Below are 115343 nucleotides of genomic sequence, written 5' to 3' on the forward strand. Positions count from 1 at the left end.
GGCCACGTCGACGCCCTTGATGGCGTCGATGTGGATCTTCGCGAGGGCCTCGGGCTTGGTCGCGGCGACCTCTTCGATGTCCATGCCGCCCTCGACGCTCGCCATGGCGAGGAAGGTGCGGTTGGCGCGGTCGAGGAGGAAGGAGAAGTAGTACTCCTCCGCGATGTCGGAGGCGGGCGTCACCAGAACGCGGTGAACGATGTGCCCCTTGATGTCGAGGCCGAGGATGGCGGTCGCCTTCTCCTCGGTCTCCTCCGGGGTGGAAGCGAGCTTCACACCACCGGCCTTGCCGCGGCCGCCGGTCTTGACCTGGGCCTTGACGACGACGGCCTGGCCGAACTTCGCGGCGATGGCCTTGGCGTCGGCGGGGTTGGTGGCCACATCGCCCGGCAGTACCGGGACGCCGTGGGCGGCGAAGAGGTCCTTCGCCTGGTATTCGTACAGGTCCACTCGGGTCTCCTGCGACGTCGGTGTCGGAACACAACACCGCGCCTGGGTGGTCCTCAAGGGGCCAAGCGAACCCACTTGACGCGGCTGGGCCCAGACACTATCGACCTGCGGGTACCGCTCGCACGTCACCACCGGTGAGGTCGGTCTCAACGGCGGTGAGGTCGATCACGCGTACGCGCGCGATATTGAGAAAAGCGCGTGCGTGTCACGTTTCAGCGGGTCGAACGAGCGCCCATCAAGCCGGCCGCGACCACCAGCGCGGCGACCGACGCCAGCGCGAGCCACGTCCCCGGCGCCGCGACCGCGTCCTCGACGCGACTGCCCGTGAGCGGTAGTTCGAGAGCCCGGATCCCGAGCAGCAACGCCAGACCCGCGAGCGTCGCGGCACCACGAGCGGGCCTCGACCTGAACACCAGCACGAGGCTGATGATCAGCATCGTGAGGCAGACCAGGAGCGCCCAGGAGACCGCGGGGTCGTTGTCCGGGACCACCGTCGGTGCCGTGTACCTGGCCCCGCGCATGGTCGGCAGCACGAACGCGCCCACCGCGAAGAGCCCGGCGAGCAGGATCGCGCCCAGCTCGGCGACCGGCACCTGTTCCTTCCTGACCTCGCCCGCGTTCTCCCGCTCCGTCGCGCCCGCGAGTCCCGTGCAGGCGAGCGCCAGCAGGGCGAGCGGGGCCTCGACGACCATCAGCCAGAAACCGGCACCCGGTTGAGCGACGCCCAGCTGGCTCGCCGCGATCACCACCTGCGTCATGCCCGCCGCGGCGAGCTGCATCGCCAGGAAGCCGCCCACCAGCGCCGGACGCACCACCGGCGCGACCGACGGCACGAACAAGAGGAGTCCGAGCACGCCGAACGCGAGTCCGGCCGCCCAGAGCAGGTTCACGGACGCCAGGTCGGGTGCCGCGCCTCCGGTGGAGAGGACGAGTTGCGGCAGGAGCGCGCCGACCAGCATCGCGAGGGCCGCGAGCAGCGCGAGCACGCCCGCGGCCACGTGCATGCGGCCCAGGGAGGGCAACGCCAGGTCGCGCGTCTCGTCGCGCTTGCCGCTGAGCAGCCGCGCCGTGCGACCCAGGAGCGGCATGCCGGGCAGGAGGAGAGCGCACACGAGAGCGGCGACCGAGCCACCGGTGATGCCGAGGTTCGGCGCGACGGTGCCGGCCGCCAGAGGGGGCACCACGACGGCGAGGAGGGCCAGCGAGACGCCGACCGTTCCGCCCGCACGGGTGTCCGGGTCGGGCGAGCTCGACGCGAGCGCGGTCGCGAGCGGCACGGCGACCGCGATCAGCAGGCCACCGACGAGGCCGAGCACCGGCAGGTCCCACGGCCCACGGTCGAGCTGGAACGGGTCCGTCGACACGAACGGCTTGCCCAGCAGGCCGACCGCGGCGACCAGGGAGATGAGCACGGGGAACGCCACCAGGCTCGGGGGCTCCGACTCGTCCGCGGGCATGCCGGCGCGGCCGGACGCCAGCGCTCCGCCGGCGATCACCAGCAGGTGCCCCACGACCAGCAGCCACACGCCCGCCGCGGGCGTGACCGCGACGAGGGTCGCCGGCCGGAACAGCTCGGGGCGCGCCACGTCCATCGGCTCGAAGGCGACCAGGAGGTCGCTGAGCAGCCGGCCGACCGCGAACACGCCGACCGCGGCGATCAGCCCCGCCGCCACGAACGGGCGGCCGCGCATCAGCAGCACCCCCGCGACGGCAGGCGGCAACAGCGCCAGCAGGGCGAGCAGCGGCCACGACGTGAAGGCGGGTTCCGCGCCGCTGACCACGCCGAGCAGCGGGCCGAGGGCCAGTAGTGCGGAGCCTGCGGCGGCGAGGGCCCACGAAGTGCGGAGCCTGGCGGCCGCGGGGGTCTGGTTCTCGAGCTCGGTGCGAGTCATCGCGGGCGAACCTAGCAATAGAGGTGTGAGGTCGCGCGTGCCTATCAAGACGAATTTCGTTCGCATGTGGAAAACGTCCGCCGGGTACTCCTAGCCGGTGAGTTCATCACTTAACGTCGCTCACATGAGCGACACCGGCCGGTCGTGGATCACGCGTCTGACTGACGCTGCTCTCGACCGTGCCGGCTGGGGAGTCCACACCGCCCGTGACGTCGCGGAGGAAGTGAAGGTCGCGCTGCGGGCGATGGCCACCCCCGGCGGGATGCGCGGGGTCGCCATGGAAGCGGCCTGGCTGACGGCCCACGCGGTGCTCTACCCGTGGGGCGCGATCACCGAGCAACTGCGGCCGGAAGGCCCGTACCGGCACTACCGCACCGACGGCCTGCCCCCTCGTCAGCGAGGGCTGATGGTTTCGGCGATGGACGCGGCGGGCACCCCGATCGTGTTGGTGCATGGCATCGGGGACAACCGTTCCGCCTTCGCGGTGCTGTCGGGGGCGCTGCGAAGGCGGGGCTTCGGGGTCGTACACGCCATCAACTACAGCGTGCTCACCGCGCTGACCGGCGACGTCCGCCGCTCGGCGGCACTGCTCGGCGCGCACATCGAGCGGATCTGTGAACAGACCGGATCCGAACAGGTGCACGTGGTCGGCCATTCGCTCGGCGGGCTCATTGCCAGGTACTACGTGCAACGGCTGCATGGCGACTCACGCGTTCGCTCACTCGTTACCTTGGGGACGCCCCACAGCGGCACTCTCGCCGCCTATCTACTGCCGACTCCGCTGACCCGGCAGCTGCGACCCGGTTCCGAGTTGCTCTCGGAGCTCGCGGAGCCCTGCCGTCCGTGCCGCACGCGCTTCGTCGTGGTCTGGTCGGAAATGGATCAGATCATCGTGCCTCAGCGCAACGCCCGACTGGAGCACCCGTCGTTGCACGTCGAAGAGCACCAGATACGTGATTCAGGTCACCTTTCTTTGCCGGTTGACACGAGGACCCTTCACGTAGTTGTGACGGCCATCACCCGATCGGATGACTTGTCAACTCACCCCATCGCCGCTGGCGGAGAGGCGTGTCGGCCGTCCGGAATCACCGACGGTCACAGTTGACAGTTGAAACCCGCTGGTCGCCGCCCATACGAAGGACATAACAAACTGGGGTTTGCCCTCCCAGGCTCCCCGCCGTTACTGTCCCCGGGTCCGTTGTCACGGTCTGATCACAGAAGGACACCGAGTCAGAACCCCGAATCCTGACTCACCGGGAATCCCCCGCCCGGCGGTCCACACGATCAGGCTCCCCGAAGGCGGAAGGGCAAGCTTTGAGTCACCACCGCTCCCCCGGCGGCCATGAACGCAGTGCTGCGCTTGAAGAGGCAGTCGACCGCGCCAACACGCGCACGGTCAGCTCTCACCGGCTCCCCCCGCCACCGTCGGCGCTTCGCGGACGCATCGTCGTCGCCGCCGTCGCAGTAGGCGCGTTCGCCGCGGCAGGCGCAGGCCAAATCGGCCAGGCCGCCGCGGACGACAGCAAGGACGTCCAGCTCGCGAACCACGCCGATGGTGCGGCCACGTTCGACGGCATGGGAGGCGACACCGCCTCCGCCCCGCAGATCCTCGCGGTCTCCAAGACCACGTCAGAGGGCTCCGCCGAGGCCGCCAAGCTCCTGCGCAGCCAGCAGCTCACCTCCGAGCGCGAGGTCGCCGAGGCCGAGAAGAAGCGCCCGAAGTTCGTCCGCCCCGCCGCCGGTGAGTTCACCTCCGGCTACGGCGGCCGCTGGGGCACCATGCACCTCGGCATCGACATCGCCGGCCCCATCGGCACCCCGATCGTCTCCGCCGCAGACGGCGTGATCCTCGAGGCCGGGCCCGCGTCCGGTTTCGGGCTCTGGGTCCGCGTGCAGCACGCCGACGGGACCATCACCGTGTACGGCCACATGGACACCATCGGTGTGCGTGAAGGCCAGCAGGTCAAGGCCGGGCAGCAGATCGCCCGCATGGGCAACCGCGGCTTCTCGACCGGACCCCACCTGCACTTCGAGGTGTGGAACCCGGACGGCCAGAAGATCAACCCGTTGACCTGGTTGAACGCTCGCGGTGTGACCGTCTGATCTGGTTCTGAGTCCTTTGGGTGCCGGTCCGGCTTGGGTCGCGTTCCCGGTTACCCCGGTTCGGGCTTTGCTGAACTACGGCTCAGTAGCTTTCTGGCGGCTTGTCGGCGCTGAACCACCTCCGGGTGTGGGAGCGGGCGGTTGGGTCGCTTCAGGGGGCCTTTGTGGGCCAGGAGCCTCTAGCGTCGCTCTAGTGGCGCTCGTGGATGGTGTGGACGGACCTTCTCCGGGCTTTTGTGCCGTTGGCGGTCCAGAACCGTTGGCGGTCCAGAACCGTTGGCGGTCCAGAACCGTTGGCGGTCTAGAGCCGTTGGCGGTCTAGAGCCGTTGGCGGTCTAGAGCCGTTGGCGGTCTAGAGCCGTTGGCGGTCCGGATCCGGGCAAGCGAAGTACGTTGCCGCTACGCGCCAGACTGAGCACATGTGTCTGCGCCAGCGTGGGCCGCACGCCTTGCAGGTCCCGGTCTCCGTTGGTTCGTGATGGCGTAGCAAGGTGCGCCAGGACTCGACCAGGGTGTGGGTTTCTGGGGATTCCAGCTGGCTGAGGGATGCGAACACACGTTCGTGCAGGGCGCCGGCCAGTACGTGATCCAATTTGAGCTCTCCCGCTGGGGTTGTGGCCTCATGCGGTCGAGTGTGCTCTTGGGGTCTGACAATTTTTGGACGTGGGTGGGCTGACCTGCGTCGATCTTGCTGGGGTGGGCTTGCGTTCTGCGGCCTTGTGCCGGGGTGGCTGGCCTTTGCCTCGCCCTGCCTGGCCTTTGCCTGGACCCGCCTGGCCTTTGCCTGGACCCTGCCTGACGTTGCGGCGGGCTTCCGGTCCTGAAGAGACAGTCTTGAGAAGACAGTGCGGCCGGACCGCTCTCCCGTTCGGTCCGGCCGCACTTCGCCGCGAAGATAGGCCCCCGCCGTCCCTTCGCTCCCCTTTGTCTGCAGGCTGCTCGTTGTGCCTTGGACCGCCCCGAACGTTCCCTGGCTGTGCTGCTTGCGACACCCACATAGACGCACCTACCGGCTTGCCGTTGCGCTGGTTTTCGGGGTTTTTGTGGATTTCTTTTGGGGGTGGGGGCGGGGGTGGGGTTCGTGCTGGTCACGGGGGTGGGGGTGGTCCGGTTTTGGGCGGCTGCGGCTTGGTGGGGTTGGGCCGGATGGTGGGTCTTGGGCGTTCCGTAAGTCGGTTGTCCGTGGGGTTGGGGTGCTTGTGGTCTGGGTGACTTCTGGGGCTCCGCCCCAGACCCCGCCAATCTGATCCAAAGCCGGGGCCTGCGCCGTGCGCGGGTAGATGGCACGCCTGTTGCGTTGGGCGGAGGCGCGTTGCTTAGTTTGGGCGCGTCGGTGGGGTGGCTTCGTCACGAGTCGAGCCAAGAGCGGGCCACATGTCTGAAGGGGTGTCAAACCGCCGAAAAGCGTGGCGGTTTGACACCCCTTCAGACATGCAGCAAGAGCTATGGCACGACTCGTGACGAAGCCACCCCACCCGGACCTTTTGGTAAGTACGGCTCGCCTGCGGCATCGCTGTTGTTGGCGCTTGCCGTTACGCCTGCTCGCCTTCGGCGTCGCTGGCTGCGGGGTGCGGGTGCGGGTGCTTAGAGCTTTGTCATGGGGACACTGCCGATCAGCATCAGGCGGACTGTGCCTGAGCCGCCGAAGTCGATTGTGGCTGTGGCTCGTAGGCCTGCGCCGTCCACTGCTGTTACTCGGCCCAGGCCGTACTTGTCGTGGGTTACTCGGTCGCCCACTTCCAGCTTCATGGCTGGGGCGTCCTTCCAGCCCGCTTTGCCTGGGGCTGGGCGGGTCAGGCCTCGGGAGGCTATGCCGCCTGAGGCTGAGCGGCCCCACGTCGTGGCTGCTGCCGGGCCTGAGCGGGAAGGTTCTACTCGGCGCCAGTCGAGCAGGTTTTCTGGGATTTCTCCCAGGAAGCGGGAGGCCGGGTTTGCCGAGGGCTGGCCCCAGGCTGATCTCACCAGCGCTCGGGAGAGGTAGAGGCGGCGTTGTGCCCTCGTGATGCCCACGTAGGCGAGGCGGCGTTCCTCTGCCAGTTCTGCTGGGTCGCCCAGTGCTCGCATGTGCGGGAAGACGCCGTCTTCCCAGCCCGTGCTGAAGACGACCGGGTATTCGAGGCCCTTGGCCGTGTGGATGGTCATGAGGGTGACCACGCCGTCTGATTCCGCGTCCGGGATCGAGTCCGCGTCTGCCACCAGGGAGACGCGTTCCAGGAATGCCGGGAGGGACGGGACCGGGTCCGCGCCTTCTGGGAGTTCCAGTTCGGTGAACTCCCGGGCGACGGTGACCAGTTCGTTGAGGTTTTCCACCCTCGTGTGGTCTTGGGGGTCCTCGCTGGCTTCCAGTTCGGTGCGGTAGCCGGTCTTGTCGAGGACCGCTTCGAGGATGTCGGCCACGTCGTCTTCGCGGGCGACCATCTCGCCTAGCTGATCCATCATCTCCACGAAGCCCGCGATCGCGTTGCGGGAGCGGGGGTTCAGGAGCGGGACTCGGTCGTTCACGGCTTCGCGGAGGGCCGCTGCGAAGCTGATTCGTTCGCGTTCCGCGTAGGCCGAGACGCAGGCTTCTGCTCTGTCGCCGATGCCTCGCTTGGGGACGTTGAGGATTCGGCGTAGCGAGACCGTGTCGTCCGGGTTTGCCAGCGTGCGGAGGTAGGCGAGGGCGTCTCGGACTTCCCTGCGCTCGTAGAAGCGGACGCCGCCCACGACCCTGTACGGGAGGCCCAGGCGGATGAAGATCTCTTCGAAGACCCGCGACTGGTTGTTGGTGCGGTAGAAGACGGCGATCTCTGAGTTGTTGACCTCGCCGCTGTCCACGAGGTGGTCGATCTCGTTCGCCACGAACGCGGCTTCGTCGTGTTCGTGGTCGGCCACGTAGCCGACGATCTTCTCGCCCTCGCCCAGATCGGACCACAGCGACTTGTCGCGGCGGTTCGGGTTGCGGGAGATCACCGCGTTCGCCGCGGTCAGGATGTTCTGGGTGGAGCGGTAGTTCTGCTCCAGCAGGATCGTCGTGGCATCCGGGTAGTCGCGCTCGAACTCCACGATGTTGCGGATCGTCGCGCCTCGGAAGGCGTAGATGGACTGGTCCGCGTCGCCCACCACGCAGAGTTCGGCCGGGGGGATCTCGCCGCCCGCCTTGCCGACCAGCTCGCGCACGAGGGTGTACTGCGCGTGGTTCGTGTCCTGGTACTCGTCGACCATGACGTGGCGGAAGCGGCGGCGGTAGTGCTCGGCCACGTCCGGGAAGCGTTGCAGGAGTTCGACGGTCCTCATGATGAGGTCGTCGAAGTCGAGTGAGTTCGACTCGCCCAGGCGGCGCTGGTAGACGGCGTAGACCTCGGCCACCCGGCGTTCCAGGTCGTTCGTGGCCTGGGCCGCCGCGGTCTCCGGGTCGATCAGCTCGTTCTTGAGGTTCGAGATGTGCACGGCGAGGGTGCGGGCCGCGTACTTCTTCGGGTCCAGGTCGAGGTCTCTGGCCACGAGGGTGATGAGGCGGCGCGAGTCGTCGCTGTCGTAGATCGAGAAGTTCGACGACATGCCCAGGGTCTTCGCGTCCCTGCGCATCACGCGCACGCACATCGAGTGGAACGTCGACACCCACATCGAGCGGGCGCGGGCGCCCACCATGTCGGCGACGCGTTCCTTCATCTCGGCGGCGGCCTTGTTCGTGAACGTGATGGCCATGATCTCGCCGGGATGCACGTCGCGCGCCGCGAGCAGGTACGCGATCCGCCTGGTGAGGACGCGCGTCTTGCCGGAGCCGGCGCCCGCCACCACGAGCAGCGGTGAACCGGCGTGCTCGACGGCACGGCGCTGCGCGGGGTTCAGGTCGTCGAGCAGGTGGCCCGCGCGGGAAACGGGGGGACTTGAGGGCAAGTCGAACAAGGCGCTCATCGTTCATCCACGGTACCGGGCGGCACCGACAAATCCGGTACCGCCCGACCATGTGTTCGATGAACGGCTTCGATCAGGTGCTGGTGTCGATCAAGAACGACTGACCCGCGTGCACCGCGTCGTGGCCGCCTGCCTCGGCGTACACGTCGATGCTGTCCTGCGTGTGGATCGAGCCCGCCCTGGTCTCGACGGTCAGGGTCGGCCACGCCTCCTCGTGCACGATCAGGTGATCCTGCGTGCACTCGACGCCTTCGGCGCCGGGACCGTCGGCGACGTCCCAGCAGTCCCAGCCGTCGCCCTCGTAGCCGGTGACCTCCAGGCGATCGATCGGGAACGAGATGAAGACGGACAGACCCTGCTCGTCGTGGCCGACGACGTTGGTGACGACGAGGTCGAACTTCTGCCGGCCGGAGGTCCCGCCTCTGGTGACCCAGGTGGTGCCGGGGCCGGACCAGCCGGAGACCTTCGTGAGCGCGACGGTGGCGAAATCAGGCTCCGCGGAAGCGGGCGGAGCGACCGCGAGAGACAGCGTCAGGGCGGCCGTCATCCCGAGCACGTACTTCATGTGACCCCCAGGTCTTGGAACGAGTACCTGCAGACCATAGGTCGCGTGCACCTCCATCAGAAGAGGGAATCTCCGGACCGGCGTCCCACCTGGTGAGCCCACTCACCGCGCGGGCTTGGCGGGTGCGGGCGGTTCTGTGCGACACTGAATTCATGCGCGCGACGTTCTTCGAGTTTTTCTACGGGACCCGGACTCCGGCTCCCGTGGTCGTCTAGCGCTGAAAAGCCACCACGAAGCCCCGGAGTCCTCGGACCCCGGGGCTTCGTCGCTTCCGGGCCAGGACTCGAAGTTCTCGAGAGGTCACTGATGATGGACACCACCACCGAACCCGACATCAACGCGCTGCGCGAGGAGATCGACCACCTCGACGCGGAGATCCTTCGCCTCGTGCAACGGCGCGTCGAGGTATCCAAGATCATCGGCGCGGCCCGGATGGCCGCGGGCGGCACCAAGATCGTGCACAACCGCGAGATCGACGTGCTCAACCGCTACAAGCCGCTCGGCCCGGAGGGCAAGGACCTCGCGATGATCCTGCTCAAGATGGGTCGCGGCCCGCTCGGCAGGTAGTCGGCGGAAGACGGGCCCGGCGTCACAGCACGCCGGGCCAAAAAGGCATCAGGGCCTTGCGGACGTGCTCGAGGTCCGCGTCCGCGAGCTGGGAGTCGTCCGGCACGTAGGCCAGCGGGTCCTCGATCAACGGCTCCGGCAGCCGCAGCAGGCCCTCGGCCAGCGCGTGCAGGCACAACGCCGAGTACCCGCGCAGGTAGCCGCCCTCCTGGGTGAGCACGACGGGTGTGCCGAACGACGCCACCCGCCGCCCGATCTCCCGGTACCCGTCGGCCGTGAGGTTGTGACGCCCGTTGGGGTCGAACGCCGAACCGTCGAACCCGGACGCGCACACCAGCAGGTCCGGCGCGAAGTCGCGCAGCAGTGGGAAAGCGATCTCGTCGAGCGCGCGCATGTACGTCGTGTCGCCCGCACCGAGCGACAGTTCGATGTTCACGTTCCTGCCGTTGGCGCCCACTTCTGAAGGCGCGCCTGTCTGCGGGTGGTTCGTGCCCCACGAGCCGTGCCGCATGTGCACCGAGATCGTCAGCACGTCCGGCCGGTCGTAGAACACCTCCTGCGTGCCGTTGCCGTGGTGCACGTCCCAGTCCAGGACGGCGACCCGCTTCCCTTGGCGCCGTGCGGTTTCCGCCACCAGCGCCGCGTTGTTCACGAAGCAGTAGCCATCCGCCATGTCCGGCTGTGCGTGGTGCCCCGGCGGCCGGACGAGCGCGTAGGCGATCTGTGCACCGGACTCCAGCGCCGCCAACGCGGTCCCCGCCGCCGCGGACGCTGCACGCCACGTCTCCGGGCCTACGACCGTGTTCACCTCCAGCGCCACACGCTCCGATACGCGCAACGAGTCGAGGTATCCCGCCGTGTGCACGCGCAGAAGCTCGTCAACGGACGCATGCCGCCCCTCGTGCCACCTCAGGTGCGGCGCCACCGGACCGTGCGTCAGCGCGTGCCGGAACGTGCGCAGCCGTGCCGCCGTCTCCGGGTGCGGTTCGGCGACGTCCAGCCACGGCCAGGAGCCCGGCAGCTCCCACAGGCCCTCACCGGCGTCGTGCTCGAGGCAGTCGTCGTGCCAGAACATGTCCACCCGAATCGGATATCAGGGCGATCACGGATGGTCCACCGAAAAAATCTGGGGGCACACTGGAGACATGGGCCTCATTGCCGCACTGATCGCCATCGCCGGCCTGCTGGCCGCCTTGGCGCACGACGCTTACCTGGGCTTGCTCGGATCGGCCGCGAACAAGAAGGGCCTCTCCGGAGCCCCCGTCTCGCAGTTCGTCCGCAGCCGCTGGAAGACCGCGATCATCACGACCGCCGGCGCGGTGATCGGCCTGCTGATCACCAACGGCGACACCCTGGCCGCCGACGTGATCGGCGCGCTGATCGCGGGTGGCAGCGGTCTGGCCGCGCTCAACGGCGTGCAGAACACGCGCAAGCAGTTGAACAGCGGTCAAGCGCAACTTCCGCCGCGGTAGGAACTTCACACAAAAGAGTGTCACTCGTCCTGAACACCCCCTTTTGGTTGTTTCGGTACCTCCAGACGGCCCTACTCTGATTGCGTCGCAGAGGGGTGTCGGGATGGACGAACTGCCGGGCAAACATCGTCTGGACGACGGGCCACAGCCGCTGGAAGCGCGGCCCGTCGTCGGGGGCGACCGCATTCCGCTGCCCCGCCGCCGCCAGATCGACCCGCTGCAGGACACCGACGGCCTGCGCAAGTTCAACATCGGGCTGGTGCCCGCCTCGGTCACGCCGCCGCGCACCTGGAAGCGCGCGGCCTGGTTCGCCGTCGTCTCGTCGGTGCTCGTGCTGGTCGGCCTGAGCGTCGCCGCGGCCAAGCTGGTCGGCGGTGGCGGTGAGGTCGAGACGGTCGAGCTGCCCGGCTACCCCTCGGGCGTGCCGACGATCGCCGCGCTGCCCACGGGCGGCCCGAGCCTCACGCCCACCGGCGGCTCCAGGCCGTCCGCGGCGAAGACCGGCCAGGGCGCTCCGGTGCCGGGCACGGGGCCCAGCAGCGTGCCCGGCACGAGCGGGCAGGCGTCCCCGACGAGCGCCAAGCCGTCCGGGACGGTCCCGCCGGTCATCACGACCGTGCCGGTCACCCAGGCTCCCGTGGTCGACGGCGGCAAGATCGCCGAGCAGACCGAGCACTTCTACCGCGCGATGGCGACGAACGCCGACACGGCGCTCGCCCTGACCACGGACACCGTGCGCTCGAACGCCGACGCGTTGCTCGAGGGCAGGCTCGCCGACATCTCGCTGATCGAGGTGAAGGAGATCGTGGTCGACCCCGGCAAGGGCCTCACCGTGAGCCTGCTGCAGGTGACGAAGAAGGACGGCACGGTCAGCACCGAGAAGCGCGAGCTCGGCTTCACGCTCGGCGACGTGCCGTTGATCAACAGTGAACGGTTGAAGCTCGGTGGCTGAAGTGGCTAAAGGTCACGCCCGGAGTTACCGAACGTAGTAGGTAGCACCATCGAGCGAACCCTGAGCACCGCTGAACGCCACGGACGAGTGAAGTCCACCAAGAAACTGGCATCTTCAGGCGCGGCCACGGTACGTCTTCAGCTGAACACGGACAGTACGGAGGACCAGAGCAGTGCAGCGTCCCGCGGCGACGACCGGACGGCGGCACACCCGCGCCGGCTCGATCAGCGTGGCCGAGCTGATGAAGCAGCAGCCGGCTCCGATGCGCATCCTGTCGAACGAGGAAGCCGCCACTGACGCTCTCGTCACCTCCCTGCTCGGTCCGACCGAGAACATGACCGCGACGACGACCGTGATCCCGGTGGTGCCCGGCCGCCGCCGGCGCACGAAGACCGGCCGCGTCGCGCGGATCGCGGGCCTGGTGACCGGCGCGGTCGTGCTCGTCTCGTCCATCGCGGGAGCGGCGATCCTCGCGGGCAAGCGCCCGGCGAACGTCGGCGTCCCGATCTCCGAACGGCCCGTCGCGTTGTCCGGGTCCAGCGCCCTGCGTCCCGACGTCCTGTCGGCCCAGTTGCCGCACGAGCACCCGCCGGCGCAGAACACCTCCACCGCCGTGATGCCCATGCCACAGCCGTCCGCGCTGCTGCTGGAAACCGCCGCCGCAGAGGTCCCCGAGACGGCCACCCCCGAGGTGTCCGTCGGCCCGTTGCCGCAGGTCGACGTGGTGAAGAAGTTCTACGAGCTGCTCACGACCAAGCCGAACTCGGCGGCCAGGCTGCTGTCGCCCGAACTGGTCGGCGCGAACCCCGCGGAGTTCGCCAAGTCCTGGGGCCGGATCAAGACCGTGAACGTCGACCAGACGTCGGTGCGGCCGGACGGATCGGTGCTCGCGGTCGTCTCGATGCAGGAGGTGGACGGCAGCTGGCTGCGCATCGAGCAGCTCTTCTGGCTGACCAGCACGACGCAGCCGCGCATCGTCGGAACTGAAGTCCTTTCGGCGCAGCGCAGTTAGGCCGAGGAGTTAGGCCGCACCCAACCGGTTCGCCGTTCGCAGTCGAACGGTGACCGCTCGTCGCGAAAACTGGGTTCGGGCCGTGAAAATTCCCCCATAGGGGTTACATCTCCGGTCACGATTCGGTATCCATGTTCCCGCCAGTACGCGTACGCGAACTTGGAAGGGTGAACGAGCGGTGTCGATTGAGGACCATCGTCGGCGGTTGACCGGATCGGCTGAGTCGACCGGCCAGCTGTCGGTCGCCGAGCTGATCGCCCGCCGTGAGGCGGAAACCGTGGAGATCCCGGTGATCACCGCCGACATCACCCCCGAGGCGTTCGAGCCGACCGTGAAGTTCAAGCCGGTCAAGGCTCCGGGCGGCAAGAAGAAGCAGCCCATGAAGGAGCTGCACATCACCGAGTTGCTGCGCCGCGAAGGCCGCGCCGACGACACCCAGCGCGGCGGTTTCACCGTCGGCAAGCTGGCCGCGGCGGCCAGCGGTGGCGTCATCATCTGCGGTTCCGTGGCGTTCGCCGCCTCCTCGTGGCTTTCTTCGCCCGACGAGCGCCCCCTCGCCGAGGTGCGGTTCGACGAGCGCGCCCAGGCTCGTGGCGCCAGCGCCGGCACCGAAGGCGTCGTGAAGCTGCCGTCGAACAAGACGCAGCAGTCCGACGCGAGCGAGACGCAGCAGGCGGACCCGACGACGACGAACCCGACCACGCGCGTCGCCCCGTACGTCCAGACCCAGCAGCAGCGTCCGGCGCAGCAGCCCCAGACCCAGCAGCCGACTCAGCCGACTCAGCCCAGCTCCGAGACCTCGACCACGCCGTCGACGCCCACGGAGACCAGCACGCCGAGCACGCCGCCGTCGAGCGAGACGCCCCCGCCGCCGAGCTCCTCCACGGCTCCCCCGCCGAGCGACAGCACGCCGCCGCCCAGCTCGAGCACCCCGCTGCCGCCGACGTCCAACCCGGTCGACGTGAGCGTGGACCTCGGCATCCTCGACCCCGTGCTGAACACCGTGGGCGACACCGTCGGCGGATTCGACTTCTTCGCCCCGACGAACTGACGCACGACAGGTAGCTCAGCAGCCGCCCCTTGCAGGTACCCTGTGCGGGCATTCCGGACGATCCGCTGACTACCGCACGAGGAGCACGAGCGTGGGATCTGCTGCCGCAGCCGCAGTCACGCCTTCGCGCACCCCCGAGGTGGGCTTGTGACGACGTCCGGCACCTCGGACGGCCGTCTGATCGCCGACCGCTACCGCTTCCTCGATCGCATCGGCTCCGGCGCGATGGGCATCGTCTGGCGCGCCCACGACGAACGCCTCGGCCGTGAGGTCGCGATCAAGCAGCTGCTGCTGGCGCCCGGTCTCGACGAGGCCGAGCAGGACGAGGCCATCCAGCGCGCCATGCGCGAGGGCCGCATCGCCGCCAAGCTGCACCACCCGAACGCCATCGCCGTGTACGACGTCGTCGAGGAAGACGGCGTCCCGTGCCTGGTCATGGAGTACCTGCCGTCCTACAGCCTCGCGGACGCGCTGGCCGAGGGCGGGCCGATGGACCCGCTCGAGGTCGCCAGCATCGGCGCCCAGTGCGCGGCGGCTCTGGCCGCGGCCCACGCTGCGGGGATCGTGCACCGCGACGTGAAGCCCGGCAACGTGCTGATCGCCGAGAACGGCGTCGTCAAGATCACCGACTTCGGCATCTCGCGCGCGTCCGACGACATCACGGTCACCAAGACCGGTCTGATCGCCGGCACGCCCGCGTACCTCGCGCCGGAGATCGCACGGGGCCAGGACCCGACGCCGGCCTCCGACGTCTACTCGCTCGGTTCGACGCTGTTCGCCGCGATGGAGGGCGAACCGCCCTACGGAGTGAGCGAGAACACTCTCGGTGTTCTGCACGCCGTCGCGGCCGGGCGGATCAACCCGCCGACCGTCGACCACCCGCTGGCCGACACGCTGATGTACCTGCTGAACTTCGAGCCGGCCGACCGGCCGACCATGACGCAGGCGCGCGAGGTGCTCAACGCCGTCTCGCACGGCCGTTCGCCGTCGTTCAGCGGACTGGCCGTGGTCGACGGACCCGACCCGACGACGATCGTGGAGCCGGACCGGACCCGCGTGGTCCGGGCGGTGCCGCGGACCTCGCCGCCGCGGACGGCACCGCCGATGGCTCCCGCGCGGGGGCCGGAGAACAACCGGCCGCTGGTCATCGCCGCCGTCGTACTGGCGTTGTTGCTGGTCATCGGCGGTTTGATGGTCGCACTCGGGGTGTTCAACAAGGAACCGAACACCCCGTCGGCGCCGCCTGCGAGCAGCTCGCAAACGGTGGAGCCGACGAGTTCGTTGCCCGCGGTGACGACAACCACGCCCGAGGCAACGACAACGCCCGAAACGACGTCTAGCACTACGACGACGACAACCACGACAACCACCACGACGACTACGACTACGACGACCACCACGACGACGACCACGACAGCGCCGTCGTCAGTGCCCGGTAGCTCGAGCGGTACGCCGCCTCCTGCGGGCTAAGCGTCGTTACGCCGTAGAAATCTCGTAAGGTGGGTAACCGCACCGATGGGTGATCTGAACCCGAAGGTGTGATCATCCGTTGAACTGAGAGCAAGTGACCGCACAGCGGGGAGCAACTGTGACCGACGATGGCCGATTGGTCGCTGGTCGCTACCGATTGAGCCAGCGGATCGGCAGCGGCGCCATGGGCGTCGTCTGGACGGCACACGACGAACGCCTGCACCGCACCGTCGCGGTCAAGCAACTGCTCCTGCAGCCCGGACTGGCCGAAGCTGACACGGACGAGGCCAAGAGACGCGCCATGCGGGAGGGCCGCATCGCCGCGCGCCTGCAGCACCCGCACGCCGTCGCCGTCTACGACGTGGCCGAGGACGACAGCCAACCGTGGCTGATCATGGAGTACCTGCCGTCGAAGAGCCTCTCCGGAGTGCTCTCCGAACGAGGCACACTGCCGCCGCGCGACGTGGCGTCGATCGGCATGCAGGTCGCCTCCGCGCTGGCCGCCGCGCACAACGCCGGCATCGTGCACCGCGACATCAAGCCCGGCAACATCCTGCTCGGCGACGACGGCACGGTGAAGATCACCGACTTCGGCATCTCCCGCGCGACCGGTGACGTCACGGTCACCGCGACGGGCATGCTCGCGGGCACCCCCGCCTACCTCGCACCCGAGGTGGCGAAGGGCTACGACCCGGGCTCGCCGTCCGACGTGTTCTCGCTGGGCTCGACGCTCTACGCCGCGATCGAGGGTGAACCGCCGTTCGGTCTGAGCGAGAACACCATCGCGCTGCTGCACAAGGTCGCGTCCGGCAAGGTCAACCCGCCGCGCAACGCCGGCCCGCTGACCGCGCTGCTGATGCGCCTGCTGCGCGCGGAGCCGGAAGAGCGCCCGACCATGGCCGAGGCCCGCGACGCGCTCGCCGCCGTCGCCAACGGCCAGGCCGCCCCCGCCTTCACCCCTGCGGTCGTCACCCCGACCCACCCGCCGTCGTGGCGCGGTGCCCCGGTGCAACAGCAGCAGGCCGCGACGCGCGCCCTCACGCCGCCGCAGCAGCAGGCACCTCCCCCGCCGCCGCCCAACGCGACGCGGGTGGACATGCACACGCCGCCGCGCGCGGTGCCGACGCAGCAGGGCCCGTCGAACCACCGCCCGGCCGCCGCACCGCAGTACTCGCAGCGTCCCAGGCCTCCGAAGCCCTCGGCGCTCGCGTCGGTCTCGAAGAACAAGAAGTCGACGGTCTACACCGCGCTCGCCATCGTGGCGGCGGCGGTCATCGGCATCGTGTTCGCGAGCATGATCTCGAACGGCGCCGGGGACAGGGACGACTCGAACAACAACGCGGGGCCGAGCACCTCGACGCAGCAGTCCCAGGACGGTGGCCCGCCCGCCTCGAACAAGCCCAAGCTCGCCGACAAGGCCGGCAAGTGGACGGAGACGCCGTCCGAGAGCGATCGCCGCGCCATGCTGGAGGACTACTTCAACGCGGCGGTGACCTCGCCCGACACCGCGTGGCAGATGGGCAACGCCAACTTCCAGGGCACCTACGCCGGTGGCGCCGGCGGTTTCAAGACCTTTTGGGGCGCCTACAAGCAGGCGAAGATCGTCAGCGCCGAAGAACGGGACGACTTCTACTTCGTGATCACTCTCGAGCTCACGAAGAAGGACGGGTCGAAGTCGACGCTGCAGCGTCAGATCTCGCTCGAATGGCGCAGCCCCAACTTCCTGCTGAGCTACGACAAGCCTTTCGGCAGCGCTTAAGACCCTGGTCAGGAGGCCCTTGCGGCCTTCTCCAGGGCCTCGACCAACGTCAGCACGGCCGGATTCCACGCGGCATCCTCGCGGTACACGACGTGAATGTGCCGCACGGGCTCAGGATTGCGCACCTTCCGCAGAACAACGCCGGGGTGCGCATATCCCAGCCCGAGCCGAGGAATGATCGTGACGCCCAGTCCGGCCGCCACGAAACCCTGCGCGGTCGCGTAGTCGTCGCTCTCCACCGCCACCTGCGGTGAGAAGCCGGCGCCCGCGCACGCGTTGCGGACGAGCGTCCCGCACGGGCCGGGTGTGGTGCAGTCCGCGTCGATCCACGGTTCGTCGGCCAGTTCGCCGAGGTCCAGCACGCGCTTGCGGGCCAGGGCGTGGCCTCGTGGGAGCACGGCGTAGAACGGGTCGGCGAGCAGGTGCCGCGCGACCATGCCCTCAATGGCGGGTGCGTCCGGTTCCAGGACGGTGATCGCCACGTCCGCGCGGCCCGCCGCGAGCTCTACGAACGGGTCGGTCGGCTCGGTCAGCTTCAGGTCCAGTTCGACGCCGGAGCGCTCGGCGCGGAACGTGGCCACCGCGGGCGGCACGAGGGCGGCGCCGGCCGTGGCGAAGTAGCGGACGCGCAGGGTGCCCGCGCAGCCGTTGCGCAGTGCGGTGAGGGCGCTCTCGGCCTCGGCCAACTGCTCGGCGAGGCGGGCGGCGTGCTCGGTGAGCAGACGGCCCGCGGCGGTGGGCCTGATGCCCCTGCCGACGCGCTCGAGCAGCGGCAAGCCGGCCTGCTTCTCCAGGCCCGCCACCTGCTGCGAGATGGCGGACGGGGTGTAGCCGAGGTTGGTCGCCGCCGCGGTGATGGAACCCGTGCTCACGACGGCCCTGAGCACCTGCATTCGTCGCACGTCCAGCATGTCCCGACCTTACAGCGATGCTTAAAGGTTCGGCACAACAATTAAATTGTTTTCACGTGTTCGCAGGCGCATGGTTGACACGTGAACCAACGCGGAACGTTGATCAGGATGGGCGTGCTCGCCCTGCTGTGGGGATCCAGCTTCCTGTGGATGAAGCTCGCGCTCGGGAGTCTCGCGCCCCTGCAGATCTCGCTCGTGCGGACGTTCTTCGGAGCGCTCGTGCTGTTCGCCGTGCTCGCCCTGGCGAAGATGAGCCTGCCGCGCGATCGCAAGATCTGGGGTCACATGCTCTTCGTGGCGCTGTTCGGCAGCGCCATCCCGTTCACGCTGTTCGCGTTCGGCGGCCAGACCGTCGACTCGGGCGTCTCCGGGGTGCTCAACTCGACGACTCCGCTGTTCGCGCTGGCCATCGGCCTCGTACTGGGCAGCGAGAAGATCAGCAACATGGTCCGCATGCTGGGCCTCGGGCTCGGCTTCGCGGGCGTCCTGCTCATCTTCGCGCCGTGGCAGTCGGCCAACAGCATCGCGAGCTGGGGTGCCGTGCTGTGCCTCATCGGCGCCGCGAGCTACGCCATCGGCTACTCCTACGCCGGCCGCTACCTGGTCAACACGGGTGCCACGTCGACGCAGCTCGCCGCCATGCAGCTGACCACCGCGATGGGGATGCTGCTCCTGGCCACGCCGTTCGGCGGCCTGCAGCCGTTGCACCTGCACTGGATCGGCATCGTCGCCGTGATCGTCCTCGGCGTGTTCGGCACCGGCGTCGCGTTCATCCTCAACTACCGCGTCATCGCCGACGAGGGAGCCACCACGGCAACTACCGTCGGTTACCTTCTGCCCGTCGTTTCGGTACTCCTTGGAGCGATCTTCCTCGGAGAGCAACTCAACGCAAGGGTCGTCGTCGGCATGGTGGTGGTGCTCCTGGGCGTCGCACTGACCCGCAGGAGGCCCGTCGCGGCAGGTCAGACCGTCTCACCAAACGAGACGCGCGACCTGGTCAAACGCTGAAGGGTGAGACGCACGTCTCCCCCAATAGGATGGTTCCGAGACGAATCGCGTCCTTATCGAGCTGGTTGGCCGTCTCCTCTTTGTGAGCGGACATGGAGACCAGCCTGGGAAGGACATCGACATGAACAACGAGAACCTGAAGGTCACCACCCGGACGACTTTTCAGCTCCTGGCACCCGGCGCGGCTCCCGCGCCGGTCGAGGCCGAACTCGTCTACGACCCGGAAGACCCCTACGCCGTCGCCGTCGTCTTCTTCACCGGCTCCGGCCGCGTCGAGTGGATGTTCGCCCGCGACCTGCTGGCCGACGGTCTGCTGACGCCGTCCGGTGAGGGCGACATCCTGGTCCGGCCGGCCTCCGACGACCCGGAGCGCGTCCTGGTCGAGCTGAACGCGCCGACCGGCTTCGCCATCCTCAGCGCCGTCGCGGAGGACGTGGCGGAGTTCCTGGACAACTCCTACGACGTCGTCCAGCCGGGCGAGGAGGACCTGTGGATCGACTTCGACCGGGAGCTGCAGAAGCTGGTCTCGACGATCGACTAGTCGCCTGAGCGGTGACCAGGGTGGTCGTACGGGCGCGGGACGAGGTGCCGGCACGCGGGGCAGCGTGGCCGACCAGCTCGTCACCGGAGACCACCGGAATGCGGGTGCCGGACGTCGTGGGCAGCGGCGGCGGCACGTCTCACCAGGCCGAGGGAGTTCCGGACGTCCCCACCGGGGAGCTCGGCTCGGCGCGAATGCCCTGACTCCTACTCGGTCGCCTTGGGGTGCGCACCGCAGTAGAGGCGGTTTGCCGACGAAGCCCGTGACCTCTCCGGGCGCGGCTGCCGGGGAACCTCCGATGCCGTTCTCCGCGATTGATTAGTCTCAGGGTGTGACAACCATCGGGGGCCGCTACACGCTGCTGGAGCGCATCGGCAGCGGAGCGATGGGGGTGGTCTGGCGGGCACGCGACGAGGTGCTGGCCCGCGAGGTGGCGGTCAAGGAGCTCATCACCGGTGATCACCAGCGAGCGATGCGGGAGGCGCGCAACGCCGCGCGACTGCACCACCAGCACGCGATCGCGGTGTTCGACGTCGTGGGCAGCGACGACGAAGAACCGTGGATCGTCATGGAGTACCTGGCGTCGCACAGCCTCTCGGCGTTGATCGCCCAGCGCGGTCCGCTCAAGCCGGCCCAGGCCGCGAGCATCGGCGCCAAGGTCGCCTCGGCTCTGGCCGCAGCGCACGCGGCGGGGCTCGTCCACCGCGACGTCAAGCCCGGCAACGTCCTGATCGGCCACGACGACACGGTCAAGCTCACCGACTTCGGCATCTCCAAGGCGACCGGCGACGGCACGATGACCGACACCGGCATGATCTCGGGCACCCCCGCCTACCTCGCACCCGAGGTCGCGCGTGGTGAGCAGCCCGACGAGGCGTCCGACGTGTTCTCGCTCGGCGCCATGATCTACACGGCCATCGAGGGCGAGTCGGTCTTCGGGCCGAGTGACAACAGCTTCGGCCTCATCTACCGCGCGGCCAGCGGTCAGGTCCGCGACCCCGAGAACACCGGCGAGCTCACGCCGTTGCTGATGCGGCTGCTCTCGCAGGACCCGAAGGACCGGCCGACCGCGCAGGAGGCCGCGGACCTGCTGGCCTCCGAGCCGCAGCCGTCGCAGCCGCTGCAGATCCCGGAGCCGCAACGCAGGCTCAAGCCGCCGAACAAGCGGATCCTGGTGATCCTGGCCGTCATCGCGGTGCTGGCGATCGGTGGTGGCGCGGCCGCCGCGTACTGGGGCGGCACCGGAGACGGTGGCAACCCGGTCAACCAGGGCAACTTCCAGCCCCAGCAACAGCAGCCCCGCTACTTCACCGCGGCGGAGGCGTCCGGGTTCGTGCTCGGGCACTACGAGCAGCTCCCCGCCCATCCCGAGGTGGCGTGGCGGAACCTCTACGAACGGGCGACCGAGCCGCAGGAGAAGTACGTGGCGCGCTGGAAGGGCTACACCTCGGTGCAGTGCTCCGAGTCCCGCGTGCCCGTCCGGTCGCACGGCCCGAACTGGGTGGTGACCTTCAACCTGGCGCTGCAGACGGACCTGGGCGAGCAGAAGACCGGCGTCTACGAGGCCGAGGTCGCGGCGATCAACAGCGAAATGAAGATCACCAGCATCACCCAGATCAGCTGAGCGGCCGGTTCAGCTCAGCAGCCAGAAGCTCCCGCCACCGACGACGACGCCCATCACCGACCCGGCCAGCACCTGCGCCGTCGTGTGGTCGCCGAGCTCGACACGGGACCACGCCACGAACACGGCGGGCAGTGCGAGCAGCAGCCACCACGGTCCGTAGACGATCGTCAGCGTCACGACGGCGGCCCACGCCACGGCCGCGTGCAGCGAGATCTTCCACTTCAGCCCGAACGTGATCGCCATGCTGACGATCAGCGAGGCGAACATGCTGCCCGCCAGCGCGAGCATGTTCCGCGGCGCGTCGCCCAGGAACATGACCACCGTGCCCGCCGCCAGCGACGCACCCGCCGTGACCAGCGGAACGACCCGGCCTTCGCGGTTGGTCACATGATGACCGTCCCACTTCCCCTTGCGGGCGCCACGCACGATGACGGCCATCGGGATGACGGACGCCGTCAAGGCGACCACGAACCCCCACAGCAGCGTCTTCCAGACGCTTTCCGTCGCGAACGCCACCGCGAACGGCAGCAGGATCACCCAGACCCACGGCGCCAGCACCTCGGTGGCACCGCGGGCGACCTTGTTGATCAAATCCTCAGACCAGTCTGCGATCGGTGGCCCAGCGGGAGAGCTCGTACCGGTTGGAGAGCTGCGTCTTGCGCAGGACGCTCGACACGTGCGTCTCCACCGTCTTCACGCTGATGAACAGCTCGGACGCGATCTCCTTGTAGGCGTAGCCACGCGCGAGCAGGCGCAGCACGTCCCGTTCGCGCGGCGTCAGCAGGTCGAGCTCGGGGTCGCTGATCGGCGCGGCACCCGGCCGGTCGGCGAACGCGTCCAGCACGAACCCGGCCAGCCGCGGCGAGAACACCGCGTCGCCCTCCGACACCCGCACGACGGCCCTGACCAGCTCCTGGCTGGAGATCGTCTTCGTCACGTACCCGCGCGCGCCGGCGCGGATGACGTTGATGACGTCCTCGGCCGCGTCGGAGACCGACAGGGCGAGGAACGTGACCTCGGGGATCTTGGTGCGGATCTGCCGCAGCACCTCGGCACCGCCACCGTCGGGCATGTGCACGTCGAGCAGCACGACGTCCGGCTTGTGGTGCGCGATGCCCGCCACCGCCTCACCGACGCTGCCGGCCTCGCCGACCACGTCGATCTCCTCGGTGATCGTGTCGAGCTCGGCCCGCACCCCAGCACGGAACAACGCGTGGTCGTCCACCAGGAACACCCTCACGCTCACGTCCTGGCCTCCTGCTTCCTCGGCATTTCGAGCTGCACCTCGGTCCCCTCTCCCGGAGCCGTGCGCAGTCGCACCTCCCCGCCATGCCTCGTCATTCTCCCCCGGATGCTGCCCGCGAGGCCATGCCGGTCCTCCGGCACCGCGTCGGGGTCGAAACCCTTGCCCCGGTCGCGCACGAAGACCGTCACCTTGTCCGGCTCGACCTCGGCGTAGACGCTGACCTCGCCCACCCCTGCGTGCTTGGCAGCGTTGACCATCGCCTCCTTCGAGGCTTGGACCAGCGCGAACATGCCGTCCTCCAGCTCGCAGTCGCCGACCACGACCTGGGAGACGGCGATGGCGAAGTCGTCCTCCACGTCCGCGCACACCTGGGCGATCGCGACGCTGATGGAGTGCGGCTGTTCCCCCACCTCACGGCCGTAGAGCCAGCTGCGCAGCTCGCGTTCCTGACTGCGGGCCAGGCGCTTGACCTCGCGCGACGACTCCGACTGCTTCTGGATCAGGGCCAGCGTCTGCAGCACCGAGTCGTGCAGGTGGGCGGCGATCTCAGCGCGTTCCTCGGTGCGGATGCGCGCGCGCCGTTCCGTGTCGAGGTCGCGCACCAACCGCATCCACAACGGCACGGTCAGCACCGCGACGCCGACCAGCGTGGCGACGACGGAGAGCACGACGGTCGACAGGTTCTGGACGGAGTCGTTGACCACGAGGAACGCGGCGACCCCCGCCACGACCAGCGCGCCGCCCGCCACCGTCCGCACGATCCCCGTCCGCCCCTGCGAGAAGGCCCCGTCCCGCCAGCGGCGTCGCTGGGCCTCGTCCGCCTCGCGCCACACGACCGCGGCGCCGATGAGCGCCACCGCGATCGGCCCGGTGATCCACCCGCTCCACGCTCCCCCGAGCAGGCCGGTGAACACCGCGACGCCGATCCCGAGGGCGGCGAGGCCCACGGCCTGCTGCCACTCCTTGCGGTCCTTGTCGGTCTCCGGTTCCGCCACCGCCGACTGCGGCACGAACATCCAGAGCAGCGCGTAGGCGATGATCCCGATCCCGCTGAACGCCCCGAACACGGCGAAGATCGCGCGCACCCAGAAGACGGGCGCACCGAGGTGTTCCGCGAGTCCGCTCGCGACACCCGCGACCACCCGGCCGGTGCGTCGCCGGCGCATCGGCTCAATCCCTGCACTCACGGAACGATCGTCACACGTCGTGGCGAGTTGTTCATCAGGGATGACCCCGGTTCCGCGAATCAGGGCTGGTCCCTGATGTGGCGGAGAGTTCGTTCGAGCAACCTTGTCGGTGTGAGCGGGACTGAGAAGGCAATGCAGGGCGTGGCGGACACGCTCAGAGAGTTCTGGGCGCACCGTCCGGTGCGGCCCCGTGCAGGGCGCAAGCTCGGAGGCGTCGCCACCGGAATCGCCCTGCGCTACCGGATCGACCCGGTGATCGTCAGGATCGCGTTCGTGGCGCTCGCGCTGTCGGGCGGTGTCGGCCTGCCGCTGTACCTGGCGGGCTGGCTGCTGCTGCCGGAGGAGGGCGACGAGGTGTCGCCGCTGGAGGCCCTGACCAACAAGGGTTCCAGCTCGATGTCGCACGGCCAGACCGTGCTGCTGGGCGTCCTGATGCTCCCGACGATCGCGATCACCCTAGGGAGCAACAGCGGGTTCCAGGTCTTCGTGACGCTGGCCGCGACGGTCGCGGGCGTCTACCTGCTGCAGAAGAACCGCGGGCACCTGCAGCCGGCGACGCTCACCGACCCCGCCGCGCCCGCCGTGCCACTGGCACCGGGAGCACCGGCCTGGGACCCGCTGGGCGCCGCCCCGTTCGCGTGGGACCTGCCCGAACCCGCGCCCGCACCACAGGCGCAGCCACCGGCACCTCGCCAGCGCAAGCCGCGCGTCGGCCTGCTGACCATGGGCGTGGCGACCCTGGTGGTGGCCGCGTCCGCGATCGCCGGCGCATGGGTGCCGTGGTTCACCGTGGCGCACTCCATCGGCCTGGTGATCGCGGTGCTGGCGGCGGGCCTGCTGATCGGCTCGTTCACCGGCGGCGGCCGTGGCCTGATCTGGCTGTTGATCCCGCTGTCCGTGGTCGGCTTCGGCATGACCGCGATCGACTTCGACGGCAGCCCGACCAGGCTGAGCAGCTACAACGAGACGCCGAAGTCCGTGTCCGACCTGCGGGACCGCTACGAGACGAGCGTGGGCAGCGTGCAACTCGACCTGCGCCAGCTGCCCGACTCCGGCTCGGTGAAGACCGCGATCGAGGTCGAGCTCGGCGAGGTGAGGGTGCACGTGCCGAAGAACGCGGACGTGACCTACAGGTGCGAGGCCTCGTCCATCGGCGAGCTCGACTGCCTCGGCAAGCGGGCGGAGGGCAGCAGCGTGGACGTCAGCGGCCGTGACCTCGGGGAGAACGGCGAGGGTGGCCTGAAGATCGAGCTCGACGTGCAGGCGAGCGTCGGAGAGGTGAGGGTGCTTCGTGACTGAGCAGGGGATGCGCAGGCGGATCGACCCGGTGACGCTGGTCTTCGGGATCGGGGGCGGGCTGACCGCGGCGTACGTGCTGAGCAACGGGTCGTTCTGGTTCGACTTCCGGTGGGCGCTCGGGGGGACGGCCATCGTGGTCGGCCTGGTGCTGCTGACGAACTCGCTCAGACGCAAGACCCACGAATGAGAAAGGGCCCCGGTCTCCCGGGGCCCTTTCTTCTTGGTCCTACTCCCACTCGATGGTGCCCGGCGGCTTGGACGTCACGTCCAGCACCACCCGGTTGACCTCCGCCACCTCGTTGGTGATCCGAGTCGAAATGCGCTCCAGCACCTCGTACGGCAGGCGCGTCCAGTCCGCGGTCATCGCGTCCTCGGACGACACCGGGCGCAGCACGATCGGGTGCCCGTAGGTGCGGCCGTCGCCCTGCACGCCGACGCTGCGGACGTCCGCGAGCAGCACGACCGGGCACTGCCAGATCGACCGGTCGAGGCCTGCGAGGGTCAGTTCCTCGCGGGCGATGGCGTCGGCCTGGCGCAGGGTGTCGAGGCGGTCCTGGGTGACCTCGCCGATGATGCGGATGCCGAGGCCGGGGCCGGGGAACGGCTGGCGCTGCACGATCGTCTCGGGCAGGCCGAGCTCGGTGCCGACGCGGCGGACCTCGTCCTTGAAGAGTGCGCGGAGCGGCTCGACCAGTTCGAACTGCAGGTCGTCCGGCAGGCCGCCGACGTTGTGGTGCGACTTGATGTTCGCGGTGCCCGCGCCGCCGCCGGACTCGACGACGTCCGGGTAGAGCGTGCCCTGCACGAGGAACTTGTAGTCGCCCTCGGCCTTGAGGTCGCGCTCCGCCTGCTCGAACACGCGGATGAACTCGCGGCCGATGATCTTGCGCTTCTCCTCCGGGTCTGTGACGCCGGCGAGGGCGTTGAGGAAGCGCTCGCGGGCGTCGACGGTCACCAGGCGGATGCCGGTGGCGGCCACGTAGTCGCGCTCGACCTGGGCGCGCTCGCCGGCGCGGAGCAGGCCGTGGTCGACGAAGACGCACGTGAGGCGGTCGCCGATGGCGCGCTGGACCAGGGCGGCCGCGACGGCGGAGTCGACGCCACCGGACAGGGCGCAGATGGCCTTGCCGTCGCCGATCTGTGCGCTGATGCGGGCGACCTGCTCGTCCAGGATGGACGACGTCGTCCACTGCGGACGGATGCCCGCGATGTCGTGCAGGAACCGGCGCAGCACCTCCTGGCCGTGCGGCGAGTGGTGCACCTCGGGGTGGTACTGCACGCCGGCGAAGCGGCGCTCGGTGTCCTCGAACGCGGCTACCGGCGCGCCCTCGCTGGTCGCGGTGACGGTGAAGCCCTCGGGCGCCTTGGTGACGGCGTCGCCGTGGCTCATCCACACCGGGTGGCTCGCGGGGAGTTCCTGGTGCAGCGACCCGGCCTCGGACGGCACGCTCAGGTCCGTGCGGCCGTACTCGCGGGTGCCGGTCTGTTCAACCGCGCCACCAAGTGCGCGCGCCATCGCCTGGAAGCCGTAGCAGATGCCGAAGACCGGGACGCCGGTCTCGAACAGCTTCGGGTCGACCTGCGGCGCGTTCTCCGCGTAGACGCTCGACGGGCCACCGGACAGAACGATGGCCAGCGGGTTCTTGTCGAGGATCTCGCTGACCGTCGCGGTGTGCGGGACGACCTCGGAGTAGACCTGGGCCTCGCGGACGCGGCGGGCGATCAGCTGCGCGTACTGGGCGCCGAAGTCGACGACGAGAACAGGGCGGTTGCTGGTGTCGGACACGCCGCCAAGGATCTCATGCGTGGACGAGGAACTGCTGACCGGTGGCGGGCTCAACCAGGTGTTCAGGGTGGGTGACGCGGTGCGGCGGCCGGCCGGGCCGTGGGCTCCCCGCGTGCACGAGTTGTTGCGACGCTTGGCACCGCTGGGGATCGCGCCGGTTCCGATCGGGATCGTCGGCGAGCACGAACTGCTCAGCTACCTGCCGGGTGAGGTTGGCCACGTGCACCCTTCGGGCGATGTGGCGTTGATCGAGTCGGCGCTGCTGTTGCGGCGGGTGCACGACGCCACGGTGCCGTGGCTGACCGACTCACGAGACGAGACGTCTCGTCTCGGGATGGACCTCGACGGGTGGCAGTTCGCGGCGAGAGAGCCGGTGGAGGTCCTGCTGCACGGCGACTTCGCGCCGTACAACATCGTGTTCACGGACGGGCACCCGACGGGCGTGTTCGACTGGGACGGCGCGCATCCGGGTCCGCGCTGGTGGGACGTGAGCTGGGCGCTGATCCAGTTCGTGCTGGCGCTGCCGGACGACCGCGAACGGCGCACCCGGCTGTTCTGCGAGACGTACGGGATCGAGTACGTGGCCGAGCAGGTGTTGATCCGCTTGGACGACATGATCCACACGATTCGGGAGGATCCGAGGTTCGTCCTTCAGCGGGCCGAAGGGCATGTCGGCCACTACTTGGATCTCGTCAGGTACGTGCAGGCCACTAGGGCTTAACGTGGCCATATGGACGCGTTCACGCCACAACCCAGGCCGTGCTGGGTCGCCGGCCGCCCCGAGCAGGGCGAGCAGGCGTTGGAGGTTCTCCACCCGTTCGACGGCACCGAGGTCGCCTCGGTGGCCGTGCCGGGCAGAGATCAGGTGGAACGCGCGGTGGCGGCGGCCGCGGCCGTCGCCAAGGAGTTCCGGCGGACACCCGCGCACGTGCGAGCCGAGGCGTTGCTGCAGGTCTCGCGTTCGCTGGCCGAACGTGCCGAGGAGATCGCCGAGACGATCACCGCGGAGAACGGCAAACCGCTGAAGTGGGCCGCGATCGAGGTGTCCCGCGCGGTCAACACGTTCCGCTTCGCGGCCGAGGAGGCGCGGCGGTTCACCGGTGGTCTGCAGCGACTCGACACCGAGGCCGGTGGTGTGGGGCGGATGGCGATCGTCCGGCACGTGCCGCGCGGGCCCGTGCTGGCCGTGGCGCCGTTCAACTTCCCGCTGAACCTGGTGGCGCACAAGGTCGCGCCGGCGCTCGCGGTGGGTGCGCCGGTGATCGTGAAGCCCGCCTCCGCGACGCCGCTCTCCGCGCTGTTGCTGGGCGAGATCCTGGCCGAGACCGATCTGCCGGAGGGCGCGTTCTCGATCCTTCCCGTGCGCGGCAAGGACATGGACGCTCTCGTGCAGGACGAACGGCTGCCGGTCATCTCGTTCACCGGTTCGACGAAGGTCGGCTGGTCGTTGATGGAAGCCGCGCCGCGCAAGCACGTCGTGATGGAGCTGGGCTCCAACGCGGCCGCCATCATCTGTCCTGATTGGACGGACCTGGACCACGCGGCGCAGCGCATCGCGACGTTCGGCAACTACCAGGCCGGGCAGTCGTGCATCGCCGTGCAACGGGTGATCGTGGACCGGTCGAAGGTCGACGAGTTCGTGCCCAAGCTGGTCGCGGCCGTCGGCGCGCTGAAGACCGGTGATCCGCACGACCCCGAGGTCGAGGTCGGGCCGTTGATCGACGAGGACAACGCGCGGCGCGTCGAGGAGTGGGTCAACATGGCCACCGACGTCGGCGCTCGTGTGCTCCTGGGTGGCAAGCGGACCGGGGCGACGGTCGAGCCGACCGTGCTCACCGACGTGCCGAAGACCGCCAAGGTGTGGACCGAGGAGATCTTCGGACCGGTGCTCGTGGTGTCCGTCGCGGACAGCGTCGAGGACGCGTTCGCGCAGGCCAACGACTCCAAGTACGGGTTGCAGGCTGGGGTGTTCACCCGCGACGTGCAGGTGGCGTTCGAGGCCGCGGCCGAACTGGAGGTCGGTGGCGTGATCATCGGTGACGTGCCGTCCTACCGGGCCGACCAGATGCCGTACGGCGGCGTGAAGGGGTCGGGCACCGGACGTGAGGGCGTCCGGTCGGCGATGGAGGACTTCACCGAAGAACGCGTGACGGTCCTGACAGGCATCCAGTTGTAGGCATCGGGGATCGCCGGGGTCCTCACCAGCCGAGCGCACGCCGTTTCGCCTGGTCGTCGTCACGGTGTGCGGCGACGTGCCCGTCCGGCCTGATCAGCCACCCGTCCCGAACGGTGAAGCCCGGCCCCGCGGTGCGTGAGTGCGGGACCAGCTCGCCGCCGTCCGTCGTGAGGGCCGAGGCCGCGTAGGAGAACGGCGTGAAGAGCTTGCCCGAGTCGATGCCCTCGCCCGTTTCGAGGGCTCGGCGCCGGTGCGCGCGCTCTTCTTCGTTCCCCGGCACCAGGAATCGCATGGTGTCGCCGGTGATGCGGAGGTTCTCGTCGGCGGCGGCACCGCGTTCGGCGTTATAGGAGGCGAGCAGGTGCGGGCCTGCCTCGCCGGTGCGGTCGGCGGCGATCTTCCAGGCCGCGTTGTCGGCGTCGCAGAGCCCCGAGTTCAGGCCCCTCGCACCGAACGGGCTCATCACGTGGGCGGCGTCGCCCGCGAGCAGGACTCTGTTGTCGCGCAGGGTTTTCGCCCGGCGCTGGTGGAAGCGGTAGGTCGACTGCCAGACGACCTCGTACGGCCGGTCGCCGACGATCGCGCGGACGTGGGTGTCGGTGAGCCGGACGTCCTCGGCGACCTGCCAGTCGATCCGCCACACGCCGTTCGGCTGCGGGTGCAGGAGGACCTGACGGCCCGGGTTCCACGGCGGGTCGAAGTAGAAGCGGCGCTCAGGTGTCTCGAAGTCCAGGTCGACGCGGACGTCGGCGATGATGAACCTGTCGTCGAACGAGAAACCCTCGAACGGGATGCCCAGCAGCTGCCTGACCGTCGAGTGCACGCCGTCGGCCGCGATGCAGTGGCTCGCCCTGATTCCGTCCGATGTAGACACTCCCTCGTCGTCCTGGGTCAGTCCGGCGAGAGCGTGCCCGTAGCGGAGTTCGATCAACGGTTCGGCGCGGACCCGTTCCTCCAGCAGCCGCTCGACGACGGTCTGCGGGGTGTTCACGAACGGCGGGAAACCCTCGCCCTCCGGGAAGGTGAGGGTCAGCACCTCGCGGTCGCGGTGGTAGGTGCGGCCGGTGTACCAGGTGACACCCGCGTCGGCGACGGCCTGCCCGACGCCGATCCGTTCCAGGATCTCCAGGACGTCGCGCTGCACGCAGATCGAACGGCTGCCCGTCTGCGCGCGCATCGGTTCCTTCTCGAGCACGATGCTCGGCACACCGGCCCTCGCGAGGAACAGCGCCGAGGCCAGCCCCACCGGTCCGGCCCCGACCACCAGGACCGTCACTGCAGGGCGTCCCAGACGGCGCGGTCGCGTTCGGCGGTCCAGATCTCCGGCCAGTCCTTGCCGTCGCACTCGTCCCAGTAGCGCTTCACGTCGAACGGCAGGCAGTGCTCGAAGATCGGCCAGCGCCCGTAGCGGCCTTCGAGCGTCCTGTGCGCCAGTTCGAACGCCTGCTTGAGCGTGCCGCCCTCAGCGTGGACCCCGCCGACCGTGCGGCGCAGTTCGTTGAGGAAGTGCCTGCTCTGGTTGATCGCGGCCTCGACCTCCATGCGGTCACGGGCGACCTTGCCGCGCCCGCCGACCAGGACCTCGGCACCCAGGTCCTCGATCTCGTCCAAAGTGGACGTCGCCCACTCGTCGTGGAACGCGTCACCGGTGTAGAGCGCGGCCTGCGACTCGACCAGGTCACCCGCGAACAGGATGCGTTGCTGCGGCAGCCACGCCACGATGTCGCCGGCCGTGTGCCCGCGCCCGAGGAACTGCAGCACCAGGTCACCGCGCTCGTCGCCGAGCGGGATCGTCATGCGGTCGGAGAACGTCAGCGTCGGCCAGGTCAGGCCGGGGATCTCCTCCGGCTGCTCGAAGAGCCGCGGCATCCGGCCGAACTCGCTGTCCCAGTCCTGCTGCCCACGCTCGGCGATCAGCACGCGTGTCATCTCGTGCGCGACGATCTCCTGGGCCTCGAACGCGCTGGCCCCGAGCGTGCGCACGGCGTGGTAGTGGCTGAGCACGAGGTACCGCACCGGCTTCTTGGTGTGCTTGCGCAGCTGCGCGAGCCACCTCCTGGCGGCCGCGGGTGTCGCGCGCGCCTCGAAGCAGATCAGGAAGTCCTCGGCCTCGATGGCCGCGACGTTGGGGTCACCTTCGGCGGTCAGGGTGTAGACGCCCTCGGCGAGCTCGACGAAGACCTCGTCCTTGGGGGCGAGGTCAGCGCTGGAGGCAAACGGCTTTTTGGCCATGCCTCCACCGTGTCAGGACGCCTTCACGATCGGCAACCGCAAAGCGGCTGGAGCTTGATCGGGAACCGCCGGGTTCTTCGGCTTCGTCGGGTTGATCCGCTTGTAGGGCTGTTCCTGGGCGGGCCGCTGGTCCTGCTCGCCCTTGTTCGGCCACAGCGAGAACGCCCTTTCGGCCTGCGCGGTGATCGTGAGGCTCGGGTTCACGCCGAGGTTCGCACTGATCGCCGATCCGTCCACAACGGACAGTCCGGGGTAGTTGAAAACCCGGTGGTACGGGTCGATCACGCCCTGGGTCTCGTCCGCCGCGATGGCGCAACCGCCGATGAAGTGCGCGGTCAGCGGGATGTTGAACAGCTCGCCCCACGTGCCGCCGGCCATGCCGTCGATGTGTTTGGCGGCCAGCAGGTTCGCCTCGTGCCCGGCCGGGATGAACGCCGGGTTCGGCTCGCCGTGCCCCTGCTTGCTGGTGAGCTTGCCGCGCTTGAGGAACGTGGTGATGGAGTTGTCGAGGCTCTGCATGACCAGCAGGATCACGGTCCGCTCGCTCCAGCGGTGCACGCTGAGCAGCCGCAGCAACCGGAGCGGGTGCCGCACGGCCTGTTTGATGAACTGCAGCCACCGCGGCGTGCTCAGCGCCCCGTCCGTGGCGAGGGTCTGCAACATGCCCATGGCGTTGCTGCCCTTGCCGTACCGGACGGGCTCGATGTGCGTGATCTCGTCGGGGTGGATGGAGCTCGTGATCGCGACGCCCTGCGTGAAGTCGGTCTTCGGGTCGACCGTGTACCGCGCGGCACCGATGATCGACTCGGAGTTGGTGCGGGTGAGCTCGCCGAGCTTGCCGGAGATCTTCGGCAACGTGCTGGCCTTCGCCTTGTGCAGCAACTGCTGCGTGCCCCACGTGCCGGCGGCGATCACGACCTGGCCGGCGGTGAACGACCTGGTCGCCTTGCCACCGGTCATCTTCGTGTCGACGGTCCAGGTTCCGCCGGACTCGGTGAGCCGCGTGACCGTGGTCAGCGGGAAGACCTGGGCGCCGAGCTTCTCCGCGAGGTACAGGTAGTTCTTGACCAGCGTGTTCTTGGCGCCGACCCGGCATCCCGACATGCAGCTGCCGCACTCGGTGCAGCCGGTGCGCTCCGGCCCGGCGCCCCCGAAGTACGGGTCCGCGGCCTTCTTGCCGGGCTCGCCGAAGAACACGCCGACGGGCGTCGCGTGGTAGCTGTCCTCGACCCCCATGTCCTTCGCGACCTTCTGCATGACGACGTCGCTCGGGGTCGTCGTGGGGTTCGTGACGACGCCCAGCATCCGGCTCGCCTGGTCGTAGAACGGCTCCAGCTCGTCCTGCCAGTCGGTGATGTGCGCCCACTGCCGGTCCTCGTAGAACGGCTTGAGAGGCCGGTACAGCGTGTTCGCGTAGACGAGACTCCCACCGCCGACACCCGCACCCGCGAGCACCATGACGTTGCGCAGCGTGTGGATGCGCTGGATGCCGAAGCACTTGAGCTGGGGCGCCCACAGGTACCTGCGGAGGTCCCAGCTGGTCTTGGCGAACTCGTCGTCGGCGAACCGGCGCCCCGCCTCCAGGACGGCGACGCGGTAGCCCTTCTCGGTCAGGCGGAGCGCGGCCACGCTTCCGCCGAACCCGGAGCCGACGATGACGACATCGAAGTTACCGGCGAGTTCACCCATGGATCGGAGAGTAGGCGTTACTTCCGGTAACGCCTAGTCCCCTATCGGTTCAGACGGCCGAGGAGCGCTCATGAACGCGGCCCAGAGGTCCACCGCCTGCTCCAGGCTCAACGCCGCGACCTGCTCCAGAGGAATCCCGGCGGTGTGCACGAGCCGCTGCGCCAGCCAGTCGGGGACAGGCTCCCGGGGCGCGGTCTGCTCGACGGCCACGCCACCCGCGAGGCGGCCGAGCCTGCTGATCACGTCGGCCAGCCTGGCAAGTGTGGACCCCTCCTCGGCCACCGAAGCGACCCTCGCCGACGCTTCGGCGTAGACCTCGGCATCCGAGCGCACGCCCACGCACCAGACTTCGCAGACTTCGACAGCACCATCAGAGGCGATCCGGTAAACGACCCTCCAGTGGTTGCGACCGACCACCAGCTTGCGAAATCCGGTCAGTTCGCCACCGAGCGGATGCCCGGCCCCCGGGTCGTCGAACAGAATCTGGATCTTCTTGAGGACCTTGGGCACGACATCTGGGCCAAGGCGTCGCAGGTCGTCGATGGCCGCGTCGGTGAACAGGACTTCAGCCATCGAGTGAGTCGTCGTCCTCCACCGCCGCCAGCGACTCACGGGTGTGCCCGAACGCTGTCAGCACGTCGTCGAAGGACGTGCGCCTACCCGAGTCAGCAGCCGATCGAGCCAGCACGAGTGCCAGATCCCTCAGGTCTGCCGCTGCTTCGTCGATCTCGGCCAGGCGGCTCACCGGCACAACGGCCGCCACCGGACGGCTGTGCCGCGTCACGACCACAGGTCCACCCTGTTCAGCGTCGGCGACAAGCCCGGCGACGCCACGCTTCGTGGCTTCCGTGACGGTCAGCTCGCGAGCGTCGTGGATTGCGGTCATGCACCAAACTGTACAGAAAACTGCACAGGAAGGTCGAGGGGTGCGTCCGCAGACGCACCCCGGCAGCTCAGAGCACCAGGCCCTCGATCACCCAGACCATGAACGCCACGGCCAGCCCGGTGATCACCAGCCCACCGCAGACGAACAGGGTCAGCATCTTCCAGCCGATGCCTCCGACACCTTCGTCCTCCTCGGGCGCATCCTCGAACTCTTGGACGTCGGCGTCCGGATCGATCGTGTCCACATCACTGTTCTTGCCGTCGCCGAACAAGGCATCCAATTCCACGGTGAGAAGGACGCACGGGGTAGCCGTTCGGTTGCAAGATCAGGTTTGGGCCCATGCGGCAATCGGGAGGCTCAGGTAAACGCCCACGTCAGCAAGGCCCGTGGCCTCTTCGATCACGACACAGAGCTGATCGACACGGTCCTGACGGTTCGCCGCACGGCTCTCGAAGTACTTCGAGCGCACCTCGATCACGACATCCATGCCGGCCGAGTCGAACGGGCCGCGCTCGCGGAAGCGCAGGTCCACGTCGCCCGGCTGGAGGTCGCCGTCGTAGGGCTCCTCGGGGCACTCCACCGCCAGCGAGACGGCGTGCGGGAGCGTCGCCGCGAGCTTCTCCAGCACTGCGTGAGCGACGTGGGACGCGTAAGTGATCTCGACGAGCGGCACGGCATCCAGCAAAGCAGAAGGGCGCGCCCCCTTCGGAACGCGCCCTTCACCAGCCAGAACTCTAGCCGCGGATGGTCAGGCCGACCTTCTGGAACTCCTTGAGGTCCGAGTAGCCGGTCTTGGCCATGGCCCGCTTGAGAGCGCCGAACAGGTTCGTCACGCCACGCGGGTCGGAGGACGGGCCGAACAGCAGCTTGCGCAGGTCGAGCTCCTGGTCCACCGCGTCGGCGACGAGGCTGCGCGGCACGGACGGGTGCGCGGACGACGCCGTCCAGTACAGGCCCTGGCCCGGTGCCTCGGTCGCGGCGGCCAGCGGCTCGCCCAGCATCACGGCGTCGGCACCGCAGGCGATGGACTTCGCCACGTCGCCCGAGGTCGTGACGCCGCCGTCGGCGATGACGTGCACGTAGCGGCCGCCGGTCTCGTCGAGGTAGTCGCGGCGCGCGGCCGCGGCGTCGGCGATCGCGGTGGCCATCGGCACGCCGATGCCCAGCACCGAGTCGGTGGTCGTGACGCCGGGCGTGTAGCCGTAGCCGACGATCACGCCCGCCGCGCCGGTGCGCATGAGGTGCATGGCGGTGCGGTAGTCACCGACACCGCCGGCGATCACCGGGATGTCGAGGTCCGCGATGAACGACTTCAGGTTCAGCGGCTCACCACCGCGGGACACGTGCTCGGCCGAGATGATCGTGCCCTGCACGACCAGGATCTCGACGCCCGCGGCCAGCAGGTCCGGAGTGAGCTCCGCGGCACGCTGCGGGCTGACGCGGACCGCCACGGTGACACCCGACTCGCGGACCTGCTTGATCGCCTCGGCGACCAGGTCCATCTGCAACGGGGCCGCGTGCAACTCCTGCAGCACCTTGACCGCCGCTGCCGGGTCGTCGTTGTCCTCGGTCGCCTGGACCAGGCGGAACAACGCCTCGTCCACGTCGCCGTGACGGGCCCAGAGGCCCTCGGCGTTCAGCACACCGAGGCCACCGAGCTCGCCGACCGCGACCGCCGTGCCCGGCGACACGATGGCGTCGGTCGGGTGGGTGATGAGCGGGATGTCGAACCGGTAGGCATCGATCTGCCACGTCGTGGAGACGTCCTTCGACGACCTCGTCCGACGCGACGGGATGATCTCGATGTCGTCCAGCTCGTAGGCCCGCCTCGCGGTCCGGCCCATGCCGATCTCGACCAGATCGCGCACCTGTGTGTCCCTTCCGAAGCTTTCGAACAAGCTTTTGAACTGCCCGAACGACTCTAACGGGTGGTGTAGTTCGGGGCCTCGACGGTCATCGTGATGTCGTGCGGGTGCGACTCCTTGAGCCCCGCCGCCGTGATCCGCACCAGCTGCTGCTGCTGGAGCTCGGCGATCGTGTGGGAGCCCGTGTAGCCCATCGCCGCGCGCAGACCACCGTTGAGCTGGTGCACGACCTGCGACAACGGGCCGCGGAACGGCGTGCGGCCCTCGATGCCCTCGGGGACGAGCTTGTCCTCGTTGAGGACGTCGTCCTGGAAGTAGCGGTCCTTCGAGAACGACTTGTTCTCGCCACGGGACTGCATGGCGGCCAGCGAGCCCATGCCGCGGTAGGTCTTGAACTGCTTGCCGTTGACCAGGATCAGGTCGCCGGGCGCCTCCTGGGTGCCCGCGAGCAGCGATCCGAGCATCACGGCGGACGCGCCGGCCGCGATGGCCTTGGCGATGTCGCCGGAGTACTGGATGCCACCGTCACCGATGACCGGCACACCGGCCGGGGTGCAGGCCAGCGAGGCCTCGTAGATCGCGGAGATCTGCGGCACACCGACACCGGCGACGACGCGCGTGGTGCAGATCGAGCCGGGGCCGACACCGACCTTCACGCCGTCCGCACCCGCGTCGACCAGCGCCTGGGCACCGGCGCGCGTCGCGACGTTGCCGCCGACGACGTCCGCCGAGTCGCCGAGCTCCTTCTTGATGCGGGCGACCATCTCGAGCACGCCGCGCGAGTGGCCGTGCGCCGTGTCGACCATCAGCACGTCGACACCGGCCTCGGCGAGCGTCATCGCGCGGACGAACGAGTCCTCGCCCACACCGACGGCGGCGGCGCACAGCAGGCGGCCGTCCGGGTCCTTGGTGGCCATCGGGTACTGCTCGGTCTTGACGAAGTCCTTGACCGTGATCAGGCCCTTGAGTTTGCCGTCACCGTCGACGATCGGCAGCTTCTCGACCTTGTGACGGCGCAGCAGGCCGAGCGCGGCCTCCGCGGACACGCCCACCTGGGCCGTGACCAGCGGGCCCTTGGTCATGACCTCGATCACCCGCTTGGAGTGGTCGAGCTCGAAGCGCATGTCGCGGTTCGTGATGATGCCGACGAGCTTGTTGTTCCCGTCGGTCACCGGCACGCCGGAGATGCGGTAACGGGCGCACAGCGCGTCCACCTCGGCCAGCGTGGCGTCGGGCGAACACGTGACCGGGTCGGTGACCATGCCGGCCTCGGACCGCTTGACGGTCTCGGCCTGCCGGGCCTGGTCCTCGATGCTCAGGTTGCGGTGCAGCACGCCGATGCCGCCCTGACGCGCCATCGAGATCGCCATCCGGCCCTCGGTGACGGTGTCCATCGCGGCGCTGGCCAGCGGAATCTTGAGGGAGATGTTGCGCGAGATCCTGGTGCTCGTGTCGACGCCGCTCGGGACGACGTCCGACTCGGCAGGCAGCAGGAGCACGTCGTCGAAGGTCAGTCCCAGCATGGCGAACTTGCCCGGGACTCCGTCAGCGTTGAGCTCGCTGGTCATAGCGGGTGACATGCCTTCCGTGGTGCGGTCTGCGCTCTGCCTGCCCTTTTGGGGTCCTGCGTGTCCAGTTTCCGCAGGCGGAGGCGGTGCGCCCCATGGTATCTGGACGACCGAGGGGGTACGGCGGGTACCGTGCGGGGTCGTGCCGCACGACGCGTTGCCACCAGACCCCTTCGCAGGCGACCCAGAAGACCCCGCACTCTCTCTGGGCGAGCCCGACCACGACCATCCCCCGATGGACGACGACGAACGGACGGAGCTGGTCAGCGACCTGAGCGACCTCGCCGTCTACCAAGCGTTGCTCGAACATCGCGGCGTCAGAGGCATCGTCGTGGACTGCGGCGAGTGCCAGGAACCGCACTACCACGACTGGGCACTGTTGCGAGCCTCACTCGAGCAGCTGCTCGCCGACGGCCGCATGCGCCCGCACGAGCCGGCGTTCGATCCGAACCCCGGGGCCTACGTGAGCTGGGAGTACTGCCGCGGGTACGCGGACGGTGTGACCGCGACGGAGTCGGCGCGCTGACCCGACCCGGGTTCTCGGCGGACGGGTGAGATGCAGCACTCGTCCGCCGTCACCGGTCACATTCCACCTGACGTGTGAACGCCTGAGCATGTGAACGGCCCCTGACCTCGAAAGATCAGGGGCCGTTCACATTGCGTCTCAGTTGGTGCCGGTCGACTGCCCGACGGTCTCACCGTTCGTCCCGGTCGACCCGGGGTTCTCCCCCGTGCCGGGGTCCGGCGGCGGGGGCGGCGGCGGGTTCTCCTCGCCACCCGTGGTCGGCGGCGGCGGAGTCTCCGACGACGGCGGCACGGACGGCGTCGTGGTCGTCGGCTCCGTCGTCGGCGTGGTCGTCGAGGTCGAAGGCTGCGAAGACTGGCTCGGCGTCGTCACCGGGGGCGTCGTCGGGGTCGGCGGCGCCGTCGAGGTGTTCGTGTCGAGCTCCTTCTCGAGCTCCTTGTGCTTCTGCTCGAGCTGCTGCTTGCCGTCGGCCGTCGAGACGGAACCGAGGCTGGCCTCGATCTTGTTCAGCTTCTCCCGGGCCTCGTTGACCTTGCCCTCGCGCAGGGCGAGGCGGGCCGACTCGAGGTCGGTGTTGATGATGGCCGCGGCCTCGATCGACTTCGCGTGCTCCGAGTAGAGCACTCGCGTGAGGCCCCAGAGCGCGTCGCCGGGCTGTGCGTCGCGGGCGACGAGGCTCACGCCGGTGAAGGCGATGGCCAGGACCGCCGCGGCACTCGCCAGCGGGATCAGGAAGCGGTGCCTGCTCACCGGCTGCGGACGGGCAGCCTGGATCGTGGCGATGGCGGTCTCGGTGTCGACGAGCTCGCCGAACGGCTCCGTCTCCACCTCGTTCCGCCACGCGAGCAGCAACGCGTTCAGATCGTCGTCACCCAACCCGCCGGTCACGCCCGGAGTCGCCGACCCCAGCGCGTCCAGCAGCCTGTCATCGGCCTGTACAGCCGAAAGATCATCTGCGACGGGTTCGTGCGGGGCTCTATCGTCCTGTCCGCGCACTTCTCCGTCGTCCTTCCCGTGTTCGTCGGCCACTCAGACCACCTCCTCCGCTGCCAGCGACTTGCGCAGCCGGGCCAGCGCACGATGTTGCGCCACCCGTACCGCACCCGGCGTCGAACCGACCGCCTCGGCAGTTTCCTCGGCGGAGAGTCCGACCACCACCCTCAACAGCAGGATCTCCCGCTGCTTCTCCGGCAGGACGCGCAACAACACGGCCATCCGGCCGGAGAGTTCGCCCTGCATGGCCCGCTGCTCCGGACCAGCTTCGGTCTCCGGCGCGTCCGGGACTTCGGGAACGGGTTCGGAGCGGTTCCTGGCGGCAGACCGATGTGCATCGGCGACCTTGTGCGCCGCGATCCCGTAAACGAACGCGAGGAAGGGCCGACCCTGATCGCGGTAGCTGGGCAATGCCGTGAGCACCGCGAGACACACCTCCTGGGCCACATCGTCCGCCGAAGCGAAGCTTCGCTCCTGCCTTCCAACTCTGGCGCGGCAGTACCGCACCACAAGAGGACGAATGGAGGCCAGCAGGCGTTCGATCGCCCGGCGGTCGCCGTCGACGGCCGCGCCCACTTCGGCGTCCAGTCCGTCCCCCAAGTTGGTCATCGCAGACAACAGCCCTGGTGTTACTCGTTGACGTACCGATACGGAACAACACGAGTCACTCACAGCGACCCGTTTCAGCAGCTTCACCGTACCGGTCTTCAGACCTTCTGTTCATAGGTGGGGTATGGACACCCCGAGTGAACAGCGGACACGCCGAACGGCTTACAGCCCGGCGACATTGTCACCGGGCTGGGCTAAAAGCGCGACCTGGAGGACCACCGGTCGAACAGGTGAGCCGTCTCACGCCACCGGCCCCGCTTCCCCACATGCGGCATATGAGGACACGGGGCCGGTGCGGCAAGAGTTACCTACTGGACGAGGCCTCGCCGGAAGCCGTGCGCGACCGCCTGAGCACGGTCACGAACACCGAGCTTGCGGAAGAGACGACGTGCATGCGTCTTCACCGTGTCCTCCGACAGGTAGAGCTCGCGGCCGATCTGGCCATTGCTCTTGCCCTGACTCATGCCCCGCAGCACCTGGAGCTCACGCTCCGTGAGCTGCACGCCGGGGTCGGAGGGCTGACGAGGCGCCGGCACCGAGGTGCTGGCGAGCGTGTGCGCGAGGGCTGCCACAAGCTCGGGACGCGACGCGTCCCACCTCAGGTAGCCACGGGCACCACCGGCGATCGCCGCGGCGATGCTCCCGGCGTCGTCGGGTGCGCCGAAGACGATGACGTTTGCCTGCGGGTTCGCGGAGACGAGCCGACGGGTTGCTTCAACCCCGGTCGGGACGGCGCGCTGGGTTCCCACCAGTACGACGTCGACCGGCTGCCTTGAAAAGCGAGCCAACAACTCGTCACCGTGCGCTACGCAGTCGATGCGGCTGACCCCTGGGACAGCCGACATCACGCGGGTGAGACCCTCACGCACACTGCGCCGGTCGTCGCAAATAAGGACCGTGGTCACGGGGACTCCTTTCCTGCAGCCGAGTGACGTTCCATCTCCCCTATCGGACGCTGGCGGCCCAACCTTGACACGATCCGGTGCTTAATCCGTCAAGAAGTTCGCCTGAGGGTCTGCGTTCGGGGGTTCCCCGGAACGGAGCAGCCCGGTCGGTACCCAAGGGGATTCAAGTGCGACCTGTCGGCTGACGGGATCAGCTCTGCGTAACACGCAGCTCAGAGCCTCCGTCGCCCGGTTGATGGCGGTTGCGCCCACCGTGGGGGCATGGCCCGCCAGAACGAGAGCGCTCGGCCAGATCAACGGTTGGAGCCCCTCCTTCGCACTGTGATTTAGCTCACACTCGACTAGTTCAAGCCCGCGGTTCAGGCCTTCGGCGGTCCCCCACACGACCAACGAGGTGCCCAGGACGAGTGCCGACTTGAGCTCGTGCCGCAGCGCCTTTCTGCTCGTCGCCAGCCCGTACGCGTGCTCGGCCGGCGCCACGGCGGCGTCCGCGTGCCCGGACGCCAGCTCGATCTCGGCGGTCACCCAGCCCTTGCGGACCTCACCGCGCCAGCCCCGCGTCTCAACTCGTGCGAGCAACCCGCGGGCCTCGTTCAGGCGTTGAGCACCGAGCGAATCGGCGGCGAGGCCGAGCAGGGCGTCGGTCCGGGCACCCGCGGCGTCGATCCCGTCGGGGTCCGAGGGGCCTGACGGCGGAACGCGCGCCAGGGCGGCACCGTCGAGGGCACGAGCGAGGTGGTGGGCCCCCAGCTGACGGTGGTGCGACGCGCGAGTCGAGAGGGACAACGAGGCGATCACCGGGTCGGGGTCGTGGCGGAGCGCGTCCAGCACGGTGGCCGCGGCGGCGTAGTGGCCCTGGCCGCCGAGCACCACCGCCGCCAGCCATCGGGCGCGAGGACCGGGCGACGAGAGCGCGGGCCAGACGGCGAGGCCGGGTGAATCGCCGAACGCGGCCCGGCGCAGCTCCTCTTCGAACACGAGGAGGGAGTCTTTCAGGTGACCGCGGCCTCGACCGCGTCCACGGCGGCCGCCAGGTCCTCCACCCGCTCGGCCGGCGCGGTCACCACCCCGCGCCGCCAGCCCGGCCCTCCGACGAACACCCGCACCTGCTGCCGGGTCCGCGGCAGAGCGGAGATCACCCCCGGATCGGCGTACCGGGGCAACTGCGCCCAGAGCACCACCGCGGAGGGCGCGGTGCGGCGCACGGCGGCGGCAAGGGCGTCCATCGGCAACGCCGCCCCCAACTGCCGCACGACCACGCCTCGGTGCGCCAGTTCGGCGGCGAGTGGGTAGAGAGGAAGGTTGTGCCTCTCCTCCGGCATGCACGCCAGCAGCACGGGGCGATGGTTGCGTCCGAGGGTGACGAGCGGTGTGGCGCGCACGAACGCCGCGAGCACGCACTCGTTCAGCAGGTGCCCGACCTCGACGCCGGCGCCGGAGAGCTGCCACCGGGCGGCGACGGCGGTCAGGACGGGGCGGACGACCTCGTTCCAGGTGGCGATCACGCCGTCGGACGCCAGCGAGTCGGCGAGCATTCCCTGCACCGCGATCGAGTCCATCGCGACCGCCGCACGGCCCAGACCACGCGCCAAACGAGACGCTCCGGGCATTTTCAGTCCACGTCCACCCGATGGTGCGACGGGGACCACTCCGTGTGTCATCGACGATTTCGAGTCGAGCGCGAAACGGGCCGCCTCGGCGGAGGACGCACCGCGCAGAAGTGCGCGCTGCATCAATTCGAGACGGGCCACGTCGGGCGGCCCGTATTTCCGGTGCCGCCCCACGGTGTGGCCGGTCGGACCCAGTCCGTAGCGGCGGTCCCAGGTGCGAAGGGTGGCGGGAGCCACGCCGAGTCGCCTGGCCACCGCGGCCACTGAGAGAAGGGGCTCACTCGTGTGACTACCGGTCGATTCGATCTCCGGCGGTGTCATCACGAGAGCCATGTTCCGTTCACCTCATCCGGGCGGCAACTCCGGGCGGTGAGTGATCGAACACGCGTGCCGTCACCCATCAGTTGATAAGGGTCTTCAGCCTCTTGAACAAGTTTTGACGCGGTTCTACGGTGGATCATCGTTAAGCCGAATGGAGCAGTCGTCACGGAGGCGGTCTCGATGGCGGACACCCGAAGGCTCCCCGGTCCCAACGCAGACCTGTGGGACTGGCAGATGCGCGGTTCGTGCCGGGGCATGGACAGCGCGTTCTTCTTCCACCCCGACGGTGAACGGGGTCCGGCGAGATCACGCCGGGAAGCTCGCGCGAAGGCTGTCTGCCTCGCCTGCCCGGTTCTGGAGATGTGCCGCAGACACGCTCTGGCCGTGCAGGAACCGTACGGAATCTGGGGCGGGCTCTCGGAATCGGAGCGCGACCACATCATCAAGGCGCGAAAGCGGCAGTTGGCAATTGTCTAGAACGTAAAAACCGGGGCGGCACCAAACGAAAGGTGCCGCCCCGGTTTTATTTGAGTTCGAAGAACTCTGTTCGACTCAGTGGCCGTGCCCGTGGCCGTGGCCGTGGCCACCGGCGGAAGCGGGCTCGTCCGCCTTCTTCTCGACGACGGCGCTCTCGGTCGTGAGCACCATGCGCGCGATGGAGGCGGCGTTCGCCACGGCGGAACGCGTGACCTTGACCGGGTCGATGATGCCCTGCTCGAGCAGGTCACCGAACTCCAGCGAGGCCGCGTTGATGCCGAAGCCCCACTCGCCCTCGCGGACCTTGTTCACCACGACGGCGCCTTCGAGGCCGGCGTTCGTGGCGATCCAGAACAGCGGCGCGGACAGGGCCTTCGCGACGAGCGCGACACCCGTGGCCTCGTCACCGGTCAGGCCGAGGCCGCCGTCGAGCACCTTGGAGCCGTGCACGAGAGCGGAGCCACCGCCGGGGACGATGCCCTCCTCGACCGCGGCCTTGGTAGCGGCGACCGCGTCCTCGATGCGGTGCTTGCGCTCCTTGAGCTCGGTCTCGGTGGCGGCGCCGACCTTGATCACGGCGATGCCGCCGGAGAGCTTCGCGAGGCGCTCCTGGAGCTTCTCGCGGTCCCAGTCGGAGTCCGTGTTCTCGATCTCGCGGCGCAGCTGCTCCGCGCGACCGGCGATGTCGGCCTTGGTGCCGCCGCCGTCGACGATCGTGGTGTCGTCCTTGGTCACGACGACGCGGCGGGCGGAGCCCAGCTGGTCGAGCGTGGTCTCGGTGAGCTTGAGGCCGATCTCCGAGGAGATCACCTCGCCACCGGTGACGACCGCGAGGTCGTCCAGGAACGCCTTGCGGCGGTCACCGAAGAACGGCGCCTTCACGGCGACGACCTTCAGGGTCTTGCGGACGGCGTTGACCACCAGCGTGGACAGGGCCTCGCCCTCGACGTCCTCGGCGACGATCAGCAGCGGCTTGCCGGACTCCGCGACCTTCTCGAGGATCGGGAGGACGTCGGCCAGGGCCGAGATCTTCTCGCGGTGCAGCAGGATGCGGACGTCTTCGTAGACGGCCTCCTGCGCCTCGAGGTCGGTCGAGAAGTGCGTCGACACGTAACCCTTGTCGAACTGCACGCCCTCGGTGATCGCGAGCTCGGTCGCGAGCGTGGACGACTCCTCGACGGTGATGACACCGTCCTCGCCGACGCGCTCGATGGCCTCGCCGAGCAGGGCGCCGATGGACTCGTCACGCGACGAGACCGTGCCGACCTGCGCGATGTTCTCGCGGCCCTTGACCGGGGTGGCCTTGCCGCGGAGCTCGTCCACGACGGCGTCGGCGGCGGCCTGGATGCCACGGCCCAGCGCGGTCGGGTTCGCACCCGCGGCGATGTTGCGCAGGCCTTCCTTGACCAGCGCCTGCGCCAGCACGGTGGCGGTGGTGGTGCCGTCACCCGCGACGTCGTTGGTCTTGGTGGCGACCGACTTGGCGAGCTGCGCGCCGAGGTTCTCGAACGGGTCGTCCAGCTCGATCTCACGGGCGATGGTCACGCCGTCGTTGGTGACCGTCGGGCCACCGAACTTCTTGTCGAGGACGACGTGGCGCCCGCGCGGCCCAAGGGTGACCTTGACCGTGTCGGCGAGCTTGTTCACGCCGCGCTCGAGCGCCCGACGAGCGTCCTCGTCGAAGCTGATCTGCTTGGGCATTACTTGAAGCCTCTCTGAGTAGCGAAACGCCCCGGAAGCCCCGGATGGGGCGCCGGGGCGTCAGGCATGACAGCCGAGCGTCGACTAGTTGACGACGGCCAGCACGTCGCGAGCGGAGAGGATCAAGTACTCCTCGCCGTTGTACTTGACCTCGGTGCCGCCGTACTTCGAGTAGATGACGACGTCGCCGACAGCCACGTCCAGCGGGACGCGGTTGCCCTTGTCGTCAATGCGGCCGGGGCCGACCGCGAGGACCTTGCCCTCCTGGGGCTTCTCCTTCGCGGTGTCCGGGATCACGAGGCCGGAGGCGGTCGTCGTCTCGGCCTCGGAGGCCTGAACGACGATCTTGTCCTCAAGCGGCTTGATGTTCACGCTCACCGGGATGACCTCCACGGGTCGTTGGCAGGTTCGTCTGTTTAACGGCTCCTGCCACCCCGCCGTCGCGGGGGTCGGGGCGGTGCTGGTGCCGTGCAATTGGCACTCTACCCACGAGAGTGCCAAGGCTTCAACGAGACCCCCGAACCGATCACCATCCGGGAGCCGTATTCAGGGGCATGTCCCCGTTGACGCGCCGAACGCTGCTGCTCGCAGGCGTGGCAGGAGTCACAGCCCTCTCGGCCGGTGCCTCTGCCCGTCCGAGCGACCCTTTCACACTCGGTGTGGCCTCGGGCGACCCGGCACCCGACGGGGTGGTCCTGTGGACCAGGCTGGCCTTCGAGCCCCTCGCCGGGGACGGCCTCGGAGGCATGCCGAACCGTCCGGTCGAGGTGCTCTGGCAGGTCTCGGAGGACGAACGGTTCACCCGAATCGTGCAACGCGGCTCCACCACGGCTCGACCCGAGGAGGCGCACAGCGTCCACGTCGAGCTCGTCGGGCTGGAGGCCGGCCGCGAGTACTTCTACCGCTTCAAAGCCCTCAACCACCTCTCACGGACGGGCCGCACGCGCACGGCACCGCCTCCGAACGTGCTGCAGGTACCGCTGACGATGGCCTTCGCGTCGTGCGCGCAGTACGAGCACGGGTACTTCACGGCGTATCGCAGGCTCGCGGAGGACGAACCCGACCTGGTGCTGCACCTCGGCGACTACACGTACGAGTACGAGAGCGGCATCCACGTCGCCCCGAGCGGCAACGTCCGGCACGTCGAGGGCCCGACCACGGTGACGCTCGCGGGCTACCGGCGGCGGCAGGCGCAGTACAAGACCGATCCCGACCTGAAGGCGGCCCACGCCGTGGCGCCGTGGTCGGTGATCTGGGACGACCACGAGATCGACAACAACTGGGCGGGGCTGCTGCCGGACAAGCCGCAGCCGAACTTCCTCGCGCGCCGGGCCGCGGCCATCCAGGCGTACTACGAGAACATGCCCCTGCGCAGGTCATCGAGGCTGTACCGGCGGATCCGATGGGGCGCGCTGGCCACGTTCCACATGCTCGACACCCGCCAGTACCGGACGGACCAGGCCTGCGGGGACGGGCTGCAACTCTGTCCCGAACGGCTCGAGCCCGAGCGCACCATGCTCGGCGCCGCGCAGGAGGACTGGCTGTTCGACGGCTTCCGCGGCTCCGCGGCCCGCTGGGACGTGCTCGCGCAGCAGGTGTTCTTCTCCCAGTACGACTACATCCCCGGCGAGGTCGACAAGTTCCTGCTGGACGCGTGGGACGGCTACGTGGCGGACCGCGACCGGGTCGTGGCGGGGTTCGCGGACGTGCGGAACCCGATCGTGCTGACCGGGGACGTGCACGCGGCGTGGGGTGCGGAGGTCAAGGAGCGCTGGGACGACCCGTCGTCGAAGACCCTCGCGACCGAGCTCGTGACCACGTCGATCACGGCCGGTGGCGACGGCTCGGAGGAGTACGCCGAGACACCGCTGTGGCTGCGGGAGAACCCGCACGTGAAGTACTTCAACAACCGCCGCGGCTACACGCTCACCAGGTTCACGCCCGATGAACTGCGCACGGACTTCCGCGGCCTCGACTACGTGACGAGGCCCGGCTCCCCGATCTCCACGAAGGCGTCGTTCGCCGTGGAGGATCGGGTGCCAGGCCTCAACAAGGTCTAGCGAAGCTGACCTCGTTGAGGCCTGGCACCCTCCAGCTTGAAGAGATGTGACAGCCCGGGCCTCACCAAGCTTCAGAGGATCTGGACCGCGTTGACCGGCAGGCCGGGGTTGGTCGAGAGGTCCATCGACGACGGCTTCGCGCCCGCCGCCACCAGGTGGGCGCCGAGAGCGGCGATCATGGCGCCGTTGTCGGTGCACAGCCGTGGGCGCGGCACGCGCAGTTCGATGCCCGCCTCGGCACAGCGCTCGGCGGCCAGGCCGCTCAACCGCGAGTTCGCCGCGACACCGCCGGAGATGACGAGCGTGCCGACGTCGAGGTCCTTCGCGGCCCTGATCGCCTTGGCGGTCAGCACGTCCGCGACGGCCTCCTGGAACGACGCGGCGACGTCGGCCAGCGGGATCTCCTCGCCGGCGCGCTCGGCGCGTTCGACCCAGCGGGCGACCGAGGTCTTCAGGCCGGAGAACGAGAAGTCGTACTTCGCGTCGCGCGGGCCGGTGAGGCCGCGCGGGAACGCGATCGCGCAGCCGTTGCCCTGCTTGGCGAGCTTGTCGATGGGCGGGCCACCGGGGTAGGGCAGGTCGAGCAACCGCGCGACCTTGTCGTACGCCTCGCCGGCGGCGTCGTCCACTGTGGACCCGATCTCGGTGATCGAGTTCGCCAGGCCGCCCTCGATCAGCAGCAGCTGCGAGTGGCCGCCGGACACCAGCAGCGCGAGGCAGCGCTGCGGCAACGGGCCGTGCTGCAACGTGTCCGCGGCGACGTGGCCCGCGAGGTGGTTCACGCCGTAGAGCGGCTTGCCGAGCGCGGCCGCGTACGCCTTCGCGGCGGACACGCCGACCAGCAGCGCGCCGGCCAGGCCCGGTCCGGCGGTGACGGCGATGGAGTGGATCTGGGAGAGCTCGACCTTCGCGGTGTCGAGCGCGCGGCGCATGGTCGGGACCAGCGCTTCGAGGTGGGCGCGGGAGGCGACCTCCGGCACGACGCCGCCGAAGCGGGCGTGCTCCTCGACGCTCGAGGCGACCTCGTCGGCGAGCAGTTCGAGCGAGCCGTCCGGACCGAGGCGGACGATGCCGAAGCCCGTCTCGTCGCACGAGCTCTCGATGCCCAGAATCAGACGATCAGACACTGTGAGCAGGCCTTCCCATCGTGTACGCGTCGGCACCCGACGGCTGGTAGTAGCGGCGGCGCAGGCCGAGTTGCTCGAAGCCGTGCGCCTTGTACATCGCGATCGCGGGCTCGTTGTCCGTGCGGACCTCGAGGAACACCGGCACACCGATCTCGTCGACGCGGGCCAGCAGGTCGCGCAGGAGGGTCTTGCCGACGCCCCTGCCCTGCCAGTGCCCGATGACGGCGATCGTGTGCACGCTGGCCTCGTGCGGACCGGCGCCGAGGCCGGCGTACCCGATGAGCTCGCCGTCCGCGTACGCGCCGAGGTAGTAGTTGCCGTTGTCGAGCTCGCTGTGGAACGCGTTCTCGCTCCACGGGTCGTCGCCGGGGAACAACGCCAGCTCGATCTCGTGGCACCTGGGCACGTCGGCGTGCTGCAAGGGCGCGAGCGTGACGGTGCCGGTGGTCATGCCCTGGTCACCCTCTTGCGCCCGGTGGGCTCGACGGCGTCGGGACGGCGCAGGTAGAGCGGGGTGAGCGCGGCCGGGCGGGCCTTCGCGAGCACCTCGGCGGCGGCCGCGGCGACCAGGCCCTCGGGGCTCGGGTGCTTCGCGCCGAGGGTCTCGAGGCCGAGGATCTCGGCGTAGATCTCGGCACCCTCACCCGTGGCCTGGTGCACGCCCATCGTCGGCAGCTTCTCGGCGAGGTCCTGCGGGCGCTCGACGTGCGGGCCGTCCGTGCGGCGACCGGCGGCGTCGTAGGCGGCCCAGTAGACCTCCTTGCGCCGCGCGTCGGTCGCGACGAGCAGCGGGTGACCGCTGGCGGCGTCCTTGGCGATGGCGTCGGTGGTGGCGACCGGGTAGACCGGGCGGTTGAGCGCCTGGCCGAGCGCGGCGGCGGTGGCGAGACCGACCCGCAGGCCGGTGAACGGCCCGGGACCGGCGCCGACGACGATCGCGTCGAGGTCGGCGAACGTCTTGCCGGCTTCCTGCAGGGCGTCGCTGATGTGCGGGGTGAGCAGCTCGCCGTGCGCCTTGGCGTTGAGCGTCACCCGCTTCGCGAGCAGGCGCGGCGGGGAATCGGGCGCGAGTTCGACCACACCGGCGGTGACTGCGGGGGTGGCCGTGTCGACGGCGAGCACTAGCACGGTTGTCCAGGGTAGTACCTGTCGGAACCCGCAGTTCCGATGCGTCCTCGTGGCACTCGTACGACCTCGGTCCAGGTTCGCTGAACCGGGTGACGGGGAGGTCTGCCAGAGCGGCGGGCGAACGGATCGCGGCCCGGGGTGGTTCCAGCGGGCGAAGCGCCGGAACCATCAACCCTGAGCGATCACGTCGCGAGAGTGCCGCACGAGCGGCCGCGGGTGATGCCTCACTTGCAAGTCTTGCCGCGCAACGAGATGGGCAAGTCAGTCAAACACGAACTGTCCCGAAAGGACTGTCGTGGGGGATGGCCGACGGGCTCGTTCGGCCATCCCCCACGACGTTCCGGACCTAGCGGCCGGACGTGTTGCCGTTGCAGGCGACGTACGACGGCGAGTGGTCGACCGTGAAGATCTCGAGCGGGCCGTTCCACTGCCACGGCGCGACGCAGGCGTTGTTCAGCACGCTGATGCCGTGACCACCGGCGGCGTGGTTGTCGTTGCACGCGGCGTAGCCGGGGGCGTGGCCCTCGTGCAGCAGCGAGATCGGGCCGTTCCACTGCCACGGCGCGGCGCAGAGGTTGTCGGCAACGCTGATGCCGCCGGAGCGGTCGTGCTCGCCGGCGGAGGCGGGAGCAGCGGCAGCCAGGAGGGCGCCACCGATGACAGCGGTCGCGAAGAGCGTCTTCTTGATCATGCGACTCTCATCGACCGGTCACGCTCTGTCCTTTATGGACGTCACCCCATGTGTCAGAAAACGTCACACAGGAAGGGGACGCGAGCTCCATTCGCCGTGCGGGACGAGCTGAGCTGTGCGAACGTCGTCGATTCCGCGTTCGAGGCGGATCAGCAGATGATCATCGTTCAGGCGTTCCGCGACACCCTCGCCCCACTCGACGGCGACCACGGCGTCGACCAGGTCCGTGTCGAGGTCGAGGTCGTCCAACTCGTCCAGGTGACCCCCGAGCCGGTACGCGTCGACGTGCACGAGCCGCACGCTCCGCCCCTGCGCCGGTTCGTGCACGCGGGCGACGACGAACGTCGGCGAGGACACCCGGCCCTGCACGCCCATGCCGCGCGCCAGACCGCGCACGAACGCCGTCTTGCCTGCTCCCAGGGGCCCGGCGAGCAGCAGGAGGTCTCCCGCGCGCACGAGTTCACCCAGCTTGCGGCCGAACTCCTCGGTGTCCTCCACCAGGGGCAGTTCGACGGTCTTCACGCTCGGCGCCACCACTTCTTCCGATTCTCTCCGCGATCGGCCGCGCAGCGTTCGACGAGCGCGACCAGGTGGTCGTTGACGAGATCAGCCTGCTCCATCATCACCATGTGCCCGGCACCGGGGGCCCGGACGAGGGTGGCGTGCGGCATCTCCTCGGCCATCCGCTCGGCGTGCGAGAACGGCGTGAGCTTGTCCGCGTCGCCGCTCAGGATCAGCACCTCGCAGTGCCGCAGACCCGCCAGCGCCTTGTAGCGGTCGTGCGTGCCGAGGGTCTCCAGGAACTCGGTGAGCACCTTCACCGTCGTCCCGTTGATCATCTTCTCCATCAGGTCCACGAGGGACGGCGCCACCTTGCGGTCGCCGAACGCCCCCATGCGGATACCGCTCCAGGTAAGGCTTTTCGCGCTCTTGCGCACCCACTCGACCAGCCCCGGCTGCACACCGGCGAGCCGGCCGACGCCGAGCGTCACCGGGTTGTAGCGCGACAGCACGGACTTCGGCAGCCCCGCACCGCCCACCGCGCCGGCGGCCGTGCCGATCAACGCGACGCCGCGCACCCGTTCCTCGAAGAGCTCCGGGTGCTTCTCGGCCAGCGCCATGATCGTCATGCCGCCCATGGAGTGGCCGACGAGCACCAGCGGGCCCTCGGGCACGACCGAGCGGATCACCGAGTCGAGGTCGAGCGCGAGCTGGTCGATCGTGCTGTGTTCGGGCGTCGAGCGGCCGGACCGGCCGTGGCTGCGCTGGTCGTAGAGCACCTGGTGCACGCGTGGATCGATCAGCTCGGCCAGGTCGCGGCGCTGGAAGTGGAAACAACGGCGGTCCAGCGCGAACCCGTGCACCAGCACGACGGTGATGTCCGGCTCGCCGCCGTCCGCGGGGTCGACCTCCTCGACGGAGATCGGCACGCCGTCCTCCGCGGCCACCGTCGACTCGCGATCGGGCCTCAGCAGTCCCAGCGGCTCGTCGGCGAGGCTGTCGGTCGCGGTCTTGCGCTCGTGCGAGACCTTCGCGGTCTGCGCCACGGCCGCACCGGCCACGACGGCGCCGACCGCGCCACCGACCCACCCGACGACCTTCCACACCGGCTTCACTTGTAGATCCTCCGCACCCGCGGCCGGTACATCCCGCAGACGATCTCGTAGTCGATCGTCCCGGTCAGCTCCGCCCACTCCGTCGCCGTCGGCTCCCCCCGGCTCCCGTCGCCGAACAGGACGACCTCGGCACCCTCCGCGATCTCGTCGTCCCCGCAGTCCACGACGATCTGGTCCATGCAGACACGGCCCGCCACCGGGCGGCGCCTCCCTTCCAGGAGCACCTCCATCCGCCCGGAGAGCGCTCTCGGAACGCCGTCCGCATATCCGGCAGGCACCAGTGCCAGCGTCGTGTCCTTCTGCGCGGTCCATGTCATCCCGTAGGAGACGGACTCACCTGCGGGGATACGTTTCGTGAGCGCCACGTGCGACCGGTAGCTCATGACCGGCCTCAGGTCGTGGTCCGTCGGCACCGGGTTCAGCCCGTACATCGCGATGCCGGGCCTGACGATGTCGAAGTGCAGGTCGGGCCTGGTCAGCAGGGCCGCCGAGTTCGCGATGTGCCTCTTCGGGTCGAGGCCGTACGACCGCGCCACCTCGTAGGCGTCGTCGAACCGCTTGGCCTGCAGGTCGATCGAGGGGTCGCCGATCTCGTCGGCGGAGGCGAGGTGCGACCAGACGGCCACGACCTCGTGCTTCCTCGCGGCTTCCACGAGCGCGGGCCAGTCGTGCGGCTGGCAACCGTTGCGGCTCAGGCCGGTGTCGATCTTCAGGTGGAGCCGCGGCCGCGCGTCGGCCTCGTCGGCCGCCTGCTCGACCCTGCGCAGGTCGGAGAGGGAGGCGACGGACATCTCCACGTCCGCGGCGAGACCGGCCGCCAGGTCCTCGTCCGGGGCGTCGAGCCACGCGAGGATCGGGGCCTGGATGCCTGCGGCGCGCAGGGCGAGGGCTTCCTGCGTGCTGCACGAACCGAGCCAGGTCGCGCCCGCTTCGAGGGCGGCACGGGCCACCTGGACCGCGCCGTGGCCGTAGCCGTCCGCCTTGACGACGGCCATCGTCTCGGAGGACGGCGCGAGGCCGGCGAGCAGGGCGACGTTGTGCCGCAGCGCGCCTAGGTCGACGACAACTTCTGAACGGGCCATAACCTGTTCATCGTGCCATGTCAGCCGCTCGGAAGGACTATGGCGCAACTCGCAGCGACCGGATCGCGTCCGGAACCGCCTCCATCAACCCCGAGGCCGGCACCGGGGCGCCGTTCGCACCCAACTCCGCAGCCAGGACGTGCGCGTACGCCGCGTACCCGGCTGCCAGGAACGGGTCCAGGCCACTCGCCAGCAGCGCGCCGATGATCCCCGACAGCACGTCCCCGGACCCTGCCGTCGCGGGCCACGACGACGTCGCCGAGTTCACCAGCGCCCGTCCGTCCGGCGCCGCCACGACGGTCCGATGGCCCTTGAGCAGCACCACGGCGTTGAAGCGCTGAGCGGCTTTCCTGGCCGCCGCGACGCGATCCGCGCCGACCGGACCGGCCAGGCGTTCGAACTCGCGGTCGTGCGGGGTCAGGACCAGGGCCGCGTCGGGGTCGCGGGCGTCCCACAGCGACGGGTTCGCGGCGAGCAGCGTGATGGCGTCCGCGTCGGCGATCACGGGGACCCCGGCGTCCAGCACGGACCTCAGGACCTCGGCGGACGACGGGCCCGTGCCCATGCCGGGACCAACGACCCAGGCCTGCACGCGGCCGGCGTCGGTGATCGAGCCGGTGCAGATCGTCTCGGGCCAGCGAGCGCGGATGGCGTCGGCGGCCGGGCCGGCGTAGCGGACCATGCCGGAGGTCGCGAGCACGGCCGCGCCGGTGGAGAGCACCGCGGCGCCGGGATAGGTCGAACTGCCGGCCGCCACGCCCGTGACTCCCTGGGTGTACTTGTCGTCGGACGGGCCCGGCACCGGCCAGGTGATGTCGGAACGGTCGAGCAGCACGAAGTCGGGGTCGGACGGCCGCAGGCCGATGTCGACCAGGTGCACCTCGCCGCAGTCGGCCAGCGCGTGCACCGGCTTCAGGCAGCCGAACGTGACGGTGGTGTGCGCCCGCACGTGCGGACCGGAGATCTCACCGGTGTCCGGGTCGATGCCGGACGGCAGGTCGACGGCCAGGATCGGGGCGTTCACCGAGGAGACGAGCGCAGCCGCGTCCGGGCGCAACGGGCCGCGTGCGGACAGGCCGACGATGCCGTCGATCACCAGGTCGGGAGTGCCTACAGACGAGACGACCCGCCCACCTGCCTTGCGAAAGGCCGCGAGCCCCTCGGCATGGGCCTTGGCGGGGTTGAGCAGGACCGCAGACACCGCGACCCCGCGGCGACGCAGGAAGTAACCGGCCCACAGGGCGTCGCCGCCGTTGTTGCCCGCACCCACGAGCAACGTGACACGGCGGCGGCCCTGCAAGAGCCTCAGGGCGTGGGTGGCCACACCGAACGCGGCCTTGCGCATCAACGAGCCCGGCGGGACCACCGCCATGAGCTCCTCTTCAGCGGACTTGACGCGTTCGGTGTGCCAGACGCCTCTCACTCACTCGACGGTAACCGACTTCGCCAGGTTGCGAGGCTTGTCGACGTCGTAGCCGCGGGCGGTCGCGATCTCGGCCGCGAGCACCTGCAGCGGGATCGTCGAGATGAGCGGCTGCAGCAGCGTCGGGACGGCCGGGATCTCGATCAGGTGGTCGGCGAACGGACGGACCGTCTCGTCGCCCTCCTCCGCGATCACGATCGTGCGGGCGCCACGGGCCTGGATCTCGCTGATGTTCGACACCAGCTTCGAGTGCAGAACGGCACGGCCCTTCGGCGACGGCATGACCACGACGACCGGCAGGCCCTCCTCGATCAGCGCGATCGGACCGTGCTTGAGCTCACCGGCCGCGAAGCCCTCGGCGTGCATGTACGCGAGTTCCTTGAGCTTCAGCGCGCCTTCGAGGGCCACCGGGTAGCCGACGTGGCGGCCGAGGAACAGCACCGCCTTCGAGTCCGCGAGCTCCCGACCGAGGGCCTTGACCTGGTCAATGGTGCCGAGCACGCGCCGCACGGCCTCGGGCATGGCCTCCAGCTCGTGGAACTCGCGGGCGACCTCGTCCGGGTACTTGGTGCCGCGGGCCTGCGCCAGGGCCAGGCCGACGAGGTAGTTCGCGGCGATCTGGGCGAGGAACGCCTTCGTCGACGCGACACCGATCTCCGGACCGGCGTGCGTGTAGAGCACGGCGTCGGACTCACGCGGGATCTGCGCGCCGTTGGTGTTGCAGACGGCCAGGACACGGGCCTTCTGCGCACGGGCGTGACGCACCGCCTCCAGCGTGTCCGCGGTCTCGCCGGACTGCGAGACGGCGACGACGAGCGTGTCGCGGTCGAGCACCGGGTCGCGGTAGCGGAACTCGGAGGCCAGCTCGACCTCGACGGGCAGGCGGGTCCAGTGCTCGATCGCGTACTTCGCGACGAGACCGGAGTGGTAGGCGGAGCCGCACGCGATGACGAAGACCTTGTCGACGTCACGCAGGTCCTGGTCGCTCAACCGCTGCTCGTCGAGGACGATCCGGCCGTTCGCGAAGTGGCCGCGCAGCGTGTTCGCCAGCGCCTCCGGCTGCTCCTCGATCTCCTTGAGCATGAAGTACTCGTGGCCGCCCTTCTCGGCGGCGCTGAGGTCCCAGTTGACCGTGAACGGCTTGGCCTGCGCGGGCACGCCGTCGAAGTCGGTGACCTCGTAGCCGGAGCGGGACAGCACGACCATCTGGTCCTGGCCCAGTTCGACGGCTTCCTTGGTGTGCGCGATGAACGCGGCCACGTCGCTCGCGACGAAGTACTCGTTGTCGCCGACACCGACGACCAGCGGCGAGTTCCGGCGCGCGGCGACGACCGTGTCGGGCTCGTCGGCGTGCGTGAAGACGAGGGTGAACGCGCCCTCCAGGCGGTTCACGACCTTGCGCACGCTGGCGACCAGGTCGCCCTTCGTGTCGCCGTCCGCGTACGCGAAGGACACGAGGTGCGCGACAGTCTCGGTGTCGGTGTCGGACGTCATCTCGACGCCGAGGCCTTCGAGCTCGGCGCGCAGCGCGAGAAAGTTCTCGATGATGCCGTTGTGCACCACGGCGACGCGGTTCGTCGTGTCGCGGTGCGGGTGCGAGTTCTTGTCGATCGGCGCGCCGTGCGTCGCCCACCGGGTGTGACCCATGCCGACGGTGCCCACGAAGTTCTCGCGGCCCACCTCGTCGAGCAGCGTCTCCAGGTTCTGCAGCCGTCCGGCCTTGCGTTCGACGGCGAGGTCGTCGCCTGTCACGACCGCGACACCCGCCGAGTCGTAACCCCGGTATTCGAGGCGCCTCAGCCCGTCCAGCACGACGTCGAGCGCCGACTGGTGACCCACGTATCCCACGATTCCGCACACGGAAAACAGACTAGCTAGACCACGCCACTAACCCTAATGAGTGAGCGAGGTACGTCACCGCAGGTCAGCGACACAGGTGGTGTAGACCAATCTCGGGTGTGGTGCGCGCGACAGGATCGACTACGGTTCACCCCATGGCTCGCCGCGTGATCACGCTGACCGCGAAACAGGCCCTCGAGCAGCTCAGCAGGCCCGGACCGCACCCCGTGCTGCGCGGCGACCTCGCGCTCGTCGGCCTGCCGGGCGTGATCTTCACGCCGCAGTCCGGCCTGGGTCTGCCCGCCGTCGCTTTCGGACACGGCTGGATGCAGCCCGTACGGCGTTACCACGGCCTTTTGCGGCACCTGGCGTCGTGGGGCGTGGTCGCCGCGGCTCCGGCCGTGGAGCGCGGCCCGCTGCTGTCGGCACGGGTGCTGGCGGCGAACCTGCTGACCACTTTGGACATCAGCACCGGCGTGCGGCTCGGCACCGGTGAGATCAGCGTCGACCCCGCCCGGCTCGCGCTGGCCGGGCACTCGATGGGCGGCGGCGCGGCGGTGCTGGCGGCGGCGGGTTCGGACCGCGTCCGGGCCGTTGTGACTTTGGCCGCAACGGAGACGCGCCCGTCCGCACTGGACGCGGCACGGGAGGTGCGCGCGCCCGGCCTGCACCTCGCGGCCGGCGAGGACCGCATCGCACCGCCGGTCGGCCACTCCGAGGCGATCGCCCAGGCGTGGGGCGGTCCCGTGCAACTGCGGCTGCTGCCCAAGGCCTCGCACCTCGGGTTCACCGAGGGCAGGCACTGGAGCGAACTCATGCTCGACGGCAGTTCCGAACGGGGTGCGCACAAGCTCGGACGCGCGTTCATGACGGCGTTCCTGCTGCGGGTGATGACCGGCGACCGGACGTACGACGAACTGCTCGACAGCGACCTGAAGACCGCGAACCTGGTGTTCCAACGGGAAGCCCTGCCTCAGCGCTGACGCTTCCGGCCCCGGTGCGAGTCGCACGCGGGGCCGGAAACCAAGTCAGCTGAGCCAGGTCTGGCCGCTCAGGTCGTCATCGTCGTCCACGGGTGCCGGACGGCGCCGGTGAACCGGCGGAGGCGGCGCGACCGGCGGCGGAGGCGGGGGCGGCACCGGAGCGGCCACCGGCGCCTGCTGCTGTTGTGCGTAGCCGCCGTCGTCGTCCTCCGGGCCGAACGCCATCTCGCCCGTGCCGCGGTCGGGACGATCCCACTGCGGCTTGCGCGGCTGCTGCCTCTCGCCCTGCTTGGTCAGGTTCTCGGCGCTCTCGCGAGCGTCGGCCTGATCGCGCTTCTGCTTGGCCTCGCGCGCCTCGATGTCGGCGGCGACCTTGTCCTGGTTCGCCTTGAGCTCCGCCGAGACCTCGGCGGTGGAGCGGCGCGTCTTGGCGAGGTTGTCGTCGAACAGCGCCTGGACGCGCGGGTCCACTTCCCCGATCATCGCCATGGGTTGGCGGCCTCTCCTCGGTCTTCACCCAGCGTGGTCTGCATGGCGCTCAACGGGTTGTTGTTGTCGTCGTCGAACAACGTGCCCGTGGTGCGCCACTGGCTGGCTCCGCGCTCGGAGTCGCCGCCCTGCTGGCCGCCTGCTCCGGCACCGCCCATGCCGCCACCCATCATGCCGCCGCCGCCCATCATGCCGCCGGAGGCCGCACCGCTCGGCGCCTGGCCGTGGGCGTCCTGCATGGACGGCAGGTTCGCGGAACCCGGCTGACCCGCTTCGGACGCGTTCGTGTTGAACGAGCCACCGTTGCTGTCACCGGAGTTCGGGCTGGTCCACGCGCTGTCGGCGCTCGACCCGAGCACGGACTCGCTGCCGCCGCCCGCACCACCGGTGAACGAGACGCCGGACGTCGTCGTGCTGTCCGAGGCCTGGGCGAACTGGGGGCTCTCCGCGGAGATCCTCGGCTCGCCGACGCTCGGCATGATGCCGTTGTCCTCGATGTAGCTGCGGGCCATCGAGTCCTGGAAGCGCTCGGCCACGTTCGGCGCGGCCTCACCCGGCTGGCTCCAGACCTGTTCCCCCGCGGGGGCGGGCATCGGCTGGAACTCCGCTTCGGCCGGCAGCGTCCTGACCTCGTCCGGGAAGTCGGCCTCCGGCGTGCGCAGGCCGTCCTCCAGCTTGGCGCCGTCGGCACCGCCCGCACCGGAACCGGACTCCGAGCCCGGGGTCTGCGCGGCCGGGTTCTCGTCCTCGCCGAAGCTCACGCCGACCTTGTCCGGCGTGCCGTCGCCGTCGTCCGCGGTCAGGTTGATCTCGCCGGTGTCGGCGTTGACCTCGGCCGTGAAGTTGACGCCGTCCTGCTCGATGTGGATCTTGCCGTCCTCGCCGACCTCGACGGGGATCGGGTTCGACTCCGAACCCAGCGGGCCGCCGGCCGTCGGGGCCGCGCCGCCACCGGGTGCCGGCGTGCCACCGGCGGCAGGGGTCTGCGCACCCGCCGTCGGGTTCGAGGCGGTGAGCTGGTTGGCCATGTTGGTGATGGCCTGCGTGCCGTTCTGCCCCATCAGGGCCTTCGCGGCCTCGGGGTTCTTGCTGAAGTCCAGGTCGTAGGTCTTCGGCTCGCCCTTGGGCGTGTCGATCGTCATCTTCACGTGCCCGTTCGAGTCGGGCTCCGTGACCTTGATCGTGTTGTCGCCGGCCGTGACCGTGACGGTCTCGAGCTTCTCCTCGGGCTTCGGCTCGTCGGGCTTGCCGTCACCGTCGAGGTCGTCGGGCTTGCCGTCGCCGTCGGTGTCACCGGGGACGTCGGGCTTGCCGTCGCCGTCCTTGTCGAGCGGGTTCTCCGGCTTCGGGATCTCCGGCGTGCCACCGCCGCCACCGCCGCCACTCGGACCGCCGCCACCACTCGGGCTGCCGCCGCCACCGCCGCCGTTGTTGTCGACCTTCTGCCGGCCGCCGCCACCCTGCTCGGTGAACGACGGGGCTTCGCCGACCGGACCGAACGGGTCCGTGCCGAAAGCGCCCTTCATGCCGGCGAACATGGCCTTGTAGTCGGCTTCGACACCGGTCTGCACGGCCTGGCAGTAACCGTCGAACGCCTTCTTCTTGCCGTCGAACTCGGCGCAGAGGGCCTTCAGCTTCTCCTTGGCGTCACTGATGATCTTGTCGCGGACGTCGGCGATCCAGCCGCCCCAGCCCAGACCGGAGAGGATGCCGAGCGGTCCACCGCAGATCGCGCCGATGACCGAGTTCTTGATCTCGCTGTGGACGCCGTAGACCCAGTCGAGGACGCCGCCGTCGTTCGGGAAGACGTCACCGTTCGCCTGCCGGATCGCCTCTTCGGCCTTCTCGACCGTCAGCCCGCCGCACGTTTCCGAGTACTGGTCGTGGATCTGCTGCGCGAAGTCCTTGACGTGCTTCTGCATGTTGGTCACGCCGCCGGTGATCGCACCGGGACCCGTGCCCGTCTGCTGCACGAACTGCTTCGCGGCGCCCGCGAACTTGCCCTGGTAGGCGCGCGCGGCCTGGGCCGCGGGGCCCTCCCAGGAGCCGAGTCCGTTCCAGGCGGAGCCCAGCACGTTGTCGTGCGCCTCGGCCTTCTTGACGTTCTCGGTGAGCTTGTGCGCGTCCTCGCGGAACTTCGCGAAGTCGATGTCGCGGACCTCGTCGTACTTGCGGTAGATGTCGCCCTCGAGGTTCGGCGCGGCACCCTGGTGGCCGCACGCCGGCGCGGCCTTCGCGTAGACGGGGATGAACTTCTCGAAGAAACGCAGGCCGGGGGCACCGGCGTCGAGCAGCGTGTTGCTGTTCGGCACGTCGCCCTGCTCGTTCAGCACCTTCTGGGTGGCGCCGAGCTCGCGCTCCTCGCCCGCCTTCTTGACGAGGGCGTCGGCGTCGCCACCCTCCATCGTGAAGGCGGCGTGCTGGGCTTCCTTGCGGATGTTGTTGCCCTCGAGAAGACCCATCGTCGGCGCCGCGAGGAGCACGCCCACGACGTGGTCGCCCACGCTCGGGTCGTCCGGAACGTCGACACCGTTCGCCTTGCCGTAGCGCTCGACCTCTTCCTGGGGAGCGCCGGCGCCGGCGAGGGCGCGCACGAGTTGCTTCTTGGTCTCCGGCGTGACGTTCGGGTCGTCGAGGAGCTTCTTGATCTCGGTCTGATCCGCCACGACTCGTTACCCCTTGAACTGGCTCGAGGTCTGCGCCTCGTTCGACTCGTACGTCTTGGCGACGTCCTTCAGGCGCGTGGCGATGCCGGTCGCCTCTTTGCCGAACTTCTCCAGGCTCGTACCGAACAGGTCGAAGTAGGACTTGTACTCGGCGGCGACGCCCTGGAACTTGCGGCCGACCTGCCCGGCTGTCACGCCCGGCACGATCGAGGGCTTCATCTGGATCAGTGCTGATCCCTCTGCCTCGTACGTCCCCGCGGTCTTCGTCAGATCGCCGGACTGCACACCGAAACCGGACATCGCTCGCCTCCCCTTGTCCCCGATCTGACGCAATTCGGTCTCATCGGGTTCCGCCATACAGTGCCAGCTCGGATCACACCGTGACCGGCGCTCGAAGATGTCGGTTGCCTTAGTAAACAGCCATTCGGCGCAAGCCGCTGTTGATCACCACTGATCGGGTTGCGGGCGGGTCACCAGCCGCCGGGGGCGGGCGGCTGCGTGCCGGGCGGAGGCTGCTGCGGGTACCCCTGCGGCGGGTACGGCTGCTGGGGCGGGGCCTGCTGCGGAAATCCCTGCTGCGGAAATCCCTGCTGGGGGTGGCCCTGCTGGTACGGCTGATGCCCGTACGGCTGCTGTGGGTGGCCGTAACCGGGCGGGAACGGGGGCTGGGTGACGGGCTTGCGCTTCGACGCCACGACAACGGCGACGACGACCGCGACCCCACCTCCCAGCAACACCAGGAGTACGAGCAACATCAGCACGGTCATCCCCAGCCCCCATCTGTCCTCAGTGCACCGAGGAAACCACACTCGCCAGGCGCTGCGCGGCGGACTCGGCCTGCTCGTGACTCGTGGCCTCGACCATCACCCGCACGAGCTGTTCGGTGCCGGACGGGCGCAGCAGCACGCGGCCGGTGTCGCCGAGCTCGGCCTCGACGGCGGCGACGGCCTCGCTGACCGACGCGGCCTTGGCCACGGCCGCCTTGTCGGTGACCTTCACGTTGATCAGGACCTGCGGCAGGCGGCGCATCACCGAGGCGAGGTCCGCGAGCGACTTGCCGGTCTCGGCCATGCGGGCCATCAGGCGCAACGCGGTGAGCAGGCCGTCGCCGGTGGTCGCGTGCGCGGGCAGCACGACGTGGCCAGACTGCTCGCCACCGAGGGAGTAGCCGCCGGCCTTGAGGTCCTGCAGCACGTAGCGGTCGCCGACGGCGGTGGTGCGCAGCTCGATCTTGGACTCGCGCATGGCGATGTGCAGGCCCAGGTTGCTCATCACGGTGGCGACGAGCGTGTCCTCGATCAGCTCACCCGCGTCGCGCATGGCGATCGCGAGGACAGCGAGGATCTGGTCGCCGTCGATCAGGTCACCGTTGGCGTCCACGGCGAGGCAGCGGTCGGCGTCACCGTCGTGCGCGATGCCGAGGTCGGCACCGTGCTCGCGGACGGCGGCGGCCACGACGTCGATGTGGGTGGAACCACAGCCGTCGTTGATGTTGAGGCCGTCCGGGGTCGCGTTGATCGCGATCACCTCGGCCCCGGCGCGGCGGTACGCGTCCGGTGCGGCCACCGACGCGGCACCGTTCGCGCAGTCCACCACGACCTTGAGGCCGTCGAGGCGGTGCGGTGTGACCTTGAGCAAGTGCTCCACGTACTGGGTCTCGGCGTCGGCGATGTCGCGCACGCGGCCGATGGCGGCACCGGTCGGCCGGTCGAAACCGGCGCCCATGTGCTGTTCGATCTCGTCCTCGACCGAGTCGGGCAGCTTGTGACCGCCGGCGGCGAAGAGCTTGATCCCGTTGTCCGGCATCGCGTTGTGCGACGCGGAGATCATCACGCCGATGTCGGCGCCGAGCGCGGCGACCAGGTACGCGACGGCGGGCGTGGGCAGGGCACCGACGCGCAGCACGTCCGCACCGGCCGAGGTGAGGCCGGCGGTGACGGCGGCGTCGAGCATCTCACTGCTCGCCCTGGGGTCGCGGCCCACGACGGCGACGGGGCGGTGGGTGCGGTCGTGCTCGGCGAGCACCCGTGCCGCCGCGGCGGCGACGGACATCGCGAGCTCGGGCGTGAGATCGGCGTTGGCGAGACCGCGGACTCCGTCGGTGCCGAACAGGCGGGCCATGGAACCTCCGATGTGGACACTGCAAGGCGGCGGGGACAGACCCGGAAGAACCCCGGAAAACACTGCGGGAGCAGCAGTTCGGAATGAACTGCTGCTCCCGCAGGTACAGCTGGATGACACTCGGGCCGCGAGGAGTCCCCGCGGTCACCGCGGAGGAGCAGTCGCCTGACGAACGCAGACACGGCTCGCCCCGCGGCGGAGCATCAACGCTTGGAGTACTGAGGCGCCTTGCGGGCCTTCTTCAGACCGTACTTCTTGCGCTCCTTGACCCTCGGGTCACGGGTGAGGAAGCCGGCCTTCTTCAGGGCCGGGCGGTCCTCGGAGTCGACGGCGATCAGCGCACGCGCGATGGCGAGACGCAGCGCACCGGCCTGGCCGGTGATGCCGCCGCCGTGCAGGTTCGCGATGACGTCGAAGGTCTCGGGCTTCTCCGTGGTGACGAGCGGCTCCTTGATGAGCTGCTGGTGCACCTTGTTCGGGAAGTAGGTCTCGAGGGTCTTGCCGTTCAGCGTGAACTTGCCGGTGCCGGGCACGAGGCGGACGCGAACGACGGCCTCCTTGCGGCGACCGACGGTCTGCGCGAGGTGCGCGGCGCCGTTCAGCGAGGGCGCGACCACCGGCGCGGACGTCTCTTCGACGACCTCGGCCTCGGCGTCGGCCTCGTCGGAAGCGTCGGCCTCGACGGCGTCGGCTTCAACGGCGTCGGCCTCGACAGCTTCGACCTCAGGAGCGTCGACGACCTCGGCCTCGACAACCTCGGCCTCGACCTCGGGGGTCTCGACCTCAGGGGTCTCGTTCTCAGGGGTGGTCACAGGAACTTCCTCGGTGTGTTCGTCGCTCACTGGGCGATCTTCTTGATCTCGAAGGCCTGCGGCTGCTGCGCCTCGTGCGGGTGGCTCGGGCCTGCGTAGACCTTGAGCTTGTTCGCGATCTGACGGCCCAGGCGGTTCTTGGGCAGCATGCCCTTGATCGCCTTCTCCACCAGACGGTCCGGACGGGTGTCCAGGACCTCGCCGAAGGACTGCTTGCGCAGACCACCGGGGAAGCCGGAGTGGCGGTACTGGAACGCCTGGTCGCGCTTCGCACCGGTCAGAGCGACCTTGTCAGCGTTGATGATGACAACGAAGTCACCAGTGTCAACGTGAGGCGCATACGTCGGCTTGTGCTTGCCGCGCAGCAGCGTCGCGGCCTGGGTGGCGAGCCGGCCGAGCACCACGTCCTGGGCGTCGATAACGTGCCAGGTGCGGGTCACCTCACCGGGCTTCGGGCTGTACGTGCGCACGGATCTACCTCGTCGTCACTTGCGTCTGGGGTCACTGCGGCGGTTGCCCCAGACCGATCTTGGACTTGCCAAGCGATGGTTCCGAGACAGACGCGGCACACACGGGCGCCAGCTACCGCACAACAACGTCAGAAGATACCGGATGGGTGGCGCGGGGACCAAAACGGGTCCTCCGAAGCGCCTTCCCGTGGACATACGCGAGCCCCGGACCACGTGGTTCCGGGGCTCGCGAAGGTGTAGCTGGGGGCTGACTGGCTTACCAGCGGCCCGTGTTCGCCTTCTCAGCCTGCTCGTAGGCCTCGCCGGCCTGGCCGACGGCGGTACCGATGGCGGCGAGGACCTTCTGCAGGTCGGCAGCAGCGTCGTCCCACTGCTTCTGGGCGACCTGGTACGCCTCGGCAGCGGCACCTTCGTAGCCGGCGAGGGTCTTCACGACCTCGGCGCGGAGCTCGTCCAGCTGGGCGTCGACCTGCGTGGCCGAGCTGCTGATCGTCTGGGACGCATTCGCGATCTCGGCGAACGTAACCTCGAGAACCATTTCATCTCCCCTTGAAAGTCAAAAAGTCAGAAGGTCTTGCGGGACTGCGAACTTCAGCAGCGAAGGATCAGCCGTTGAGACGGGCGCCGATGCCGGAGATGGAGGACTTGTTGTCCTCTTCCTGGCGGGCGTAGACGTCGGCGGAGCTCGCGATCGACTCGGCGATCGTGTTGAGCGCCTGCGACACCTTGCGGGCGTCCTCGTTGTAGCGGTCCATCAGGGTCTTGAAGGCGACGGCAGAGTCACCCTTCCAGCTGGCGCCGACCTGGTCGACGGCGGCGGCAACCTGGCGGAGGGTGCCCTGGGTCGACTCGTCGACCTGGATGATCCGCTTGGCCAGGGCGTCGAGCTCGGCAGCGGTAACGGTCAATGCCATTGGGAGATGCCCCCTTCAGAGAACTTCAGGTCACGTACTTCTTGGTTCGTACGCCTCTTACGACGCATGACCATGCCATGCCGGTTCCACCCTGTCGCGACTTCTTCGGAAGTAGTTGCGCTAGTAAACGTCGCCGGGTGAAACCGGGAGTCAGTAGAGGATTCGCGACTGCGAAAAGTCCTCGTCATCGTCACTCACACGGGGAAGCTGACCACTCGGACCGGCGACGGCCGAAGAACCGAGAGTCACCCGTTCCGTCTCAACTGGAAAGGGAACGGCCGGTCCGGCGGTGTCCGGCACCTGCTCGACCGCCAGACCGCGGTCGGTGCGGAACCCCGTGGCGGCGTCCCGGACGTCGGCCGGGGTGGCCCTGGCGCCGGGCTCGGTCCCGCGCTCACGGGCCCGCGCCGCGAGGTCACGTGTGTGTTCCCGCAGCTTGGCGTTGCGTTCACCGATCTCACCCGACGCGCGACGGGCGCGGGTGACCGCTGCTCCGACCTCGGCGCGGAACCGGGCGAGGACCTCGGTGGCGGACATCGGCGACTCCCTGACGTTGCGGGCTAGGACTTGATGACGAGCGAGCGGACGATCTGCTCGCAGGCGGTGGCGACCTGGGCTTTCACGGCCTCCGCCGCCTGGCAGCCCACGCTCACCTGCTTGTCGCGGGCGAACTGGATGTACCACTCGACCGCGGTCTCCCCGACGACTTCGCGATAGTGAACAACAGATTTTCCCGCGAATGTGGCCTTGTCGGAGAAGTCGGTGACCTCGTCACCTTTCTCCTTGCGTTGCTCATACGTGTTCTTCAACTCACCGAGTGCGCGTGGGCGATCCGAGTCGCTGTTGTACTCGAGAGTTTGCTCTTGCACAGCAATACGCGCTTCCGGCTGTTTGCCATCGGAATTCTTTTGCCCGGCCGGTTGCAAAAGCACCTGCCGCTGGAGGGCGGCGCCGCCCGTCTGTTCCCACCCGTCCGGGCGCGTGAAGCTGTAGTCGTAGACGGCGATCTGGTCGCCCTGCGGCGCCGGCTGCTCCGGCGTCCCCTTGGGCTTGAGCCAGTAGTAGGCGCCGACGCCGGCCGCCACGAGCACGATCACCGCACCGATCGCGACGAACAGCGGCGTCCTGCTCTTCCGCGGTGGCGAGGGCGGCGCGGCCGGAGGGAACGAGGGGAACTGCCCCGAGGGCGGCGGTGTGATCCGGCGGGTGATCTTGCGGGTGGTCTCGTCGCCGACGCGGAGGTTGTGAGTCACCTCACCGGAAGGCGCCTTCGGCTGGGGCTGCCGGGCCATGCCGCCGGTCCGTTCCGGATCGAGGCTGACCGCCCGCAGCGCGCCGCGGGCCACCACCGTCTCCGGCTGGTCGATGCTCGTGGGCACCACGCCGATCTGCTCGTGCACCATGCGCGCAACGAGCGGGATCCGGCTGGAGCCGCCGACCAGGAACACCCCGGCGAGTTGCCGGGGCGCCAGACCGGCGTCGCGGACGGCGGCACCGGCCAGCGCGGCCGCCCGGCCGATCGGCGCGGTGATCAGCTGCTCCAGGTCCGACCGCGTCACGTGCGCGTCGGGGAACGGCGGCGGCATGGGCACGTCGGTGTAGGCGTGCCGGGACAACGTCTCCTTGGCACCGCGCACGTCCTGCCGCAGCACCCGCCGCTTGCGCCGGTCGTTCATCTCACGGCCCTCGACGAGCTGCTGCCACGCCTCGGGGTCCTTGGCCGCGACCAGCCCGCCGACGTGCTCGAGCAGCGCCTGGTCGATGTCCGCGCCGCCGAAGGTCGGGTCGCCCTTCGCGGACAGCACCCGGAAGCTCCTGCCCGCCCGTGCCACCACGCTGGCGTCGACCGTGCCGCCACCGAGGTCGAGGACCGCGAGTGCGGCACCGTCCGGAATGGAGTGGCTCGCGGAGTGGAAGACGGCGGCGGCGACGGGTTCCGGCACCAGCACGAGTTCGCGGCCGAGACCGCGGCCCGCCTGCAGCAGAACCCGCGTGCGGACCGTGCCCCAGTCGGCGGGGTGGGTGAGGACGAGAAGGTCGACCGGCGCTCCGCCACCCACGCGGCGTGCTTCGCCCACGGCTCGTGCCAGCACCGCGCGCACAACGTCCACAACGGGCAGCACGGTGCTGCCGAGCAACAGCTCCCCCTCGTCGACGCGGCGCTTCGGGTGCGGCTCGTAGCGAGCGGGATCGACCGCCGCCTGGCGTTCGGCCTCCTGACCGACGAACAACGTGCCGTCGGCGGCGGCGAACACGGCGGACGGCACGAGCGGCTGGCCGTCGAACACGACGACCTGCGGCTCCCGCCCGTGCGCGGAGATCGCCACGCAGGTGCTCGACGTGCCGAAGTCGACCGCGACGTGCAGGCTCATGCACCTTCCCCTCTTCCGCGCACATGCTTACCCGATGCGACTGGGCAGGACGACACGGATGACGAAGGTCGCCGTGACGAGTTCAGCGCATCGCCGCCACGCGTACGACCACCGGCACCTCGAACGCGGAACTCGACGTTCCCCCGTCACGTCTCTCGCCGGGCCCGCGCAAGGACAGCCCGCAGTCGTTCCTCCGCGTCGGCGTCACCCGCGTCGGCGTAGTTCTCCAGGGCCGCGGTCGCCACGTCGACCGCCACGCCCGCCAGACCGAGCGCGAGATGCGCCTCCGCGAGCACCGCGAGCGCCCGCGCGGTTCCGCGCCGCTCTCCCAGCGACTCGAAGACGTTCACGGCCTTCTCCGCACCGACGAGCGCGGCGTCCGCGTCGCCCAGCCCCAGGTCGGTGCGGGCCACGAGCACCGTGCAGTAGGCGGCACCCCTGTCGTCGCCGAGCTCGACCATCATGTCGAGCGCCTCGCCGGCCGCCGCCCTCGCCCGGTCGAAGTCGCCGGCGGTCAGCGCGGCCACGCCGATCCGGTTGAGCACCTGAGCGATCTCGTTGCGCTCACCCAGTTCCCGGCTGCTCTCCAGGGCTTCGTCCAGGACCTGTGCCGCTTCCTCGCGACGATCGAGACCCGCGAGCACACCGCCCAACTCCCGCAGCGCGCTCACGAGGATGCGCTGGACACCGCTCGCCCGTGCGGCGACCACCCCGCGTTCGGCGGTCTCGATCTGGGGCTCCCCGGTGTGCAGCGTCCGGAAGTACGCGATCGCCCCCAGTACGCAGGCCAGCTCCGCCTGGGCTCCGCCGGCCTCGAAGCCGGCCGCACACCGCTCGAACTCGGTGATCACGTCCTCGCTGACCCCTCGCGTCACCAACTGGCTCAGCAGCCGGTTGTGCGCACGCCAGGCGATCACGTCCTCGCCCTGGGCGAAGGCGGCGTCGCGGAGGAGCTCGCACATCCGCAGGATCCGCTCGTACGGGTGGAAGGAGTCGAGGTAGACGAACGCGCGGTGCATGAGGTTCTCAGCGGACTCGATCCAGCCGCGGTCCACGCAGAGCACGATCGCCCGGTCGATGTTGATCTGCTCGGCGAGCAGCCACTTCTCCCTGCTCTCGACCAACCCGGCGAGTTCGGATCCCTCCAGCGCGGTGGACCGCGTGATCGGGCGCTTCGGCATGTCGTCCGCGGCGAACCAGCCCTGCCCCGCGTCGTCGGCGAGTGTGATCATCACGTCGACGTACCGGCTCAGAGCCTCCTCGACGACGCGGGAAGGCTCCGCTTGCACCAGCTCCGCGGCGTAGACGGCGAGCAGGTCGTGCATGCGGTAGCGCGGTTCGCCGGTCACGTCGAGGCCGACCTCGTCGAGGAGGTTCGCCTCCACCAGCCGTTCGACCAGCCGTTCGCCGTCCCCTCCGGCCAGCACACCCACCGTCCAGGCCGCGACGTCGGTGGCGCCGAGCAGGCCGAGCCGCCGGAACGCCGTCGCCGCCTCGCGGGGCAACGCCTCGTAGCTCGGCCCGAACGTCGCGCGGACCTCCAGGTCACCGGTCGCGAGCTCGTCGAGCCGGCGCCGTTCGTCGGACAACCGACTGGCGAGCGACCGCAACGGCAACGACTCGCGGGCCGCGAGCCGGGCCCCGACGACCCTCAGCGCGAGCGGCAGCCCACCGCACGCCTCGACGATCGCGCGGACGGCGGCCCGGTCCGAGGCGGCACGGGACTCCCCGATGACGTTCCGCAGCAACGCCGTTCCGTCCTCGTCGTCCAGTGGCGCCAGCCGCAGGCTGTGCGCTCCCTCGATCTGGACGAGCCGCTGCCGGCTGCTGACCAGCACCGCGCACCCGGCCGTGCCCGGCAACAGCGGCCTGACCTGCTCCGGTCCCGCCGCGTCGTCCAGCACCACGAGCATCGCGCGATCGGCCAACTGGGCGCGGAACGCCGCGGCACGGGCCTCCAGGTCGTCCGGCATGCCGGTCACCGACATGCCCAGGGCGACCAGCAGCTCACCGAGCACGTCGGCGGGATCCCGCGGCGCGGAGCCGGCGCCGTTGAGCCGGACGAACAGCTGGCCGTCCGGGAAGCGGTCGCGCAACCTGTGCGCGGCGCTGATCGTGAACGCGCTCTTGCCCACGCCGGGAGCACCGCTGAGCACGACGACCGGGACCCGGCCGTCCGGGGCCAACTTCGCCTCCACCTCGCGCAGCAGCTGTTCACGGCCCACGAACGCCGGCGTGTCCGGCGGCAGCTGGCAGATCACCTGACGCCGGGGCGCCTCCGTCTCGCCGTTGAGCAGCGCGAGGTGCAGCCTCGTCAGTTCCGGCGAGGGGTCGACACCCAGCTCGTCGGCCAGCAGCGCGGTGATCTCGCGGTAGCTCTCGAGCGCCTCCGCCTGCCGGCCCGAGCGGGCCAGCGCCGTCATCCGCTGCGCCCAGAACCGTTCTCGCAACGGGTACCGCCGCACGAGTTCGCCCAGCTCGGCGACCAGCGGTTCGGCCTCGCCCCGCTCCAGGTCGGCGTCGATCCGGCGTTCCAGGACACCGACGCGTTCGTCCTCGAGCCGGGGCACCTCCTCGCGGTGCAACGCGTCCGAGGCCACGTCCGCCAGCGCCGGTCCGCGCCACAGCTCCGTCGCCGAGGTGAAGTCACCGGCTCGCACGAACTCGCGGAAGCGGAGCAGGTCGAGCTCGTGCGGTGCGACCTCGATCAGGTACCCGCCGGGGGTCGTGCGCACGCGGTTCGCCCCGCCGAGGGCCTGCCGCAGCCGCAGCACCGTCGTCTGCAGCGTCTTGTGGGCACGGTCCGCGGTCGGCGGTTCGCCGTCCCACAGGCGGTCCACCAGCTCGTCGACGGACACGAACCTGTTGGGGCGCAACAACAACGTCGCCAGGAGAACCCGGCCGCGACCGGCTGGGACGGAGACCGGTTCGCCGTCGGCCAGCACCTCGAGCGGGCCGAGCACGCGGAACTCGACGTTCACGATCACCCCCTGCCGCTCTCCCTCCCGGACAAGTCTGACACCCGTGTGGTCCGCAGCGTCTCGTTGCACAGTTCCTCGCGCAACAGGACCAGGTCGGTCGTCTCCGGCAGCCGGTGAGCTCCTCGACGGCGTTCCGCCTACTCCAACTCGGCCAGCCTGGCCGCGAGCGCCTCAGCCTGCTCCTCGTCCAGTTCACGCAGAAGATCCCCCGCACGTCGCCAGACCGCGGCGGCCTCCGCGCGCTCGTCGAGCTCGGCCAGGGCGCTGCCCAGGTCCTGCAGGGCCAGAGCTTCGTACTCGGAGTCGCCGAGCTCGGCCAAGGCCTTGGCAGCAGGTCCGAGCACGGCCACGGCTTCGGCGTGCCGTCCGAGTCCGGCGAGTGCTCTGCCCCGCACAGCGTGAATCCGCGCGAACACGTGCTCGTCCCTGTCGTCGAACTCGGTCGCGATGACGACGGCACGGTCGATCGCGACGAGAGCCTCGTCGTAGCGGCCGAGCTGGGTCAGCATGAAGCCGATGTTGGACCGCGCGGCGCTCTCCATGTACCTGTTCTCGATCTCGGCACTCACCTCGGCCGCCAGGCGTGAGGTGCCGAGGGCCTCCTCCACCTGACCGAGCCTCTCCTGGTGCGCGGCCAGGTTGATCAGGCCGGCCGCCTCCGCGGTCCGTTCCCCCGACTCGCGGACGGACCGCAGTCCCTCCTCGAAGCACGCCAGCGCGTCGTCGTGGCGTCCGAGGTCCGAGTAGAGACCAGCCAGCTTGAGCAGCAGGAACCCTTGCTCGCGGGCAGTCCCGAAGGTCTGGACCGCCTGGAACATCTCGATCGCTTCCGACCAGCGCGGCTGGTTGTAGACCAGGTACCTGTGCAAGTGCGTCGGGATCAGCAGCGCGAGCCGTTCCCACCCGCGTGCCGCGGCCTCCCGCAGGACCGCGTGGAGGTTGTCCCAGTCCTCCCGCACCCACGCCAGCGCGTCGAACCGCGAGGCGAACCCCCGCGGCACCACGCCCGACGTGATCTCGCCGGCCCGCACCAACGCGATCGGTTTCTCCACCAGAGCGGCGTTCTCGAGGGTGTGGACGTACCACTCGGTGATCCTCAGCGCGGCTGCCTCGTCGTCACCGCACAGCTCGACCGCATAGGCGCGCAGCAGGTCGTGCAGGCTGTACCGCCCAGGGGAAGGCGTATGCACGAGGGCATCTGCGACCAGCCGCTCCAGCAGCCGCCTGGCCTGGGCCACAGACACCCCGGCCACCGCGGCGGCGGCGCTCACGTCGAAGTTCTGACCGGGGTGCACCGACAACAGCCGGAACATCCGTGCCGACTCGTCGTCCAACGCCCGATACGACCACGAGAACACCGCACGGACGTCCACGTCGTAGAAGTCGCTGAACGCGTCGAGCCGCTCGTTGCGCAGCTCGGCCACGAACTCCCGCAGCGGCACGTCCGGGAAGCGCGCCACCCGTTCGGCGAACACGCGCAGCGCCAACGGCAGTCCGGCGCAGCGTTCGACGATCTCGCGCGCGGCCTCCGGTTCGGCGTCGAGCCGCCGTTCACCGAGCACGACCGCGAGCAACGACCGTGCCGCGTCGAACTCCAGCTCCCGCAACCCGATCGCGGTCGCGTCGTGCTGGGAGACGAGCGCGCGGAGCTGGTTGCGGCTGGTGATCAGCACCCGCACCCCCGCGGCGGCGGGCAGCAGGGGAAGGACCTGGCGCGCCGACGCGGCGTTGTCGAGCAGCAGCAGCAACCTCCGGTCGACCAGGGTGGTGCGCAGCAACGCGAACCGGGCGTCCGCGCCTGCCGGGACCTCGTCCACGCCGAGCCCGGCCAGCAACGTCTCCGCCGCGGCGGCGGGATCGACCGGCTGCGCCTCGGGATCGAACCCGCGCAGGTTCACGTAGAGATCGCCGTCCGGGTAGTTCTCACGAACGTCGCGAGCCCACTGCAACGCCAGCGCGGTCTTGCCGACGCCACCCACGCCGTGCACGACGGTGACGCCGGCCGTCGTGGCGAGTTCCCCGAGTTCGTCCTCGCGGCCCACGAAGTTCCGCACACCGTGCGGGAGCTGACGGGGCACCCGTACGCGCTTGCCGGGTGTCACCTCGGCTCGCAGGATCTGCTGGTGCAACTCCTGCAGCGCGGAACTGGGGTCGACGCCCAGTTCGTCGGCGAGCCTGTTCCGCAGGACCTGGTACGCGTTCAACGCCTCGGCCTGGTTGCCCGACCGGTACAGCGCGAGCATCAGATGCGACCAGAACTGCTCGCGCAACGGGTGATCGGCGACCAGCGACCTCAGTTCCGCCACCAGCTCACCGGACAACCCGCGGTCCAGATCCGCGTCGATGCGCCGCTCCAGCACCGTGAGCCGCTCGTCGACCAGCAGCGGCACGTCCTCGCGGTGCAGGCCGTCCGACACGACGTTGGCGAGCACCGCCCCGCGCCACAACGCCGCGGCCGCACCGAAGTCACCCGAACCCGCGAAGGCGCGAAACCGCAGCAGGTCCAGCTGGTCGGGTTCGACCACGGCGGCGTAACCACCGGTCCGGGTCTGCACGCAGTCCGCCTCACCCAGCGCGACCCGCAGCCGCCGCACGACCATGTGCAGCGTCTTGTGCGCGCGGTCGGCGTTCGGCGGGGCACCGTCCCACAGCCGGTCGACCAGCTCGTCCACCGGCACCAACTGGTTGGGGCGCAACAACAACGCGGCCAGCAACAGGTGGCACCGTCCGGAGGGGACGACTACCGGTTCGCCGTCGAGCAGAACCTCCAACGGCCCCAGCACGCGGTACTCGGCTCGCACACACCCCTCCAGGTCAACTGCAGTCTAGACGCCCTGTGATCGCTGTGTGAGCGAAGTGTGAGCGGCCTCGGGCAGAGTTCTCCTCAGCGGTGCTGGTGGCGAAGTTCCTGGGGGGCCACCAGCACCGCATCATCATTTTCCGGGTGATCCGGGCCTGTGACCGAAGTGTGAGCGCGACCGGGCACAGTGGTCCTCAGCCGGAACGACGACGGTGACATCGAAGTCTTGGGGGGATGTCACTCTCGCTGAACTCCCTCCGGGCCGCCCCTCCCCAGTGGTGCGGTCCGGGTGGAAATCCGGTCATGGGGGGAACCGGACAGTCCCCTGCTGTTCGGTCAAGGCCCGCAGCTTCGGCTGCGGGCCTTATTTTTTGCCCGGCGACACGTGTCATCGAAGCGTGAGCGAGATGTGAGCGGCGTGCGGCAGAGTCGTCCTCAGCCGGTTCGGAGAAGTCAGACCTGGGGGATGACCCGAAGAACTGGACCCGGGACCGGTGCGATCTCCTCCCTCTTGATCGCACCGGTCCCGGGTCGGGCTGAAAGGGCCCGCGGCTTCGGCCGCGGGCCCTTCGTCGTTGCCCGGAAACGACTCGTGGGTGGCCCCGCCACAACGGCGAGACCACCCACGAGGACGTTCCGGATGCTTGTCTAGTCCGGCGGGATCCAGGCGAACTGGATGCGCTGCTGACCGTGCTTGCGAGTCACCAGCGTGCCCCGGCCAGGAGGCTGCGGCGACGGCTTGAGGTTGCCGACGATGTTGCCCTCCTCCTTCGAGCCGGACCCGATGAAGATCGGCGCCGAGATCTCCTTCAGCTTGCCGATGATCGGGTCGTACATCGCACGCGACGCACCACCCATGCGGCGGACGACGACGATGTGCAGACCGACGTCCTTGGCCTGCGGGATGAACTCGGCCAGCGGCTGCATGGGGTTCACGCCACCCTGCGGAGCGACCAGGTCGTAGTCGTCGACGATGACGAAGACCTCGGGGCCCTTCCACCAGGAACGGTTCTTGAGCTGTTCCTGCGTGACGTCCGGACCGGGCATGCGGCCCGCGAGCGAGCCCTTGATCTCCAGGACGTTCTGGGTGAACTGCGGGCCCGACACCGCGTACGTGAGCAGGTGGTCGGTGTCGATGTAGCCCAGCATCGTGCGGCGGTAGTCCGCGAGCAGGATCAACGCCTCGGACGAGGTGTAGCCCTGCATGATGCCGCGGACGATCGTGCGCAGGATGTTCGTCTTGCCCGACTCGCCGTCCGCCAGCGCCATGAAGTGCGGGTCCGCGTCGAAGTCCAGGTAGACCGGCGCGAGCTCGTCCTCGTTGACACCGACCGGCACCAGCCGGCCGCGCTGGGGGAAGGTCTGCTGGACGTGCGCCATGAACTGCGCGTGGTCGAGCAGGTCGGGCAGCATGCGGACCTGCGGGGCACGCGGCCCCTGCCACGCCTGCGTGAGCTTCGCGGCGAGGTCCGCGACACCCGCGGTGACGGTGTTCGCGTCCTGCGAGGTGTCGATGCGCGGCAGACCGACGAGGTAGTGCAGCCTGCGCCCGGTGGCACCGTCCAGGGTGATGCCGCGACCGGGACGGCCCGGCGGCACGTTGACGGCGACCTTGCGGTCGACCTCGGACTCGCTCGGGTCACCGAGCCGCAGCTCGAAGCGCGTGCCGAGGAGGTCCTTCATCGCGGGCCGGATCTCCGCCCACCGGCTCGCGCCGACGATGATGTGCACGCCGTAGGACAGACCCTGCGCGGCGAGCGCCTGGATCTGCGGCTCGACCATCTCGAACTCCTGGCGGAAGTTCATCCAGCCGTCGATGACCAGGAACGCGTCACCGAAGGCGTCGTCCTTGATCTCACCGCGACGCTTGCGGTTGCGGAACTCGGCGAGCTCGATGCGCTGGTCGCGCCAGCGGAGTTCACGCTCCGAGATCAGCGTCTGCAACTCGGCCACCATGCGGCGGACCTTGTCGACGTCGAGACGACCGGCGAACCCACCGACGTGCGGCAGGTCCTCCATCGCGGCGAGCGAACCACCACCGAGGTCGATGCAGTAGAACTGCACCTCCTCCGGCGTGTGGGTGAGCGCCATCGACGCGATGATCGTCCTGAGCATCATCGACTTGCCGGACTGCGGGCCGCCGACGATCGCGCCGTGGCCGGCCGCACCGGAGAAGTCCGCCCACAGCAGGTCGCGGCGCTGCTCGAACGGCTTGTCGACGATGCCGACCGGGACCTGCAGCGTGCTGTTGGCCGGGTAACCCGGCGAGGTGAGACCGCGGTCCTGCGTCACGTCGAGCGGCGGCAGCATCGTGTCCATCGTCGCCGGCTCGTTGAGCGGCGGCAGCCACACCTCGTGCGCGGGCGGGCCCTGACCGACGAGGCGATCGACGATGAGCTCGAGCTGGGTCGGCTCGTTCGCGTCCTCCTTGACCGGCTCCGCCACCTTGACGGGCTCGAGCGGACGCTCCGGCTCCTTCGGGATCTCGATGAAGTCCGGCACGAAGAAGCGCGGGCGCTTGTCGCTGCGCACGGCCACCGACTCACCGGCGGACTGCATGCCCGCCGGACGGTAGGTGCCCGAGACGTAGAGCGCCTTGAACCTGGTCAGCGGCATGCCCTGGACGCTGAGGTAACCCGAGCCCGGGATCGGCGGCAGCTCGTAGGCGTCGGGCACACCGATCGCCGCACGGGACTCCGCCGCGTTGAAGGTCTTCAGACCGATCCGGTACGAGAGGAACGTGTCCAGACCGCGCAGCTTGCCCTCCTCCAGTCGCTGCGACGCGAGGAGCATGTGCATCTGCAGCGACCGGCCGACACGACCGATCTGGAGGAAGATGTCGATGAAGTCCGGCTTCGCCGTCAGCATCTCGGAGAACTCGTCGATGCAGATGAAGAGCGCGGGCAGCGGGTCGAGCTGGGCACCGTTCTCACGGGCCTTCTCGTAGTCCCAGACGTTCTTGTAGTTGCCCTTCGCCAGGACCTCCTGACGCCGGGACACCTCGCCCTCGATGGCGTCCTTCATGCGGTCGACGAGGCTGAGGTCGCCGGCGAGGTTGGTGATCGTCGCGGCGACGTGCGGTGCCTTGTCCAGACCGAGGAACGTCGCACCACCCTTGAAGTCGACGAGGATCATGTTGAGCGCCGTCGACGAGTGCGAGGCCAGCAGACCGAGCACCAGCGTGCGGAGGAACTCGGACTTGCCGGAACCGGTCGCGCCGATGCACAGGCCGTGCGGGCCCATGCCGTCCTCGGCCGCTTCCTTGATGTCGAGCTCGACCGCCTGGCCGTGCTCGCCGATGCCGAACGGGATGCGGTAGCGGTCGCGCTTGGGCCGGGGCCGCCACGCCTGCTGCACGTCGAACGTGATCGGGTCGCCGGGGATGCCCATGAACTCGAGCAGCGGCGGGTTGTTGCTCATCGCCAACGGGTCTTCGCCCGAGTCGCCACCGGCCTCACCGGCGGCGCCCATGCGGTAGGGCGACAGACGGCGGGCGAGGGCCTCGGCCTCCACGATCGACAACCGGTCCGGCGCGCCGAACCACTCGACACCGCTCGCGGAACGGGCGCCCAGCTGGTTGTTCTCGACGACGAGACGCAGGCCGCGCCGTGCCGTCAGGTTGCCCAGGCACTCGCTCAGGTCGAGCAGCGTGACGCCGACCAGACCCTCTTCGAGGATGATCATCTCTTCGCGGCTGATGTCGCCGTCGTCGATGACGATCACGATGTGCGGCTGGTCGGGCGGCGGCGGGGCGTTGCGGGTGAACCGCTGCCGGTCGCGCAGGTTCTCGTCCAGCATCGCCTCGATCTCGGCGAGCGAGTTCGCCATCATGCGGCGCTGGCCGATGCCGTCGATGTCGGTGGGGTGCTGCGCGTGCGGCAGCCACTTCGCCCACTCCCACAGCTGCTTGGTGCGGCCCGCGCTGACGACCGCGATCAGCAGGTCGTCCGGGGCGTGGAACGTGACGAGCTGGGCGAGCAGGGCGCGCGCGAGGTCGCGGCGGTCCTCGATCTCACCGAGCAGGCCGACGGCGGCGAACCCGCGCAGTGCGATGGAGATCGGGAGGTCCGGCACGAGCGAGTGGGCGCGCACGAAACGGCGCAGCGCCAGCGTCGCGATCGGCTCGAGCTCCTCGACGGGACCGGTCTGCGGCGGCACCAGGCGGGTCGCGAGGCGCTGCGAGCCCCGTCCCGCGCGCAGGTGGCAGAAGTCCGGGTCGTTCTGACGGCGTTCCCACATGCGCCGGGTGGTGGCGAGCGACCACAGCATCTGCGGGTCCGGGTGCACCCACTCGCGCTCGGCGCGCTGCTCGTCGGCAGCCTCGCGGGCGCGGTCGCGCATCTGGCCGAGGTACCGCAGGTAGTCCTTGCGGTCCTCGTTCATCTCGGCTTTCTTCTGGCCCTTGCCCGAGCCCATGCCGCTCGCCATCATGCCGATGGTCGAGATCATCATCATGCCCGGCATGATCATCGCCGCGGGCTGCCGCGGCATGAAGACGAGCATCATGCCCATCATGCCCATCGACGCCACGATCATGACGACGGGCATCGCCTTCATCATGATGTTGCCGGGGATGATCCGGGGGACCTCGGGTGGCGGTTCGAGGTGGACCTCACCGCCAGGAGGCCGGGGAGCAGCAAGGCGTGCCGTTCGCTTGAACTGCAGCGTGCTCAACTGACAGGCACCTCTTCGACTCGTTACGCCACCAGTAGCAACCGACACTATTGCGCATCCGCGCGCGTCACGAAGGTGGGTCGGGGAAACCCAGTCGAACGTGTTCTGCGAACCACACGTGCAAGAGGCGTCGGTGAGGCCATACTAGGGCCGCCCGGCAACCGTCCAGGTGGACCAATAAGGTCGGGCCGTTGATTTGTTAGCACTGATCTGACTTAGGGGGCCCTGGTGGCGACCGGTACGACGGTGTTCAGCCGTGTCACGGTGGTGGCACCTCGAACGCGTATCGACGTCGCGCTGCCTGCCGACGTGGCGGTGGCCGATCTCCTGCCCATGCTGCTGGACATGGCGAGAGAGGCCACTCCGGACGGTGGTGTGCGGCACGGTGGCTGGTGCCTCGCGAAGCTCGGCGACAACCCGCTCGACCCGGCGCGCACGCTGGCATCGCTCGGCGTCGTCGACGGCGAGCTGCTGCAGTTGCGGCGCCGCAACGAGAATCCGCCGCCGCCGCTGTACGACGACGTCGTCGACGCGATCGCGGAGTCCGATCCGGACTCGTTCCGGCCGTGGACCAAGGAGACCGCGCAGCGGTTCGGTCACCTGGCCGGCTCGCTCGCGCTGATCGCGGCCGCGGTGGCGTTGTTCCTGTCCGGCCCGATCGCGCAGGGCGGTTCCGGCAGCGGTCTCGCGGCCGCCATCGCCGGTGGTGTCGGCGCGATCGCCATGCTGGCGGCCGGCGCGACCATCGCGAGGGCGTACAGCGCGGCGTCGACCGGTGTGCTGATCGCCGCGTGCGGTTCGCTGCCGCTGGCGTTCGTCGCCGGTTTCCACGCCGTGCCCGGTGTCGGGTTCAACCCGAAGATGCTGCTCGCCTCCGCGCTGATGATGATCTTCGCCTGGGGCGGCATCCTGCTGATCGGCCAAGGCATCACGGTGTTCATCGCCGCGGCGACCGGCGGCACGCTCGTGGCGCTGGCGTTCCTCGTCGCGACGTTCGTCGAGCACCCGCTGTACGGCGTCGCCGCCGCGACCGGTGCCGTGGCACTCGCCGCGCTGTCGATGCTGCCCAGCCTCACGCTGCGGCTCGCCAAGATCCCGCCGCCCGTCGTGCCGACGAACGCCGAGGACCTCAAGGAGGACAGCGGCTTCCCGGAGTACGCGGTCATCGAGCGTCGCACGGCCGTCGCGCACGAGTACCTGACGGGCATGATCATCGGCACCGGCGTGGTCGCGGCACTCGCCGCCATCGTCGCCGCGTCCGCCGACACGGTCTGGGGCCCGATCTACGGCGTCATCGTCGCGATCGTGCTGATGATGCGCGGCCGGGCGTACGCGAACGGCGCACAGGCCGTCGCGCTGCTGTCGACCGGCATGTTCGCCAGCGCGGGCATCCTGCTGGGCTGGCTGATCGCGTCGACCTCGTTCGACCGCGTCGCGTTCGTCTTCGGCACGCTGCTGGTGCTGGGCGCGCTCGCGCTCGTGCTCGGCGTGATCTTCCCCGGCCAGAAGTTCTCGCCGCCGTTGCGCCGCACCGTCGACATCATCGAGGCGATCCTGATCGCCTCCGTGCTGCCGCTGGCGCTCGCGGTCATGGACATGTACCAGGTCTTCCGAGGCCTGATCACGCTATGAGGACCGGCATCAGGCGCACCACGGCGGCCGCGACCGCCGGACTGCTTCTGCTGGTGGGGACGCTGCCACAGGCCTCCGCTCAGCCGTCCTCGACGCCGGCGGCCGCGAGGTCGAACTCGGTGCCGCCTCCGCTCCCGCCCGGCACCCAGCCGCCGGCGGACGAGGGCAAGCCGGACGTGCCGTACGAGCGCACCAACAAGGGGTGCGTCGAGTCCGACACCAAGAGCGAGCTGATCAAGGAGAAGCCCTTCGGCCAGGTCTACCTGAACCTGGAGCAGGCCCATCAGTTCGCCACGGGCAAGGGCGTCAAGATCGCGATCATCGACACCGGCGTCGACCCGCGCAACCCGCGCTTCGGCAACAGGGTCGAGGGCGGCGGTGACTACGTCTCCAACCAGAACGGCATCGACGACTGCGACGGCCACGGCACCGAGGTGGCCGGCGTCGCCGCGGCGGCCAAGACCGAGGGCGACTTCATCGGCGCCGCACCGGCGGCGACGATCCTCGCGATCCGCCAGACCAGCGACCGCTTCGAGTTCAAGGGCAACGCGGCCAACCCGGAGAAGCGCGCCTCGGCCGGCAAGGTCGGGACGCTCGCGCAGGCCATCGTCCGCGCGGCCAACAGGGACGCGAAGGTCATCAACATCTCGTTGACGAACTGCAGCAGCCCCAAGGGTTTCAGCGCGGACGACCAGAAGCTGCAGGCCGCCATCCGGTACGCGGTGGACGTCAAGAACGTCGTGATCGTCACGGCGGCCGGCAACCTCAGCGACCAGGGCACCGGCTGCGCCACGCAGAACAACAACCTCGACCCCACCAACGTGAACTCGGTCTCGTCGCCGGCGTGGTTCGCCGACGACGTGCTGTCCGTGGGCTCGATCGCGCGCTCGGGCGAGGTCTCGTCGTTCAGCGTCTGGGGTCCGTGGGTCAGCATCGCCGCGCCGGGCGAGGAGATCATCTCCGTCGACCCCAAGGGCACCGGCCTGACGAACGCGAACGTCACCGCGCAGGGCGTGCAGGACATCAAGGGCACGAGCTTCGCGTCCCCGTACGTCGCGGGCATCACGGCGCTGGTGCGCGAGCGGTTCCCGAACCTCAACGCGCGTCAGGTGATGCAGCGCCTCAAGGCCACGGCCCTGCACCCCGGCAACGTGTCCGGCAAGGACAACAAGACCGGCTTCGGCATGGTCAACCCGGTGGCGGCGCTGACCGCCGTGCTGCCGGGCGAGTCGGCCGGGTTCAAGGCCGCGGAACCGCGTGAGATGAACACCGACGTCACCCCGCCGCCGGGGCTCGACTGGCCGCCGATCATCGTGGCGCTGAGCGGAATCGGTGTCGGTGGCGCGCTGCTGATGCTGACGCTGATCGTGCGCAACTCGCTCAACCGCCGCCGCGGCAGTCCCGTCTAGCTGTCGCACTCCAGCGGAAACGGCCTCGCTCGATCGAGCGAGGCCGTTCGCGTCATCGGGTCACGGGTGGAACCAGGATCCGCAGAGGACCCTGCTGTTGCTCCCCGGCGTTTCGAAGCAGGTGCGCCACCAGTAGGTGTTGCCGTGCGACTCGATGCCGGTCAGATAGGCCTCGCGCCGCAGCCCCAGGCGTCCGTCCCAGCGCGCCGGGTTGCTGCTCGTGGCGCGGTCCATCCAGATGGACCTCATCACGCCGCCGTTGCCACCCTGCGCGTTGCCGTAGGTGAACGAGATGGTGTTCCAGTAGACGCCGATGTACTCCTTGTGCTCGACGGCGGCGGCGGGAACCGCGCCCATCACGAGCCCGACGGCAGCAACCGCCGCGATCAGAACTTTCCGCATCGAAATACCCCCGAAAAGACCAACAGATACGACCGAAAAGCCTAATGTCGATCTTGTGGTCCCGCCACCGGAGCTGACCGCGGCCACGGCACGCCGCCCAGCGCGAACGCCGACGAACGTCAGTCGTCGTCGCCGATCGTCTTCGGCGCGGCCTTCTTGGGCTTGCCGAGCAGGTCGTCGATCGAGCCGGTGAGCCGCTGCCTCGGCTTGTGTTCCTTGTCGCCGCCCTGCTGGCCGCCGCCCATGCCCCCCATCATCGGCGCCATGCCGCCCATCATGCCTGCGCCACCAGGGGCCCCAGGACGGCCACCGGCAGCCGCGGCGGGCTGAGCGGCCCCCGCACCCCCGTTCGCCGCCGGAACCTGCTCAGCGACGCCTGTGGCGCCTCCGAACTGCATCGGCTGCGGGGCCGCCGCGGCAGGAGCGCCGACCGAGCCGACACCACCGCCGACTCCGCCCCCGCCACCACCGGTCGAGCCGCCCGCACCCGTGCCCGCCGCGGCCGTGACCGAGGCCTTGGCCGGTTCGGGCAGCTTGGCCTCGGGCTTGGCCGGCGCCGTGTAGGTCCAGTTCTGCTCGGGGTACTTGTGCTCCATCCGCACGGCACCGAACCCACCGACCTCGCCGGACACCCCGTCGCACAGCTTCAGGAACGCCTCGAGCACCTGCCGCGCGGACTCGTGCAGTTCGCGGACGGGGTCCTTGAGCTCCTCGATGTGCCTGATCGCGCGCTGGTCGCCGTCGAGCGGCAGCGCGGCAGTGCCGGACACGGAGTCGGCGGCGTCGGCGAGCACGTGCGCCATGTCCTGCACGATGACGCGAACGCCGTCCGCGGTCTCCTCCAGCGCGTCCGCCATCGCGTTCATCGCGTCGGCCATGTCGCCGCCCGCGAGCCCCACCTTGCGCATGTGGTCGAGGAACGCGTCGGCGTCCTTGCCCTCCCACCGCGCGTCGACCCCACCCAGCGGCGCCGTGACGTGGTTGTTGACCGCCTCGGTCACCTTCGCGGCCTTGCGCCAGCGTTCGGCTTCCTCACGCAGGTCGTTCCAGTCGCCCACCAGCGGGTCGAAGAAGTCGTGCACGAGGTCCACGACACCGAGCTTGCGGCTGACCCGCGAGAGGTAGTCGAGCTCGGGACCGACCTCGGCCGCGATCTGCTTGCCGTCCTTGGTCACCACAGCCCCTACCGCCTGTCGGCCTTCTTGATGGCCTGCATGCTCTCCTCGTCGCCCTGCCCGTACTGCCGGGCGACGGCGTGCAGACCCTTCGAAGCCGCGTCGAGAGCCTCGCAGGCGCGGCCGAGCTGCGAGTTGAGCAACTCGGCGGCACGCGCGTAACCCTGAGCCGTGCCGACGGTTCTGCCGATCTCGCCGAACGACTGGGGGCGCAGCGGGGACACCTTCATGGCGTCCCGCACCCGCCTCAGGTCGTCCGTCGTCCCGTCGATGCGGTCGGCGTACTTCTCCAACCACTGGGCATCGACGCTGATCCGACCGGCCAAGACTCTGTCCCCCTACGACACTCCGGGTGCACTTCGTCGCATTCGACGGTGATGCACCCGGAGTGGTTCCGCTACTTCTGCTGAACCGCCTGCGGATCCTTGATGGCGCCCTTGCCGGGGATCGGGATCGAGTCGTAGCTGCGGTTGGCCTCGTTCTTGTTGAGCTGCGGACCCATCGGCAGCAGGCTCAGGATCTGGTTCGGCGCCGGCGGGAACGTCCCGTCGAGCCCCAGCGCCCCCGCCGTGGCCGCGTCCGGCACGCCGTAGCGGACACCGCGACCCGTGACGATCTGCACCGGACCGGTCCCGAAGTCGTTCTTGCCCTGGCTCGCCCGCACGACGGCGGCCTTGCCCGGCAGCATCAGGAACTGGTCGATGATCTCGCCGCCCGCACCCGGCGAACCGAGCTCGGCCGGGGTCATGTCCTTCGGGCCCGGCAGTGCGGAGCCGATCGTCACCGTCGTGTGCTCGGCCCTGTTGTCGGCGGTGACGTTCTCCGCCTTCCAGCCCAGGCACAGCACCACGTTGTTGGCGTTCGGCTCGAGCGTGGCCGGGATCTTCTCCGGGTACGAGGTGAGCTCGAGCGGCTTCTTCGGGTCGCGGTGGTTCGAGATCGCGCTCGGGGAGAGCCTGATCGCCGCGCGGTTGTTCGAGTAGGCGTAGCGCAGCAGGTCGCCGACCGTCTCGTCGACGGTCTGGAAGCCGTCCTCCAGCGCGACCATGGACTCGAAGCCGTTCTGGCGCTCGACCTGGACGACCTCACCGATGTTGACCTTGGTCTCGGTGACGTACGTGGCCTGCTTGCCCTGGTTCGCCATGACCGGCGCGATCAGCGGCGCGACCTCGGGGATCGCGTTGAGCAGCGCCGTGCTGATCGCGCGGGGCTTCTTGCCCGTCAGCTTGAGGGCGTTGACGACCTTGTCGTTCTTCAGGTCCACCTCGGCGCGGACCGTCGACGACGAGATGTCGCGCAGGTTCTGCGGCGTCTTGTAGATCAGGTACGACTTCTTCGCGCCGGTGCGCTGCTGCACCAGCACCGCCTCGCCGCCCAGGTCCGCGTTGCCACCGCTGACGCCCGCGATCACGGAGGTCTTGATCTGGTTCTCCGCCGCCTGGTCCTCGCGGAACTTGTCGAGCTGGAGGGTGTCGCAGACCGACCACTGCGCGTCGATGCGGAGGTCCTGCTTCGGCAGCACGTCCGGCGCGTCCGGCAGACCGGTGAGCCTGCCGCGCGGCAGGTTCGCCAGTGCCTTCTCGCTCACGAGCTTCGGGGTGCCGCCGGCCGCCTCCGCAACAGCGCCCGCCGTGCCGGCCGGTGCGTCGCCGCCGCCCTGACCCTGCTGGGCGTCGGGGCTGTTGCGCGAGAGCCAGAGCAGCCGGGCCGACGCCAGGTTCGTCATCGGGATCAACCGCCGCGGCGCGTTGTCGACGACGTAGACCTGGCCGGTCTCCTTGCTGATGGCGATCTGCGTCTCGTTGTCGAGCTTCGGGGCCGGGCTGAAGAGTCCGACCACGAGGAAGCCGATGAGACCGACGACGCCCAGGACGACACCCACCGCTGTCGCACGCGAGTGGTTGCGCATGGGGTCGTGCAGCATCACCGAATCTCTGCGGACCAGAGCGGACTGCATCCGCCGCAGGACGAATTGGTAGGCCTGGACCTGTGACTTGGTGGTGGGTGTTGATGCCATTCTCGGCTCGCTGCTCTCCCAGTCGCGGTACGGTTCGGCAGGATAGCCGGACGCAGGTTGCTCCGTGGGCCGGTTCGCCAAGCCCACCGACCATCGAGGGGAAAGAGACCACAACGGATGTCCGTGACCACTCCACATCCGCCCCGGCCCAACCCAGGGATGGCACGGCCGCAGGGACCTGGCCCTAACCAGCCGGCACCCGCGCCTCCGCGTCCGGTCGGGCGTGTCCGTCGCAGAGCCGCGGGCGTGAGCCTCGGCTCGTTGCCCGTGTCGAACGTAGTCACGATCGAGGTCGGTCTCGCCATCGCCCTCCTCGTGCTGGCGATCATGGGCGTCAAGCAGGGCGACGCGCTGAACGTCGTCTCCGTCTCGATCGCCGGCGGTGTGCTCTTCATCGCACTCGTCCTGGCGTTCACCCGATCGCGTGGCCGCTGGCTCACCCAGTGGATCGGCGTCCGCCTGCGCTACAACTTCCGGTCGCACAGCCGCACCGCGAACCGCCAGGAGCCGACGGAGTCCAAGCCCGGCGACGACGAGTTGCAGGTGCTCGGCCCGGAGGACCCGCGCGTCGCGTTGCTGCGCCTCGCGATCCCGGACCTGGTGATCGCGAAGGGCGTCGACCACGAACGCCGTCCGCTCGCGCTGTCGTGGCACGACGGCGTGTGGACCGCGGTGCTGCTGGTCGACCCGACGCCGCCGCTGATCTCCGCGGTCGGCTCGGCCCCGTCACTGCCCCTGGGAGCGCTCACACCGTGCCTCGAGGACCGCGGTGTCGTGCTCGACGCGATCACCGTGATCTGGCACTGCTACCCCGGCAGCGCGGCACTTCCGCCGAACTCGCCGGCCATCAGCTCGTACATGGAGGTGCTCGGCCCGCTGCCCGCGGCGGCCCGGCGCACCACGTGGATCACGGTCCGGCTGGACCCGCGCCGCTGTGGTGAGGCGATCCGGGAGCGCGGCGGCGGCGTCGTCGGGGCGCACCGGGCGTTGATCGGCGCGTTGTCCCGCGTCCGCAACGCCCTGGAGTCCGCGGGCGTCACGATCCGCCCGCTCGACTCGGACGAACTGCTGCGCGCGGCGATCTCGTCGGCCGAGCTCACCGCGGCCGTCGGCAACACGAACCCCGTGTCGCTGCGGGAGAAGTGGGCCGGTGTCACCGCCGGCGGCGTCGGCCACGCGAGCTACGCGATCACCGGCTGGCCGTCCAAGGGCCTCAAGGGCAACCTGAACGCGCTGACCGGTGTGCGCGCTCTCTCGTCGACGCTCGCGATGTCGATCTCGCCGTCCCGTGAGGACGGTCAGGTCTCGCTGCGCGGCCTGGTGCGGGTGAGCGCCCGCACGCCGAGCGAGCTCGACAGGGCCGAGGACCAGCTCTCGAAGCTGGGTGACAAGCTCGACATCACGCTGACCCCGTTGCGGGGCATGCAGCTCGCGGGCCTGGCCGCGACGCTGCCGCTGGGAGGTGTGGCATGAGCTCGTCGTCCCGTCTGGTCGACTCGCGCGGCCGCGGCGCGGTGGCACCGGAGTTCCTGGTGTCGCCGAACATGCTCGACCTGGTCAGCCCCAGCGGTGACCGCGGCGGCATGATGCTCGGCCAGGGTGTGAAGGGCGAGCCGCTCAGCGTGTCCGTGCTGCGCCCGACGCCGACCCGCATGGTGGTCGTCGGCGGCCTGTACCTCGCCCGCCAGATCGCGTTGCGCGCCATGGCGACCGGAGCGTGGATCATCATCGCGACCGGCCGCCCGCAGGCGTGGCAGCCGGTGGTGCGCGCCGCGGGCCAGGGCCCGGACGGCCGTCCGTCTCAACTGGTGCAGCTGCGTCGCCTGTCCCCGGCGGACCTCCCGAGGCCGACCGAGGACATGCCACTGCTGGTGATCCACGACGGCGGCCACGTCCCGCAGGAGCTGTTCCCGCCACGTGCGCCGTGGCAGACCACGATGTACGTGCTGCCGTACCTGCACCCGCAGGCATCGTCCACGGCGAACAACGCGGACCTCGTGCTGCTGCAGCGCCTCCCGATGGGCCAGGCGCAGCTCGCCGGTCAGATGTGGCGCCTGCGCCCGCAGATGTTCCAGCAGCTCACGCAGCTCAAGGACGACCAGGTCATCGCCATGGGCCAGGACATGTGGGCACACCTCCGCCTCTACACGACCCCGGCCGAACAGCAGATCCTCGGAGCAGTCCGCCGAGGCGATTGAGACGCTGGACGAAATAGGCGAAACTTGCGCCCCGAACGGACAACCGTTCGGGGCGCAATTGTTTTGTAAAGAGATCAGCAGTACCAACTAATTCACAGGCGCAAGCAAATCTGTTGATTCGGCATTCGATGGCAATGTCGTGGACCGTCTTGTGCGCATTCAGTCCGCACCACTAAGAAAATTCTCACTGCACAACCCTGCGACGAGGGAGCTTGCTGCTATGGGAGAATCGTGGGCCAGACGAGCGGCCGGAATCGGACTGGTGGCGGGCACTGCGCTCGCCCTGTCGTCCGTCTCCGCCACCGCTGCGCCCGAGGGGGAGATTCGCAACCTCGGTGCGTCCAACGCGGTCAAGGACAACTACATCGTCGTGCTGAAGGACATGAGCACGGCAAGCGTGGACAACCTCAGCGCTAAGTACGGCGCGAAGGTGAAGCACTCTTACAAGTCCGCTTTGCGCGGCTTCTCCGCGCAGATGTCCGAATCCCAGGCGAAACGCCTGGCGGCAGACCCGGCAGTCGCCTACGTCGAACAGGACGCCGAGGTCCGCATCTCCGACACCCAGACCCCGACCCCGTCCTGGGGCCTCGACCGAATCGACCAGCGAGCACTCCCGCTGGACAACAGCTACACCTACCCGAACAAGGGCACCGGCGTCACCGCGTACATCATCGACACCGGCATCCGAATCACCCACACCGACTTCGGCGGCCGCGCCGTCTCCGGCACCGACACCGTCGACAACGACGCGGACGCCAACGACTGCAACGGCCACGGAACCCACGTCGCGGGCACCGTGGGCGGCACGAAGTACGGCGTGGCGAAGGACGTGAAGCTCGTAGCCGTCCGAGTCCTCAACTGCTCGGGCTCAGGCACCTTCGCAGGCGTCATCGCAGGCATCGACTGGGTCACCGCGGACGTCCAGGCCAACCCGGCCCGCAAGCCCGCAGTCGCCAACATGTCCCTGGGCGGCGGCGCCAACCAAACCGTCGACGACGCCGTGAAGCGCTCGATCGCCGCAGGCGTCACCTACGGCCTGGCAGCAGGCAACGACAACGGCGGCAACGCCTGCAACACCTCGCCGGCCCGAACCCCGGAAGCCATCACGGTGGGCTCCACGGACCGCACAGACGCCCGCAGCTCGTTCTCGAACCTGGGCAACTGCCTCGACATCTTCGCGCCGGGCCGAGACATCACCAGCGCCTGGCTGACGAACGACGAGGCCACCAACACCATCAGCGGCACCTCGATGGCCACCCCGCACGTGGTAGGCGCAGCAGCCGTCTACCTCGGCTCGTCCCCCACCGCCACCCCGCAGCAGGTCCGAGACGCCCTCGTTGACAACGCCACCTCAGACGTTGTCACCACCCCCGGAACCGGCTCCCCGAACAAGCTCCTGCACATCACCGGCACCGCCCCCGGCAACCCCCCGGGCCAGTGCCCGGCAGTCACGAACGACACCGACACGGCAATCCCGGACGCCAGCGAGGTCAAGTCCCCGATCACCATCGCGGACTGCAACGGCAAGGCCAGCGCCACCGCCTCGGTGAAGGTGGCCATCAAGCACACCTACCGAGGCGACCTGGAACTGTCCCTGATCGCCCCGTCAGGAGCAACGAAGGTCCTGAAGGTCAGCAGCGGCTCAGACAGCGCTGACGACCTCAACGCCACCTACGCGATCAACGTGGCCGCAGAGGACGCCAACGGCACCTGGCAACTGCGAGTCCGCGACCTCTACCGCCAGGACACGGGCCACATCGACTCCTGGACCCTCGACATCTAGCCAGCCCCACCCCCAAACCGCACCACCAGGAGCCCCCGGTCCCCCCGCCGGGGGCTCCACCCTGCAAGGGAAAGACAGGACCCCGCGATGCCGAAGGCGAGCCGTCCAGGCTCTTCGTCCTTAGCGGGCGGTCCAGGCGGTGGGGTCCCATCACGAGTCGCGCCATAGCTCTTGCTGCATGCCTGGAGGGGTGTCAAGCAGGCACGCTTTTCGCCTGCTTGACACCCCTCCAGGCATGTGGCCCGCTCTTGGTGTGACTCGTGATGGGACCCCACCGCCAACGCAACCAAACTAAGCAACGCGCAGCCGCCCAACGCAACAGGCGTGCCATCTACCCACGCACGGCGCGGGCCCCCTGATCAGATTGCCGGGGGTCTGGGGGCAGCGCCCCCAGGGGAAGCACGCAACCGCAGGCCCGCCAACGCAACCGGGGAACGCATCCCAACCGGCGCGAAGCCCCCAAGTCAGGAAGACAACGTCCGAACCCGCCGAGTCGCCTCAGCCCGAGCCGCCAACTCCCCATCCCCAGGGAAATCCACCCGAACCAAACACAACCCATGAGCAGGAGCCACGGTAACCCCGCTAGCCCGCCCACTAAGCGACAACAACGACGAAGGCCACCCAACACCCTTCCGCCCCTCCCCAACGGCCAGCAACGCCCCAATGAGCGACCGAACCATCGAGTGGCAGAACGCATCAGCAGACACAAACGCCGTGACAACCCCATCACCAGGGTCCCGCACCAACTCGAGCCTCTGCAGCTCACGAATGGTCGTAGCCCCATCCCGCCGCTTGCAGAACGCGCAAAAGTCGCGCTCCCCCAACAACAACCCGGCGGCAACGTTCATGGCCGAAACGTCCAACGGACGAGGCCAGGCAAGGGTGTCCAACCGCCGCAACGGATGCGCACCGAAGTCGGCATCCGCAACCCGGTACTCGTAGTGCCGCCGCAACGCGGAGAACCGGGCGTCGAAAGCACCAGGCACCACACGGGCACCGAAAACCCGAACATCCGCGGGCAACGCCCGGGCCAGCCTCTTGGGCAGCCCCGCGACATCCACGGACACAGGCAGATCAGCGTGAGCGACCTGTCCGGAGGCGTGCACCCCGGCATCGGTCCGCCCCGCCACGGTCAACGACACGTCTTCCCGCAACACCATGGAAAGCGTGTCCTCGAGCACCCCGCACACGGTGCGCCGGGAAGGCTGCCGAGCCCACCCGGAGAACTCCGTCCCGTCGTACCCGAGATCGAACCGAACACGAACGAGCCCGCCGCTCCCAGAAGAGGGAACGACGGGCTCGTCAGCGTTCAGACTCAGGACTTGTCCTTGGCGGACTCGTCCTTGGCCTCAGCAGACTCCTCGGCCTCGACGGCCTCAGCGGTCGGCTCGCCGTCAACCTCGACAGCGTCATCGGCCTTGGTCTCGTCAGCCTCGACGACAGCCGCGGTCTCAGCCGGCTTCTCGTCCTTGGCGAACTTGGTCTTGCGCGCAGCCTCGGCCTCGGTGGAGACGAGCTTCTGCTGCACCAGCTCGATGATGGCCATGGGGGCGTTGTCGCCCTTGCGCGCCAGCGTCTTGGTGATGCGGGTGTAGCCACCGGAACGGTCGCTGAAGAACGGACCGATCTCGGCGATCAGCTTGTGCACGACGTCCTTGTCGCGGATCACCTTCATGATCTCGCGACGGTTGTGCAGGTCGCCGGCCTTGGCCTTGGAGATGATCTTCTCGGCGTACGGACGCAGCCGCTTCGCCTTGGCCTCAGTGGTCTTGATCCGGCCGTGCTGGAACAGCGCCGTCGCCAGGTTGGCGAGCAGCAGCCGCTCGTGCGCCGGAGACCCACCGAGCCGGGGGCCCTTGGTAGGGGTGGGCATCGCTTGCTCCTGTAGTTACTAAAAGAGATCCTCTAGCTCTGAATCAGAGCGTCAGAGCTGCTCGGTCTCCGCGTAGTCCTGGCCGTCGTCGTGGGTGTCCAGACCGGCACCGGCACCCCAGCCGGAGTCACCGGCGTGGTAGTCGGCAGCAGCCGCGGACGGGTCGAACCCAGGAGGCGAGTCCTTCAGGGCGAGGCCGAGGCCGACGAGCTTCATCTTGACCTCGTCGATCGACTTCGCACCGAAGTTGCGGATGTCCAGCAGGTCCGCCTCGCTGCGCGACACGAGCTCGCCGACGGTGTGGATGCCTTCCCGCTTCAAGCAGTTGTAAGACCGGACCGTGAGGTCCAGGTCCTCGATAGGCATCGCGAACGCGGCGATGGTGTCAGCCTCGGCCGGCGACGGGCCGATCTCGATGCCCTCGGCGTCGATGTTCAGCTCGCGAGCGAGGCCGAACAGCTCAACCAGGGTCTTACCCGCGGAGGCAACTGCGTCCCTCGGAGTGATCGAGGGCTTGCTCTCCACGTCGAGGATCAGCTTGTCGAAGTCCGTACGCTGCTCGACACGAGTGGCCTCGACCTTGTACGTCACCTTGAGAACCGGCGAGTAGATCGAGTCGACGGGGATGCGGCCGATCTCGGCGCCCGCCTGCTTGTTCTGGACAGCCGGGACGTAGCCGCGACCGCGCTCGACGACGAGCTCGATCTCCAGCTTCCCCTTGCCGTTCAGGGTCGCGATGTGCAGGTCGGGGTTGTGCACGGTGACACCGGCCGGAGGCACGATGTCGCCCGCGGTCACCACACCGGGGCCCTGCTTGCGCAGGTACATGGTCACCGGCTCGTCCTCTTCGGACGAGACGACGAGCTCCTTGAGGTTCAGGATGACGTCGGTGACGTCCTCCTTCACCCCGGGAACCGTGGTGAACTCGTGCAGCACGCCGTCGATGCGGATGCTCGTGACAGCAGCACCGGGGATCGACGAGAGCAGCGTGCGGCGGATCGAGTTGCCGAGCGTGTAACCGAAGCCCGGCTCCAGCGGTTCGATGACGAACCGGGAACGGGTCTCGGAGACCGCTTCCTCGGCGAGCGAGGGGCGCTGGGAAATCAGCACTGGGTTCTACCTTTCCGATCAACGACGCCCGCTATTTGACGCCGCCAACAACAGCCAGTCACGAAGACCGGCAAACGCACTCGGCACACCCTTCGCGCCGATGCGGGACCCGACCCGAGCCACCGTCCACAAGAGACGGTGGCTCGGAGAGGATCACTTCGAGTAGAGCTCGACGATGAGCTGCTCGGTGACGGGCGTGTCGATCTGCGCGCGCTCGGGCAGCTGGTGCACGAGGATGCGCAGGTTCGAGGACACGACCTGCAGCCAAGCGGGAATCGGGCGGTCACCGAAGGACGCGCGCGCAGCCTCGAAGGGCAGCGTGGGCATGGACTTCGGCTTCACGTCGATGATGTCGAACTTCGACACCTGGAAGCTCGGGATGTTGACCTTGTGGCCGTTCACGATGAAGTGACCGTGGCTGACCAGCTGGCGAGCCTGGCGACGCGTGCGGGCGAGGCCCGCGCGGTACACCACGTTGTCGAGGCGAGCCTCGAGGATCTGGAGCAGGTTCTCGCCGGTCTTGCCCGGACGGCGAACCGCTTCCTTGTAGTAACGGACGAACTGCTTCTCGAGGACGCCGTAGGTGTAGCGAGCCTTCTGCTTCTCCTGGAGCTGCAGCAGGTACTCGGACTCCTTGACCCGGCCACGGCCATGCTGGCCGGGCGGGTACGGACGGCGCTCGAACGCCTGGTCCCCACCGACGAGGTCAACCTTGAGGCGACGCGAGATGCGCGTCGCGGGTCCCGTATAACGAGCCATGAGTTCTTACTCCTCCCCGTTCCTCAGACCCGGCGCCGCTTGGGCGGGCGGCAGCCGTTGTGGGGCTGCGGGGTCACGTCCTGAATGGTGCCGACCTCGAGACCGGCGGCCTGCAGCGAACGGATCGCGGTCTCACGGCCGGAGCCGGGACCCTTGACGAACACGTCCACCTTGCGCATGCCGTGCTCGGCGGCCTTGCGGGCGGCGTTCTCGGCAGCCATCTGCGCCGCGAACGGCGTGGACTTGCGAGAGCCCTTGAAGCCCACGTGGCCGGCGGACGCCCAGCTGATCACGTTGCCCAGCGGGTCCGTGATGGACACGATGGTGTTGTTGAACGTGCTCTTGATGTGCGCCTGGCCGTGCGAGACGTTCTTCTTTTCCTTGCGCCGGACCTTCTTGACCCCGGCGCCCGTACGGGACTTGGGTGGCAAAACGAACTCCTAAGTTGAGGGCAGTAGACGCGAGGTCTTACTTCTTGCCGGCCTTCTTCTTGCCGGCCACGGTCTTCTTCGGACCCTTGCGGGTACGGGCGTTCGTCTTGGTGCGCTGTCCGCGAACGGGCAGGCCACGACGGTGCCGAAGACCTTCGTAGCAACCGATCTCCATCTTGCGACGGATGTCGGCCGCGACCTCACGGCGAAGGTCACCCTCGACCTTGTAGTTCGTCTCGATGTGGTCCCGCAGCTTGGCGAGGTCGTCGTCCGTCAGATCCTTCACCCGGAGGTCCGGGGAGATCTCCGTGGCGGCGAGCAGCTCCTTGGAGCGCGTACGACCGATGCCGAAGATGTAGGTGAGCGCGATCTCCATCCGCTTTTCGCGGGGGAGGTCTACGCCAGCGAGTCGTGCCATGTGGCGGTTAACTCCTGTCGTTTGACTTCCAGGTCTGCTCCTCGCCCAATTCCGGTGACTGACTCGCTGTGTGTCGTTCCGGCTGCTCTCACAGCCGGTGTCCCGGCCCCGGCCTGGAATCCGGGGGTGTCCGCACGCATGGAGCCCGTGCGGTAGGTGCGAGGAGTGTCTCGTTACTGCGTCATCGAAAGATCTCGACGAGCGCGAGTGGAACTGCTCAGCCCTGGCGCTGCTTGTGGCGCAGGTTCTCGCAGATCACCATGACCCGGCCGTGACGGCGGATCACCTTGCACTTGTCGCAGATCTTCTTGACGCTCGGCTGAACCTTCACGCCTGAGATCTCCTGCTACTGGAGGTCACTTGTAGCGGTAGACGATGCGCCCGCGGGACAGGTCGTAGGGCGAGAGCTCCACGACAACCCGGTCCTCAGGGAGGATGCGGATGTAGTGCTGTCGCATCTTGCCGCTGATGTGCGCGAGTACCTTGTGACCGTTCTCCAACTCGACCCTGAACATCGCGTTGGGGAGCGGCTCGACTACGCGGCCCTCGACCTCAATGGCCCCGTCCTTCTTGCCCATGTCCTCCGCGTTTCGTGACGGTGATAAATACGTTTGGGCGCGTCCCAGCCCGGTTCGATCTCACCTGCGAGGGCATGACAGAACCGGCGCGACAGATGCGCCACCTGACCAGTGTACGCAGTTCACTGCGGCAACCCAAATCGGGTCCGCTGAGACCCCCCGCCGAGCCGCGCACCCCGCTCGAGCACAGGCCTCAGCCGCGCGATGTCGTTGATCTCCGACTCGTGCTTGCCGAGCACGGACTTGAGCGTTCGCAGGCGCTGGGAGGCGGCTCTCCAGCCGTAGCCGGTGTCGTCAGAACACCGCTGAGCTGCGTTGTTGAGTGCGATGTCGCCCGACCCGATGCCGTAAGTCTCCAAACTCGGATCGCCGGGACCGCGCTGGACGAACCCGGCCCGGTCGAGGCACTGCAGCAACGTCGCCCCGTACGAGCGCGTCTCGGCGGCCTCCGGTCCGGACTGGAGCAGGACGTCCCACTCCCGCACGACGACGTCGTGCAGGACCGTGATGCGACTCACGGCGTCGACGTACTCCCACGACGCGGCGGCACGAACGCTGCCGCCACAACCGCCGTCGACAGGTGCCGGCGGGCTGACGAAGTTCGGACGCCGCACGACGACGTCGGAGAACGGCGGTCGGCAGCCCTCCGCCGCCGCGATGGCGTCCGCCAGGAAGATCCGGTCGGCGATCCGCTCCGCCGGCACGTCCTGGTAGGTGAAATCGGTGGCCGGCTTAGAGGCAGCACAGCCTGCAAGTGGAATCAGAAGGGCGGACAGGACGAAACGGGTTACCCCCACAATGCCCCCAAGCATTGGACTCGCTCGTCACCTCGACCGTATCGGCCCTGACAAACGAAATAACCCCGTTCACCGGAGGGTGAACGGGGTCATGTCCAAAACCGTTGGGGCTACTTGCTTTCCTCCGGCGCGGTGAGCACCCAGGGACCGTCCTCGGTGATCGCGACGCTGTGCTCCCAGTGCGCGGCACGGGTGCCGTCGAGCGTGATGACGGTCCAGCCGTCCTCGAGCTCCTGGGAGTCGTCGGTGCCGAGCGTCAGCATCGGCTCGATCGCGATGGCCATGCCGACCTTGAGCCTCGGCCCCTTGCCCGGCTTGCCGAAGTTCGGCAGGAACGGCTCCATGTGCATCTTGGAGCCGATGCCGTGGCCGCCGTAGTCCGCGACCACGCCGTACTCGATGCCGTCGCGCTCCCCCGACTCGATGGCCGAGGACTCGATGGCGAACGAGATGTCCGTGAGCCTGCCGCCGGCCACCGCGGCCTCGATGCCCGCGAGCATCGACAGCCTGGTCGCCTCGGACAGCTTGTGGTCCGCGGGAGACAGCTCACCGACGCCGACCGTGACGGCCGAGTCGCCGTGCCAGTCGTCGAGGATCGCGCCGCAGTCGATGGAGATCAGGTCACCCTCGGCCAGCACCTGCGTCTTGCTGGGGATGCCGTGGACGATCTGGTCGTTCACCGACGCGCAGATGCTCGCCGGGAAGCCGTGGTAGCCCTTGAACGACGGGATGGCGCCGGCGTCGCGGATGGTCTGCTCGGCGATCTCGTCGAGGTCCCACGTGGACACACCGGGCTTCACCGCGTCGACGACGTTCTGCAGGGCCCGTGCCACGACCAGGCCGGAGGCGCGCATGGCCTCCAGCTGGCCGCGGGTCTTGATCTCGATCTTGCTCATGCCTTCACGATCTGTTGCACCTGTGACGACAGCACGGAGCCGCTGAAGCAGCCCGCCTGTCACTTCTCGTTCAGCGCGGCGAGCGCTCGCTCGCTGATCTCGTCGATCTCACCGACGGCGTCGATGGAGATGACCTTCTCCGCGTAGTAGCTCAGCAGCGGCGCGGTCTCGTTGCGGTACACCTGCTGGCGGTGCCGGATGACGTCTTCCTTGTCGTCCGTGCGCCCCCGTGCGAGCAGCCGCTCCACCACGACGTCCTCGTCGACCCGGAACTCCAGCACCGCGTCGAGCGAGTGGCCACCGACAGCGAGGAACTCACCCAGCTTGTCGGCCTGGGCGACGTTGCGGGGGAACCCGTCGAGCAGGAACCCGTCCGCGGCGTCGGACTCGGCCAAACGCTTGCGCACCATCTCGTTCGTGATGGAGTCCGGCACGAGAGCGCCCTCGTCGAGGATGCTCTGCACCTCCAGCCCGAGCTCGGTCTGGTTGCTGATGTGTGACCGGAAGAGGTCGCCCGTCGAGATGTGCGGCACGCCGAGCTTGCGGCTCAGAACTTCGGCCTGGGTGCCCTTGCCCGCACCGGGCGGGCCAACGAGAACGAGTCGCATCTAGCGGAGGAACCCTTCGTAATTGCGCTGCATGAGCTGGCTCTCGATCTGCTTCACGGTGTCGAGACCGACACCGACCATGATCAGAACCGCGGTGCCGCCGAACGGGAAGTTCTGGTTCTGACCGTCACCGGTCAGGTCCAGGAACAGGTTCGGCAGGATCGCCACGATGCCGAGGTAGAGCGAACCGGGAAGCGTGATGCGGCCCAGGACGAACTTGAGGTACTCGGCGGTGGGACGACCGGGACGGATGCCGGGGATGAACCCACCGAACTTCTTCATCTCGTCGGCACGCTCGTCCGGGTTGAACGTGATGCCCACGTAGAAGTACGTGAAGAAGACGATGAGCAGGAAGTACGTGGCGATGTGCACCCAGCTCGACTGCTTGACCAGGTAGGTCTGCACGAAGGTGGAGAACCAGTTCTGCTCGGTGGAGGAGCCCTGGGTCAGACGCACGATCAGGTCCGGCAGGTACAGCAGCGAAGAGGCGAAGATGACCGGGATGACGCCGGCCTGGTTCACCTTGAGAGGAAGGTACGTCGACGTACCGCCGTACATGCGGCGGCCGATCATGCGCTTGGCGTACTGCACCGGGATGCGACGCTGGGCCTGCTCGACGTAGATGACGCTCGCGATGATGATCAGAGCGGCGATCACCACGAGGGTGAACGTGAGGCCGCTCTTGTCGAGGATGTTCTTGCCCTCGGCGGGGATGCGGGCGGCGATACCGGTGAAGATCAGCAACGACATGCCATTGCCGATGCCCTTCTCGGTGATGAGCTCACCGAGCCACATGATGACCGAGGTACCGGCGGTCATGGTGATGACCAGCACGATCAGCGTGAAGATGCTGTCCTTGCCAGGAATGACGTCCTGGTCGCACTCACCGAAGAGCTGCCCGCGCACGGCCAGCGCCACGAGACCGGTCGACTGCAGGATGGCCAGACCGATCGTCAGGTAGCGCGTGTACTGCGTGAGCTTGCCCTGACCAGCCTGTCCTTCCTTCTTCAGCTGCTCGAACCGCGGAATCACCACGGTGAGGAGCTGGATGATGATGCTCGCGGTGATGTAGGGCATGATGCCCAGCGCGAACACGGACAGGTTGAGCAGAGCACCACCGCTGAACAGGTTGATCAGCGAGTAGATGTTCTGGCCTTCAAGCGCTTCAGCACACGCCCGCACGTTCTTGAAGGACACGCCCGGCGCGGGCATGGTCGCACCAAGCCGGTACACAATGATGATCCCGAGCGTAAACAGGATCTTTTTGCGTAGATCCGGCGTCGCGAGAGCCGAGCGGAATGCGCCGAGCACGCGAACCTCCTGAGCGTTGCCGACCCCCAGGGACCGGCACATGCGGTAGTTGGCAGGCCGAGTCAGGTAGCCACGACCAAGCAACCCGGAGGACATCCGGGTTCAGCCCGCGACTCTAACAGCCCTCCCCGACCAGGCCGTACCCAGTGGCCAATCACAGGTTCCAACTGGTTGATCTCTGACCGAACCACTAGGCCATCCGGGGTATCGCCGACGGCAAATCCGTGCTACGAGCAGCAGTTACGCCGTCCGCGAACGTCCACACACGCCCCAAAGTTCCCGCAAAAATCCCCGCAGAGCGAACCAGAACGGGGACCCAACCGAGACAGCAGTCGCACACCCAGAGGGCGAGCAGGTGCCCGGATCAACCGCGAAGCCGAAGGCGAGCCGTCTTTGGCAAACGAGCTGGGCGGTGGGGTCCCATCACGAGTCGCGCCATAGCTCTTGCTGCATGTCTGAGGGGGTGTCAACTCGACACGCTTTTCGTCGAGTTGACACCCCCTCAGACATGTGGCCCGCTCTTGGCTCGGCTCGTGATGGGACCCCACCGCCGACGCACCCTCGTACGCAACAGGCAGCCGCTCTAAGCAACAGGCGTGCCATCTACCCACTCATGGCGCTGGCCCCCATCTCAGATTGCCGGGGTCTGGGGCAGAGCCCCAGGGGAAGCACTCAACGCAACCAGGCCGCCCGCAAGGCGACCACCCACGGCACAGGGCGCCACCAAAGCAGAAGGGCCCCGAGGCGAAGCCTCGGGGCCCTTCACACGCGAGACGCGTCAGGAAGCCACGGTGGAAGACCCACCAGCAGCCGCCAACTTCTCCACAGCGGTCTTGGAGAACTTGTCAGCCGTGACATCCAGCTTGACGGAGACATCCCCGTCACCCAGCACCTTGACGAGCGAGCCCTTGCGGACCAGCCCGGCCAGCACCAGCGCGGGAACGTCGACCGAACCACCCTCGGGGAACGAGGCGGCGATCGAGGAAACGTTCACCACCTGGTACTCGGTGCGGAACGGGTTCTTGAAGCCCTTGAGCTTCGGGAGCCGCATGTGCAGCGGCATCTGGCCACCTTCGAAGCGCGGCGAGACGTTCTTGCGAGCGCCCGTGCCCTTCGTACCGCGGCCGGCGGTCTTGCCCTTGGAGCCTTCACCACGACCGACGCGGGTCTTGGCGGTCTTGGCGCCGGGGGCCGGACGCAGGTCGTGAATCTTGATGGTCACGACTGGACCTCCTCGACAACAACCAGGTGACGCACGGCGTTGATCAGGCCGAGCACCTGGGGGGTGTCCTCACGCACGACCGACTGACGGATCTTGCGCAGCCCGAGGGTGCGCATCGACTCGCGGTGGTTGTGCTTGGTACCGATGGTGCTGCGGACCTGGGTGATCTTCAGCTGAGCCATGATCAGACCCCCTGGCCCGCGCGGGCGCGGATCATGCCGGCGGGAGCGACGTCCTCGAGGGGCAGGCCACGACGGGCCGCGACCTCTTCCGGACGCTGCAGACCCTTGAGGGCCGCCACGGTCGCGTGCACGATGTTGATCGCGTTGTCGGAGCCGAGCGACTTCGACAGCACGTCGTGCACGCCGGCGCACTCGAGGACGGCGCGAACAGCGCCACCCGCGATGACACCGGTACCGGCCGAGGCCGGACGCAGCAGGACCACACCAGCGGCCTTCTCACCCTGGACCGGGTGGGGGATGGTGCCGGCGATGCGGGGAACGCGGAAGAAGTTCTTCTTCGCTTCCTCGACACCCTTGGCGATGGCCGCGGGAACTTCCTTGGCCTTGCCGTAACCGACGCCGACCATGCCGTCGCCGTCACCCACCACGACGAGCGCGGTGAAGCTGAAGCGACGACCACCCTTGACCACCTTGGAGACGCGGTTGATCGCAACCACGCGCTCGAGGTGGGGGGTCTTCTCCTGGGCCGCGCCGCCGCGGCCGCCGTCACGACGGTCGCGGCGCTCTCCGCGCTCGCCCCCGCCGCCTTCGCGACGCGTACGTCCTGGCATCAGGCGTCCCTCTCAATTCCAGAAATGATCATTGTCAGAACTCCAGCCCCGCCTCGCGAGCGGCATCCGCCAGAGCAGCGATCCGGCCGTGGTACGCGTTGCCGCCGCGGTCGAACACGACCGCCGTGACGCCGGCGTCCTTGGCGCGGGCCGCGGCCAGCTGGCCGACCTTGGCCGCACGGGCCTTCTTGTCGCCGTCCAGGGCACGGACGTCGGCTTCCATGGAGGAAGCGGACGCGATCGTGTGGCCCTTCAGGTCGTCGATGATCTGCACGGTGATGTGCTTCGACGAACGGTGCACGGCCAGGCGCGGACGCTCGGCGGTGCCGTTGACCTTCTTGCGGAGGCGGAAGTGGCGACGGGCCTTCGCAACACGACGCCTGGTGGAGATGTCCTTGCCCACCGGCTTGCGCTTCGTAACAGTCGACTCGCTCATGTCACTTACCCGTCTTTCCGACCTTGCGACGGATCTTCTCGCCCGAGTACCGGACGCCCTTACCCTTGTACGGGTCGGGCTTGCGCAGCTTGCGGATGTTGGCGGCAACCTCACCGACCAGCTGCTTGTCGATACCCGAGACGGAGAAACGGGTCGGGGTCTCGACCGCGAAGGTGATGCCCTGGGGGGCCTCGACCTTGACCGGGTGCGAGTAACCGAGCGCGAACTCGAGCTCAGAGCCCTTGAGCGCGACGCGGTAACCGACGCCGTGGATTTCCATCTTCTTTTCGTAGCCCTGGGTCACGCCGACGACCATGTTGTGCACGAGCGTGCGCGACAGGCCGTGGAGCGCGCGGTTCCGGCGCTCGTCGTTCGGGCGCTTGACCTCGAGAGTGCCGTCTTCGGCCTTCTCGACGATGATCGGCTCAGCGAGCGTCAGCGTCAGGAGACCCTTGGGGCCCTTGATGCTGACGTCCTGACCGGCGATGTTCACGTCGACCCCGGAGGGGACAATGATCGGCTGCTTACCGATGCGCGACATGTCTACTCCCCCTTACCAAACGTAGGCGAGGACTTCTCCGCCCACGCCTGCCTTGTTGGCCTGACGGTCGGTCATGAGACCGCCAGAGGTCGAAATGATCGCCACGCCGAGGCCACCGAGAACTCGGGGCAGGCCAGTGGACTTCGCGTACACGCGCAAACCGGGCTTGGACACGCGGCGGAGGCCGGCGATGCTGCGCTCACGGTTCGGGCCGTACTTCAGCTCGACGACCAAGTTCTTGGCCACCTCGCCGTCCTCGTCGCGGTACGAGGCGATGTAGCCCTCGCGCTTGAGGATCTCGGCGATGTTCGCCTTGATCTTGGAGTGCGGCATCACGACCTTGTCGTGGTAAGCCGAGTTCGCGTTCCGCAGACGAGTGAGCATGTCTGCGATGGGATCGGTCATCGTCATGGTGACCTGGTCAACCTTTCTCGCTGCGGTTCACCGGCTCAGGGTCCAGACCCGCCCTCCCCGTGAAGGGAGGGCAGGACGGTCGTGTGCGGGCCTACAGCGAAGTAATGAAGCTTGGAATTACCAGCTGGACTTGCTCACGCCAGGCAGCTCACCGCGGTGAGCCATCTCGCGCAGGCAGATCCGGCAGAGGCCGAACTTGCGGAACACCGCGTGGGGGCGGCCGCAACGCTGGCACCGGGTGTAACCCCGGACCTTGAACTTCGGCTTCTTCGCGGCCTTGTTGATCAACGCCTTCTTGGCCATCGAGTCAGTTCTCCTTGAACGGGAAGCCCAGGTGCTTCAGCAGCGCCCGGCCCTCCTCGTCGTTCGTGGCGGTGGTGACGACGGTGATGTCCATGCCGCGAGGCCGGTCGATAGCGTCCGGGTCGATCTCGTGGAACATCGACTGCTCGTTCAGACCGAACGTGTAGTTGCCGTTGCCGTCGAACTGCTTGCCCGAGAGGCCGCGGAAGTCGCGGATACGGGGCAGCGCGATCGTCAGCAGACGGTCGAGGAACTCCCACATGCGGTCGCCGCGCAGCGTGACGCGCGCACCGATCGGCATGCCTTCACGCAGCTTGAACTGCGCGATGGACTTGCGGGCCCGACGGACCTCGGGGCGCTGGCCGGTGATGATCGAGAGGTCCTTGACGGCACCCTCGATCAGCTTGCCGTCACGGGCGGCGTCGCCGACACCCATGTTGACGACGACCTTCACGACGCCCGGGATCTGCATCACGTTGGCGAAGTTGAACTGCTTGAGCAGCTCGCCCTTCACCTCGTCGCGGTAGCGCGTCTTGAGCCGCGGGATGATCTTCTCTGCGGTGGTCATGATCAGATGTCCTTCCCGTTACGACGGGAAATGCGGACCCGCTTGCCCTCGTCGTTCGTCCGGTAACCAACACGAGACGGCTTGCCGTCCGAGTCGACCACCATCACGTTGGAGACGTTGATCGGGGCTTCCTGGGTCACGATGCCACCAGACTGCGCGCCCCGCTGGGTCTGCGTGATCTTGGTGTGCTTCTTGATCCGGTTGACGCCCTCGACCAGGACCTTGCCGGTCTCCGGGTAGGCCTGGATGACCTTGCCCTTCGCGCCCTTGTCCTTGCCGGCGATAACGACGACAGTGTCGCCCTTCTTCACCTTCATGGTCAGAGCACCTCCGGAGCCAGCGAGATGATCTTCATGAACTTCTTGTCGCGCAGCTCACGGCCGACCGGGCCGAAGATGCGGGTACCGCGGGGCTCGTTGTCGTTCTTGATGAGCACGGCGGCGTTCTCGTCGAAGCGGATGTACGAGCCATCCGGACGACGACGCTCCTTGACGGTGCGGACGATGACGGCCTTGACGACGTCACCCTTCTTCACACCGGCACCGGGGATCGCGTCCTTGACGGTGGCGACGATGATGTCGCCGATGCCCGCGTAGCGGCGGCCAGAGCCACCGAGAACACGGATGCAAAGGATTTCCTTCGCACCAGTGTTGTCGGCGACACGAAGCCGCGACTCCTGCTGAATCACTTGACTTGCTCCTTGACCATTCCTGGCCCGCCGGATTTCCGACCCGACGGGCTCGGTCTGTCTAGATGCTTGATCCCTCTAGGGGACTACTTGGCCTTCTCGAGGATGGCGACGAGACGCCAGCGCTTGGTCGCCGACAGAGGCCGGGTCTCCATGAGCTGCACGCGGTCGCCGACGCCCGCCGCGTTCTCCTCGTCGTGCACCTTCACCTTGGTGGTGGAGCGCATGATCTTGGAGTAACGCGGGTGCTTCTTGCGGTCCTCGAGCGCCACGACGATCGTCTTGTCCATCTTGTCGGACACGACGAGGCCCTCGCGGACCTTGCGGTCGTTGCGCTTCTCGGTCTGAACTTCGTTGCTGTCGGTCATGCCGCACCCTCACCAGTGGAATCCGGCGTGACGGAGAGCCCGAGCTCCCGCTCCCGCATCACGGTGTAGATCCGGGCAATGTCATGCCGGACCGTGCGCAGACGCCGGTTGTTGTCGAGCTGGCCCGTGGCCATCTGGAAGCGAAGGTTGAACAGCTCTTCCTTCGATTCCTTCAGACGCAGCACGAGCTCTTCCTCGGTGAGCTCACGCAGCTCGGAAGCGGTGGTACCCGCTGCCATCAGAACTCACCACCCTCACGCGTAACGATGCGGCACTTCATCGGGAGCTTGTGGATCGCGCGGCGGAGCGCCTCGCGAGCGACCTGCTCGTTCGGGAACGCCATCTCGAAGAGGACGCGACCCGGCTTGACGTTGGCCACCCACCACTCCGGCGAACCCTTACCGGAACCCATGCGGGTCTCGGCCGGCTTCTTCGTCAGCGGACGGTCCGGGAAGATGTTGATCCAGACCTTGCCGCCACGACGGATGTGGCGCGTGATGGCGATACGAGCGGACTCGATCTGCCTGTTGGTGACGTACGCCGGCTCCAGAGCCTGGATGCCGAACTCACCGAAGGTGACCTTCGTGCCGCCCTTGGCAGCACCCGACCGCTTGGGGTGGTGCTGCTTGCGGTGCTTGACCCTACGAGGGATGAGCATGGCTCAGCTCTCCGTCTTCTCTGCAGAAGCCGGGGCCTCAGCCGACGCCGAAGCGTCAGCGGCGGCACGGCCGGCCTCGGTGCTCGTCGCGGTGGTGCCGCTGGCACCGGAGCGACGTGCACGGTTCGGACGCTCGTTGCGGTCACGGCGCGGAGCGCGGTCGGCCTGAGCCGGAGCCGCGTCGAGCGCGCGCTTCGCCGAGATGCCACCGACGATGTCGCCCTTGTAGATCCACACCTTCACGCCGATACGGCCGAACGTGGTGCGGGCCTCGAAGAAGCCGTAGTCGATGTTCGCGCGGAGCGTGTGCAGCGGCACGCGGCCGTCGCGGTAGTGCTCCGAGCGGGACATCTCGGCGCCGCCGAGGCGACCGCCGCACTGCACGCGGATGCCCTTGACCTGCGACGAACGCATGGCCGACTGAATGGCCTTGCGCATCGCGCGCCGGAAGGCGACGCGGTTGGACAGCTGCTCGGCGACACCCTGTGCCACGAGCTGCGCGTCCGACTCGGGGTTCTTGACCTCGAGGATGTTCAGCTGGACCTGCTTCTTGGTGAGCTTCTCCAGCTCACCGCGGATGCGGTCCGCCTCGGCACCACGACGGCCGATGACGATGCCCGGCCGGGCGGTGTGGATGTCGACGCGCACCCGGTCACGGGTCCGCTCGATCTCCACCTTGGAGATGCCGGCACGCTCCATGCCCTTGCTGAGCAGGCGGCGGATCTTGACGTCCTCCGCCACGTACTCGGCGTACTGCTTGTCGGCGTACCAGCGGGACTTCCAGTCGGTGGTGATCCCCAGCCGGAAGCCGTGCGGGTTGATCTTCTGGCCCACTACCGGGTTCCCTTCGCGCTGGTCTTCTTCGGACGCGACTCCACCTCAATGGTGATGTGCGACGTCCGCTTGCGAATCCGGTACGCGCGGCCCTGGGCACGCGGGCGGAAACGCTTGAGGGTCGGACCCTCGTCCACGTAGGCCACCGCCACCCAGAGGGTGGAGGGGTCCAGGGACTGGTTGTTCTCGGCGTTGGCCATGGCGCTGGCGAGCACCTTCGCGACCGGCTCAGAGGCGGCCTGGGGCGCGAACTGGAGCACGGCCAGGGCCTCGCTTGCGTTACGACCCTTGATGAGCTCGATGACGCGACGCACCTTCATGGGGGTGTCGCGAACGTAACGAGCCCGAGCCACGGCGCGCGGAAACTCCGCTGCCTCAGCGTCCTTACGGGCGTTCATCGCTGCTTTTCCCTTGCTCTTCTCAGTTCGACGCCTAGCGGCGACGAGACTTCCGGTCGTCCTTGATGTGGCCCTTGAAGGTGCGGGTCGGGGCGAACTCGCCCAACTTGTGCCCGACCATCGCCTCGGTCACGAACACCGGGACGTGCTTGCGACCGTCGTGCACCGCGATGGTGTGGCCGAGCATGTCCGGGATGATCGTGGACCGGCGGGACCACGTCTTGATGACGGTCTTCTTGCCCGCTTCGTTCTGAACGTCCACCTTCTTGAGCAGGTGGTCGTCGACGAAGGGACCCTTCTTAAGGCTGCGAGGCATCCTTCACTCCCTCCCTGCTCAGCGCTTCTTACCGGTGCGACGACGCCGGACGATGAGCTTGTCGCTTGGCTTACGGCGGCGGGTACGGCCTTCGGGCTTACCAGCCGGGTTGACCGGGTGGCGACCACCGGAGGTCTTACCTTCACCACCACCATGCGGGTGGTCAACGGGGTTCATGGCGACACCGCGGACGGTGGGCTTCTTGCCCTTCCACCGCATGCGGCCGGCCTTGCCCCAGTTGATGTTCTGGTGGTCCTTGTTGCCGACCTCGCCGAGCGTGGCGCGGCAGCGCACGTCCACGTTGCGGATTTCGCCCGAGGGCAACCGCAGCTGGGCGTACGGACCGTCCTTCGCCACGAGCTGGACCGAGGCACCAGCCGAGCGGGCCATCTTCGCGCCGCCGCCGGGGCGAAGCTCGATGGCGTGGATCACGGAACCGACCGGGATGTTGCGCAGCGGCAGGTTGTTACCCGGCTTGATGTCGGCCTTGGGGCCGTTCTCAACCGTGTCACCCTGCTTGAGCTTCTCCGGGGCGATGATGTAGCGCTTCTCGCCGTCTGCGTAGTGCAGAAGCGCGATGCGCGCGGTGCGGTTGGGGTCGTACTCGATGTGAGCGACCTTGGCCGGCACGCCGTCCTTGTCGTTGCGACGGAAGTCGATCAAGCGGTACGCCCGCTTGTGACCGCCACCCTTGTGACGAGTGGTGATCTTGCCCGACGCGTTGCGTCCACCCAGCTTGTGCAGCGGGCGGATCAGCGACTTCTCCGGAGTCGACCGAGTGATCTCGGCGAAGTCGGAGACGCTCGCACCGCGACGACCAGGCGTCGTCGGCTTGTACTTGCGAATGCCCATCTCTACGCAGTCCTCGTCATCAGGCGGCAGGGCCGCCGAAGATCTCGATCGACTTGCTGTCGGCAGACAGCGTGACGATCGCGCGCTTCGTGTCCTTGCGCTTGCCGAAACCGCTCTTGGTCCGCTTGCGCTTGCCCTGGCGGTTGATGGTGTTGACGCTGACGACCTTGACGCCGAAGACCTTCTCCACGGCAATCTTGATCTGGGTCTTGTTCGACCCCGGCGCCACCAAGAAGGTGTACTTGTTCTCCTCGAGGAGCCCGTAGGACTTCTCGGAGATCACCGGCGCGAGCAAGATGTCCCTGTGGTCGGGGATCACTTGGAACCCTCCTCGTCCACTACGACCGCCGTGGCCTCAGCCGAGCCAGAACCCTGCTGGGACTTGCTGGCGAGGAACACGTCGAGCGAGTCCTTGGTGAACACCACGTCGTCGTTGACGAGCACGTCGTAGGTGTTGAGCTGGTCGGGCGCGATCACGTGCACGTGCTGCAGGTTGCGCACGCTGACCCACGCGACCTCGTCGGTGCGGTTGAGCACCACGAGAACGCGACGAGCCTGGGTGACCGACTCCAGGACCTTGCGCGCGGTCTTGGTCGACGGGGTGTCCCCGTCCACCAGGCCGGACACGACGTGGACCTGGTTCGCGCGGGCCCGGTCGGAAAGGGCGCCACGCAGAGCGGCGGCCTTCATCTTCTTGGGCGTCCGCTGCGAGTAGTCACGCGGCTGCGGGCCGTGGACGACGCCACCGCCGACGAACTGCGGCGAACGCGTCGAACCCTGGCGGGCACGGCCGGTGCCCTTCTGGCGGTAAGGCTTCTTGCCACCGCCGGACACCTCGCCGCGGGTCTTCGTGGAGTGCGTGCCCTGGCGCGCGGCGGCCTGCTGGGCCACGACGACCTGGTGCAGCAGCGCCACGTTGGCCTGCGCGTCGAAGACGGAAGCCGGCAGCTCGACCGAGCCGGCGGACTTGCCGTCCGGGGTGCGGATCTCAACGGTCGACATCAGGCACCACCCTTCGCTGCAGTCCGGACGAACACCAGACCACCCTTGGGGCCGGGAACAGCGCCCTTGATGAGCAGCAGGCCGTTCTCGGCGTCGATCTTGTGCACCTTCAGGTTCTGGGTCGTGACGCGCTCGTGGCCCATGCGGCCAGCCATGCGCAGACCCTTGAAGACGCGACCAGGCGTGGCACAGCCACCGATGGAACCCGGCGAGCGGTGCTTGCGCTGGGTGCCGTGGCTGGAGCCGAGGCCCTTGAAGTTGTGGCGCTTCATGACACCTGCGGTGCCCTTGCCCTTGCTGGTGCCGGTGATGTCGACAACAGCGCCGGCCTCGAACACCTCAGCGGTGATCTCCTGGCCGACCGTGTACTCGCCGGCGTCCGCCGTGCGCAGCTCCGCCAGGTGGCGACGGGGCGTGACCCCGGCCTTGGCGAAGTGCCCCGCGACGGGCTTGTTGACCTTGCGCGGGTCAATCGCGCCGGCCGCCAGCTGGACGGCGGTGTAGCCGTCCTTCTCTTCGGTGCGTACCTGGGTCACGACATTGGGCTCAGCCTTGACGACGGTCACCGGGACGACCCGGTTGTTCTCGTCGAAGACCTGAGTCATGCCGAGCTTGGTGCCCAGGATGCCCTTCATCTGCCTGTCAGACATTGGTCCGTTACTCTCCGCGCCCAACGCTTACTGGATGTTGACGTCGACGCTGGCCGGCAGGTCGATGCGCATGAGCGCGTCAACCGTCTTCGGCGTCGGGTCGAGGATGTCGATCAGCCGCTTGTGCGTGCGCATCTCGAAGTGCTCGCGCGAGTCCTTGTACTTGTGCGGCGAGCGGATGACGCAGTACACGTTCTTCTCAGTGGGCAGCGGCACAGGCCCGACAACCCGAGCGCCGGTGCGCGTCACGGTCTCCACGATCTTGCGCGCAGACGCGTCGATCGCTTCGTGGTCGTAGGCCTTGAGCCGGATGCGGATCTTTTGTCCCGCCATAATGGCTTGCCGTTCCTCTGCTTCTCGTAACCGCTGCGGTGCGGTGCCTCGGATGAGGCCTTTTACAGCCTCTTGGCGCGCTCCGCCCCTGTTGAAGTGTCATGGTGCCCGGTCCACGCGGTCGGGCGTGTCGCGCCCGCTACGCATACCGGTCCCACTCAAGGTCTCCCCGGTGGGATTGGGCCTACCACACAGCCCATGCACCCTGATGCCCATCTCCGCAAGGAGGCGTTCACTAACAGGGCGCGGACGCTCGATCGAAGGACTCAGGCACGCACGAGTGCGACCCGTGCCTTCATCGAGCAACCCGTAAAGGATGCCACACGGGCGTGGGGCACTCCAAATCGGGGTGGGTGACTTGGATCCAGATCACGTGCGGATCTTGGCCGGTGAGCCACCGTGTCCGTCGCATGTGGAGCGACGGCCGCGCCGGTTCCATTGCCCGGCAACAGAACCGCGGCGGCGCTCTGTCACCCGCGCGCCTGCGCCAGCCCAACGTGAGCTGACGCACAATTCGCATCTGAACGACGAAAGCCGGGCCAACGAAGTCGTTGGCCCGGCTTCACGCCGAACTGGTGCAGCTAGATCACTTGAGGATCTTGGTGACCGAGCCGGCGCCGACGGTGCGGCCACCCTCGCGGATCGCGAAGCGGAGGCCCTCGTCCATGGCGATCGGCTGGATCAGCTTGACGTCCATACCGGTGGTGTCACCCGGCATGACCATCTCGGTGCCCTCGGGGAGCGTCACAACGCCGGTCACGTCCGTCGTCCGGAAGTAGAACTGGGGACGGTAGTTGTTGAAGAACGGCGTGTGGCGGCCACCCTCGTCCTTGGACAGGATGTAGACCTGCGCCGTGAACTCGGTGTGCGGGGTCGTGGTGCCCGGCTTGACGATGACCATGCCGCGCTCCACCTCCTCGCGCTTGATGCCACGGAGCAGCAGCGCGGCGTTGTCGCCGGCGCGGCCCTCGTCCAGGAACTTCTTGAACATCTCGATCGAGGTGACCGTCGTCTTCTTCGACGTCTCCTTGATACCGACGATCTCGATTTCCGAGTTCACGTTGATGATGCCGCGCTCGATACGACCGGTCACCACGGTGCCGCGGCCGGTGATCGTGAAGACGTCCTCGACGGGCATGAGGAACGGCTTCTCGGTGTCGCGCTCCGGCTCCGGGATCGCCGAGTCAACGGCGGCCATGAGCTCGAGCACGGACTTGCCCCAGGTCTCGTCGCCCTCCAGCGCCTTCAGCGCCGAAACGCGCACGACCGGCAGGTCGTCGCCCGGGAACTCGTACTCGGAGAGCAGCTCGCGGACCTCGAGCTCGACGAGCTCCAGGATCTCCTCGTCGTCCACCATGTCGGCCTTGTTCAGGGCGACGACGATGTAGGGGACGCCGACCTGGCGGGCCAGGAGGACGTGCTCCTTCGTCTGCGGCATGGGACCGTCGGTCGCCGCCACAACGAGGATGGCGCCGTCCATCTGCGCCGCACCGGTGATCATGTTCTTGATGTAGTCGGCGTGCCCGGGGCAGTCGACGTGCGCGTAGTGACGGTTCTCCGTCTGGTACTCGATGTGCGCGATCGAGATCGTGATGCCGCGCTGCTTCTCTTCCGGCGCCTTGTCGATCTGGTCGAACGCGAACGAGGCGTTGACGTCGGGGAACGCGTCGTGCAGAACCTTGGAGATCGCCGCGGTCAGCGTGGTCTTGCCATGGTCGATGTGACCGATGGTGCCGATGTTGACGTGCGGCTTCGTCCGCTCGAACTTCGCCTTGGCCACTGGATTGTCCTCCTGGACTTCTTTTTTGCTGGTCCGGCGGGCATCTGTGGCCACCCGCCGGACTTACACGTCAGGGTCTGAAAGTAGCGGACCCCAGGGATTCACCCCCGGAGAGCCCGCGGTGGAACTGCGGTGCTCCGGTGGGGAATTACTCCCCGGTCGCCTTCGCGATGATCTCCTTCGAGACGCTTGCAGGCACCTCGGCGTAGGAGTCGAACACCATCGAGTAGTTGGCACGACCCTGGGTCTTGGACCGCAGGTCACCCACGTACCCGAACATTTCCGACAGCGGAACCAGTGCCTTGACGACACGGATGCCGCTGCGCTCCTCCATGGCCTGGATCTGGCCACGGCGGGAGTTCAGGTCGCCGATCACGTCGCCCATGTACTCCTCGGGCGTCGTGACCTCGACGGCCATCAGCGGTTCGAGGATCGCGGGAGACGCCTGACGGGCGGCTTCCTTGAGGGCCATCGAACCAGCGATCTTGAACGCCATTTCCGAGGAGTCGACCTCGTGGTAGGCGCCGTCGAGCAGCGTCACCTTCACGCCGACCAGCGGGTAGCCCGCCAGCACGCCGTACTGCAGCGCGTCCTGTGCACCCGCGTCGACCGACGGGATGTACTCACGCGGGATGCGACCACCGGTGACGGCGTTGACGAACTCGTAGAGCGCGCCGTCTTCCTTCTTCTCCAGCGGCTCGACGGTGACGAGCACCTTCGCGAACTGGCCGGAGCCACCGGTCTGCTTCTTGTGGGTGTAGGAGTACTTCTCCACCGCACGGCGGATGGTCTCCCGGTACGCCACCTGAGGCTTGCCGATGTTGGCCTCGACCTTGAACTCGCGGCGCATGCGGTCCACCAGGATGTCCAGGTGGAGCTCGCCCATGCCGGCGATGATGGTCTGGCCCGTCTCCTGGTCGAGGTTGACCCGGAACGTCGGGTCCTCCTCGGCCAGCTTCTGGATCGCGGTGCCGAGCTTCTCCTGGTCCGCCTTCGTCTTGGGCTCGATGGCCACCTGGATGACGGGCTCGGGGAAGGTCATCGACTCGAGCACGATCGGGTGCTGCGGGTCGCACAAGGTCTCACCGGTCGTGGTGTCCTTGAGACCGATCACGGCGTAGATGTGGCCCGCGATGGCCTCGGTGACCGGGTTCTCCTTGTTGGCGTGCATCTGGAAGATCTTCCCGATGCGCTCCTTGCGGTCCTTGGTCGCGTTGATGACCTGGGTGCCGGCGGAGACCTGACCCGAGTAGACCCGGATGTAGGTGAGCTTGCCGAAGAACGGGTGCACGGCGATCTTGAACGCCAGCGCGGAGAACGGCTCGTCGCTGGACGGGCTGCGCTTCACGACGGTCTCGCCGTCCTGCAGCGTGCCCTCGACCGGCGGGAGGTCGAGCGGCGACGGCAGGTAGTCGATCACCGCGTCGAGCATGGGCTGGACGCCCTTGTTCTTGAACGCGGAGCCGCACAGGATCGGGTACGCGGTGCCCGCGGCGACGATCTTGCGGAGGCCGGCCTTGATCTCCTCGACGGACAGGTCGCCGTTCTCGAAGAACTTCTCGGTGAGGTCGTCGTCGGTCTCGGCGACGGCCTCGAGAAGCTGCTCGCGGAACTCCTGCGCCTTCTCGAGCAGATCCGCGGGGATCTCCTCGATCGCGTAGTCCTCGCCCTTCTGGACTTCGCCACGCCACGTGAGAGCGCGCATCTCGATCAGGTCGACAACGCCGATGAAGTCGCTCTCGGCACCGATCGGGATCTGGAGCGGCAGCGGCTTGGCGGCCAGCCGGTCCTGGATCGTCTTGATCGTGAAGTAGAAGTCCGCGCCGAGCTTGTCCATCTTGTTGACGAAGCAGATGCGCGGGACGTCGTACTTGGTCGCCTGCCGCCAGACCTGCTCGGACTGCGGCTCGACGCCCTCCTTGCCGTCGAAGACGGCAACGGCGCCGTCGAGGACGCGCAGGTTGCGCTCGACCTCGACGGTGAAGTCGACGTGGCCGGGCGTGTCGATCAGGTTGATCTGGTGGTTCTTCCAGTAGCAGGTCGTCGCGGCCGACGTGATCGTGATGCCGCGCTCCTGCTCCTGCTCCATCCAGTCCATCACGGCAGCGCCGTCGTGAACCTCGCCGATCTTGTAGCTGATCCCCGTGTAGAAGAGGATCCGCTCAGTCGTCGTGGTCTTGCCCGCGTCGATGTGGGCCATGATCCCGATGTTGCGGACCTTGGCAAGATCAGTGAGCACGTCCTGTGCCACGGGTCTTTCCCCTGTCTTGAGCTTGTGAGCTCACTGGGGCTGGGAGAGCCCGACCTCTGCAGGCCGGGCGTCAGATCACCAGCGGTAGTGAGCGAAGGCCTTGTTGGACTCGGCCATCTTGTGCGTGTCCTCGCGACGCTTGACGCTGGCACCGAGGCCGTTGCTCGCATCGAGCAGCTCGTTCATCAGACGCTCGACCATGGTCTTCTCACGGCGCTGCCGGGAGAAGGTGATCAGCCAACGGAGCGCCAGCGTGGTGGAACGACCGGGCTTGACCTCGATCGGCACCTGGTAGGTCGCACCACCGACGCGGCGGCTCTTGACCTCCAGCGACGGCTTCACGTTGTCGAGCGCGCGCTTCAGCGTGACGACCGGGTCGGTGCCGGTCTTCTCGCGAGCACCTTCGAGCGCTTCGTAAACGATCTTCTCGGCCACCGAGCGCTTACCGTCGACCAGCACCTTGTTGATGAGCTGGGTCACGAGAGGCGAGCTGTAGACCGGGTCAGAGATAAGCGGCCGCTTCGGGGCCGGTCCCTTGCGGGGCATTAGCTCTTCTCCTTCTTCGCGCCGTAGCGGCTGCGAGCCTGCTTGCGGTTCTTGACACCCTGCGTGTCGAGAGAGCCACGGATGATCTTGTAGCGAACACCCGGCAGGTCCTTCACACGACCACCGCGCACGAGCACCATCGAGTGCTCCTGGAGGTTGTGACCCTCACCGGGGATGTAGGCCGTGACCTCGATACCGCTGGTCAGCTTCACGCGAGCGACCTTGCGCAGTGCGGAGTTCGGCTTCTTGGGGGTGGTGGTGTAAACGCGGGTGCACACACCGCGCCGCTGCGGCGAGCCCTTGAGGGCCGCCGTCTTCTGCTTGGCCACCTTGTCCTGGCGGCCCTTGCGGACCAGCTGCTGGATCGTTGGCATTCGCCGGCTACTTCTTCCGTCTTTTGAGGGTTCGCCTTGCGGTTCACCCTCGTGTTTCTTGATCCCTCTCTGCACCCGAGGTCGGGCGTGTCGCCCGCTCCCAAGGTCCGCAAGCAACAGTTCAACTGCCACTGCGAGTGGAGGACACCGCTGCCTCACGGGCACGCGGAGCGGCCCGACATGGGTCGGGCACAGGTAGCAAAGATACCCGCCCACGTCTACCTGGGTCAAAACGGGGGTACCGCACCCGCCCCTGCAGTAGACATGTCCATGCAGGTTACTCCTGGGCAGGAGGCACGAAACGGTGTGGCGGCAGCGGATGACGTCGTGCGAGCGCGGGTCCGGACGCGTGGCGGGTCTCACAGTCCTCACCGCCCTGACCCTGGCGCTGGCGGGGTGCTCCGGCTGGCACGAGCAGGCCGGCGTCGGGGAGTGCGCGAAGCAGGTCGACGTGAACAACACCAGCGTCGACATGGCCGAAGTGGACTGTTCGTCGCAGGAGGCCGTGTACCGCGTGTCCTCCCGTGAGCGACGCACGATGTGCCCGACCGGTGACTACCTGACCGAGTCCTCGGGACGTTCCCGGACGAACGGCAAGACGCGGCTCTGCTACGTCCTCAACGTGCAGGAGGGCGACTGCCTCAAAGCGGTCAACCAGTACTTCGAACGGGTGGCGTGCGGCACCGGGACGCGCAAGGTCGCGAAGGTCGTGGACGGCAAGTCGGACAAAGCGCTGTGCAACGGTGACGACGCGAAGACGTACTCGCAGCCGGTGAAGACGATCTGCATCACCAACTGAGCCGTTCGGCCGACACGAGTTGATCGTGTTCGATAGGTTTCCGGCGTGCTCGACGACGATCAGCTAGCGACTCGTAACGCAGAGTTGCGCGGCACCCTCGACAACCTGATGCGGGAACTCAAGGACCGCACCGACGGGTTGCGCGACGCCCAGGCCGCGATCGCGGCGATGTCGGGTGTGGCGTCCTCCCCCGACGGCAACGTCGTGGTGACCGTGGACTCGACGGGTGTGCTGGACAAGCTCGAACTCGGGCCGCGCGCGCTCGAGCGGGTCACCCCCGAGCAGCTGGCGCAGACGATCACGCAGGTGGCCCGGCGCGCCGCGCAGAACGTGCGCGAGCAGGTCAACGCCCACATGGCCCCGCTGACCTCGGAAGAGGGCACCGTCGACCTGCCGGACATCGTGCCCGGCGCACCGTCGATCAAGGACATCTTCCGGGTCGAGCAACGCGACGAGCCCGTGCCGCCGCCCCCGCCGTCCGATGAGGACTTCGGTTCCTCGGTGCTGCGCAAGGAGGCGAGCCCGGTCCGGCGCGCGGTCAGCACCGAAGAGGACGAGGACTTCGGCGGCAACTCGATCATGGGCAAGGGAGACCGCTGGTGAGCGCCGGTGGCCGCACGTACCTGGAGGCCGCCGGGGTCCGCTCGGCGGCGGCGAAGATGGTGAGCACCGGCGAGGACATGGCGACCGGCGCCGCCGCGCTGGCACGCGGCCTCGACGCCGAGGGCCGGTGCTGGGGCGACGACGAGGCGGGCCAGAAGTTCGGCACCGACTACGTGCCCGCGTCCGACGGCGTCCGCAAGGTGATGGCGGAGGTCGCGAAGACGTTGCAGGACATCGGGAAGAACCTCGAAGAGTCCGCGAACCTGATGGAACAGCAGGACCAGTTCAACGCACGCGGTATCAGCGGATAGCAGTCTGGGGGGATTGCGCACATGGGCATCGAGATGCCCGCCGAGGTCCGCTGGCTCATCCCGATCGTGGTGGGCGACAGCTGGCCGGAAGGCGACGAAACGGCGCTGCAACGACTCGCCGAGGTCTGGAAGCAGGCCGCCACCGACGTCGACGACGCCATGCGCGAGGCCGAGAACGCGGTCAAGCAGGCGTCGTCCAACATGGACGGCGAAGCGGCCGAGGCGTTCAAGAAGTACTGGGAGAAGTTCGTCAAGGGCGAGGAAGCCACCCTCCCCAAGATGAAGGACGTCTCCGACAAGCTGTCGACGGCGTGCCGCAACTGCGCGATGCAGATCGAGTACGCCAAGCTCTCGATCATCATCGCCCTGGTCATCCTGGCCATCCAGATCGCAGTGATGATCGCGTCCGCGGTGGCGTCCTTCGGCGCCTCGACCGCGGGCATCGTCCCGGCCCAGCTGGCGACCCGCGCGGGCGTGCAGATCGTCTTCCGCCAACTCGTCCAGCAGCTGATGCAGCAGGTGGGCCGCAACCTCATCGGCAAGCTGGCCCTCCAGGTGGGCATCGAGGTCGCCACCTCGGTGGCCACCGACCTCGCCGTCCAGGGCATCCAGCTGGCCAAGGGCACCCGCGACACCCTCGACACGAAGATGACCCTCGACGCGGCCAAGTCGGGCCTCGTCTCCGGCGTGATCGGCGCGGGCGTGGGCGCCGGCATGGGCAAGGTCCTGGGCGACGGCGTGGGCGACTCCATCGGCCGTTCGGTCGGCCGCAACGCCGCCGAGGAGGCCATCATCGGCGCGGGCTCGGCCCTGGCCGAAGGCGCCATGAGCGAGGAGGGCATCCAAGCCAAGGACGTCCTGTTCGGCGCCACCTCGGGCGCCGTGAGCGGCTCCGCCTCGGGCATGAAGTCGGGCATCGAGGGCATGAACGCCGACATCGGCGTCCCCACGGCAGGCGACATGCCCCGCGCCGACGCCCCACGCCCGGACGGCCCCACACCCGCCCCGCGCATGGACGGTCCCCCGCCCGCACCTCCCACGGCCCCGACGTCCACCCCGGACCCCGAAGCCCCACCCCGCCGTTCAGCCGACGCCACGGCGGCCTCCTACGCGGCCCCGCCGACGGAACAGCCGCACCACCGAGCGGACCCGACCCCGGCCTCGTCCGCACCGCCGCCTCCACCACAACAGCAGGGCGCAGGCCAGTCCCCCGGCCAGCCGGCGCCGGCCACCGCCCCGGCCGCGGCGAACGCTCCGCGCACCTCCATGCCGTCGGCGCCACCGATGGGTGGCACGTCGCCGTCGGGTGGCGGCTTCTCGCCCAGCAGCAGCCCGTCGAGTGGCGGAGGCTTCTCACCGAGCAGCAGCCCGTCGAGTGGCAGCGGCTTCTCACCCAGCAGCAGTCCGACGCCCAGCGGTGGTCACACTCCCGGCAGCGCACCTCCAGCGGCTGGCCCTGCGCACAACAGCGCCCCCGCTGCGAGCAGCAGTCCGACGCCGAGCGGCCCGACGCACGGCAGCGCACCCCCGGCGGCCGGCCCCGCGCACAACAGCACCCCGGCCGCGAACAGCGGCCCGACCCCCACGCACGGCAGTCCTGCTCCCTCAGGTGGTCCGTCGCCCGCGGGCGGCCACTCCCCCAGCGGCGGCCCGCCCCCAGGCGGTGCTCCGACCGCCGGCCACCACCCGTCCAACAGCCCTTCGCCCTCAGCCGCACACCACCCGCCCGCGGGCAACGGCCCCCACGCGGGCGGCCCACCTGCCGGCGCGAATCACCCCGCGTCCGGTCCCGCGCCGGGCACGAACGGCTCATCACCAGGCCACACCCCAGGAACCGGCCCGACGCCAGGTGGCCATTCGCCGACGGCTCCGCACGGCTCACCGCCTCCGGCCAACGCCCCGTTCAGCCCGAGCCCCCAGCACACGGCGGGGCCGGCTTCGCAACGGCCTCCTGCGGCGGACGTGGTCCACCAGTCGGCCACGTCGACGTCCGCTCCGTTCGCCCCGCAGTCCTTCGGCCCGCAGCCGAACCGCGGTCACGCGGACGTCCAGCAGGCACCCTCGCACTTCCCTGCCCAGCAACACAGCGCCCCGCAACAGCACCACGCGCCCCCGCGCCACCAGCCGGTGGCGGCGCCCGCTCCGCACCAGCCGCGCCATCAGGCCCCACCACCCCGGCAGGCGGCGCCACAACACGCCGCACCGCAGCAGCACCAGCCCGTCCAGCGCCCTGCGGCTGACCAGCCACGGCCGGTCGCGGCCGAGGCGGCGACTCCTCACGAGCGGCCCGCACGGACTCCAATGGAGG

Annotated in this window: 120 protein-coding genes and 1 pseudogene (2 of these 121 only partly in view); 30 read left to right on the forward strand and 91 right to left on the reverse strand. The window is 68.7% G+C overall.

The window, feature by feature from the left end; translation table 11 throughout:
- Positions 1-450: the beginning of an ADP-forming succinate--CoA ligase subunit beta gene (gene sucC, locus PV646_RS07090; protein WP_189154469.1), read on the reverse strand. The gene continues 717 nt to the left of window position 1, outside the view; 450 of the gene's 1167 nt are visible here — the first part of the coding sequence; the start codon lies at positions 448-450; its stop codon lies off the left edge, out of view.
- 212 nt (positions 451-662) lie between these two features.
- The gene (locus PV646_RS07095; protein WP_500340674.1) at positions 663-2342 is read right to left on the reverse strand and encodes a hypothetical protein; all 1680 of its coding nucleotides are present in this window, start codon (positions 2340-2342) and stop codon (positions 663-665) included.
- A gap of 124 nt (positions 2343-2466) precedes the next feature.
- On the opposite strand from PV646_RS07095, the gene PV646_RS07100 reads away from it, so the two are divergent.
- Together PV646_RS07100 and PV646_RS07105 are read left to right on the forward strand one after the other, a co-directional pair.
- Positions 2467-3447, forward strand: a complete 981-nt coding sequence (locus tag PV646_RS07100; RefSeq protein ID WP_500340675.1) for an esterase/lipase family protein — start codon at positions 2467-2469, stop codon at positions 3445-3447.
- A gap of 209 nt (positions 3448-3656) precedes the next feature.
- Positions 3657-4445, forward strand: coding sequence for a M23 family metallopeptidase (locus PV646_RS07105; protein WP_500340676.1), 789 nt, complete (start codon positions 3657-3659; stop codon positions 4443-4445).
- A 1584-nt stretch (positions 4446-6029) separates the two neighbouring features.
- Here PV646_RS07105 and pcrA read toward each other — a convergent pair.
- Complete coding sequence (gene pcrA / locus PV646_RS07110; protein ID WP_500340677.1) at positions 6030-8342, reverse strand: DNA helicase PcrA; 2313 nt, start codon at positions 8340-8342, stop codon at positions 6030-6032.
- Positions 8343-8415: 73 nt separating this feature from the next.
- Entirely contained in the window at positions 8416-8907 is a 492-nt protein-coding gene (locus PV646_RS07115) for a hypothetical protein (RefSeq protein ID WP_500340678.1), read from the reverse strand.
- Positions 8908-9213: 306 nt separating this feature from the next.
- On the opposite strand from PV646_RS07115, the gene PV646_RS07120 reads away from it, so the two are divergent.
- Positions 9214-9474, forward strand: a complete 261-nt coding sequence (locus tag PV646_RS07120) for a chorismate mutase (RefSeq protein WP_500340679.1) — start codon at positions 9214-9216, stop codon at positions 9472-9474.
- Between the two features lie 22 nt (positions 9475-9496).
- Here PV646_RS07120 and PV646_RS07125 read toward each other — a convergent pair whose 3' ends face one another.
- Positions 9497-10549, reverse strand: coding sequence for an arginase family protein (locus PV646_RS07125; RefSeq protein ID WP_500342304.1), 1053 nt, complete (start codon positions 10547-10549; stop codon positions 9497-9499).
- Here PV646_RS07125 and PV646_RS07130 point away from each other — a divergent pair.
- From PV646_RS07130 to PV646_RS07155, 6 genes are all read left to right on the forward strand, one after another.
- Complete coding sequence (locus PV646_RS07130; protein ID WP_500340680.1) at positions 10548-10946, forward strand: hypothetical protein; 399 nt, start codon at positions 10548-10550, stop codon at positions 10944-10946. The genes PV646_RS07125 and PV646_RS07130 overlap by 2 nt on opposite strands.
- A 103-nt stretch (positions 10947-11049) precedes the next feature.
- Positions 11050-11898, forward strand: a complete 849-nt coding sequence (locus tag PV646_RS07135; protein ID WP_500340681.1) for a hypothetical protein — start codon at positions 11050-11052, stop codon at positions 11896-11898.
- A gap of 172 nt (positions 11899-12070) precedes the next feature.
- Positions 12071-12910: a hypothetical protein gene (locus PV646_RS07140; protein WP_500340682.1), complete on the forward strand. Its 840-nt coding sequence runs from the start codon at positions 12071-12073 to the stop codon at positions 12908-12910.
- A gap of 205 nt (positions 12911-13115) precedes the next feature.
- The gene (locus PV646_RS07145; protein ID WP_500340683.1) at positions 13116-13961 is read left to right on the forward strand and encodes a hypothetical protein; all 846 of its coding nucleotides are present in this window, start codon (positions 13116-13118) and stop codon (positions 13959-13961) included.
- A gap of 147 nt (positions 13962-14108) precedes the next feature.
- Positions 14109-15431 (forward strand): serine/threonine-protein kinase, encoded by a 1323-nt coding sequence (locus tag PV646_RS07150; protein WP_500340684.1) that lies wholly within the window; start codon positions 14109-14111, stop codon positions 15429-15431.
- A gap of 118 nt (positions 15432-15549) precedes the next feature.
- The gene (locus PV646_RS07155; protein ID WP_500340685.1) at positions 15550-17190 is read left to right on the forward strand and encodes a serine/threonine-protein kinase; all 1641 of its coding nucleotides are present in this window, start codon (positions 15550-15552) and stop codon (positions 17188-17190) included.
- Positions 17191-17198: 8 nt separating this feature from the next.
- On the opposite strand, the gene PV646_RS07160 is transcribed toward PV646_RS07155, so the two are convergent.
- Complete coding sequence (locus tag PV646_RS07160) at positions 17199-18101, reverse strand: LysR family transcriptional regulator (protein WP_500340686.1); 903 nt, start codon at positions 18099-18101, stop codon at positions 17199-17201.
- A gap of 81 nt (positions 18102-18182) precedes the next feature.
- On the opposite strand from PV646_RS07160, the gene PV646_RS07165 reads away from it, so the two are divergent.
- The 4 genes from PV646_RS07165 to PV646_RS07180 all read left to right on the forward strand — a co-directional run bounded on the left by PV646_RS07165 (position 18183) and on the right by PV646_RS07180 (position 21274).
- Positions 18183-19109, forward strand: coding sequence for a DMT family transporter (locus PV646_RS07165; RefSeq protein WP_500340687.1), 927 nt, complete (start codon positions 18183-18185; stop codon positions 19107-19109).
- Between the two features lie 121 nt (positions 19110-19230).
- A complete protein-coding gene (locus PV646_RS07170; RefSeq protein ID WP_189160321.1) occupies positions 19231-19650 on the forward strand; it encodes an SsgA family sporulation/cell division regulator in 420 nt (139 codons plus the stop codon).
- A 20-nt stretch (positions 19651-19670) separates the two neighbouring features.
- A complete protein-coding gene (locus PV646_RS07175) occupies positions 19671-19853 on the forward strand; it encodes a hypothetical protein (RefSeq protein ID WP_500340688.1) in 183 nt (60 codons plus the stop codon).
- 128 nt (positions 19854-19981) lie between these two features.
- Positions 19982-21274 (forward strand): serine/threonine-protein kinase, encoded by a 1293-nt coding sequence (locus PV646_RS07180; RefSeq protein ID WP_500340689.1) that lies wholly within the window; start codon positions 19982-19984, stop codon positions 21272-21274.
- Positions 21275-21283: 9 nt separating this feature from the next.
- Here PV646_RS07180 and PV646_RS07185 read toward each other — a convergent pair whose 3' ends face one another.
- From PV646_RS07185 to PV646_RS07195, 3 genes are read right to left on the reverse strand one after another with little or no spacing between them, the layout of a single operon-like run.
- Entirely contained in the window at positions 21284-21865 is a 582-nt protein-coding gene (locus tag PV646_RS07185) for a hypothetical protein (RefSeq protein ID WP_500340690.1), read from the reverse strand.
- A 4-nt stretch (positions 21866-21869) separates the two neighbouring features.
- Positions 21870-22520 (reverse strand): response regulator, encoded by a 651-nt coding sequence (locus PV646_RS07190; RefSeq protein ID WP_500340691.1) that lies wholly within the window; start codon positions 22518-22520, stop codon positions 21870-21872.
- The gene (locus PV646_RS07195) at positions 22517-23707 is read right to left on the reverse strand and encodes a PspC domain-containing protein (RefSeq protein ID WP_500340692.1); all 1191 of its coding nucleotides are present in this window, start codon (positions 23705-23707) and stop codon (positions 22517-22519) included. Before PV646_RS07195 ends, PV646_RS07190 begins: the two co-directional genes overlap by 4 nt.
- Before the next feature lie 111 nt (positions 23708-23818).
- On the opposite strand from PV646_RS07195, the gene PV646_RS07200 reads away from it, so the two are divergent.
- Positions 23819-25006: a PspC domain-containing protein gene (locus PV646_RS07200; protein ID WP_500340693.1), complete on the forward strand. Its 1188-nt coding sequence runs from the start codon at positions 23819-23821 to the stop codon at positions 25004-25006.
- The gene (locus tag PV646_RS07205; RefSeq protein ID WP_500340694.1) at positions 24999-25193 is read left to right on the forward strand and encodes a hypothetical protein; all 195 of its coding nucleotides are present in this window, start codon (positions 24999-25001) and stop codon (positions 25191-25193) included. The genes PV646_RS07200 and PV646_RS07205 overlap by 8 nt, the downstream gene beginning before the upstream one ends.
- A 39-nt stretch (positions 25194-25232) precedes the next feature.
- Here the strand turns inward: PV646_RS07205 and guaA are convergent, their stop codons facing one another.
- Positions 25233-26792: a glutamine-hydrolyzing GMP synthase gene (guaA, locus tag PV646_RS07210; RefSeq protein ID WP_500340695.1), complete on the reverse strand. Its 1560-nt coding sequence runs from the start codon at positions 26790-26792 to the stop codon at positions 25233-25235.
- A gap of 19 nt (positions 26793-26811) precedes the next feature.
- On the opposite strand from guaA, the gene PV646_RS07215 reads away from it, so the two are divergent.
- Both PV646_RS07215 and PV646_RS07220 read left to right on the forward strand, forming a co-directional pair.
- The gene (locus PV646_RS07215; RefSeq protein WP_500340696.1) at positions 26812-27513 is read left to right on the forward strand and encodes an aminoglycoside phosphotransferase family protein; all 702 of its coding nucleotides are present in this window, start codon (positions 26812-26814) and stop codon (positions 27511-27513) included.
- Positions 27514-27522: 9 nt separating this feature from the next.
- Positions 27523-28968, forward strand: a complete 1446-nt coding sequence (locus PV646_RS07220) for an aldehyde dehydrogenase family protein (RefSeq protein ID WP_500340697.1) — start codon at positions 27523-27525, stop codon at positions 28966-28968.
- 22 nt (positions 28969-28990) lie between these two features.
- On the opposite strand, the gene PV646_RS07225 is transcribed toward PV646_RS07220, so the two are convergent.
- From PV646_RS07225 to guaB, 9 genes are all read right to left on the reverse strand, one after another.
- Positions 28991-30244, reverse strand: a complete 1254-nt coding sequence (locus PV646_RS07225; RefSeq protein WP_500340698.1) for an FAD-dependent monooxygenase — start codon at positions 30242-30244, stop codon at positions 28991-28993.
- Positions 30241-31200 carry an MBL fold metallo-hydrolase gene (locus PV646_RS07230; RefSeq protein WP_500340699.1) on the reverse strand — a complete coding sequence of 320 codons (960 nt, stop codon included), beginning with the start codon at positions 31198-31200 and terminating at the stop codon, positions 30241-30243. Before PV646_RS07230 ends, PV646_RS07225 begins: the two co-directional genes overlap by 4 nt.
- Positions 31201-31212: 12 nt before the next feature.
- Positions 31213-32889, reverse strand: a complete 1677-nt coding sequence (locus PV646_RS07235; RefSeq protein WP_500340700.1) for an FAD-dependent oxidoreductase — start codon at positions 32887-32889, stop codon at positions 31213-31215.
- A 33-nt stretch (positions 32890-32922) separates the two neighbouring features.
- A complete protein-coding gene (locus PV646_RS07240) occupies positions 32923-33462 on the reverse strand; it encodes a type II toxin-antitoxin system RelE family toxin (RefSeq protein WP_500340701.1) in 540 nt (179 codons plus the stop codon).
- Positions 33455-33775, reverse strand: coding sequence for a type II toxin-antitoxin system Phd/YefM family antitoxin (locus PV646_RS07245; protein ID WP_500340702.1), 321 nt, complete (start codon positions 33773-33775; stop codon positions 33455-33457). Before PV646_RS07245 ends, PV646_RS07240 begins: the two co-directional genes overlap by 8 nt.
- Before the next feature lie 67 nt (positions 33776-33842).
- Entirely contained in the window at positions 33843-34061 is a 219-nt protein-coding gene (locus PV646_RS07250) for a hypothetical protein (protein WP_500340703.1), read from the reverse strand.
- 39 nt (positions 34062-34100) lie between these two features.
- Positions 34101-34448: a hypothetical protein gene (locus PV646_RS07255; protein ID WP_500340704.1), complete on the reverse strand. Its 348-nt coding sequence runs from the start codon at positions 34446-34448 to the stop codon at positions 34101-34103.
- Positions 34449-34509: 61 nt separating this feature from the next.
- Entirely contained in the window at positions 34510-35619 is a 1110-nt protein-coding gene (locus tag PV646_RS07260; protein WP_500342306.1) for a GuaB3 family IMP dehydrogenase-related protein, read from the reverse strand.
- A gap of 77 nt (positions 35620-35696) precedes the next feature.
- Entirely contained in the window at positions 35697-37208 is a 1512-nt protein-coding gene (gene guaB / locus PV646_RS07265) for an IMP dehydrogenase (protein WP_500340705.1), read from the reverse strand.
- 10 nt (positions 37209-37218) lie between these two features.
- Between guaB and PV646_RS07270 the strand changes: the two genes are divergently transcribed.
- Positions 37219-37734: a DUF5319 domain-containing protein gene (locus PV646_RS07270; RefSeq protein WP_500340706.1), complete on the forward strand. Its 516-nt coding sequence runs from the start codon at positions 37219-37221 to the stop codon at positions 37732-37734.
- Between the two features lie 138 nt (positions 37735-37872).
- Here PV646_RS07270 and PV646_RS07275 read toward each other — a convergent pair whose 3' ends face one another.
- The 6 genes and pseudogenes from PV646_RS07275 to PV646_RS07300 form a co-directional block, all read right to left on the reverse strand.
- Positions 37873-38763 carry an anti-sigma-D factor RsdA gene (locus tag PV646_RS07275; RefSeq protein ID WP_500340707.1) on the reverse strand — a complete coding sequence of 297 codons (891 nt, stop codon included), beginning with the start codon at positions 38761-38763 and terminating at the stop codon, positions 37873-37875.
- Positions 38764-39336: a sigma-70 family RNA polymerase sigma factor gene (locus PV646_RS07280; protein WP_500342309.1), complete on the reverse strand. Its 573-nt coding sequence runs from the start codon at positions 39334-39336 to the stop codon at positions 38764-38766. It lies immediately after the preceding gene.
- A gap of 308 nt (positions 39337-39644) precedes the next feature.
- The gene (locus tag PV646_RS07285) at positions 39645-40241 is read right to left on the reverse strand and encodes a response regulator transcription factor (RefSeq protein ID WP_030471988.1); all 597 of its coding nucleotides are present in this window, start codon (positions 40239-40241) and stop codon (positions 39645-39647) included.
- 81 nt (positions 40242-40322) lie between these two features.
- Entirely contained in the window at positions 40323-41219 is an 897-nt protein-coding gene (locus PV646_RS07290; RefSeq protein ID WP_500340708.1) for a hypothetical protein, read from the reverse strand.
- A gap of 14 nt (positions 41220-41233) precedes the next feature.
- Positions 41234-41851, reverse strand: coding sequence for a hypothetical protein (locus PV646_RS07295; protein ID WP_500342411.1), 618 nt, complete (start codon positions 41849-41851; stop codon positions 41234-41236).
- 87 nt (positions 41852-41938) lie between these two features.
- Positions 41939-42184, reverse strand: a pseudogene (locus PV646_RS07300) (MerR family transcriptional regulator); the annotation flags it as partial.
- Positions 42185-42352: 168 nt separating this feature from the next.
- Here PV646_RS07300 and PV646_RS07305 point away from each other — a divergent pair.
- Positions 42353-42649 carry a WhiB family transcriptional regulator gene (locus PV646_RS07305; RefSeq protein ID WP_086663892.1) on the forward strand — a complete coding sequence of 99 codons (297 nt, stop codon included), beginning with the start codon at positions 42353-42355 and terminating at the stop codon, positions 42647-42649.
- A 75-nt stretch (positions 42650-42724) separates the two neighbouring features.
- Here the strand turns inward: PV646_RS07305 and groL are convergent, their stop codons facing one another.
- Together groL and groES are read right to left on the reverse strand one after the other, a co-directional pair.
- A complete protein-coding gene (gene groL / locus PV646_RS07310) occupies positions 42725-44350 on the reverse strand; it encodes a chaperonin GroEL (protein ID WP_500340709.1) in 1626 nt (541 codons plus the stop codon).
- Between the two features lie 84 nt (positions 44351-44434).
- Positions 44435-44728: a co-chaperone GroES gene (groES, locus tag PV646_RS07315; RefSeq protein ID WP_030478362.1), complete on the reverse strand. Its 294-nt coding sequence runs from the start codon at positions 44726-44728 to the stop codon at positions 44435-44437.
- Between the two features lie 176 nt (positions 44729-44904).
- Here groES and PV646_RS07320 point away from each other — a divergent pair, with 176 nt between their 5' ends.
- Positions 44905-46410 (forward strand): alkaline phosphatase D family protein, encoded by a 1506-nt coding sequence (locus tag PV646_RS07320; RefSeq protein WP_500340710.1) that lies wholly within the window; start codon positions 44905-44907, stop codon positions 46408-46410.
- 71 nt (positions 46411-46481) lie between these two features.
- Here PV646_RS07320 and tsaD read toward each other — a convergent pair whose 3' ends face one another.
- The 9 genes from tsaD to glmS form a co-directional block, all read right to left on the reverse strand.
- On the reverse strand, positions 46482-47546 hold the full coding sequence (gene tsaD / locus PV646_RS07325) for a tRNA (adenosine(37)-N6)-threonylcarbamoyltransferase complex transferase subunit TsaD (protein ID WP_500342311.1): 1065 nt from the start codon (positions 47544-47546) through the stop codon (positions 46482-46484).
- The gene (gene rimI / locus PV646_RS07330; protein ID WP_500340711.1) at positions 47530-47988 is read right to left on the reverse strand and encodes a ribosomal protein S18-alanine N-acetyltransferase; all 459 of its coding nucleotides are present in this window, start codon (positions 47986-47988) and stop codon (positions 47530-47532) included. The genes tsaD and rimI overlap by 17 nt, the downstream gene beginning before the upstream one ends.
- The gene (gene tsaB, locus PV646_RS07335; protein WP_500340712.1) at positions 47985-48665 is read right to left on the reverse strand and encodes a tRNA (adenosine(37)-N6)-threonylcarbamoyltransferase complex dimerization subunit type 1 TsaB; all 681 of its coding nucleotides are present in this window, start codon (positions 48663-48665) and stop codon (positions 47985-47987) included. The genes rimI and tsaB overlap by 4 nt, the downstream gene beginning before the upstream one ends.
- 346 nt (positions 48666-49011) lie before the next feature.
- Positions 49012-49356 carry a hypothetical protein gene (locus PV646_RS07340; RefSeq protein ID WP_500340713.1) on the reverse strand — a complete coding sequence of 115 codons (345 nt, stop codon included), beginning with the start codon at positions 49354-49356 and terminating at the stop codon, positions 49012-49014.
- Positions 49357-49419: 63 nt separating this feature from the next.
- Positions 49420-49878 carry a tRNA (adenosine(37)-N6)-threonylcarbamoyltransferase complex ATPase subunit type 1 TsaE gene (tsaE, locus tag PV646_RS07345; protein WP_500340714.1) on the reverse strand — a complete coding sequence of 153 codons (459 nt, stop codon included), beginning with the start codon at positions 49876-49878 and terminating at the stop codon, positions 49420-49422.
- The gene (locus PV646_RS07350) at positions 49875-50972 is read right to left on the reverse strand and encodes an alpha/beta fold hydrolase (RefSeq protein WP_500340715.1); all 1098 of its coding nucleotides are present in this window, start codon (positions 50970-50972) and stop codon (positions 49875-49877) included. Before PV646_RS07350 ends, tsaE begins: the two co-directional genes overlap by 4 nt.
- A complete protein-coding gene (gene alr / locus PV646_RS07355; protein ID WP_500340716.1) occupies positions 50969-52054 on the reverse strand; it encodes an alanine racemase in 1086 nt (361 codons plus the stop codon). The genes PV646_RS07350 and alr overlap by 4 nt, the downstream gene beginning before the upstream one ends.
- 37 nt (positions 52055-52091) lie before the next feature.
- Positions 52092-53477 carry an NAD(P)H-hydrate dehydratase gene (locus tag PV646_RS07360; protein ID WP_500340717.1) on the reverse strand — a complete coding sequence of 462 codons (1386 nt, stop codon included), beginning with the start codon at positions 53475-53477 and terminating at the stop codon, positions 52092-52094.
- Positions 53478-55337 carry a glutamine--fructose-6-phosphate transaminase (isomerizing) gene (gene glmS, locus PV646_RS07365; protein WP_500340718.1) on the reverse strand — a complete coding sequence of 620 codons (1860 nt, stop codon included), beginning with the start codon at positions 55335-55337 and terminating at the stop codon, positions 53478-53480. It lies immediately after the preceding gene.
- Positions 55338-55471: 134 nt separating this feature from the next.
- Here glmS and PV646_RS07370 point away from each other — a divergent pair, with 134 nt between their 5' ends.
- Positions 55472-56299 carry a dienelactone hydrolase family protein gene (locus PV646_RS07370; protein ID WP_500340719.1) on the forward strand — a complete coding sequence of 276 codons (828 nt, stop codon included), beginning with the start codon at positions 55472-55474 and terminating at the stop codon, positions 56297-56299.
- A 45-nt stretch (positions 56300-56344) separates the two neighbouring features.
- Here PV646_RS07370 and PV646_RS07375 read toward each other — a convergent pair whose 3' ends face one another.
- The 14 genes from PV646_RS07375 to eccCa all read right to left on the reverse strand — a co-directional run bounded on the left by PV646_RS07375 (position 56345) and on the right by eccCa (position 76598).
- Positions 56345-56788, reverse strand: a complete 444-nt coding sequence (locus tag PV646_RS07375) for a hypothetical protein (protein WP_500340720.1) — start codon at positions 56786-56788, stop codon at positions 56345-56347.
- On the reverse strand, positions 56779-59454 hold the full coding sequence (locus PV646_RS07380) for a hypothetical protein (protein ID WP_500340721.1): 2676 nt from the start codon (positions 59452-59454) through the stop codon (positions 56779-56781). The genes PV646_RS07375 and PV646_RS07380 overlap by 10 nt, the downstream gene beginning before the upstream one ends.
- A gap of 6 nt (positions 59455-59460) precedes the next feature.
- Positions 59461-59754 (reverse strand): hypothetical protein, encoded by a 294-nt coding sequence (locus PV646_RS07385; protein WP_500340722.1) that lies wholly within the window; start codon positions 59752-59754, stop codon positions 59461-59463.
- A gap of 170 nt (positions 59755-59924) precedes the next feature.
- Positions 59925-60221: a hypothetical protein gene (locus PV646_RS07390; RefSeq protein ID WP_500340723.1), complete on the reverse strand. Its 297-nt coding sequence runs from the start codon at positions 60219-60221 to the stop codon at positions 59925-59927.
- A gap of 19 nt (positions 60222-60240) precedes the next feature.
- Positions 60241-61575, reverse strand: coding sequence for a phosphoglucosamine mutase (gene glmM, locus PV646_RS07395; RefSeq protein WP_500340724.1), 1335 nt, complete (start codon positions 61573-61575; stop codon positions 60241-60243).
- A 203-nt stretch (positions 61576-61778) separates the two neighbouring features.
- Positions 61779-62387, reverse strand: a complete 609-nt coding sequence (rpsI, locus tag PV646_RS07400; RefSeq protein WP_500340725.1) for a 30S ribosomal protein S9 — start codon at positions 62385-62387, stop codon at positions 61779-61781.
- A 26-nt stretch (positions 62388-62413) separates the two neighbouring features.
- Positions 62414-62857, reverse strand: a complete 444-nt coding sequence (rplM, locus tag PV646_RS07405) for a 50S ribosomal protein L13 (RefSeq protein ID WP_189160352.1) — start codon at positions 62855-62857, stop codon at positions 62414-62416.
- Positions 62858-63113: 256 nt separating this feature from the next.
- Entirely contained in the window at positions 63114-63395 is a 282-nt protein-coding gene (locus tag PV646_RS07410; protein ID WP_500340726.1) for a WXG100 family type VII secretion target, read from the reverse strand.
- A 67-nt stretch (positions 63396-63462) separates the two neighbouring features.
- The gene (locus tag PV646_RS07415; RefSeq protein WP_500340727.1) at positions 63463-63771 is read right to left on the reverse strand and encodes a WXG100 family type VII secretion target; all 309 of its coding nucleotides are present in this window, start codon (positions 63769-63771) and stop codon (positions 63463-63465) included.
- 150 nt (positions 63772-63921) lie between these two features.
- Entirely contained in the window at positions 63922-64308 is a 387-nt protein-coding gene (locus PV646_RS07420; protein WP_500340728.1) for a hypothetical protein, read from the reverse strand.
- A 23-nt stretch (positions 64309-64331) separates the two neighbouring features.
- Entirely contained in the window at positions 64332-66143 is a 1812-nt protein-coding gene (locus PV646_RS07425) for a type VII secretion-associated protein (protein ID WP_500340729.1), read from the reverse strand.
- A gap of 146 nt (positions 66144-66289) precedes the next feature.
- Positions 66290-69130 carry an AfsR/SARP family transcriptional regulator gene (locus PV646_RS07430; protein WP_500340730.1) on the reverse strand — a complete coding sequence of 947 codons (2841 nt, stop codon included), beginning with the start codon at positions 69128-69130 and terminating at the stop codon, positions 66290-66292.
- Between the two features lie 131 nt (positions 69131-69261).
- Entirely contained in the window at positions 69262-71925 is a 2664-nt protein-coding gene (locus tag PV646_RS07435) for an AfsR/SARP family transcriptional regulator (protein ID WP_500340731.1), read from the reverse strand.
- Positions 71926-72572: 647 nt separating this feature from the next.
- Positions 72573-76598: a type VII secretion protein EccCa gene (gene eccCa / locus PV646_RS07440; RefSeq protein WP_500340732.1), complete on the reverse strand. Its 4026-nt coding sequence runs from the start codon at positions 76596-76598 to the stop codon at positions 72573-72575.
- Between the two features lie 228 nt (positions 76599-76826).
- On the opposite strand from eccCa, the gene eccD reads away from it, so the two are divergent.
- Both eccD and mycP read left to right on the forward strand, forming a co-directional pair.
- A complete protein-coding gene (eccD, locus tag PV646_RS07445; protein ID WP_500340733.1) occupies positions 76827-78230 on the forward strand; it encodes a type VII secretion integral membrane protein EccD in 1404 nt (467 codons plus the stop codon).
- Complete coding sequence (gene mycP, locus PV646_RS07450) at positions 78227-79639, forward strand: type VII secretion-associated serine protease mycosin (RefSeq protein WP_500340734.1); 1413 nt, start codon at positions 78227-78229, stop codon at positions 79637-79639. Before eccD ends, mycP begins: the two co-directional genes overlap by 4 nt.
- A gap of 60 nt (positions 79640-79699) precedes the next feature.
- On the opposite strand, the gene PV646_RS07455 is transcribed toward mycP, so the two are convergent.
- From PV646_RS07455 to eccB, 4 genes are all read right to left on the reverse strand, one after another.
- Positions 79700-80041 (reverse strand): hypothetical protein, encoded by a 342-nt coding sequence (locus tag PV646_RS07455; RefSeq protein WP_500340735.1) that lies wholly within the window; start codon positions 80039-80041, stop codon positions 79700-79702.
- Positions 80042-80160: 119 nt separating this feature from the next.
- A complete protein-coding gene (locus PV646_RS07460) occupies positions 80161-81216 on the reverse strand; it encodes a WXG100 family type VII secretion target (RefSeq protein ID WP_500340736.1) in 1056 nt (351 codons plus the stop codon).
- 8 nt (positions 81217-81224) lie between these two features.
- Entirely contained in the window at positions 81225-81542 is a 318-nt protein-coding gene (locus PV646_RS07465; RefSeq protein WP_500340737.1) for a type VII secretion target, read from the reverse strand.
- 71 nt (positions 81543-81613) lie between these two features.
- Positions 81614-83233 (reverse strand): type VII secretion protein EccB, encoded by a 1620-nt coding sequence (gene eccB / locus PV646_RS07470; protein WP_500340738.1) that lies wholly within the window; start codon positions 83231-83233, stop codon positions 81614-81616.
- Positions 83234-83500: 267 nt separating this feature from the next.
- Here eccB and eccE point away from each other — a divergent pair, with 267 nt between their 5' ends.
- The 3 genes from eccE to PV646_RS07485 all read left to right on the forward strand — a co-directional run bounded on the left by eccE (position 83501) and on the right by PV646_RS07485 (position 87214).
- Positions 83501-84706 carry a type VII secretion protein EccE gene (gene eccE / locus PV646_RS07475; RefSeq protein WP_500340739.1) on the forward strand — a complete coding sequence of 402 codons (1206 nt, stop codon included), beginning with the start codon at positions 83501-83503 and terminating at the stop codon, positions 84704-84706.
- Positions 84703-85431 (forward strand): hypothetical protein, encoded by a 729-nt coding sequence (locus PV646_RS07480; RefSeq protein ID WP_500340740.1) that lies wholly within the window; start codon positions 84703-84705, stop codon positions 85429-85431. Before eccE ends, PV646_RS07480 begins: the two co-directional genes overlap by 4 nt.
- Positions 85432-85651: 220 nt before the next feature.
- Positions 85652-87214, forward strand: coding sequence for a S8 family peptidase (locus PV646_RS07485; RefSeq protein ID WP_500340741.1), 1563 nt, complete (start codon positions 85652-85654; stop codon positions 87212-87214).
- Positions 87215-87678: 464 nt separating this feature from the next.
- Here PV646_RS07485 and truA read toward each other — a convergent pair whose 3' ends face one another.
- The 37 genes from truA to rpsL form a co-directional block, all read right to left on the reverse strand.
- Entirely contained in the window at positions 87679-88527 is an 849-nt protein-coding gene (gene truA / locus PV646_RS07490) for a tRNA pseudouridine(38-40) synthase TruA (protein ID WP_500342314.1), read from the reverse strand.
- 2 nt (positions 88528-88529) lie between these two features.
- Entirely contained in the window at positions 88530-89087 is a 558-nt protein-coding gene (gene rplQ, locus PV646_RS07495) for a 50S ribosomal protein L17 (protein WP_500340742.1), read from the reverse strand.
- A gap of 51 nt (positions 89088-89138) precedes the next feature.
- Positions 89139-90197 (reverse strand): DNA-directed RNA polymerase subunit alpha, encoded by a 1059-nt coding sequence (locus PV646_RS07500; RefSeq protein WP_189160782.1) that lies wholly within the window; start codon positions 90195-90197, stop codon positions 89139-89141.
- 153 nt (positions 90198-90350) lie between these two features.
- Positions 90351-90956: a 30S ribosomal protein S4 gene (rpsD, locus tag PV646_RS07505; protein WP_189160783.1), complete on the reverse strand. Its 606-nt coding sequence runs from the start codon at positions 90954-90956 to the stop codon at positions 90351-90353.
- Positions 90957-90979: 23 nt separating this feature from the next.
- On the reverse strand, positions 90980-91387 hold the full coding sequence (gene rpsK, locus PV646_RS07510; protein WP_015105236.1) for a 30S ribosomal protein S11: 408 nt from the start codon (positions 91385-91387) through the stop codon (positions 90980-90982).
- Between the two features lie 37 nt (positions 91388-91424).
- Complete coding sequence (gene rpsM / locus PV646_RS07515; RefSeq protein ID WP_045309821.1) at positions 91425-91805, reverse strand: 30S ribosomal protein S13; 381 nt, start codon at positions 91803-91805, stop codon at positions 91425-91427.
- Between the two features lie 217 nt (positions 91806-92022).
- Positions 92023-92136, reverse strand: a complete 114-nt coding sequence (gene rpmJ / locus PV646_RS07520) for a 50S ribosomal protein L36 (RefSeq protein ID WP_010148647.1) — start codon at positions 92134-92136, stop codon at positions 92023-92025.
- Between the two features lie 25 nt (positions 92137-92161).
- Positions 92162-92383 (reverse strand): translation initiation factor IF-1, encoded by a 222-nt coding sequence (infA, locus tag PV646_RS07525; protein WP_005166804.1) that lies wholly within the window; start codon positions 92381-92383, stop codon positions 92162-92164.
- A gap of 122 nt (positions 92384-92505) precedes the next feature.
- On the reverse strand, positions 92506-93087 hold the full coding sequence (locus PV646_RS07530; RefSeq protein ID WP_500340743.1) for a hypothetical protein: 582 nt from the start codon (positions 93085-93087) through the stop codon (positions 92506-92508).
- 203 nt (positions 93088-93290) lie between these two features.
- Positions 93291-94076 carry a type I methionyl aminopeptidase gene (map, locus tag PV646_RS07535; protein ID WP_500340744.1) on the reverse strand — a complete coding sequence of 262 codons (786 nt, stop codon included), beginning with the start codon at positions 94074-94076 and terminating at the stop codon, positions 93291-93293.
- Positions 94077-94135: 59 nt separating this feature from the next.
- Entirely contained in the window at positions 94136-94684 is a 549-nt protein-coding gene (locus PV646_RS07540; RefSeq protein WP_090074342.1) for an adenylate kinase, read from the reverse strand.
- Positions 94685-95995 (reverse strand): preprotein translocase subunit SecY, encoded by a 1311-nt coding sequence (secY, locus tag PV646_RS07545; RefSeq protein WP_500340745.1) that lies wholly within the window; start codon positions 95993-95995, stop codon positions 94685-94687. It lies immediately after the preceding gene.
- 778 nt (positions 95996-96773) lie between these two features.
- The gene (gene rplO, locus PV646_RS07550) at positions 96774-97217 is read right to left on the reverse strand and encodes a 50S ribosomal protein L15 (protein WP_030478314.1); all 444 of its coding nucleotides are present in this window, start codon (positions 97215-97217) and stop codon (positions 96774-96776) included.
- Positions 97214-97399, reverse strand: a complete 186-nt coding sequence (gene rpmD / locus PV646_RS07555) for a 50S ribosomal protein L30 (RefSeq protein ID WP_090094710.1) — start codon at positions 97397-97399, stop codon at positions 97214-97216. Before rpmD ends, rplO begins: the two co-directional genes overlap by 4 nt.
- Positions 97400-97401: 2 nt before the next feature.
- Complete coding sequence (rpsE, locus tag PV646_RS07560; protein ID WP_030473451.1) at positions 97402-98010, reverse strand: 30S ribosomal protein S5; 609 nt, start codon at positions 98008-98010, stop codon at positions 97402-97404.
- A gap of 34 nt (positions 98011-98044) precedes the next feature.
- Positions 98045-98446, reverse strand: a complete 402-nt coding sequence (rplR, locus tag PV646_RS07565) for a 50S ribosomal protein L18 (RefSeq protein ID WP_090015388.1) — start codon at positions 98444-98446, stop codon at positions 98045-98047.
- A gap of 1 nt (position 98447) precedes the next feature.
- Positions 98448-98987 carry a 50S ribosomal protein L6 gene (gene rplF / locus PV646_RS07570; RefSeq protein WP_500340746.1) on the reverse strand — a complete coding sequence of 180 codons (540 nt, stop codon included), beginning with the start codon at positions 98985-98987 and terminating at the stop codon, positions 98448-98450.
- 12 nt (positions 98988-98999) lie between these two features.
- Positions 99000-99398 carry a 30S ribosomal protein S8 gene (rpsH, locus tag PV646_RS07575; protein WP_030478309.1) on the reverse strand — a complete coding sequence of 133 codons (399 nt, stop codon included), beginning with the start codon at positions 99396-99398 and terminating at the stop codon, positions 99000-99002.
- A gap of 120 nt (positions 99399-99518) precedes the next feature.
- Positions 99519-99704 (reverse strand): type Z 30S ribosomal protein S14, encoded by a 186-nt coding sequence (locus PV646_RS07580; protein WP_030473455.1) that lies wholly within the window; start codon positions 99702-99704, stop codon positions 99519-99521.
- A 4-nt stretch (positions 99705-99708) separates the two neighbouring features.
- A complete protein-coding gene (gene rplE, locus PV646_RS07585; protein WP_500342317.1) occupies positions 99709-100278 on the reverse strand; it encodes a 50S ribosomal protein L5 in 570 nt (189 codons plus the stop codon).
- Positions 100275-100589 (reverse strand): 50S ribosomal protein L24, encoded by a 315-nt coding sequence (gene rplX / locus PV646_RS07590; RefSeq protein ID WP_189160162.1) that lies wholly within the window; start codon positions 100587-100589, stop codon positions 100275-100277. The genes rplE and rplX overlap by 4 nt, the downstream gene beginning before the upstream one ends.
- 2 nt (positions 100590-100591) lie before the next feature.
- A complete protein-coding gene (gene rplN, locus PV646_RS07595) occupies positions 100592-100960 on the reverse strand; it encodes a 50S ribosomal protein L14 (RefSeq protein ID WP_030478306.1) in 369 nt (122 codons plus the stop codon).
- An 86-nt stretch (positions 100961-101046) separates the two neighbouring features.
- Positions 101047-101328 (reverse strand): 30S ribosomal protein S17, encoded by a 282-nt coding sequence (gene rpsQ, locus PV646_RS07600; RefSeq protein WP_500340747.1) that lies wholly within the window; start codon positions 101326-101328, stop codon positions 101047-101049.
- Positions 101325-101567, reverse strand: coding sequence for a 50S ribosomal protein L29 (rpmC, locus tag PV646_RS07605; protein WP_030478304.1), 243 nt, complete (start codon positions 101565-101567; stop codon positions 101325-101327). Before rpmC ends, rpsQ begins: the two co-directional genes overlap by 4 nt.
- Positions 101567-101986, reverse strand: a complete 420-nt coding sequence (gene rplP, locus PV646_RS07610; RefSeq protein ID WP_089915289.1) for a 50S ribosomal protein L16 — start codon at positions 101984-101986, stop codon at positions 101567-101569. Before rplP ends, rpmC begins: the two co-directional genes overlap by 1 nt.
- Before the next feature lie 3 nt (positions 101987-101989).
- Positions 101990-102820, reverse strand: a complete 831-nt coding sequence (gene rpsC, locus PV646_RS07615; RefSeq protein ID WP_500340748.1) for a 30S ribosomal protein S3 — start codon at positions 102818-102820, stop codon at positions 101990-101992.
- A complete protein-coding gene (gene rplV / locus PV646_RS07620) occupies positions 102820-103218 on the reverse strand; it encodes a 50S ribosomal protein L22 (RefSeq protein WP_500340749.1) in 399 nt (132 codons plus the stop codon). Before rplV ends, rpsC begins: the two co-directional genes overlap by 1 nt.
- 34 nt (positions 103219-103252) lie before the next feature.
- The gene (gene rpsS, locus PV646_RS07625; RefSeq protein ID WP_030478300.1) at positions 103253-103534 is read right to left on the reverse strand and encodes a 30S ribosomal protein S19; all 282 of its coding nucleotides are present in this window, start codon (positions 103532-103534) and stop codon (positions 103253-103255) included.
- A gap of 18 nt (positions 103535-103552) precedes the next feature.
- Complete coding sequence (gene rplB / locus PV646_RS07630) at positions 103553-104386, reverse strand: 50S ribosomal protein L2 (RefSeq protein ID WP_030478299.1); 834 nt, start codon at positions 104384-104386, stop codon at positions 103553-103555.
- 19 nt (positions 104387-104405) lie between these two features.
- Positions 104406-104705 carry a 50S ribosomal protein L23 gene (gene rplW, locus PV646_RS07635; protein WP_090065868.1) on the reverse strand — a complete coding sequence of 100 codons (300 nt, stop codon included), beginning with the start codon at positions 104703-104705 and terminating at the stop codon, positions 104406-104408.
- Positions 104702-105388: a 50S ribosomal protein L4 gene (rplD, locus tag PV646_RS07640; protein ID WP_500340750.1), complete on the reverse strand. Its 687-nt coding sequence runs from the start codon at positions 105386-105388 to the stop codon at positions 104702-104704. Before rplD ends, rplW begins: the two co-directional genes overlap by 4 nt.
- Complete coding sequence (rplC, locus tag PV646_RS07645; RefSeq protein ID WP_189160158.1) at positions 105388-106038, reverse strand: 50S ribosomal protein L3; 651 nt, start codon at positions 106036-106038, stop codon at positions 105388-105390. Before rplC ends, rplD begins: the two co-directional genes overlap by 1 nt.
- A 27-nt stretch (positions 106039-106065) precedes the next feature.
- Positions 106066-106371, reverse strand: coding sequence for a 30S ribosomal protein S10 (rpsJ, locus tag PV646_RS07650; protein WP_003938093.1), 306 nt, complete (start codon positions 106369-106371; stop codon positions 106066-106068).
- A gap of 586 nt (positions 106372-106957) precedes the next feature.
- Complete coding sequence (tuf, locus tag PV646_RS07655) at positions 106958-108151, reverse strand: elongation factor Tu (protein WP_030478295.1); 1194 nt, start codon at positions 108149-108151, stop codon at positions 106958-106960.
- Positions 108152-108299: 148 nt separating this feature from the next.
- Complete coding sequence (fusA, locus tag PV646_RS07660; protein ID WP_500342321.1) at positions 108300-110351, reverse strand: elongation factor G; 2052 nt, start codon at positions 110349-110351, stop codon at positions 108300-108302.
- Positions 110352-110477: 126 nt separating this feature from the next.
- Complete coding sequence (gene rpsG, locus PV646_RS07665; RefSeq protein WP_030478293.1) at positions 110478-110948, reverse strand: 30S ribosomal protein S7; 471 nt, start codon at positions 110946-110948, stop codon at positions 110478-110480.
- Positions 110948-111322, reverse strand: a complete 375-nt coding sequence (gene rpsL / locus PV646_RS07670) for a 30S ribosomal protein S12 (protein ID WP_030473471.1) — start codon at positions 111320-111322, stop codon at positions 110948-110950. Before rpsL ends, rpsG begins: the two co-directional genes overlap by 1 nt.
- A gap of 349 nt (positions 111323-111671) precedes the next feature.
- Here rpsL and PV646_RS07675 point away from each other — a divergent pair, with 349 nt between their 5' ends.
- The 4 genes in view from PV646_RS07675 to PV646_RS07690 are tightly spaced (at most 45 nt apart) and all read left to right on the forward strand, a layout consistent with a single transcriptional unit that may run on beyond the window.
- A complete protein-coding gene (locus PV646_RS07675; protein ID WP_500340751.1) occupies positions 111672-112121 on the forward strand; it encodes an LppU/SCO3897 family protein in 450 nt (149 codons plus the stop codon).
- A 45-nt stretch (positions 112122-112166) separates the two neighbouring features.
- Complete coding sequence (locus PV646_RS07680) at positions 112167-112724, forward strand: YbaB/EbfC family nucleoid-associated protein (RefSeq protein ID WP_500340752.1); 558 nt, start codon at positions 112167-112169, stop codon at positions 112722-112724.
- Positions 112721-113035, forward strand: coding sequence for a WXG100 family type VII secretion target (locus PV646_RS07685; protein ID WP_500340753.1), 315 nt, complete (start codon positions 112721-112723; stop codon positions 113033-113035). Before PV646_RS07680 ends, PV646_RS07685 begins: the two co-directional genes overlap by 4 nt.
- 21 nt (positions 113036-113056) lie before the next feature.
- Positions 113057-115343: the 5' end (the start) of a WXG100 family type VII secretion target gene (locus PV646_RS07690; protein ID WP_500340754.1), read on the forward strand. It continues 2339 nt past the right edge of the window; the window shows 2287 of its 4626 coding nt (coding positions 1-2287); its start codon is at positions 113057-113059; its stop codon lies off the right edge, out of view.

The sequence above is a fragment of the Streptomyces sp. ID05-26A genome, from assembly GCF_033794685.1.
Taxonomy (GTDB): Bacteria; Actinomycetota; Actinomycetes; order Mycobacteriales; family Pseudonocardiaceae; genus Lentzea.

Bases quoted from the DNA above. Each gene is read 5' to 3' on its own strand.
- eccB (WP_500340738.1), bottom strand. From the start codon at position 83,233: ATGGCATCAACACCCACCACCAAGTCACAGGTCCAGGCCTACCAATTC.
- PV646_RS07095 (WP_500340674.1), bottom strand. From the start codon at position 2,342: ATGACTCGCACCGAGCTCGAGAACCAGACCCCCGCGGCCGCCAGGCTC.
- PV646_RS07485 (WP_500340741.1), top strand. From the start codon at position 85,652: ATGGGAGAATCGTGGGCCAGACGAGCGGCCGGAATCGGACTGGTGGCG.
- PV646_RS07455 (WP_500340735.1), bottom strand. From the start codon at position 80,041: ATGCGGAAAGTTCTGATCGCGGCGGTTGCTGCCGTCGGGCTCGTGATG.
- PV646_RS07100 (WP_500340675.1), top strand. From the start codon at position 2,467: ATGAGCGACACCGGCCGGTCGTGGATCACGCGTCTGACTGACGCTGCT.
- PV646_RS07410 (WP_500340726.1), bottom strand. From the start codon at position 63,395: ATGGTTCTCGAGGTTACGTTCGCCGAGATCGCGAATGCGTCCCAGACG.
- PV646_RS07480 (WP_500340740.1), top strand. From the start codon at position 84,703: ATGAGCTCGTCGTCCCGTCTGGTCGACTCGCGCGGCCGCGGCGCGGTG.
- PV646_RS07230 (WP_500340699.1), bottom strand. From the start codon at position 31,200: ATGGCCAAAAAGCCGTTTGCCTCCAGCGCTGACCTCGCCCCCAAGGAC.
- PV646_RS07415 (WP_500340727.1), bottom strand. From the start codon at position 63,771: ATGGCATTGACCGTTACCGCTGCCGAGCTCGACGCCCTGGCCAAGCGG.
- PV646_RS07320 (WP_500340710.1), top strand. From the start codon at position 44,905: ATGTCCCCGTTGACGCGCCGAACGCTGCTGCTCGCAGGCGTGGCAGGA.
- fusA (WP_500342321.1), bottom strand. From the start codon at position 110,351: ATGGCCCACATCGACGCGGGCAAGACCACGACGACTGAGCGGATCCTC.
- PV646_RS07305 (WP_086663892.1), top strand. From the start codon at position 42,353: ATGGCGGACACCCGAAGGCTCCCCGGTCCCAACGCAGACCTGTGGGAC.
- PV646_RS07270 (WP_500340706.1), top strand. From the start codon at position 37,219: ATGCCTTCCGTGGTGCGGTCTGCGCTCTGCCTGCCCTTTTGGGGTCCT.
- PV646_RS07260 (WP_500342306.1), bottom strand. From the start codon at position 35,619: ATGGGCCGGACCGCGAGGCGGGCCTACGAGCTGGACGACATCGAGATC.
- PV646_RS07220 (WP_500340697.1), top strand. From the start codon at position 27,523: ATGGACGCGTTCACGCCACAACCCAGGCCGTGCTGGGTCGCCGGCCGC.
- PV646_RS07280 (WP_500342309.1), bottom strand. From the start codon at position 39,336: ATGACCAACTTGGGGGACGGACTGGACGCCGAAGTGGGCGCGGCCGTC.
- PV646_RS07135 (WP_500340681.1), top strand. From the start codon at position 11,050: ATGGACGAACTGCCGGGCAAACATCGTCTGGACGACGGGCCACAGCCG.
- PV646_RS07390 (WP_500340723.1), bottom strand. From the start codon at position 60,221: ATGACCGTGCTGATGTTGCTCGTACTCCTGGTGTTGCTGGGAGGTGGG.
- glmM (WP_500340724.1), bottom strand. From the start codon at position 61,575: ATGGCCCGCCTGTTCGGCACCGACGGAGTCCGCGGTCTCGCCAACGCC.
- PV646_RS07580 (WP_030473455.1), bottom strand. From the start codon at position 99,704: ATGGCCAAGAAGGCGTTGATCAACAAGGCCGCGAAGAAGCCGAAGTTC.
- rplV (WP_500340749.1), bottom strand. From the start codon at position 103,218: ATGAACGCCCGTAAGGACGCTGAGGCAGCGGAGTTTCCGCGCGCCGTG.
- rpsQ (WP_500340747.1), bottom strand. From the start codon at position 101,328: ATGACCGACAGCAACGAAGTTCAGACCGAGAAGCGCAACGACCGCAAG.
- PV646_RS07375 (WP_500340720.1), bottom strand. From the start codon at position 56,788: ATGGCGATGATCGGGGAAGTGGACCCGCGCGTCCAGGCGCTGTTCGAC.
- rplQ (WP_500340742.1), bottom strand. From the start codon at position 89,087: ATGCCCACCCCTACCAAGGGCCCCCGGCTCGGTGGGTCTCCGGCGCAC.
- PV646_RS07385 (WP_500340722.1), bottom strand. From the start codon at position 59,754: ATGTCCGGTTTCGGTGTGCAGTCCGGCGATCTGACGAAGACCGCGGGG.
- map (WP_500340744.1), bottom strand. From the start codon at position 94,076: ATGAGCAAGATCGAGATCAAGACCCGCGGCCAGCTGGAGGCCATGCGC.
- rpsS (WP_030478300.1), bottom strand. From the start codon at position 103,534: ATGCCTCGCAGCCTTAAGAAGGGTCCCTTCGTCGACGACCACCTGCTC.
- infA (WP_005166804.1), bottom strand. From the start codon at position 92,383: ATGGGCAAGAAGGACGGGGCCATTGAGGTCGAGGGCCGCGTAGTCGAG.
- rplC (WP_189160158.1), bottom strand. From the start codon at position 106,038: ATGTCTGACAGGCAGATGAAGGGCATCCTGGGCACCAAGCTCGGCATG.
- rpsM (WP_045309821.1), bottom strand. From the start codon at position 91,805: ATGGCACGACTCGCTGGCGTAGACCTCCCCCGCGAAAAGCGGATGGAG.
- PV646_RS07170 (WP_189160321.1), top strand. From the start codon at position 19,231: ATGAACAACGAGAACCTGAAGGTCACCACCCGGACGACTTTTCAGCTC.
- PV646_RS07115 (WP_500340678.1), bottom strand. From the start codon at position 8,907: ATGAAGTACGTGCTCGGGATGACGGCCGCCCTGACGCTGTCTCTCGCG.
- rplB (WP_030478299.1), bottom strand. From the start codon at position 104,386: ATGGGCATTCGCAAGTACAAGCCGACGACGCCTGGTCGTCGCGGTGCG.
- PV646_RS07240 (WP_500340701.1), bottom strand. From the start codon at position 33,462: ATGGCTGAAGTCCTGTTCACCGACGCGGCCATCGACGACCTGCGACGC.
- PV646_RS07295 (WP_500342411.1), bottom strand. From the start codon at position 41,851: ATGCCCGGAGCGTCTCGTTTGGCGCGTGGTCTGGGCCGTGCGGCGGTC.
- rplR (WP_090015388.1), bottom strand. From the start codon at position 98,446: ATGAGCGAGTCGACTGTTACGAAGCGCAAGCCGGTGGGCAAGGACATC.
- rplD (WP_500340750.1), bottom strand. From the start codon at position 105,388: ATGTCGACCGTTGAGATCCGCACCCCGGACGGCAAGTCCGCCGGCTCG.
- rpsD (WP_189160783.1), bottom strand. From the start codon at position 90,956: ATGGCTCGTTATACGGGACCCGCGACGCGCATCTCGCGTCGCCTCAAG.
- PV646_RS07120 (WP_500340679.1), top strand. From the start codon at position 9,214: ATGATGGACACCACCACCGAACCCGACATCAACGCGCTGCGCGAGGAG.
- PV646_RS07370 (WP_500340719.1), top strand. From the start codon at position 55,472: ATGGCTCGCCGCGTGATCACGCTGACCGCGAAACAGGCCCTCGAGCAG.
- rpsE (WP_030473451.1), bottom strand. From the start codon at position 98,010: ATGCCAGGACGTACGCGTCGCGAAGGCGGCGGGGGCGAGCGCGGAGAG.
- rpsH (WP_030478309.1), bottom strand. From the start codon at position 99,398: ATGACGATGACCGATCCCATCGCAGACATGCTCACTCGTCTGCGGAAC.
- mycP (WP_500340734.1), top strand. From the start codon at position 78,227: ATGAGGACCGGCATCAGGCGCACCACGGCGGCCGCGACCGCCGGACTG.
- PV646_RS07420 (WP_500340728.1), bottom strand. From the start codon at position 64,308: ATGTCCGCCACCGAGGTCCTCGCCCGGTTCCGCGCCGAGGTCGGAGCA.
- PV646_RS07540 (WP_090074342.1), bottom strand. From the start codon at position 94,684: ATGCGACTCGTTCTCGTTGGCCCGCCCGGTGCGGGCAAGGGCACCCAG.
- PV646_RS07125 (WP_500342304.1), bottom strand. From the start codon at position 10,549: ATGTTCTGGCACGACGACTGCCTCGAGCACGACGCCGGTGAGGGCCTG.
- rpsG (WP_030478293.1), bottom strand. From the start codon at position 110,948: ATGCCCCGCAAGGGACCGGCCCCGAAGCGGCCGCTTATCTCTGACCCG.
- PV646_RS07160 (WP_500340686.1), bottom strand. From the start codon at position 18,101: ATGCTGGACGTGCGACGAATGCAGGTGCTCAGGGCCGTCGTGAGCACG.
- PV646_RS07340 (WP_500340713.1), bottom strand. From the start codon at position 49,356: ATGATCAAGAAGACGCTCTTCGCGACCGCTGTCATCGGTGGCGCCCTC.
- rplF (WP_500340746.1), bottom strand. From the start codon at position 98,987: ATGTCGCGCATCGGTAAGCAGCCGATCATTGTCCCCTCCGGGGTCGAC.
- rpsJ (WP_003938093.1), bottom strand. From the start codon at position 106,371: ATGGCGGGACAAAAGATCCGCATCCGGCTCAAGGCCTACGACCACGAA.
- PV646_RS07425 (WP_500340729.1), bottom strand. From the start codon at position 66,143: ATGAGCCTGCACGTCGCGGTCGACTTCGGCACGTCGAGCACCTGCGTG.
- rplP (WP_089915289.1), bottom strand. From the start codon at position 101,986: ATGCTCATCCCTCGTAGGGTCAAGCACCGCAAGCAGCACCACCCCAAG.
- rplX (WP_189160162.1), bottom strand. From the start codon at position 100,589: ATGAAGGTGAAGAAGGGCGACACTGTCGTCGTTATCGCCGGCAAGGAC.
- rpmC (WP_030478304.1), bottom strand. From the start codon at position 101,567: ATGGCAGCGGGTACCACCGCTTCCGAGCTGCGTGAGCTCACCGAGGAA.
- rpmD (WP_090094710.1), bottom strand. From the start codon at position 97,399: ATGGCTCAGCTGAAGATCACCCAGGTCCGCAGCACCATCGGTACCAAG.
- groL (WP_500340709.1), bottom strand. From the start codon at position 44,350: ATGCCCAAGCAGATCAGCTTCGACGAGGACGCTCGTCGGGCGCTCGAG.
- pcrA (WP_500340677.1), bottom strand. From the start codon at position 8,342: ATGAGCGCCTTGTTCGACTTGCCCTCAAGTCCCCCCGTTTCCCGCGCG.
- rpsL (WP_030473471.1), bottom strand. From the start codon at position 111,322: ATGCCAACGATCCAGCAGCTGGTCCGCAAGGGCCGCCAGGACAAGGTG.
- alr (WP_500340716.1), bottom strand. From the start codon at position 52,054: ATGGCCCGTTCAGAAGTTGTCGTCGACCTAGGCGCGCTGCGGCACAAC.
- PV646_RS07245 (WP_500340702.1), bottom strand. From the start codon at position 33,775: ATGACCGCAATCCACGACGCTCGCGAGCTGACCGTCACGGAAGCCACG.
- PV646_RS07235 (WP_500340700.1), bottom strand. From the start codon at position 32,889: ATGGGTGAACTCGCCGGTAACTTCGATGTCGTCATCGTCGGCTCCGGG.
- PV646_RS07130 (WP_500340680.1), top strand. From the start codon at position 10,548: ATGTCCACCCGAATCGGATATCAGGGCGATCACGGATGGTCCACCGAA.
- rimI (WP_500340711.1), bottom strand. From the start codon at position 47,988: ATGACCACCGGCACCGTCACGCTCGCGCCCTTGCAGCACGCCGACGTG.
- guaB (WP_500340705.1), bottom strand. From the start codon at position 37,208: ATGACCAGCGAGCTCAACGCTGACGGAGTCCCGGGCAAGTTCGCCATG.